Here is an 81,921-nt window from a genome sequence, read left to right on the forward strand (position 1 = left end):
GCGACCTGGTGAGCATCGAGGCGGCGATCACCCCGCGCACCAAAGCGATCATTCCGGTGCATTACGCCGGCGCGGCGTTCGATCTCGATCCGCTGTATGCGTTGGCTGACAAACACGGCATCGCCGTAATCGAAGACGCCGCCCACGCCGCCGGCACCGTTTACAAGGGCCGCCCCGTCGGCGCCAAGGGCACGGCGATCTTCTCGTTCCACGCGATCAAGAACATGACCTGCGCCGAGGGTGCGATGTTCGTCAGCGACGATGAAGCCCTGGCCTCGCGGGTACGCATGCTCAAGTTCCACGGTCTGGGTGTCGACGCCTACGATCGCCTGACCCACGGCCGCAAGCCTCAGGCGCAGGTGGTGGAGCCCGGTTTCAAATACAACCTGGCGGACATCAATGCCGCCATCGCCTTGGTGCAACTGGAGCGACTGGACGAAATCAACGCCAGGCGCACGCAACTGGCCAGTACCTACTTGCAGCGCCTGGAAGGCCTGCCGGTGCAACCGCTGGCCATTCCCACCTACGCGCAAACACATGCCTGGCACCTGTTCATCCTGCGGATCGATGCTGAACGCTGCGGACTGGACCGTGAAGCCTTCATGAAAGCCCTGCAGGAGCAGAATATCGGCACCGGCATTCATTTCATTGCCACGCACCTGCACACTTACTACCGCCAACGCTTCCCCGATATTCACCTACCCAACACCGAATGGAACTCGGCACGGCTATGTTCGATCCCGTTGTTCCCCGACATGACCACCGATGACGTCGAACGTGTTGTCGGCGCCATCGAAAACTGCCTGGACAAAAGCCTGTGAGACCTTACCCGATAAACTTCGTTTCGATCGTCATTCCGGTCTACAACGAACAGGAAAGCCTGCCTGAACTGCTTCGGCGCACCGAGGCGGCTTGCGAGCAGCTGAATCAGGCTTACGAAATCGTACTGGTCGACGACGGCAGCCGTGATGACTCCGCGCAGATCCTGGAAGACGCCGCCTCCCGCGAAGGCAGCCCGGTGGTGGCGGTCATCCTCAACCGCAATTACGGCCAGCACGCCGCGATCATGGCCGGTTTCGAACAGTGCAAGGGCGATGTCGTCATCACCCTCGATGCCGACCTGCAAAACCCGCCCGAAGAAATCCCGCGGCTGGTGGCACAGGCCGAGCTCGGCTATGACGTCGTGGCGACGGTGCGCAACAATCGCCAGGACTCGGCCTTGCGCCGCTGGCCATCGAAGCTGATCAACCTCGCCGTGCAACGTTCCACCGGGGTGGCCATGAGCGACTACGGCTGCATGCTGCGCGCCTACCGACGCACCATTGTCGACGCGATGCTCGCCTGCCGTGAACGCAGCACCTTCATTCCGATCCTGGCCAACAGCTTTGCCCGCCACACCACGGAAATCCTCGTGACCCACGCCGAGCGTGAACACGGCGACTCCAAGTACAGCCCCATGCGCCTGATCAACCTGATGTTCGACCTGGTCACCTGCATGACCACCACGCCGCTGCGACTGTTAAGTATCGTCGGCGTCGGCATGGCGGCCCTGGGCGTATTGTTCGCCGTGGCGCTGATCCTGTTGCGCCTGGTGTTCGGCGCCGGCTGGGCCGGGGGCGGTACCTTCGTTCTGTTCGCCGTGCTGTTCGTCTTCACCGGCGGGCAATTCATCGGCATGGGCTTGTTGGGCGAATATTTGGGGCGCATGTACAGCGATGTTCGCGCCCGTCCGCGGTTCTTTGTCGAAAAGGTGCTGCGTAGCCAGCCCGCCTCCTCCGTTTCCGTGGCCGCTGTCGACGGTCACACTTCCACTTCTTCAGATCGGGTTCTCCCATGACTGCAAAAGCTGTTGTCTTCGCCTATCACGATATTGGTTGTGCCGGCATTCAATCCTTGCTCGATGCCGGTTTCGACATCGCCGCCGTATTCACTCACGCCGACGATCCGAAGGAGAACGCATTCTACGGCTCCGTGGCACAGTTGTGCGCCCGCCACGGCATTGCCGTGCATGCACCGGAAGACGCCAATCATCCGTTGTGGATCGAGCGAATCGCCAAACTCGATCCCGACTACATTTTCTCCTTCTACTACCGCAACCTGCTGAGCGAAGCGCTGCTGGCCACGGCCCGTAAAGGCGCCTTCAACCTGCACGGTTCCCTGCTGCCACGCTACCGTGGTCGTGCACCAGCCAACTGGGTGCTGGTCAACGGCGAAACGGAAACCGGCGTGACCCTGCACCGCATGGTCAAGCGCGCCGATGCGGGCGCCATCGTGGCCCAGCAAAAGGTTGCGATCGAGCGCAGCGACACCGCGCTGAGCCTGCACGGCAAACTGCGTTCGGCCGCCTCTGATCTGCTGCGTGACACCTTGCCGGCGCTGCTGCAGGGCAAAGCCAGTGAAACACCGCAAGACGAATCCAAAGCCACGGTGTTCGGCCGTCGCACCCCGGCTGACGGCAAACTGGTCTGGGCCAAACCGGCCGAAGAACTGTTCAACCTGGTCCGCGCCGTGACCCAACCGTACCCGGGTGCCTTCTGCGCGGTGGGCGAGCACAAGCTGATTGTCTGGAGCGCCGAAGTCGCCAAGGGCAACGAAGGCCTGGCGCCGGGCCGCGTCATCAGCGTCGACCCGCTGCGCATCGCCTGCGGTGAAGACTCGCTGATCATCAACGCCGGCCAGCGCAACGAAAACGGCCTGTACCTGAGCGGTCCGCAACTGGCCAACGAACTGGGCCTGGTGGACGGTTCCGTGCTGCGCGGTGCCGAATCCGGTCGTGCCCCGCGTCGCACCCGCGTGCTGATCCTCGGTGTCAACGGTTTCATCGGCAACCACCTGTCCGAGCGCCTGCTGCGCGACGACCGTTATGAAGTCTACGGCCTGGACATCGGTTCGGACGCCATCGAGCGCCTGCGCAGCCACCCGAACTTCCACTTCGTCGAAGGCGACATCAGCATTCACTCCGAGTGGATCGAGTACCACATCAAGAAGTGCGACGTGGTCCTGCCGCTGGTAGCCATCGCGACGCCAATCGAATACACCCGCAACCCGCTGCGTGTATTTGAACTGGACTTCGAAGAGAACCTGAAACTGGTTCGCTACTGCGTCAAGTACAACAAGCGCGTGATCTTCCCGTCGACATCGGAAGTCTATGGCATGTGCCAGGACCCTAACTTCGACGAAGACAACTCCAACCTGGTGGTCGGTCCGATCAACAAACAGCGCTGGATCTACTCGGTCTCCAAACAACTGCTGGACCGTGTGATCTGGGCTTATGGCCAGAAAGGTCTGAACTTCACCCTGTTCCGTCCGTTCAACTGGATGGGTCCACGCCTGGACCGCCTGGACTCCGCCCGTATCGGCAGCTCCCGCGCGATCACCCAGTTGATCCTGAACCTGGTGGAAGGCACGCCGATTCGCCTGTTCGACGGTGGCGAGCAAAAACGCTGCTTCACCGACATCGCCGACGGTGTGGAAGCACTGGCACGGATCATCGACAACGACAACGATGTCTGCAACGGCCAGATCATCAACATCGGCAACCCGGAGAATGAGGCCAGCATCCGTCAGCTGGGCGAAGAGCTGCTGCGTCAGTTCGAAGCTCACCCGCTGCGCGCCAACTTCCCTCCGTTCGCCGGCTTCCGCGACATCGAAAGCAAGGCGTTCTACGGCGGCGGTTATCAGGACGTGTCCCACCGCAAACCGAGCATCGCCAACGCTAAACGCCTGCTGGACTGGACGCCAACCGTTGAGATGAGTGAAACCATCGGCAACACCCTGGACTTCTTCCTGCGCGAGGCCATGCTCGAAATCGCGGACAAGCGTTGATGCAGGCAGGTCTTCGAATCGATGTCGACACTTACCGAGGCACCCGTGAGGGGGTGCCGCGGTTGCTGGACATGCTGGACGAAGCGCAGATCAAGGCGACATTTTTCTTCAGTGTCGGCCCCGACAACATGGGCCGGCACTTGTGGCGCCTGATCCGCCCGCAATTCCTCTGGAAAATGCTCCGTTCCAATGCCGCCGGCCTTTATGGCTGGGACATTCTGCTGGCCGGCACTGCCTGGCCCGGCAAACCCATTGGCCGCGACCTCGGGCACCTGATGCGTCAGGCCCGGGCCGCCGGGCATGAAGTCGGCCTGCACGCCTGGGATCACCACGGCTGGCAGGCCAACGCCGGGCGCTGGAGCGACGAGCAGTTGTCCGAGCAGATTCGCCAGGGCGTGGATACGCTGCAGGACATCCTCGGCGAACATGTCTGGTGCTCGGCATCTGCCGGCTGGCGCGCGGACGAGCGCGTGATCGAGGCCAAACAGGCATTCGGCTTCCGTTACAACAGCGATTGCCGGGGCACAAGCCTGTTCCGGCCGATTCTGGCGGACGGTCGCCCAGGCGTGCCGCAGATTCCGGTAGACTTGCCGACGTTCGACGAAGTGGTCGGGCCGAACGTCGCCGCCAAGGATTTCAACGCCTACATCCTCGACCGATTCACCCCCGAAAAACTCAATGTCTACACGATCCATGCCGAAGTAGAAGGGATTCTGATGGCCAACGATTTTCGTCAACTGCTGGCCGATGCTCGCCAGCGTGACATCCGTTTTCAACCCTTGGGCGACCTGCTGCCCGAAACCCCCGGCAACCTGCCGAGCGGCCGAGTGGTGCGTGGCGCACTGGAAGGTCGCGAAGGCTGGCTGGGAGTGCAAGGCGCATGACCAGACGCTGGATGCTGCCTTTGCTGCTGGCTGTCATGGCGCTGGCGTACCTGCTGCCGCTGGGCACCCACGGCTTGTGGATTCCCGACGAAACCCGCTACGCCCAGATCAGCCAGGAAATGCTCCTGAGCGGCAACTGGGTATCGCCACACTTCATGAGCGTGCGTTATTTCGAGAAACCGGCCGCCGGTTACTGGATGATTGCCCTTGGTCAGGCCCTGTTCGGCCAGAACCTGTTCGGTGTGCGCTTTGCTTCGGCGCTGAGCACCGGCCTGAGTGTGCTGTTGTGCTACCTGATCGCCGGCAGATTATGGAATCAGCCGCGCAAGAGTTTCGCCTGCGCACTGCTGTACATGAGCCTCAGCGTGATTGCCGGCGCGGCCGGTTACGCCAACCTCGACCCGCAATTCACCTTTTGGGTCAACCTGAGCCTGGTGGCCCTGTGGTTTGCACTGGACAGCGCCGACCGTCGCCAGCGCCTGATCGGCTGGGCAGTGCTGGGGCTGGCGTGCGGCATGGGATTCATGACCAAGGGCTTTCTCGCCTGGCTGCTGCCCGTACTGATCGCCCTGCCTTGGGTGATCTGGCAAAAACGCTGGCGTGAACTGCTGGTCTACGGCCCGCTGGCGATTGTCGTGGCCATCGCCGTCAGCCTGCCGTGGGTCCTGGCGGTGCATGGGCAAGAGCCCGATTACTGGCGGTTCTTCTTCTGGCACGAACACATTCGCCGCTTCGCCGGAGACGATGCCCAGCATGACGCCCCCTGGTGGTACTACCTGCCGTTGCTGGTGGCGTTCAGTCTGCCGTGGGTGGCATTGCTGCCACCGGCGCTGAAGCAGGCCTGGCAGACCCGGCGCGAGGCCAATATCGCCTTCCTGCTGTTGTGGCTGCTGATGCCGCTGCTGTTTTTCAGCATCAGCAAAGGCAAATTGCCCAGCTATATCCTGCCGTGCCTGTTGCCGCTGGCCTTGCTGATGGGCCATGCGCTGGACGATCGCTTGAGTCGGCAACAAGGCCGTGCCCTGGGTATCAATGGCCTCCTGAACCTGGTGCTGGGCGTGACTGTCCTGCTGGCGCTGGTCTATCTGCAACTGAAAAAGCCCCTGTACGACCATGAACTGCACAACCTGGTGCTGGTGTTCATCGGCCTGATCGGCTGGATCATCGCCAATTTGCTGCAAGCGTTCCGACCGCTGCAATGCTGGGCAGCGCCGGCCTTCGGTAGCCTGCTGCTGATCGGACTCGTGCCGGCGGGGCTGCCCAACTCAGTGGTCGCCAACAAGACGCCCGATCAATTCATCCTCGAACACGTCGCGGAACTCGCCCAGACCCATCAATTGCTGAGCAACGACCTGGGCGCTGCCTCGGCACTGGCCTGGCGGCTGGAACGCCCGGAAGTGGCGTTCTACAACACGATAGGCGAGCTGAAGTATGGTCTTGAGTACCCTGATTCGTTAAAGCATCGCGTCGATGCCGATCAGGTACAGCAGTGGATGCAAGACGCCCGCCGGCAAGGGTCGGTGGGTGTGGTCATGCGGGTCAAGGGGGACGACGAGCTGCACGAACTCGATCAACTGCCCAAGGAAGGCAAGCGCTATGAACAAGGCAACATGGTGATTCTGATCATTCCACAGGCGGCGCCATGAGCCTGCTACTGCTGCTGTGTGCCTGCCTGCTGACCTGCCTGGGCCAGATCGCCCAGAAATACGCCGTTGAAAGCTGGCGCGGGAAAGCATCCGGCTGGGGCGATAAACTGCGTTCGCCCTGGCTGTGGCTGGCACTGGCGGCGCTGGGGCTTGGCCTGCTCGTATGGCTTTTGGTGTTGCAACGCCTCGAAGTCGGCGTTGCCTACCCGATGCTGAGCCTCAACTTCGTGCTGATCACCCTGGTCGCCCGCTTCGTTTTCCGCGAACATATCGATGGCCGCCACTGGCTCGGTGTTGCGCTGGTGATCGGTGGTGTGGCTTTACTGGGGCAACACGCATGAGCCGGCGTCGCGGAATCACTTTCGCCCTCGGCAGCGTGCTGCTGGTTAGCACCGCGCAGCTGGGCATGCGCTGGAGCATGAGTCGCCTGCCGTCTCCCGAACATTGGCTGGACGCTCATATCGAGCCAAGCGCCATCGCCGTGGTGCTGGCCGCCATCGGTGCCTATGCCCTGTCGATGCTCTGCTGGCTCGCCGCCCTGCGCGATCTTCCCCTGGGCCGGGCCTACTCGCTGCTGAGCATCAGCTATGCGCTGGTGTACCTGGCGGCCGCCGGCCTGCCGCTATTCCACGAAGATTTCAACCTATCCAAAAGCCTTGGAGTGGCCCTGGTCATCCTCGGCGTCATCATCATTAATTCTCGACCTGCTCGCGCGCCCGAACTCAGGAGTGCATCATGAAAATAAGTGTATTTGGTAGCGGTTACGTTGGCCTGGTTCAAGCCGCCGTACTGGCTGAAGTCGGCCATGACGTGATGTGCATGGACATCGACGAAAAGAAAGTCGAACTGCTGAAACAAGGCCACGTCAGCATTTTCGAACCGGGGCTTGCCAGCCTGGTACGCGAAGGCCTGGATTCCAAACGGTTGCAGTTCACTTCGGACGAAAAGCTCGCCGTGCAGCATGGCCAGGTATTGTTCATCGCGGTCGGCACGCCGTCCCGGGACGATGGCTCGGCTGATCTGCGTTATGTGTTGTCGGTGGGTGACGCCGTGGCGCGGCATCGCGAACAACCGCTGATCCTGGTGGAAAAATCCACGGTGCCAGTGGGCACCGGCGATACCTTGCGCGCGCATATCGACAAATGCCTGCTCGAGGCCGGGCGCGCACTGCAGTTCGATATCGTCTCCAACCCCGAGTTTCTCAAGGAAGGCTCGGCCGTTTCCGATTGCCGGCGCCCGGACCGCATCATCATCGGCTGCGAACGCGATGAAGTGCGCGACGTGATGCGTGACCTGTACGCCCCGTTCAACCGCAACCATGACCGCGTCATGTTCATGGACCTGCGCAGCGCCGAGCTGACCAAGTACGCCGCCAACTGCATGCTGGCAACCAAGATCAGCTTTATCAACCAGATCGCCGAACTGGCCGAGCACCTGGGTGCCGACATCGAATCGGTGCGCCTGGGCATCGGTGCCGATTCGCGCATCGGCTACCACTTCATCTACCCTGGCTGCGGCTATGGCGGCTCGTGCTTCCCCAAGGACATGCGCGCCCTGATCCACAGCGCCGAAGAGGCCCATTGCTCCAACGACCTGCTGCAGGCAGTGGAAGCCATCAACGAACGGCAGAAACACAAGCTGTTCGAACGCATCAAGGCGTTCTTCAAGGGTGATTTGCAAGGCAAGACCTTTGCCGTGTGGGGGCTGGCATTCAAACCCAATACCGACGACATGCGCGACGCGCCGAGCCGGGTGCTGCTCGAAGCCCTGTGGGCCGCCGGCGCCAACGTGCGGGCATACGACCCTGAAGCCATGCAGGAAACCCAGAAACTGTACCCCGATCAAGACAAGCTGATGCTCATGGGCACGCCGGAATCGGTATTGACCGGTGCCGACGCGCTGATCATCTGCACCGAATGGCAGCAATTCAAGGCCCCGGATTTTGACCTGATCAAACAGCGGCTCAATGCACCGGTGATCTTCGACGGCCGTAACCTCTACGACGCCGAGCGCCTGGCTCGCAGTGGTTTCAAGTACTTCCCGATGGGTCGTGGTGAATCGCGCAAGTTGCCGATTCCATTGCAGAGCTGGCCTGCTGCTTCGGAGGCTTGAGAACACAGTTGCAATAACTGTGGCTCGGCTTGAAAGTTACTGTTTAGCGCAAAACCTGTAGGAGCGAGCCTGCTCGCGATAGCGGTGTATCAGTCAACATACTTGTTGTTTGATACTCCCCCTTCGCGAGCAGGCTCGCTCCCACAAGGACCGTGTTCAGCCATTAGATTGTTGCCTTCAAATCCACGCCCAACGCCTGCGCAAACGCCTTGACCAGCGGACTGCGCACAGTGTTGTGGCGCAGGATCAGATTAAACGGCGTATTGATATGGATAAGCTCCGGGCACAGCGCCCGAAACTGCCCCTGCGCCACCCAATTCGCGGCGTAATGCTGCGGTAGAAAACCCACGAATCGCCCAGTCCTGATCAACAGCGCCACGGCTTCCACCTGGGTCGCCGACGCGGAAAAGCTGTCGTAGTGGGCAAAGTTGAGCTTGTCCCGATGGATCGCGTAGCGATGGTTGATGCACTCATAATCCTTGAGCATGTTGCTGTTCATCTGATCGCTTGGCATCGAGAATAACGGGTGACCCACCGCGCAATAAACTTCAGAACGCTCCTCGTACAACGGGTAGTAATCGAACTCTTCCCGCCGTTGATAAACCGGCACAATTCCAGCCACCAGTCGCCCCTCGACAACGCCCCGCTCCACCTCATCCAGCTGTGATGCTTGAAGTTGAAATCTTACTTTAGGTGACTGTTCATTTATTGTTCTAAGCGCTGCAACTAACGGCGATTGCGGATCGGAAATCGTATTATCAATAACCCCCACACCAAGATCACCAATAAGTTCGTTCTGTGCTGAACTAAGGCGATCACGAAAGTTGTCGACCGAGGCAAATAAATCAATCGACGCCTGATACACCAGACGCCCTTCTTCGGTCAGGTGAAAGCCTTCGCGCCCTCGGGTACACAGGCGCATGCCGATGCGGATTTCCAGGTCGGAAATCTGTTTGCTGATGGCTGCCAGCCCTACATTCAACTCGTTCTGCGCCGCACTGAAACCGCCCGCCTCGACCACCGCCTTGAACACTTTGAGCAGCTTGAAGTCCAGCCCGCTGAGGGCCAGCGGTGCCCGTTGCAGCGTTTTCGGCGGCGGGTTTCCGGAATTGGAAAGTGGGGTTTCCATAATGCTTATTTACCTCTGGCGCCCGATTCAACAACCTGTGTCCAACAACAAAAACATAGCTGGCCTAATAATAATGAACACAGAAAACCAGACTTGGCAACCACTAACAAATTCCGAACTTCAGTGCCAAACCACTGATTTCGAAGCATTAAAAGCTGACACTTCGATCAGCTCTCGCCCTTTTGCAACTGCGCTGGTCCCCTGCCCCTGATTATTAATTGACCTGATGACGGCCGAACGAACTTCGGCGTGCATTTTCAGGTCCGGCACACCGATTTCGTTCGCATTACCGACGAGGAAAACAACAATGTCTCAAGCCACCGACCGTCTCTGGGGTGCACGCTTCAAAAGCGGTCCGTCCGAAGCCCTGGCTGCCCTGTCCCGCTGCCCGGAACGCTACTTCCGCCTGACGCCATACGACCTCGCCGGTTCCAAGGCGCACGCCCGGGAACTGCAACGCGCCGGGCTTCTGACCGAGCAGGAAACCCGGACCATGCTCGACGCCCTGGAGCGTATCGGCGCTGATTTCCGCGCCGGCAGCATTGCCCCGACCCTGGACGACGAAGACGTTCACACCTTCATCGAGCGCCTGCTGACCGAACGCCTCGGCGCCCTGGGCGGCAAACTGCGCGCCGGCCGGTCGCGCAATGACCAGACCGCCAACGACCTGCGCCTGTTCCTGCGGGACCACGTGCGCACCCTGGCCGTCGAAGTACTGGCCCTGCAACAGGCGCTGGTGGATCAGGCCGAGCAACACGTCGAGAGCATCTGCCCCGGTTTCACCCACTTGCAGCAGGCGCAGCCGATCGTGTTCGCCCATCACTTGCTGGCCCACTCGCAATCGATGCTGCGTGACGTGCAACGCCTGGTGGACTGGGACGCACGCACGTCGCTGTCGCCATTGGGCGCGGCGGCCATGGCCGGTTCCGCCATCGCGCGCCTGCCGCAGCAATCGGCCAAGGAAATGGGTTACAGCGGTGTTTGCGAAAACTCCATCGATGCCGTGGCCAGCCGCGATCACGTTGCCGAATTTCTGTTTATCGCCAGCATGCTCGGCATCAACATCTCGCGCCTGGCCGAAGAATTTTGCCTGTGGTCGTCGCGACAATTTCGCTGGGTCGCGCTGGACGATGCCTACGCCACCGGCAGCTCGATCATGCCGCAGAAGAAGAACCCGGACATCGCTGAACTGGCCCGGGGCAAGGCCGGTCGCCTGATCGGCAACCTCACCGGTCTGCTGTCGACCCTCAAGTCCCTGCCACTGTCGTACAACCGCGACTTGAGCGAAGACAAGAACGGTGTGCTCGACAGCGTGGACACCCTGCTGCTGGTGCTGCCGGCGATGGCCGGGATGGTGGCGACCATGACCGTCAATGTCGAAGAACTGCGTCGCCAGGCCCCACTGGGCTTCACCCTCGCGACCGAAGTCGCCGACTGGCTGGCGATGCGCGGCGTGCCGTTCAAGGAAGCCCACGAGATCACCGGTGCGCTGGTCAAGGCTTGCGAGCAACACGAGATCGAACTGTGGGAAGCGTCCCCGGCGTTGCTGGCCGAAATCGATCCACGCCTGACGCCCGAAGTGCGCGACAGCCTGACCCTGGAAGCCGCCATCGCCGCCCGCAGCGGCTGGGGCGGTACTGCGCCACAACAGGTGCGCGAACAGATCGGCCGGCTGAAAACCGCCCTCGCCGCCCAGCAAGCCTGGACCGAAAACTATCAAGGCTTCCGCCTCTGATAGAGCACGCGATCCTGTAGGAGCAAAGCTTGCTCGCGATGGCTTCGGCACATTCAACGACGATGTCGCCTGCCATGCCGTCATCGTGAGCAAGCTTTGCTCCTACAGGGTTGAGGTGGACTTGAAAGAACAGTGTACGGAGAACCAACCATGAGCCAGACACAGGCAGAACGACTCCAGGCGGAGCGCAAACTGGCGGAAAACCAGTTTGATATCACCCAGTATCAACACGTGCCACGGCGCTATTACGGGCGAATGTTCTTCGCCGCCTTGATCGTCGCAGCACTGCTGGGCCTGATACGCGCCTTCGCCGAAGGCAAGATCGAATGGTCCTATATCGGCCAGTTCCTCACATCCCAGGCAATCATGTGGGGCCTGCTCAACACCATCGTCATGGCGGTGCTGGCGATGGCCCTGGGCATTGTGTTCGGGGTGATCACGGCAATCATGCGCATGTCGGCCAACCCGATCCTGCGCTATGTGGCGCTGACCTACACCTGGCTGTTTCGCGGCACGCCGCTGATCCTGCAACTGCTGTTGTGGTTCAACCTGGCGCTGATCTTCCCCACCATCGGTATCCCCGGCCTGGTCGAAGTCGACACCGTGAGCCTGATGACGCCGTTCGTGGCCGCCCTGCTGGGCCTTAGCATCAACCAGGGCGCCTACACCGCCGAAGTGGTGCGCGCCGGCCTGCTTTCGGTGGACACCGGACAGTACGAAGCCGCCAAGTCGATCGGCATGCCGCGCCTGCAAGCGCTGCGCCGGATCATCCTGCCCCAGGCCATGCGCATCATCATTCCGCCGGTGGGCAACGAGTTCATCGGCATGGTGAAAATGACCTCGCTGGCGAGCGTCATCCAGTACTCGGAATTGCTCTACAACGCCCAGAACATCTACTACGCCAACGCCCGCGTGATGGAGCTGCTGATCGTCGCCGGTATCTGGTACCTGGCCACGGTCACCGTGCTGTCCTTCGGTCAAAGCCGCCTGGAGCGTCGTTTCGCTCGCGGCGCCGGCAAGCGTTCCTGAGGAATCCGACATGAGAAGCATCGTCAAGGCCGTGAGCCTGAACAAGTACTACGACAACTTCCACGCGCTCAAGGACATCAACATCGAAGTCGAGCAAGGCGAAGTGCTGTGCATCATCGGCCCGTCCGGCTCCGGCAAGAGCACCCTGCTGCGCTGCGTGAATCAGTTGGAAAAAATCGACAAGGGCGGCCTGTGGGTCGACGGCGAACTGGTGGGCTACCGGATCGTCGGCAACAAACTGCACGAACTCAATGAGTCGCAGATCGCCCGTCAGCGCCTGTCCACCGGCATGGTGTTCCAGCGTTTCAACCTGTTCCCGCACATGACCGTGCTGCAAAACATCATCGAAGGGCCGTGCCAGGTGCTCAAGCGTTCGCCCAAGGAGGCGCATGACGAAGCCGTGGAACTGCTCGCCCGCGTCGGCCTGGCCGACAAGCGCAACAGCTACCCGATCGAACTCTCGGGTGGTCAGCAACAACGGGTCGCCATTGCCCGTGCCCTGGCCATGCGACCCAAGCTGATGCTGTTCGATGAACCCACTTCGGCACTCGACCCGGAACTGGTCGGTGAGGTGCTGTCGGTGATGCGCGATCTGGCGCAGACCGGCATGACCATGATCGTCGTCACCCATGAACTGGGCTTCGCTCGCGAAGTGTCCAACCGCATGGTGTTCATGGACGGCGGGCAGATCGTGGAGGCAGGAAGCCCCGAAGAAATACTAATAAGTCCGCAAAACCCACGCACCCAAAGCTTCATTTCTGCCGTTCGAACCTAAACGCCGGTTGGCGTAAAAAAACACTCATAAGAGAACGACCCATGAAGAACTTCGTTATCCCGGCAGTACTCGCAGGCCTGATGGCCTCCAGCTTCACCTTCGCCGCCGAATTGCCGGCCAGCATCAAGGACAAGGGCGAGATCGTCGTCGCGATCATGCCGAACTACCCGCCGATGGATTTCAAGGACCCGGCCACCAACACCCTCACCGGTCTCGACGTTGACCTGGGCAACGCCCTGGCCGAGCGCCTGGGTGTGAAGATCAAATGGCAGGAAACCGGCTTCGAACAAATGATCAATGCCCTGACCACCGACCGCGTGGACATGGTGCTGTCGGGCATGACCGACACCAAGGAGCGCCAGGCCAGCGTGACCTTCGTGGACTACTTCACCAGCGGCCCGCAGTTCTACACCCTGCAGAAAAACGCGGCCACCAACGAAATCATCGACCTGTGCGGCAAAAAGGTCGGCACCAGCCGCCGTACCACCTTCCCGGCGGAAATCGCCGAGTGGAGCAAAGCTAACTGTGAAGCCGCCGGCAAGCCGGCGATCAACGTGATCGGCACCGAAGGCTCGGCCGACGCCCGCGCGCAACTGCGCCAGAGCCGCATCGACGCGGCGATGCAAGGCAGCGAAACCCTGCCTTACCTCAAGACCCAGGAAAAGGACATGTACAAGACTGTGGGCCTGCCGATCTCCTCGCAGTTCACCGGCCTTGGCGTGAGCAAGAAAAAACCTGAATTGAGCGAAGCGGTGAAAGTCGCGTTGCAGAGCATGATCGACGACGGCAGCTACCAGGCGATCCTGAAGAAATGGGACCTGGAACTGGGCGCGATCAAGACCGTGACCGTCAACGCCGGCAAATAACCGGGCTCAACCACCAGCCACTGTGGGAACACAACCTGTGGGAGCAAAGCTTGCTCGCGATGGCGTCGTCAGATTCAACGACGATGTCGTCTGTCATGCCGTCATCGCGAGCAAGCTTTGCTCCCACAGGGGCCACCCACAGGGAATCGGTGTTTTTTATAGATTGTTGGAGTACCAATGATGTCCTCCTCACCCCAACCCACCTGGCCCGGTAACCACAAGGCCTGTCTCGCCCTGGCCTTCGACCTCGATGGCCCGACCGGCGATGCCATGCTCAACGGCTCGATCTGGCGCAAGCCCGAGTACTTCGGCTTTGGCGGTTACGGCCCCTACCGGGCACTGCCGCGACTGCTCGATCTGCTCGACGAGTTCCACCTCCCGACGACGTTCTTCGTCCCGGCCTGGGTCGTGGAAAACTGGCCGAAACAGTGCCAGGCGATTGTCGAGCGCGGGCATGAGGTGGCGTATCACGGCTACAAACACGAATCCTTCTACGCCCTGACGCTGGAACAGCAAAAGGACGTGATGAAGCTGTCCCGCGAGGTGTTCTGGAAGCACCTGCACATCCGCGCCGAAGGTTTCCGCACGCCGTCCGGCGACTGGCGCGCCGAAACCCCGGCGATGCTGGTGGAGGCCGGCGTGACCTACTCCAGCAGCATGCGCGGCGATGACCGACCGTACCTGGTGAACGTACCGGGCCACGCCACGCCGCTGGTGGAAATCCCCGGCCGCTGGGAAATGGACGACTACGCGTCCATCGCCTACACCCGTGCCCCGGACTTTCCCTCGGGGCTGGACCGCACCGCCAGCTATGAACTGACCCTCGACAACTGGTGCCGCGAATATGACGGCGCCATGAACGAAGGCTTGTGCCTGACCACCCTGTTCCACCCCAAGATCACCGGCAAACCCGGGCGCATCCTCTTGCTGGAAAAACTCTTCGAACACATGCGCCAACGCAACGACGTGTGGTTCGCCACCTGCCGTGACGTCGCCCAGTGGTGGCTCAAGGAGCATCACCATGGCTGAGTCCACTGTCTGGCCCAAAGGCTATCGCTGCGCCGTGGTACTGACCGTCGATTACAACGACATCCACGGCATTCTCACCCAGGCCCCGGAAGTCGCCGGGCGCGACAAGACCCTGTCGGTCTGGCGCTATGGCACCCAGCGCGGGGTCGAGCGTTTGCTCGCTCTGTTGAGCGAACTCGGCGTCTCCAGCAGTTGGTTTGTCCCCGGTATCGTCGCCGAGGAAAATCCCGAACACCTTCGCGCGATCCAGGCCGGCGGCCATGAAGTAGCCTGCGCCGGCTATCGCCATCAGAATTACGACACCCTCGACCTGGCCGCGCAGAGCGCCGACATCGCCCAGGGTTGCGCGGCGTTGGCCGCGTTGACAGGGCAGCGTCCGACCGGGTTTCGCATCCCCGCGGGCAACGGTGCGCCGGGTTTCATCGAGGCGTTGAAGGATCAAGGCATTCGCTGGTCGTCATCATGGCGCGGTGACGATTTGCCGTTCGCGCATCCGACCGCGCCGCAGGTGATCGAGTTGCCGTTGCACTATGAGCTGGAAGACGAACCCTACTTCGCCTTCAACCTCAGCCCGGCGGTGCCACCGGCGCAATCGCGGATCGCCTCCTACAGCCATACCCTGGGCAACCTGCAAATGGACTTCGCCGGGTTTCATCGGTTTGGCCTGTGCTACGTGCTGCGCCTGCACCCGGAAATCATCGCCACACCGGGGCGGATCGGCGTGTTGCGCGAGCTGCTTGAGGGCATCTTGCAGCACGATGATGTGTGGATCGCCACAGGGGCTGAAGTCGCCCGGTGGTGGGCCGGGTCAGCGGCGCCCGTGACCGAGGACCATCCGGCGTCCGTTTATGAACGGCATTATCGGGACTACCTCCTATGACCGAGCGCATGCAACGGCTGGCGCAGTTCTGCGTCAATACGCGATTTGAAGACCTGCCACCGGCACTGGTGGCGCAAGCCAAACGACACATCCTCGACACCTTCGGCGCGTCGCTGGCCGGGGCCGACAGCGATGTGGCGAAGCTGGCGCACCAGGTATTCGACGGCGAGACTGGCCATGCGCTGGTCTGGGGCACTCAGGCACGGATGGGGGCGGCGCAGGCCGCGATGCTCAACGGCATCGCCGCCCATGCCCTGGAACTGGACGACACCGGTGGCTGCGACCATTCCGGTGCCGTGGTGTTGCCGGCAGTGATGGCCGCGGTGTCAATGTCCGGACGACCCGTGAGCGGCCGCGAGTTCGTCACGGCCGTGGTAATCGGCTACGAAATCGGTCGTCGGGTCCTCGAAGCCTGCGGCGGTTATTCGGCCCACAACGGTGCGGGCTGGCACTCCACGGCGACCTGCGGCGTGTTCGGCGCGGCGGCGGCCAGTGCGCGCATCCTCGGCCTGGACGTACGGCAAACCGTGTCGGCACTGGGTATCGCCGGCAGTTTCAGCGGTGGCCTGTGGGCCTTCATCCACGACGGCTCGCAAAGCAAGAAACTGCACAGCGGTCGCGCTGCCGAAGGTGGGTTGCTGGCGGCGCGATTTGCCCGAGAGGGCATCAGTGGGCCGACACAATTGTTCGAGGATGTCTGGGGCGGTTTCCTCAAGACTCTCGCTACGCAGACGGCCACGCCTGAAGCGCTGGACACCGACCTCGGCATCGTCTGGAAACTCGCGCGCTGCTCGATCAAGCCTTATGCCTCGTGCCGTGGCACTCACTCCGCCATTGATGCATTAGGTCTGTTGCTGGATCAATTGAAAGTGTCGGTCGATCAAGTCGAAGACGTCCAGGTTTCGCTGTGCGGGTTTCTGCAAGACATGTGCGGCGGTCACGATGTCAGCACCCTGGCGGCGGCGCAGATGAGCCTGCCTTACGCGCTGGCGGCATGGCTGGTGCACGGTCATTGCCGATTGCAGGCTTACGACGATGATCGGCGGCGCGATCCTCGAATTGCCCAGTGGATGTCGCGTATTCGCCTTGAAGTGGACCCGCGACTGTCGGAGGATGGCGAGCCCATTGTGACATTGCGGACCGTGGACGGTCGGCAGGCCAGCCTTTGCATTGAAGTGCCGTTGGGGGCGCCGGGGAATCCGTTGAGTGATGCGGCGCTTGAGGAGAAGTTTTTCAGCTTGGCGACGCGGGTGATGTCGCGGGAGCAGGCTGGGGAATTGCTTGGGCAGTTGTGGCGGCTGGAAGAACTGGAGTCGGCGGAGATGCTCGAGCGGTGGCTTGCCTGATGAATACGTTGTCTGGTCTGGCCTCATCGCGGGCAAGCCTTGCTCCCACAAGAGCCTTGCTCCCACAGGGTGCCTGGGGCTCTTGTGGGAGCAAGGCTTGCCCGCGATAGCAGCAACACGGTCTGTCGCCGAACACTAAAGAATCTGAATAAGGACATTTGCACCTACCGTGGCCACTTACTCCCTGATTGTCCGCCGGTTGATGATCGTTTCGCTGACCATCGTCGTCAGCCGCGCCATCACCAGCCCGTTGCTCACGTTGTTCCTGAGCAACAAACTCGGCCTCAACCAACAGGACGTTGGCTTGCTGCTCGGTATTGCGGTGTTCATCGCCACCCTGCTCGCCCTGTATGGCGGCTACATCATCGATCGCCTGGAAAAACGCCGGTTGCTGATCCTGGCGATGCTCTCCAGTGCCATCGGCTTCGTGCTACTGACCTTCGCCGAAAACCTCTACCTGACCACCGTCACCCTGGTGATCACCGAGACGGCTTCGGCGCTGTTTCTCATCGGTTCGAAGGCAATCCTTAGCGAAAACCTGCCCATCAGCCAGCGCGCCAAGGCGTTTTCCCTGCGCTACACCCTCACCAACGTTGGCTATGCCACCGGCCCCATGCTCGGCGTGGTGATCGCCGGGTATTACCCGATTGCACCGTTCCTGATTGCCGGTGCCATCGCGTTCTTCAGCATCTTCCTGATGATCGGCATCCCAAAGGATTCGGCGCAGACCCCGGCCATTGGCCAACCGCAGAGTTTCTTCAAGACCCTGGTGACCCTCAAGAACGACCGCACGCTGATCATGTTCACGGGTGGCTGTCTGCTCAGCACCGTGGTGCATGGCCGTTACACCCTGTACCTGTCGCAATACCTGCTGGTCACCCACGATTCCAAACGCGCCCTGGACATCATGGCCGCCCTGCTCGCCTGCAACGCCATCAGCGTGATCCTGTTGCAGTATCAGATTGGCCGCTTCCTCAATCGTGAAAAGCTGCGTTACTGGATTGCCGGCGGGACCAGCCTGTTCATCCTCGGGATGATCGGCTTCAGCCTGGCCGACAGCATGCTCAGTTGGTGCGTGGCGATGTTCATCTTTACCCTCGGGGAAATGATCATTTACCCGGCCGAATTCCTCTTCGTCGACACCCTGGCACCGGAAGAGCTACGTGGCAGTTACTACGGCGCGCAGAACCTGGCAGCCCTCGGTGGCGCCCTGAGCCCGGTGATATGCGGCTTTCTGTTGATGCACACGCCGGCACCAACGATGTTCTACGCCTTGAGTGCACTCACCGCCATGGGTGGGTTCCTGTGTTTCATGAGTGGCCGGCGCGTGGCGTTACATCAGAATTAGTGAACTGAAGCTTCATTAATATGAATTTGTCAGCATCTGGATTGAACGGCACACTGTGCCCGTTCCTCCCCCAATAGTTGGAACAACTTCAAGGGCTTTCTGGGTATCCCAGACAAGCCCTTTTTTTTCCTCAGGTTTTTGTCTACGGAACGATTTCGTCATGCTCGCTCGCTGGTTGCCCGCCGCCATCAACACCCGCCCCACCGAATGGAGCCGTGCCGCCATTGGCATGGCCCTCGGAACGATGCTCAGCGTCTGGCTGTGCGGTCAGGTGTTCGGCATCGAGGTGGCACTGCACCTGATCGGCCCGCTGGGCGCTTCGGCAGTATTGTTATTCGCCGTGTCGTCCGGCGCACTGGCGCAGCCGTGGTCGATTATTGGCGGCTACTTGAGTGCCGGCGTGGTGTCGTTGCTGGTGGCCCACGTACTGGGGCGGACGCTGGGCAGCGCTTGCCTGGCGGCGGGCATGGCGTTGATTCTGATGTGTTGGCTGCGTTGCCTGCATCCACCGGCCGGCGCACTGGCGTTGACCCTGGTGCTGGCGGACCCCGCGACCATCGCCATGGACTGGAAAGCCCTGGGTCCGGTGATGCTCGGCGCGTCGATCATGCTGCTCTGCGCCCTGGCCTATAACAACCTGACGCGCATCCGTTATCCCAAGCGCGCCAGCGAACCGGTGGCGGCGGTGCCTGCCGATCACCCGCCTGCCGACAGCCAGGCGATCACTGCCCAGGACCTGAAGCTGGCCCTGGCCGACATGGAAGCCTTCTTCGACGTCACCCCTGAAGACCTTGAACAACTGATTCATGCCAGTGAGTTGCACGCCAGGCGCCGCAGCATCACCGAAGTGCTCAGCAAAACTACCTGACACAACACGCACCCTGTAGGAGCCGGCTTGCCGGCGAAGACGCAGTCCAGTCAACAATGCAGTGACTGATACACCGCTATCGCCAGCAAGCCGGCTCCTACAGGTTCAATGCAGGTTCAAATCCTTCAGGCCGCAGACAATTGCCGGGCAGGCACCGCCAGGCTCACTGCCCTGACCGAATCTCCCACACCCAAGCCCAACTCTTTCGCGGTTTGAGCGTCAACAATCAGAGTTCCTGCAGCCACCCGCGCCGGTGCCGCAGTAATCCGGCACTCGGCAAACAGGCGGTTATGAATCAGGTAAGTCGCTGCCTGTTCCCCCGGTGTACCGATGCTCAGTTGCAGCACCTGGCTGTCACGCACCGCTCGAATATCCCCGGTAGCGCATTCAATCAGCGGGCCGCCGTCGAAGATGTCGATGTAATCGCGATGCTCGAACCCTTCAGCCTGGAGCATGCCCAGCGCCGATTCGGTGTTGGGATGAACCCGTCCGATGACCGACCGCGCCGCCTCGGGCAACAGGCAGGTGGGCAGCGGAAACTTGGGCATCAACTCCGCGATGAAGGTCTTGTTGCCCAGTCCGGTCAGGTAGTCGGCATCGGCGAAGTCCATTTTGAAAAAGTGCCGCCCCAGTCCCTCCCAGAACGGAGAAACGCCCTGGGCGTCTGAATAGCCGCGCATTTCGGCGATGACCTTGTCACCGAAGTGCTGACGAAACTCCGCCAGGAACAGGAATCGCGCCTTCGACAACAGACGACCGTTGAGACCACTGCGATGATCGGCGTGTAGAAACAGTGAACACAACTCGGAATGGCCCGTCATGTCGTTGCCAAGGAACAGCGTCGGCAACTGCTGGTTGATCCCCAGGTTTTTCGACGCGGCGACAAACAAACCCAGCCGATAGTTGTACCAGGGCTCGCGCAGGCCGACAGCACCAGCCAACGCACAAATACCGATCGCCTCTTGCTGGTCGTTCTCCAGCACAAACAAGTAGTCGGCGTCGGCGCGTTCGGCTTCGCCGGCAAAGGTTTTCTGCGCCCACTCCAGACGCTGGCGCAAACGCGCCGCGTCGGCCGGCAAAGTGGTCAAACCCGCCCCGGCGCTATGGGCCAGGGCTAACAATGCCGGCAAGTCTGCCGGTGTAGCGGGACGGACGATCATCGCACTTGCTCCCTGGCAGCCGGATGCCTGGGCAGAAAGACCTCGGCCAACATGCAGCGAGCGCTGCCACCGCCAATGCGCTCGATGGTGTCGATAGTCACCGGCAACGGTGTGGCGTGGGCTTCGATCAACCGACGCTGGCCGGCATTCAGCGATTGCCAGGCGGTGCGCGACATCACCAGCACCGGTTCGCCCGCGGCGTTGTGCACTTCGAGCATATTGCCGGCGAAGGACTCCAGTTGCGCCCAGTCCAGGGCGATCACCTGCTTGCCGCTGTTTTCCAGGCGCGCGCGCAGTGCCTGGCGTTCGTCGGGGTCAGCCACCGATGCCAGGCACGCCACGGCCAGGCGCGTGCCAACGCTCATCATCACGTTAGTGTGGTAAATCGCAACGCCCTGGCGGTCAACCGCGTTAAATGCGCAGAGCTCGTAGCCCAAATGATCGACCACCTGATCCAGTGCCCGGGCGTGGGTGCGGGTGGAGTAGCCCGCGTAGCAAATCCGCTGTTGCCGGTCCAGCACCATGCTACCGGTGCCTTCGAGGAACACGTCCAGCTGTTCGAGGCTGGAAAGATCCAGCAGCCGTTCAACCCTGTATTCGTCCCGCAATCGGTCCAGTACACCTTTGTCCCGCTCCAGGCGCCGGTTATGACCCTGCATCGGGTACAGCACCAACGTGCCGTCGGGATGGCTGCTCCACCAATTGTTGGGAAAGATCGAATCCGGGGTATGCGGCGCTTCAAGGTCGTTGTGAACCAGGACTTCAACGCCATGGCTGCGCAGCGCAGTGACGTAGCCGTCGAACTCTTGCAGGGCCTTGAGCTGCACGTCTTCGGACACCGCGGCCGGGCGCTGGAAGCGGTTGTTTGCCGCCGTGTCCTGATTGAAGGAAAAACGTGTCGGGCGAATCATCAAAACAGTATTGGTGGTTTGCATGGGCACAGATTCAATGAGGATTGAGAGAGGCTCATTGTCTGTTTCGAGACGGGAAAAACCCGGTTGATAACAGCTTTGGCGGTGATCGAAACGGCTGAAGATGCTGTCTCGTTCAGCCGATTCGGCGAACACCACACATCCCTCTGTAGGAGCTGGCTTGCCAGCGAAGGCGTTCTTTCAGGCAAAAAACACTTCGACTGCCCGGGCATTTTCGCTGGCAAGCCAGCTCCTACAGTTTGTACAGCGCTTCAGGCTTACTCCATCGTGGTCTTGACCATCGCCAGTTCCGGGTGGCTGACCAGTTTGTCGATGTGCAAATCCGGGTCGTCGAACCAGACTTCGGTCAGCACCCGGTAATGTTCCATGTCCCGGCAACGCATGCGCAGGCTGTAGTCGAACGCACCGCTGATCAACCGGCATTCCAGCACTTGCGGGCAAGCACGGACCTTGGCCTCGAAGGCTTTTTGCGCGGCACGCCCGCTCTGGTTCGACAGCGCGACCAACACCAGCAGCGACAGCCCGGGCGTCAGTTTTTTCTCATCGAGAATCGCGCCATACCCGCGAATGACCCCGAGCTGTTCGAGTTTACGCACCCGTTCCAGACAGGGTCTGGGCGTCAGGTGCACGCGTTCGGACAGCTTTTGATAAGTGATGCGCCCTTCGTGGCGCAACACTTCGATGATGGCCTGATCGATACGATCAAGCACGATCGACAGATCGCGGATATCCGCCATGTACGTCTTGCCTCACTTCAAACGACCCGATAGGAATTGCTGTAACCGTTCACTCTTTGGCTGGTCGAGGATGGTTGCGTCACCCTGCTCCTCGACCCGGCCCTGATGCAAGAACAACACCTGGCTGGAAACCTGCCGGGCAAAGCCCATTTCATGGGTCACCATCAACATGGTCCGGCCCTCTTCGGCCAGTGCCTGGATCACCTTCAGCACTTCGCCCACCAGTTCCGGGTCGAGCGCCGAGGTCGGCTCGTCGAACAACAGGATTTCCGGTTCCACCGCCAGTGCCCGGGCAATCGCCACGCGTTGCTGTTGACCGCCGGACAGGAACGCCGGGTATTGATCGGCGACCCGTTGCGGCAAACCGACCTTGTCCAGATACGCCCGCGCACTCTCTTCAGCAGCCTTGCGACTCATCCCCAGCACCCGGCACGGCGCCAATACGATGTTTTCCAGCACGGTCAGGTGGCTCCACAGATTGAAATGCTGGAACACCATTGCCAATCGCGTGCGCAAACGCTGCAACTGCCTGGGGTTGGCCACTCGCATGCCACCGACACCCTGACGCGTAAGCACCCGCTCGCCATCCAGTGCAATGGCACCTTCATCAGCACGCTCCAGAAAATTGATGCAGCGCAGCATGGTGCTTTTACCCGAACCGCTGGCGCCGATCATGCTCACCACGTCCCCAGCGCGTGCGTTCAACGAGACGCCTTTGAGCACTTCATTGTCACCAAAACGTTTATACAGATTTTCAACCGTGAGTTTGTACATGCGAGTGCTCCTGGAGCGGCTGCCTGTTGGGCGCCGCTCGGGATTGAAAAATGAAAGTCAGTGGGTCGGGCCGAGAAAGCTGAGCCAGCGCTTCTCCGCCAGGCGGAACGCCGCGACCAGCCCGAACGACAGCGCGAGGTACAGCAAACCGGCAATGCCGAAGGCCTGGAACGTCATGAAGGTCGCGGCGTTGGCATCCCGGGCGACTTTCAGGATGTCCGGAATCGTTGCGGTAAACGCCACCGACGTTGCGTGCAGCATCAGGATCACTTCGTTGCTGTAATACGGCAGCGCACGGCGCAATGCCGAGGGCAGGATCAGTTGCAGATACAGGCGCCAGCCGCTCAAGCCGTAGGCATGGGCCGCTTCGATTTCACCGTAAGGAATGCTGCGGATTGCCCCGGCGAAAATTTCCACGGTGTAAGCGCAGGTGTTGAGGGTGAATGCCAGCAAGGTGCAATTCATCGCATCGCGAAAGAACGCTTCGAGCAAGGGTTGCGAGCGCACTACCGCGATGCCGTAGATCCCGCTGTAGCAAATCAGCAGCTGGATATACAACGGTGTGCCACGAAACACATAGGTGAACAACTGAACCGGCCAGCGCAACAGACCCCATCGCGAAACCCGCAGGATCGCCAGGGGCAATGACAGGACAAACCCCATCGCGATGCTCGCCACCAGCAACCACAACGTCATGGCCAGCCCGGTGAGGGTTTCGCCGTCGCTGAACAGAAAGGGTTTCCAGTATTCGGCAATCAACTCGATCATCGCGCCATCCCCCGCACGCCCTGGTTGTAGCGACGCTCCAGCACCCGCAACACAGAGTTCGACGCACTGGTGATCAGCAGGTAGAGGGCCGCGGCCAGCAACAGGAAGTCGAGCATGTTGAACGTGCTTTTACCGGCCTCCTGCGCCACCTTGACCAGGTCCGACAGACCGATGATCGACACCAGCGCCGTGGCCTTGAGCAGCACCAGCCAGTTGTTGCCCAGGCTCGGCAAGGCGAAACGCATCATTTGCGGGAACACCACGAAGCGAAAACGCTGCCAGCGGTTCAAGCCAAAACACGCCGCGGCTTCCTGTTGTCCGCGCGGCACACTCAGGATCGCCCCGCGAAAGGTCTCGGTGAAATAGGCGCCATAGATAAAACCAAGGGTGACAATGCCGGCCACAAACGGGTCGATCTCCATGTAGGGCCAACCCATGGCCTCGGTCAGGGCGCTGAGCCAGCCTTGCAGGCTGTAGAAAATCAGCAGCATCAACACCAGGTCCGGTACGCCGCGGATCAGCGTCGTGTAGAAGGTCGCCGGCAGGTTGAGCAGTTTGAGGGGCGACAACTTGGCCGCCGCACCGAGCAACCCCAGCGCCATGCTCACCAATAGCGCGAGTGCCGAGAGTTTGAGAGTGACCCAGGTGCCATGCAGCAACAATGGGCCATAGCCTTGCAGGGCCGAAAGATCGACCCCCAGAACATTCAGGAAGGAATTCACGCCAGTCACCAGTCTTGATGCCCCCGACGGCCGCTGCGAAACAGCGATCGTCGGGGGTGAGGATCAGTTGTTGTAGAGGTCCAGATCGCCGAAATGCTTCTGCTGGATCTGTGCGTAGATGCCCTTGTCATGCAGGGCCTTGATGGCGGCATTGAGCATGCCTTTGAGTTCTTCGTTGTCCTTGCGCACGCCAATGGCGATTTCCGACGGCACCAGCGGGTCACTGATGCCTTCGCTGTTCTGGAAACCGGCCCCTTGTGGCGAGGTCAGGAAGCTCATCTGCGCTTGCAGCTTGTCCTGGATCGACGCATCGAGACGGCCATACACCAGGTCGGCGTAGACCTGATCCTGATTCTGATAGGCGCGCAGCTTCACCCCGCCCGGACCCAGTTTGGCCTTGGCATAGGTTTCCTGAATCGTGCCCTGCATGTAGCCGATGGTCTTGCCGCGCAGCGACTCGGCGGTGGGCAACAGGCCGGAGTCCTTGCGGGTGACGATGGCGGTCGGCCCGGCGTACAGGCGATCGGTGAAATCGATCTGTTTTTTGCGCGCATCGGTCACGGTCATCGAGGACTCGATGGCGTCGAACTTGCCGGCCTTGAGCCCCGGAATCAATCCGTCGAAATCGTTGCTGACCCACACACAGGTGAGTTTCAGCTCGGCACATATCGCATTGCCCAGATCCACGCCGAAACCCTGCACGCCGCCATCGGCCGTGGTGGATTCAAAGGGTGGATAGCTTGGATTGACGCCAAATCGCAGTTCCTTCCATTCCTTGGCGCTCGCGCCGGTGGTGCAGCACAGCAACGCGAGTGCCGGCAAAGTCAGCCATTTGATGTTCATCTTCTTGAGTCCCGGATCATTTGGATTTATCGCGATCCGGCGACTGCGCCGAACCACACTTTTTTACAGGGGCAGAGAGTCGATGCGGTTCTCACCGCAGCCGTATTTATTGTTGTTTTCGACCGGTTCAGGCCAGTCGCCGGAGTGCAGTCCACTTCAGGCATGTCGTCACGTGAAGCGGACCACCAGAATGCCAACTGCCGGCACGGCGCAGGTGTCGTAACACCCGGTCCAGACAGCTCAACTGTGCTGAACGAAGGGCGTTCACAGCCGAATCTGTCGCCGCAAGGTCCATTCGGTCTTCTCATGCAAAAATGCACAGCTAACCTGCAGTTATTCAGGTTGTACACGGCAAATTTGCACTGATACGATCCAGCATCGCTCGCGCGCGAGCTTCTTTATAAAGAACAATAAAAGCAGGGAGTTACTGATGACTGCTCAGGTTTCTTCTCCGGGGACCACGTCCATGGATGCCACGCAAAACGAAGTGCTGGCCGAAGTTCGCAACCACGTCGGTCATTTGACCCTCAACCGCCCCGCCGGCCTCAACGCCCTGACCCTGGACATGGTCCGCAGCCTGCACCGCCAGCTCGACGCCTGGGCCCAGGACCCGCAGGTGCATGCGGTGGTCCTGCGCGGTGCTGGCGAAAAAGCCTTCTGCGCCGGAGGCGACATTCGTTCGCTGCATGACAGCTTCAAAAGCGGCGGCACGCTGCACGAAGATTTCTTCGTCGAGGAATACGCCCTCGACCTCGCCATTCACCACTACCGCAAACCGGTCCTGGCTTTGATGGACGGCTTTGTCCTCGGCGGCGGCATGGGTCTGGTGCAGGGCGCCGATCTGCGGGTGGTCACCGAAAAGAGCCGCCTGGCGATGCCGGAAGTGGGTATCGGTTACTTCCCGGACGTCGGTGGCAGTTACTTCCTGCCGCGCATTCCCGGCGAACTGGGGATATACCTGGGTGTCAGCGGCGTGCAGATCCGCGCGGCCGATGCGCTGTATTGCGGCCTGGCCGACTGGTATCTGGACAGCAGCAAGCAGGCCACGCTGGACGAAAAACTCGATCAGCTGCAATGGCACGACACACCGCTCAAAGACCTGCAAGGCCTGCTGGCGACACTTGCGGTGCAACAGCTACCTGACGCCCCGTTGCAAGCGCTGCGCCCGGCCATCGACCACTTCTTCGCCTTGCCCGATGTGCCGAGTATTGTTGAGCAATTGCGGGAAGTGACGGTCGCCGACAGCCATGAGTGGGCCACCACCACTGCCGACCTGCTGCAAACCCGTTCGCCGCTGGCCATGGGCGTGACGCTGGAGATGCTGCGGCGCGGTCGGCACTTGAGCCTTGAACAATGCTTCGCCCTTGAACTGCATCTGGACCGCCAGTGGTTCGAGCGCGGCGACCTGATCGAAGGCGTGCGCGCCTTGCTGATCGACAAAGACAAGAGCCCGCGCTGGAACCCGCCCACCCTCCAGGCGCTGGACGCCGAACACGTGGCGAGTTTCTTCAACGGGTTTGACCAGACCGGGAGCTGAGCCATGCACGATATCGAATTGAGCGAAGAGCAAGTCATGATCCGCGACATGGCCCGGGACTTTGCCCGTGGCGAAATCGCCCCCCATGCCCAGGCCTGGGAAAAGGCCGGCTGGATCGACGATGCGCTGGTGGCAAAAATGGGTGAACTCGGCCTGCTGGGCATGGTGGTGCCCGAGGAATGGGGCGGCACCTATGTCGACTACGTCGCCTATGCCCTGGCGGTGGAGGAAATCTCCGCCGGCGACGGCGCTACCGGCGCATTGATGAGCATCCACAACTCCGTAGGCTGCGGGCCGGTGCTCAACTACGGCACCGAAGAGCAGAAGCAGGCCTGGCTGGCGGATCTGGCCAGCGGCCAGGCCATCGGTTGCTTCTGTCTGACCGAACCCCAGGCCGGTTCCGAAGCGCACAACCTGCGTACCCGCGCCGAACTGCGCGACGGCCAGTGGGTGATCAACGGCGCCAAGCAGTTTGTCAGCAACGGCAAACGGGCAAAACTGGCGATCGTGTTTGCCGTCACCGACCCGGACCTCGGCAAGCGCGGCATCTCGGCGTTCCTGGTGCCCACCAGTACCCCCGGCTTCACTGTGGACCGCAGCGAACACAAGATGGGTATCCGCGCTTCCGACACCTGCGCGGTGACGCTGAACAATTGCACCGTTCCCGAGGCCAACCTGCTGGGTGAACGCGGCAAAGGCCTGGCCATCGCCCTGTCCAACCTCGAAGGCGGCCGCATCGGCATCGCCGCCCAGGCGCTGGGCATTGCCCGTGCCGCGTTCGAAGCCGCGCTGGCCTACGCCCGCGATCGCGTGCAGTTCGGCAAGCCGATCATCGAGCACCAGAGCATCGCCAACCTGCTGGCGGACATGCACATGCAACTCAACGCCGCACGACTCATGATCCTGCATGCCGCGCGCCTGCGCAGTGCCGGCCAACCTTGTCTGTCGGAGGCTTCGCAGGCCAAGCTGTTCGCGTCGGAAATGGCCGAGAAGGTCTGCTCGTCAGCGATACAGATTCATGGCGGCTATGGCTATCTGGAAGATTACCCGGTGGAGCGTTATTACCGGGATGCGCGGATCACGCAGATCTATGAAGGGTCCAGCGAGATTCAGCGGATGGTGATTGCCCGCGAATTGAAAAATTATCTGGTGTGAAGCTTTAAAAGCATCGCGAGCAAGCTTTGCTCCCACAGGTCATGCGCCGATCATGCGGACACTGATGACCTGTGGGAGCAAGGCTTGCCCGCGATGACGTCAGTACAGGCACTGTTTAATTTAATTTTGTCCGGAACGCTTGATCGCCCTCACCCCCAGCGCCGCCAGATCGCTTTCTCCCTCGCCCAGCGCCACCGCATCCAGCAGGTTATCGCGCAACACGCTGGCAAACGGCAGCGGCACGTGATTCGGCTCCCCGGCTTTCAACGCCAGCCCCACATCCTTCAGGCCCAGACGTAACGTGAACCCTGCCCCCTCGGTTTCACGCCGGGCGATCTTCGGTCCATAGACCTTGTAGGCCGGTGCCGCGAACAACGTGCTGGTAATGAAATCGACAAAATCGGTATTGGCCACGCCATAACTTTGCGTCAACGCCATCGCTTCGCCGGTGGCTTCGATGGCACTGATCAGCATCATGTTGGTGGCGATTTTGAGAATGCCGGCATTGAGCGGGTCTTCGCCCATCGGCCAGGTTTTCTGCCCGAGTACGTCCAGCAACGGCTGAACCTTGGCAATGGCCGCTTGAGGGCCGGCGACCACGATATTGAGCATGCCGGATTCGGCCAGATCATTGCGCCCGAACACTGGCGCGGCAATCAACTGGACCCCGGCGCTGGCGTGTGCTTCGACCATTTCCCGAATGAATGCCACCGACAGTGTGGCCATGCTCAAGTGAATCAGGCCCGGCTTGCTTGAAGCCAGGGCACCGCTGTCGATCAGGATGCTGCGGGTCACGGCGTCATCGGCGAGCATGCTGATCACGACTTCGGCATCGAATGCCTCGCCCGGGTGTTTGACAGCGACGGCACCCTGTTTCACCAGCGTCTCGACCGCGCCTTGACTGCGGTTCCATACCAACACCTGATGACCGGCCTTGAGCAGATTGGCTGCCATGCCCTTACCCATGGAGCCCAGCCCGATGAATCCGATGCGCATGTCGACCTCCGGTGATTTGGTTCACGAAAGTCGTCAAGAATAGCTGAATATGGAGGCCCTAAAAGCTTCGCTGGCAAGCCAGCTCCCACAGCGATCTCCTGCGTAAACAAATTTTGTATACGCAGGAAAAACCTGTAGGAGCTGGCTTGCCAGCGAAGACGCCCGCAATAACGCTACATCACTTACCTTGGAACTCTGCCTCACGCTTGGCAATGAACGCCGCCATCCCTTCCTTCTGATCCTGGGTCGCAAACGCCGCATGGAACACCCGGCGCTCGAAGCGCACGCCTTCGGACAGGCTCACTTCAAAGGCACGGTTGACGCTTTCCTTGACCATCATCGCAATCGGCAAGGACTTCTTGGCGATCAACGCCGCGACTTTCAGCGCTTCATCCAGCAGCTCATCACTCGGCACGATGCGCGCGACGATCCCGCAACGCTCCGCTTCCACCGCATCGATCAGACGCCCGCTCAGGCACATTTCCATGGCCTTGGCCTTGCCCACGGCGCGGGTCAGGCGCTGGGTGCCGCCCATGCCCGGCAGCACGCCGAGGTTGATTTCCGGCTGGCCGAATTTGGCGTTGTCGCCGGCCAGAATGAAATCGCACATCAGTGCCAGTTCACAGCCGCCACCCAGGGCAAAACCGTTGACCGCGGCAATGATCGGCTTGCGGCGGTTGGCCACGCGATCGCTGTCGCTGAACAGGTCGTCGAGGTAGATCTGCGGATAGGTCAGTTCGGCCATTTCCTTGATGTCGGCGCCGGCGGCGAAGGCTTTTTTCGAGCCGGTCAGCACGATGCAGCCGATGTTCGAGTCCTTCTCCAGGCCATCGAGGGCGTGGTTCAGTTCGCTGACGATCTGCGCATTCAATGCGTTGAGTGCCTGCGGACGGTTGAGGGTGATCAGGCCTACGCGGCCGTGGGTTTCCAACAGAATCGTTTCGTAGCTCACACATTCACTCCTATTCAAAGATTGCGCGAAATGACCATGCGCTGAATATCGCTGGTGCCTTCGTAGATCTGACAAACCCGCACGTCGCGGTAGATCCGCTCCAGCGGGAAGTCGTTCAGGTAACCGTAGCCGCCGAGGGTTTGCAATGCCGAGGAACAGACCTTCTCGGCCATTTCCGAGGCGAACAGCTTGGCCATCGATGCTTCGACCAAAGCCGGTTTGCCGCTGTCACGCAGGGCGGCGGCGTAATGCACCATCTGCCGGGCCACGGCGATCTGGGTGGCCATGTCCGCCAGACGGAATGCGACCGCCTGATGTTCGATGATCGGCTTGCCGAAGCTCTCACGTTCACGGGCGTAGTCGCGAGCTGCCTCGAACGCGGCACGGGCCATGCCCACCGATTGCGAGGCGATGCCGACGCGGCCGCCTTCGAGGTTGGCCAGGGCGATCCTGTAGCCTTCGCCCTCTTCGCCCAGGCGATTGGCCACCGGGACTTTGACGTCTTCAAAGAGGATCTGGCAAGTGTCGGAGGCGTGCTGGCCGAGCTTGTCCTCGACCCGGGCGACTTTGTAGCCCGGTGAATCGGTCGGCACGATCAGCGCCGTGATGCCACGCTTGCCGGCGCTCGGGTCTGTGACGGCGAACACAATCACCACCCCGGCGTTCTGCCCGGAGGTGATGAATTGTTTGCAGCCGTTGAGCACGTAGTGATCGCCTTCCAGGCGGGCGCGGGTTTTCAGGCCGCTGGCGTCGGAACCGGCCTGGGGTTCGGTCAAGGCGAAAGCGCCGAGCATCGCGCCGCTGGCCAGGGGCTTGAGGAAGCGTTCTTTCTGATCGTCGGTGCCGTAGTTGAGGATCGGCACGCAACCCACCGAGTTGTGCACGCTCATGATGGTCGAGCAGGCGCCGTCGCCGGCGGCGATTTCTTCCAGGGCCATGGCATAGGCCAGGTAACCGGTGTCGCAACCACCCCATTGCTCCGGCACCAACATGCCGAAGAAGCCCAGTTCGGCCATTTCGCCGATGGCTTCCTTGGGGAAGCGGTGTTCACGGTCCCATTCGGCGGCGAAGGGTTTCAGCCGTTCCTGGGCAAACTGCCGGGCGGCGTCGCTGATCTGAAGTTGTTCGTCATTGGGGATCATGACCAGTCCTTAATTGGGTTAAAGCATTAACCCTGTAGGAGCGAGCCTGCTCGCGATGGTGTGTCAGTTGACACAGATGTAGCTGACACTCCATCGCGAGCAGGCTCGCTCCTACAAGGGTTATGGCATCGGCTTTAGTAGAGGCACTCGACAGCCATGGCCGTCGCTTCACCGCCACCGATGCAGATCGCCGCCACGCCGCGCTTGAGGCCTTTCTGGCGCAGGGCCGAGAGCAAGGTCACCAGAATCCGCGCGCCGGAAGCCCCGATCGGGTGACCCAGGGCGCAAGCGCCGCCGTGCACGTTGAGCTTCTCATGGGGGATTTCCAGGTGGGTCATCGCGGCCATGCCAACCACGGCGAAGGCTTCGTTGACTTCGACCAGATCGACCTGATCCAGCGACCAGCCGGTTTTCTTCATCAGCTTCTTGATCGCGCCAATCGGTGCCACCGGGAACAGGCCCGGCGTATCGGCAAATGCCGCGTGGCCATGAATCACCGCCAGCGGTTTGAGGCCGCGCTTGTCGGCTTCGGAACGGCGCATCAGCACCAGGGCCGCCGCGCCGTCGGAGATCGAACTGGAGTTGGCCGCGGTCACGGTGCCGCCGTCGCGGAACGCCGGTTTGAGCGAGGCGATCTTGTCCAGCTTGGCTTTCGGCGGCTGTTCGTCGTTGCTGATCACCACCTGTTCCTTGCCGACAGTGACAGTCAGCGAGACGATTTCGTCCTTGAAACTGCCGTCCTTGATCGCCTGTTGGGCCCGAGTGGTCGAGGCGATGGCAAAGGCGTCCTGAGCCTCGCGGCTGAAGTCGTTGGTTTCAGCACAGTCTTCGGCGAAAGTGCCCATCAGGCGGCCCTTGTCGTAGGCATCTTCCAGGCCGTCGAGGAACATCGAGTCGAGCACCTTGCCATGCCCCATGCGGTAACCGCTGCGGGCGCGATCCAGCAGGTAAGGCGCGTTGGACATGCTTTCCATGCCACCGGCGATGACCACATCGGCACTGCCGGCCAGCAGCATGTCATGGGCCAGCATGGTGGTTTCCATGCCGGAGCCGCACATCTTGTTCACCGTGGTGCAGCGGGTCGACTTGTTCAGCCCGGCACCCAGCGCGGCTTGACGGGCCGGCGCCTGGCCGAGGCCGGCGGGCAATACACAACCGAACAGCACTTCATCGACGGCGTCCGGTGCAACACCGGCACGCTCGACGGCGGCCTTGATCGCGGCGGCACCGAGTTGTGGTGCGGTCAGGCTTTTCAAGTCGCCCTGGAAACCGCCCATCGGGGTGCGGACAGCGCTGACGATTACAATTGGATCGTTGGCAATGGTCATGACAAATCCTCCTTATTTAGCCGCCATGCGCAAGGCACCGTCGAGACGGATCACCTCGCCGTTGAGCATGCTGTTTTCAATGATATGCCTTACCAGCGAAGCGTACTCGGCTGGTTTGCCCAGGCGCGGCGGGAACGGCACGCCAGCAGCAAGGGAGTCGCGCACTTCCTGGGTCATGCCGGCCATCATCGGCGTTTCGAAAATGCCCGGGGCGATGGTCATCACGCGGATACCAAAGCGCGCCAGTTCACGGGCGGCGGGCAAGGTCAGGCTGACGATGGCACCTTTGGACGCCGCGTAGGCCGCCTGGCCGATCTGGCCGTCATAGGCCGCCGCCGACGCGGTGTTGATGATCACGCCGCGTTCGCCACCGGCGTCCGCTTCGGTTTCGGCAATGGCCGCCGAAGCCAGGCGCAGCATGTTGAAGCTGCCGATCAGGTTGACGTTGATCACCTGGCTGAAGCTTGCCAGCGCGTGCGGACCGTTCTTGCCGAGGATCTTCTCGCCGCGCACGATGCCGGCGCAATTGACCAGGCCATTGAGGCCGCCAAAGGCCTTGACCGTGGCCTGCACCGCCGCTTGCGCCGCCGCTTCGTCGCTGATGTCCGCGACCACGCTTTGCGCGCCCAGACGCTGGGCCTGCGCCGCAACGGCCTCGGCATTCATGTCCACCAGCATCACTTTGGCACCGGCCGCCACCAGCATTTCAGCGGTGGCCGCACCCAGGCCGGAAGCCCCGCCGGTGACGAGAAAAACCTTGTTTTCGATCTTCATCATTGTTTCCTTGGATTCAAGCTGAAACGTTCTTCGCGGCGGCCTCTTGAGCCTTGGCGATTTCCTGGTTGCGCAAGATAAAGCGCTGCAATTTGCCGCTTGGGGTTTTCGGCAACTCGCTGACAAATTCGATTTCACGGGGGTACGAGTGCGCCGCCAGGCGTTTGCGCACGTGCTGGCGCAGTTCTTCGGCCAGTTCCGGCGCCGCGCAGTATTGCGGGCTGAGTACCACGAAGGCCTTGACCAGTTCGGTGCGCTCCGGATCGGGTTTGCCGACCACCGCCGCTTCCACCACCGCCGGGTGTTCGATCAAAGCGCTTTCCACGTCGAACGGGCCGACGCGGTAGCCGGACGTGGTGATCACATCGTCGCTGCGGCCCACGAAGCTGATGCTGCCGTCCGGGTTCCACTCGACGGTGTCGCCGCTCAAGTAGTAGTTACCGACGAACGCCTTGGTCGGTGCGCCTTCGTAGCCGGCGAACCAGCACATCGGCGATTGGCTGCGGTCGATGGCCAGAATGCCCGGCTGGCCGACGCCCAGTTCCTTGTACTCATCGTCCAGCACCACGATGCGATGGCCGGGCGAGGCAAAACCCGCGGCGCCCAAGTGGATCGGGTGTTCCAGGCCGTGGTGGTTGCACAGGACCATGCCCAGTTCGGTCTGCCCGTAGTGGTCATGGATGACCACCCCAAGGTTATCGGAGAACCAGCGGATCACTTCCGGGTTCAGCGGCTCCCCGGCACTGCTGACGATGCGCAACTTGCCTTTGATCGATCGGGCGAATTCGTCGCCGCCGGCAATCAACAGGCGGTACGCCGTGGGTGAGCCGGTGAGGTTGGTGATCCCGTATTTGTTGATGACCCGGCAGGTGCTTTCCAGGGTAAACGGGCCATCGTAGAAGGTGATCGGGTGCCCCATCGACATCGGGCCGGTTACGCCGAAATAGATGCCGTAGGCCCAACCCGGATCGGCGACGTTCCAGAACGCGTCCTCCGGGCGCAGATCCACGGCATCCCGGGTATAGCTCTGGAAGGCGACGATGGCCTTGAGCGGCACCGACAGCGCTTTCGACGGACCGGTGGTGCCCGAGGTAAACATCAGCAGGAACGGGTCTTCGCCGGTCAGCAGCACCGGTTCGCATTCGGGAGAATGGTTGGCCAGTTCGGCCCAGAAACTGTAGTCGCCCCGGACGATGCCCTGCCCCTTGGGGCCGGCGACGGTGACGATGGTCGGGCAATCGGCGACTTCAGCGAGTTTCGACCGGTTGGCCGCGTCGGTGACCACCACTTTGGCGCCCGAGGAATTGAGGCGATGTTCGATGGCTTTCGGGCCGAAGGCGGTGAACAGCGGCTGGTAGACCGCGCCGATGCGCCAGGTGGCGAACACGGTGATGAGCAATTCGATGTTACGCGGCAGCAGGCCGGCGACCTTGTCGCCGCGTTTTACGCCCTGGGCCAGCAGGAAATTGGCGAATCGCGCGGCCTTGTCCTGCAGGTCGCCGAAGGTGTAGGTCGCGCTGGCGCCATCGCGGCCTTCCCAGAACAGCGCGATACGCCCCGGCAAGGCATGCCGGTCACAACACTCGATGCAGGCATTGAGAGCGGTCAAATCGCCGGCGAGCGCGGCGTCGACGGTGTGCTGATAATTGAACTGTTGTGTGGCAGACAAGTAATCGCGCATTGCCAGAATCCCTTTGTATTTTTATTGGGTTGGGGGAACCGTGACCAACAGGGAAATACTCGCTCTGCGCGGGGTGCGGGGCAATGGTCAAAGTTATCAAGTTGTTTGACTGGTTTGGCCAAGGTTCTGACAGGTGTTGCGCCTGTTGGGGCCTCATCGCGGGCAAGCCTTGCTCCCACAAGAGCACCACGCCCCCTGTGGGAGCAAGGCTTGCCCGCGATGGCGTCGGTACAGTCACCGCTGAATTCTGATCAGGTGGCTTCGTTGAGGATCAAACTGCGGTAATGCCCCGGATTGGACCCCGACCACTTGCGAAACGCCTTGTAGAACGAACTCGCATCGGCAAACCCCAGTCGCGTGGCGATCTCCGCGAAGCTGATACTCGGCTCCGCCAGCCAGACAATGGCCAGTTCCTTGCGCACACTGTCCTTGAGCCCCTGGTAGGTCTGGCCCTCCTCGGCCAGTCGCCGGCGCAGGGTCGAGGCCGACATGCACAGGCGTTGCGCCAGCGCCTCGGTTTCCGGCCACTGTTCGGCAGGCAGTTGTCGCAGATCATGCTTGATCCGACTGGCCAGGCTTTGCGGATCGCGATATTTCACCAGAATATTCGCCGGCGCCTGAGCCAGGAAGCGCTGGAGCTCTTGCTCCGTGCGCTTGATTGGCAGATCCAGGCAATCGGCGGAGAAAATCATCCGCGTGCGTGGCCGGTCGAACCGCAGGTTCTCGGAAAACATCACCTGGTAGTCATCGCAGAAGTCCGGCTGCGGACAACGCAGTTCGATGGCCAGTATCGGAATGCGCCGCCCGGCCAGCCAGCACGCGACACCGTGCACGATCATCCAGTAGGTGAAGTAGGTGAAGGCGCGGCGCGGCTCGTGGTCATCCTCCAGCAGCACGATTTCTGCCAGGCTCTGCTGACGCACCAGTTCGGCGGGCATGCGCTCGAGCATCAAGGACAGGAAACCCAGGCCACTGGTGAGGCCCGCCGCCAGGCTCGGCTGGACCATGGCGCAGCGACAGAGAAACGCCAGGCTGCCGGATTTGAGCTTGCGCGGGTCCATGCCGAAAAACTCATCGTCCCCACGACGCGCCAGCAGGCGCCATAGCCGCGCATAGGCGGTGGCCGGCACCCGCGCAGCATCGCTGAGCAGTAGAGACGGATCGATGCCGACCTTGTTCAACGCCTCGAGGGTGGTAACGCCGGGGGTGCAGCTTTGCAACAGCGCTTCACGCACCAGTTGAATGGAAATGGTGTCTTTTTCCGACATTGCGCGAGGCGAGCCCTGTTCTTGTTTGAGTGGTGGGCATATTAGCGCAGCCGCCAACGCCACGCCCCGCATCGACGCTTTTGATTTTGTAGGAGCAAAGCTTGCTCGCGATCGAGGCACCGCGGTGTAACAGGCATACCGCGTCATCGTTCATCGCGAGCAAGCTTTGCTCCTACAGGGGTACGGGTGATATTCAGGGTTGTTCAGCTTAGGTTCAGGTAAATGTCAATGACTCCCATTTGGGAATGAGTGTCATTATGTTACAAATTAGCACCCTATCTATTTCCGACACGGTGCTGAATGCTCGTTCCTTTCCTGATCATGCTGCGCGAAGGCATCGAGGCCGCGTTAATCGTTGGCATCATCGCCAGCTACCTGAAACAGACCGGTCGCGGCCAATGGATGCCCGCCGTGTGGATCGGCGTATTCCTCGCCGCCGCCCTGGCCCTGCTGGTCGGCGGCGGCCTGGAACTGGTCAGCGCCGAGTTTCCGCAGAAACAACAGGAACTGTTTGAGGGCGTGGTCGGCCTGCTGGCCGTCGGCATCTTGAGTTCCATGGTGTTCTGGATGCGCAAGGTGGCGCGTTCGATCAAGCACTCGTTGCAGGCGTCCCTCGATCAGGCCCTGACTGGCTCCAGGCACCAGGTGACGGCGCTGATCGCCATGGTGTTTTTCGCCGTGGCCCGGGAAGGTCTGGAAACGGTTTTTTTCCTGCTCGCGGTGTTCCAGCAAAGCGAAGGCCCGGCAGCACCGGTCGGTGCCCTGCTCGGCCTGATCCTGGCGATCGTTATCGGTGTCCTGCTCTACACCGGCAGCATGCGCCTGAACCTCGGCGCGTTCTTCCGCTGGACCGGCCTGTTCATCCTCGTGGTGGCTGCCGGAATCCTCGCCAATTCCGTGCAAGCGCTGCATGAAGCCGGGGTGTGGAATCACCTGCAAACCGTGCTCTTCGACATCAGCTCAACGCTGCCGATGGACGGTCCGCTGGGCTCGGTGTTGGCCGGGATGTTCGGTTATCAGGACGCACCGACCGTCAGCACCCTAGGCGCTTATCTGATTTATCTGCTGGTGGCGCTTCTGATGTTTTTTCTCCCCGCACCCAGCCCCTGTAGGAGCGAGCCTGCTCGCGATGGTCGTGAACGATAACGCGTGAAACCTGATGCCCAGCGGTGCCTGTGGGTTCATCGCGAGCAGGCTCGCTCCTACAGGGTTCGATGTTTTCCTAATTTCCAGTCAGTAAGGGCAACCATGCCAAATCCAGTCTCCCCCCAGGCCTCTCCTCCCCGCGCCTTGCGCTGGGCGGTGGCCGGTTCGGTGATCGTGATGATCGCCGCCGGCGGCCTGTTCTACTACGCCTCGAAAATGGCCGCCACTAAACGCCAGGCCAACCGCGACGAAGTGTTGGTGACCATTGATCCGCACAGCTGCGAACCCAACGCACTGACCATTCCAGCCGGCCACGCCAGTTTCCGGATCGTCAACCGTTCCGACCGTGCCGTTGAATGGGAAATCCTCGACGGTGTATTGGTGATCGAAGAGCGGGAAAACATCGCCCCGGGTCTGAGCCAGGTGATCAACGCCAACCTGTTGCCCGGCGATTACGCCATCACCTGCGGCTTGCTGAGCAACCCGCGCGGCACCTTGCACGTAACGCCGACGGCGGCCTCGGATGCGGCGGCCAAAGCCAGACCGTCGATGGTCGCCTTCGTGGGACCGTTGTCGGAATTTCGCGTGTACCTGAGCAGCCAGGGTACTGCGCTGATCCAGACCGTCGCCGCGCTCGATCAAGCCATCGAAGCCGGCGACTTGAGCCAGGCTCAAGCCTTGTACATTCCCGCTCGCGCCGCTTATCAACGGCTGGCCCCCGCGGCCCAGCGCATGGCCAAGCTGGACAACGGGATCAACGCCCGTGCCGACTACTTCGAAAAACGCGAACAGGACCCCGCTTTCATGGGCTTCCATCGCCTCGAATACGCGCTGTTCCAGCAACGCGACCTCGACGGTCTGGCACCGGTCGCCCAGCGCCTGCTGACCGATGTCACCCGCCTCAAACAACAGCTGCTGGCCCAGTCGCTGCCACCGGAACAACTGGTAAGCATCGTGGGGCGCAACCTCAACAACATGAGCGAAGTCCGTGCCCGCAGCGGCGAAGAAGAACGCTATAGCCACAGCGACCTGAACGGCTTTGCCGGCAACCTCGACGCTGCGCGCAAGGTTGTCGAACTGCTGCGTCCGCTGCTGGCCAAGTCCGCCGCCGATCTGCTACCGAAAATCGACAGCGCCCTGACTGCCTTCGATGCCCAGCTCAATGGTTTCAAGCTCAACGACGGCTACGCCAGTTACGACAGCGTCAGCGCCGCACAGCGCCAGCAGATCGCCGAGAAGGCCAAGGCATTGGCCACCGCACTCGACGATATCGACCCCGCCCTCGGCCTTTCCGGCCTGTAAGCAGAAGACGACTTCAAGATGAACGATTCAGAGCCACTCAACCTTCAACGTCGCCGGGTATTGATGGGCATGGGCGCCGCCGGTGTCGCCCTCACAGGTGTGGCGCTGAGCTGCCCGGCCATGGCCGCCAGCCCCGCACAGGTCACCGAAGCCCCCAGCAGCGAGCGCACCGAAGACCGTCACGCGTTCCACGGTAAACACCAGAGCGGCATCGTCACCCCGCGACCGGCGTCCGGCATGCTGGTGGCGTTCGATGTGCTGGCCAGCGACCGCGACGACCTGGAGCGGCTGTTCCGCACCCTCAACGAACGGATCGCGTTCCTGATGAAGGGCGGCCCGGTGACACAGGTCGATCCGAAACTGCCGCCGGTGGATTCGGGGATCCTCGGCCCGATCGTCACGCCAGACAACCTGACCATCACCCTATCGGTGGGCGCCTCGCTGTTCGACGAGCGTTTCGGCCTGGCAGACGTCAAGCCCAGGCGCCTGACGCGCATGGTCGGCTTCCCCAACGATGCGCTGGAAGCCGACTGCTGCCATGGCGACCTGAGCCTGCAGTTCTGCGCCAACACCGCCGACACCAACATCCACGCCCTGCGCGACATCGTCAAAAACCTCCCGGACCTGCTGCTGGTGCGCTGGAAGCAGGAAGGCAGCGTGCCACCCCAGGCCCCGGCGAAACCCGGTAAACCGGCGCAGAGCGCGCGCAATTTCCTGGGTTTTCGCGATGGTTCGGCCAACCCCGATTCCAACGATGCCAAGGCCATGGACAGCATCGTCTGGGTGCAACCGGGCAGCGACGAACCGGCTTGGGCCGTCAACGGCAGCTATCAGGCGGTGCGGATCATCCGCAACTTCGTCGAGCGCTGGGACCGCACGCCCTTGCAGGAACAGGAAAGCATTCTTGGCCGGGTCAAAAGCACCGGCGCGCCCATGGGCGGCAGCCATGAAACCGAGGTGCCTGACTATGCCAAGGACCCCGACGGCAAACTGACCAGACTCGATGCACACATCCGCCTGGCCAACCCGCGCACCACCGCGACCCAGGCCAACCTGATCCTGCGTCGGCCGTTCAACTACTCCAACGGCGTGAACAAGAACGGTCAGCTGGAGATGGGCCTGCTGTTCATCTGCTACCAGGCCGATCTGGAAAAAGGCTTCATCACCGTGCAAACGAGGCTCAACGGCGAGCCGCTGGAGGAATACCTCAAGCCGGTCGGCGGCGGGTACTTCTTCACCTTGCCCGGTGTCACCGGCGAGCAGGATTTCATCGGTCGCTCGCTGCTTGATGCAACACCCATAAAAACCACTGCCTAACCCCCTCGGAGCCACTCATGAAAAAAATGCCAATTGCGCTAATGCTGACCCTGGGCTTGCTCGACACTCCGCTTTCGGCTTTCGCGGCGACGGCGCCGCTGGAGCTGGTGCAACCCATTTCCGACTACAAGATCTACGTCACCGAGCAACTGGATGAACTGGCCAGCCACACCCAACAGTTCACTGACGCGGTGAAAAAAGGTGACCTGGCCACCGCGAAAAAACTCTATGCGCCGACCCGGGTTTACTACGAATCGATCGAGCCGATCGCCGAGCTGTTCAGTGACCTCGATGCCTCTATCGACTCACGGGTCGACGACCATGAAAAAGGCGTAAAGGCCGAAGACTTCACCGGTTTCCACCGCATCGAATATTCGCTGTTCTCGGAAAACAGCACCCAGGGCCTGGGCGAGTTGGCGGATGGCCTGGACAAGAACGTCAAAGACCTGCAAAGCCGTGTCGCCGGCCTGACCTTCCCGCCGGAAAAAGTCGTCGGCGGTGCCGCTACGCTGCTGGAAGAAGTGGCGGCCACCAAGATCGCCGGCGAGGAAGATCGCTACAGCCACACCGACCTTTATGACTTCCAGGGCAACATCGACGGCGCGAAGAAAATCGTCGACCTGTTCCGTCCACAAATCGAGAAGCAGGATGCGGCGTTCATTGCCAAGGTCGACAAGAACTTTGCCACGGTGAACAAGACACTGGCCAAGTACAAAACCAGGGATGGCGGTTTCGAGACCTATGACAAAGTGAAGGAAAGCGACCGCAAGGCGCTGGTGGGGCCGGTCAATACACTGGCTGAGGATTTGTCGACGTTGCGTGGGAAACTGGGTTTGAACTGAGTTTTGTTGCGCGTTGGCGGGCCCCTTCGCTGGCAAGCCAGCGCCTACATGTAGATTGCATGAACCCTGTAGGAGCTGGCTTGCCAGCGAAGCTTTTTCAGGCTTTACAAAATCCGGTAGAGCAACCGCTCAATGCGCACCCGGCTCACGCGCTTGAGAAACTTCGCCACCCCCGCCGGGTATTCAGGCAATGTTTCCAGATCCTGATAACGCTCGATGCGCGTGGTGTGCTGGAAGATTTCTTTCAACTCCTTGGCACGTGGTTCGAGCAATTCACCTTTCGGATCATCGATCAGCAAGGCGTTTTCCAGGTCGAGGCGGAACGCCCGCGGGTTGAGGTTGTTGCCGGTCAGCAAGGTGTATCGCTGATCGATCCACATACCCTTGAGGTGGTAGGTGTGATCGCCATCCTTCCACAGGTGCAGATTCAGCTGGCCGCTGTCGATGTTGCGCTGATGGCGCTTGGCGAAGCGGCGCAGGCTGATTTCGTAGAGATACGGCAGCGCCGCGATCACCTTGAACGGCTCGCTCGGCGGAATGTAGAAGTCGTTGGCGGTCTTGTCGCCCACCACGATGTCGATCTTCACGCCGCGGGCCAATGCCCGGTTGATCTCGCGAATGATCGCCAGCGGTAAATTGAAGTATGGCGTGCAAATGGTCAGTTGTTGCTGGGCGCTGGCAATGAGTTCGCAGATCACCCGGTTCAGCGGGTTGTTCTTGCCCACGCCCAGCAATGGGCTCACCGACAGGCCACCTTTATCCGTGGTGCCCTCGGTCGTGTCGTACGCCGCGTGCTTGAGGCGGCTGCGCAGGTCGCCGATGTCGTTGCGCAGGCTGCGGGTGGTCGGCAGGTTCGGCAGATCGAGGCGGTGTACCGCCTTGGACGCCACCAGGCCATGTTGAACCAGATGCTGCATCGAGTCGGCCAGGGCACGGTTGTGCAGCAGGTGATAACGGTCGTAGCGGTATTTGTCGAACTTGTGCAGGTAGACGTTGTTCAGGCTCGCACCGCTGTAGATCACGCAGTCATCGATGATGAAGCCCTTCAGATGCAATACGCCGAACAGCTCACGGGTCTGCACCGGCACGCCATACACCGGTACTTCGCTATCGTGGGTACGGGTCATCTCCTGATACCAGGCCGAGTTGCCCGGTTGCTTGCCGGCACCGATCAGACCGCGCTGGGCGCGCAGCCAGTCGACGACGACCACCACGTCCAGATGCGGACGCGCCAGCTTGGCTGCGTGCAAGGCATCGAGAATTTCCTGCCCGGCCTCATCCTGTTGCAGGTACAGCGCGACGATATAAATGCGCTGCGTGGCGCTGGCAATTTTTTCCAGCAAGCAACGCCGGAACTCGGCAGCGCCAGAGAGGATGGTGACGGCATCGGCGGTCAACGGAAAACTGCGCAGTTTGGGCAGCAGGGAACGTTTGAAAAGCAACGGCATAGGGCTCGCAATCGGGTCGAATCCAGAGAGTTTGAGAGCTTACACCATGGATGGGTTTGGGTCTTGTGACTGTCTGTGATGGCCCCTTCGCTGGCAAGCCAGCTCCTACCGGTTGATCGCATTCCCCTGTAGGAGCTGGCTTGCCAGCGAAGGCGATCCATTGGTCTACGAAAAATAATAATTGACCAAGGAGAACGATCGTTCTACTGTTAGCCACATGAACGAATTAAACAGTAATGACACACGCGACATCATTCTGGATGTCACCGAAAAGTTGATCTACAAAAGTGGCATTGCCGCCACCGGCATGGATCTTCTGGTGAAAACCGCCGGCGTCTCCAGAAAAAGCATCTACCGCTACTTCGCCAACAAGGAGGAGCTCACCGTCGCGGCCCTGCAACGCCGGGACCAACGCTGGATGCACTGGTACAGAAGCGAAGTCGGCCAGGCCGAAACCCCGGCCGACCGCCTGCTCAACCTGTTTACCGTGCTCAAGTCCTGGTTTGTCTCGGAAGGCTTTCGCGGCTGCGCCTTCATCAACACCAGTGGCGAAACCGGCGATCCGCAGGACCCGGTCCGCCTCGTCGCCAAAGACCACAAACAGAAGCTGCTCGACTACGTTTGCGAGCTGTGTACCGAACATGGCGCCGAAGATCCGCAGTTGCTGGCCAAACAGCTGCTGATCCTGATTGACGGTGCCATAACCGTGGCGCTTGTAATGGGTGATCACAGTGCCGCCGATAATGCGCAATGCATGGCGCGAAAGTTATTGGACCTGTAATAACTTAATCAAGCCCGAAACTTGCTGGAACTTTAACTTTATACGGAGACATGACATGTCTAATGCCGAAGTTCGTCCGCCATTGCCGCCCTTCACCCGTGAATCGGCCATCGAAAAAGTCCGCCTGGCCGAAGATGGCTGGAACTCCCGCGACCCGGAACGGGTGTCGCTGGCCTACACCCTGGACACCAAATGGCGTAACCGCGCCGAGTTCGCCTATAACCGCGAAGAAGCCAAGGGCTTCCTGACCCGTAAATGGGCCAAGGAACTGGACTATCGCCTGATCAAGGAACTCTGGGCCTTTACCGGTAACCGCATCGCCGTGCGCTACGCCTATGAATGGCACGACGATTCGGGCAACTGGTTCCGTTCCTACGGCAACGAAAACTGGGAATTCGACGAGAATGGCTTGATGGCCAACCGGTTTGCCTGCATCAACGACATGCCGATCAAGGAAAGCGACCGCAAGTTCCACTGGCCGCTGGGGCGTCGTCCTGACGATCATCCGGGTCTGTCGGATCTCGGCCTGTAACCACTGACCACCTGTAGGAGCTGGCTTGCCAGCGAAAGCGAACTTTAAGTCGACATCGTCGTCAACGGTCAAACCGCTTTCGCCGGCAAGCCGGCTCCTACAGAAGAATGCGATCAATTGTGGGAGCGTGGCTTGCCCGCGATGAGGCCAGAGCAGTCGCCGCAGAAGTGGGATAGAGGTAAGATACCGCCCCTTCCCCGCAGCCCCTTCGCTGCACCCTGCCGATTAAGCCGATTCCATGCCTTTCGAACTCAGCGTTGACCTCACCACCCTGGCCATTCTGGCCCTTGTCGCTTTCATTGCCGGTTTCATCGATGCCATCGCTGGCGGTGGCGGTCTGTTGACCACCCCGGCCTTGCTCACCGCCGGCTTGCCGCCGCACCTGGTGCTGGGCACCAACAAACTCAGTTCGACCTTCGGTTCGGCCACCGCCAGCTTCACCTTTTACCGCCGCAAGCTGTTCCACCCCAAACAGTGGATGCACGCCATCGTCGGCACCCTGGTCGGTGCGCTGACCGGTGCCATCGTCGCGCACTACCTGCCGGCGGAATGGCTGAACAAGATGCTGCCAGTGATCGTCTTCGCCTGTGGCATTTACCTGTTGTTTGGCGGCACGCCGAAAGCGCCGCTGGACAGCGACGCACCGATCAAGAAGAAGTGGCAGTCGACCCAGGGCTTCAGCCTCGGTTTCTACGATGGCGTGGCCGGTCCCGGCACCGGCGCGTTCTGGACCGTCAGCAGTCTGCTGCTGTACCCGATCGACCTGGTCAAGGCCAGCGGCGTGGCGCGCAGCATGAACTTCGTCAGCAACATTGCAGCGCTGTCGGTGTTCGTGTTTTCCGGGCAGGTGGACTGGATCATCGGCCTGTGCATGGGCCTGTCGGTGATGGTCGGAGCGTTCTTCGGTGCTCGCACCGCCATCAGTGGCGGCGCGAAGTTCATTCGTCCGGTGTTCATCACCGTGGTGTTGGGGCTGACCGTGCGGTTAGCCTGGCAACACTGGTTCAGCGTGGCCTAATCGCCGCGCCACGTAGACGTCGATCAGGTAGCGGGCAATCGAGCGCGACGCCGGCAACGGCGGCAGCGCATGTACGTTGAACCACTGGGCGTCTTCGATCTCGTCTTCCTGACAGACGATTTCGCCACCGGCGTATTCGGCATGGAAGCCGAGCATCATCGAGTGCGGGAACGGCCAGCACTGGCTGCCCATGTACTGGATGTTCTTCACCTCGATCCGCACTTCTTCACGCACCTCGCGAATCAGGCAATCCTCGGCCGATTCGCCCGGTTCGGCAAACCCCGCCAGTGTGCTGTAGACCCCCGGCACAAAGCGTGGCGAACGCCCCAGCAAAATCTCGTCGCCACGGGTCACCAGCACGATCATGCTCGGCGAAATCCGCGGATAGCTGCGTATGTCGCAGGGCTGGCAATACATGGCTCGTTCGCGCGGCACCTGGGTCATGGCCTGACCACAGTTGCCGCAAAAGCGATGTTCACGGGCCCAGGTGCCGATCTGCGCGGCGTAACCGAGCACCTTGTAGAGCGTGTGATCGCCTTCGAGCATGAACGCCCGCAGGCCTTTCCAGTTGCAACCCGACACTTCGCTGTGGTTGCGCAGCTCCAGCAGGTACACCGGCTCGCCGTCGAGGTGACCAATACCGTGTTCGGCCAGAATCGGCAGCTCCTGGCGCTTGAGCCATTCACGGGGAAACAACGCGCCATTGTCATCGAACAGAAAGCCTTCCGGGCTGCGCGCCACGGCCCAGCCGCCAGGTTGATCAGTGTCCAGAACTGCAGTGGTCCAGCGTGGAGTCATTTTTCAATCAATCCAGAAATTCGGGTTTCTGTTTGCTCATGTGGGCGGCCATGGCCACGCGTAAATCGGTGGATTGCAGCATGGCGGCGTTCCATGTAGCGACGTATTCAAGGCCGTCATCGATGCGATGATCGCGCATGTAGCTGATCATCTCCTTGGTGCCGGTGACGGCAATCGGCGACTTGCCCGCAATCTCTCGGGCAATGCCCATGACGCCGTCGAGCAGGCTGGCGGTGTCGCTGTAGACACGATTGACCAGTCCCATGCCACGCGCTTCCTCGGCGCCGAAAGTGCGACCAGTGTAAGCCAGTTCACGCAGCATGCCGTCACCGATGATCCGCGGCAAGCGTTGCAGTGTGCCAACGTCGGCGGCCATGCCGATGTCGATTTCCTTGATCGAGAACTGCGCGTCTTCGGCGGCGTAACGCATGTCGCATGCAGCGATCAGATCAATGGCGCCCCCCAGGCAATAGCCCTGGATGGCCGCGAGTACCGGTTTGCGGCAGTTATCGACGGCATTGAAGGACGCTTGCAGGGTGAGGATCTTGCGTCGCAGCAGACGTGCATTGCGCCCGACGTCTTTGCCCAGCTCATTGGCGACGCCCGCCAGCATCATCAGGTCGATGCCGGAGGAAAAGTGCTTGCCGGCACCACTGAGGACCACCACCCGCACTTCGTCGGTGTCGTCGATCCACTGGAAAATCTCGATGATTTCGCTCCAGAACGCAGCGTTCATCGAATTGATCTTTTCCGGGCGATTGATTTGCACATGGGCGATTTTATCAACCAGTTCGACGGTGAACGCGGTGTATTGAGACATGCCGGTGATCCTTTTAGCAGGCAAAAAAGAGGTCCGACTATACCAAGGCATGGAGGTGGGCAGTAAGGCCGTGGTTCGGCCAAAAACGGGACCGGTGGAGTGATGCGGTGCCGTTTCCGGCCTCTTCGCGAGCAGGCTCGCTCCCACATTTGAAATGCGTTCCCCTGTGGGAGCGAGCCTGCTCGCGAATGGTCGCGCCGCTGACCTGACGCCCCTTGGGCAAACCAAAAGAAAAAAATGAATAATTGGTCACGCAGCGGTGTTCAATATCAGGTGGTCACCGACACCCAACCTTTTCGGCCCGTTCGCTGTCCCAACCCCGATACGCGTGGAGCACTCCCCATGAATAGCCGCTACTCGATATTCACCGCCCCCTTGATACTCGCTGTCGTGCTGTCCGGGTCACAGGCATGGGCCCACGGCGACGATGACGCTCCCGCCGCTCCCCAGTGCCCCAGAGGCCAGGTCCTCGACAAGAAGTCGCAGAAATGCGTCAAGCAAACCAGCAATCTGGTGCCGGACGCCGACCGTACCGATTATGCTTATCAGCTGGCCAAGGCCGGGCGCTACGAAGAGGCCCTGGCGCTGCTCGACACGCTCAAAGACCCCAATACCGCCAAGGCGCTCAACTATCGCGGCTACGCCACGCGTAAACTGGGGCGCACCGACGAAGGCATCGGTTATTACCTCCAATCGGTCCAGCTCGACCCGCAGTACGCGAAGGTTCGCGAGTACCTCGGCGAAGCCTATGTGATCAAGGGTCAGCTGGACCTCGCCCAGGAACAATTGCAGCAGATTAAATCGATTTGTGGCAACACGAGCTGCGAGGAATACCAGGATCTGGCAGAAGCCATCAACGACTCATCGAAAACCTGACACACCGAATGGACGGAGGTCGTCATCGCCAGCGATCAGGCAATACGGGCAGAACTGGGCCAGCATCTGGCGCGTTTGTGGCGCTACGGCTTGCTGTTGTCCAGGCAACGGCATGTCGCCGAAGACCTGGTGCAAGCCACCTGTGTGCGGGCGCTGGAACGGGCCGGACAATTCGAATCGGGCACGCGCATGGACCGCTGGCTGATGAGCATTCTGCATTCGATCTGGCTCAATGAAGTACGGGCCCGTCGGGTGCGACATGGTCAAGGCACGATGGAGGGCGAAGAGGTGTTGTCGTTCGACGGTGAACACGCGGCGCAAACCCATGTCATGGCGGCGCAAGTCATCCGCCGTGTCGATGCATTGCCCGAAGCCCAGCGCGAAACGGTGTTCCTGGCCTATGTCGAAGGCCTGTCCTACCGCGAAGTCGCCGAAGTCCTGCAAGTGCCCATCGGCACCGTCATGAGTCGCCTGGCGGCTGCCCGGGGCAAACTCGCCGAATACCCGCCCTTGCAGTCCGTGCCGAACCCTTCCAGCGGAGAACGTCGATGAACGCGCGAATCCCGGACGAGCAACTGGTGGCTTATCTGGATGACCAACTCGACACCGTACAGCGTCAGCTTATCGACGCGGCCGTGGCCGAAGACCCGATGCTCGGCCTGCGCCTGCAATGGCTGAACCGCAGCAGCCTGCCGTTCAAGGCGGCTTACGACGAACTGGGGCGCCAGGCTCCGGTGGATCGCCTGCAAGCCATGCTCGACACCCTGCCCTCGCCAGCCCGTCCGACACTCAATCGTCGCTGGTTCCTCGCGGCGGCAGCCGGGCTGGTGGTCAGCGGTGTACTGGCGGATCGTTTGTTCCTCGGCTGGCAAACCACACAGCAGCAGGACAACTGGCGCCAATTGGTGGCCGACTACATGGCGCTTTATGTGCCGCAAACACTCGACCACTTGCCCGGCGACGAAGCCACCCAACGCGCGCAATTGCGAACCCTCGATGCACGCCTGGGCCTGGTCCTCACGCCTGCGCAGCTGACTTTGCCCCGCGCCGAGTTCAAACGCGCGCAAATCCTTGAATACGACGGCGTGCCCATCGCCCAGATCAGCTACCTCGACCCGGTCCATGGTCCGATGGCGCTGTGCGTCACCCGCTCCAACAGCGGCAGCCGGCATTTCGCCCAGGAACGTCGGCGCGGGATGAACATTGTCTATTGGGCTGACATGGAGCATGCGTGGATGCTGATCGGGCATAACCCGATGGCGGATCTGGAGGGTATGGCCACGGTGTTGCGCGCAAGGTTGAGCGCATGATGCTGTGACCTTCAGGCCGGTCGATCAGACAGGCCTGCTACCCGCTCCAGACTTCACAAGATCCTGCGCCTTCGGAAACGCCCCCAAAGAATCCAGTACCAATGTGTATTTCACCTTGTCGCCCACGAGGAAATGATCCTGCCCCTCAGGCGTGCGGTTAGGGCCGATCCTGACTGCCAGCCTGGAACAGCCATCATCCGGTACGACCATGGCGAACTTCGTCCACATGGAATCGACCCAGACAACCCTGATCGCGTTGATCGTCCCTTTGCCCATTCTTGTTGTTGGCGTTCCCATCTCCACCCTCCAGTCATCAGTGCGTGGCGCGACAGCCTGACTGCGTAGGGACAATGAAACGCCTAAAAGGAAAGGGTGACTACTGTCAGGTTTGACAGGTCGTGCTGCATCATACCGGCGTCGGCAACCACAATCGAAACCGCGCCCCGCCCAGCGGTGACGCCTCAACAGTCAGCGTCCCCCCCTGCGCCTCCAGCGCCCGCCGACTGATCGCCAGCCCCAAACCAAACCCACCGGTGGCGCGATCGCGGCTGCGATCCAGCCGGTAGAACGGCTCGAAAATCCGCTCACGCTCATCATCTGGAATGCCGATGCCGTCATCGTCCACCCAGATTTCGCAGCCTTTAGGACACACCTGCACGCCGATCTGGATGCGTTTTTCGCAGTAGCGCATGGCGTTGCGCAGCAGGTTCTGCAGGGCGCGGGCGGTCAGGCGCGGGTCGAGGGTGAAGCGTTCGAGCTGACCGTGCAGGAGCACGTCGATGACGATGTCAGGTGATTGCTCGTCATCGACGCTGCCCAGAATGCTGTCGATGAATTCATCCAGCGATACCTCGATCTGTTCCGGCACACGCGCCGGGTTTTGCAGGCGACTGTAGGACAGCAGTTCCAGCACCAGTTCATCGAGTTCGCGAATGTGATCCACCAGCCCTTGCAGGCGTTCGCGGCTGGCGGCCGGTAGATCGTCGGACAGGGCCAGGGCCAGACCGAAATCCAGGCGGGTCAGTGGCGTGCGCAATTCGTGGGAGACGGCGTTGAGCAGATCGCGCTGCTGGTTCAGCAGGTTTTCGATATCACCGGCCATGGTGTCGAAGACGTTGGCCAGGCTGCCAATGTTTGAGCTCGGTGCAATCTGCGTGCGTTCGCTCAAGTGCCCCTTGCCAAAACGCTCGGCCGTACCCTTGAGCCGTTCCAGATCGCGCCAGTGCGGGCGCAGCCACAGCAACAGGCAGGCGAGCATGGTTGCACCGATCAGCACGTTGATGCTCCAGTACAACAAGCTGACGTCCGTCGGATCCGGTGGCACCACCATTTGCACCACGGTGTGCTCGTCCAGCGGTGCCACCGCCAGGGTGCGCCAACCCCAGTCGCCGATGCGCACGACGTTCTCGCCACGCTGCAAACGCTGTTGCTCATCAAGGGAAAAAACAGGATCGTCATTGGCGCTGAGCACGATGTGCAGCGGATGAAACTCCTTGTCCATCTCCGCCGCCAGGGCTGGCCACTGCTCGATTGGCACCGCCTTGAACTGCTTCACCATGAGGGTTTGCAGGCCACGGGAATAATCGAGGTTGTAGGTCAGAAAGCGCTCGTGGAAGACCTTGATCACCAGGTCCGGCACCAGATAGATCGCCGCGCTGAACGAAACAATCGTCACCAGATACAGGCGAAACAGGATTCTGAACATTGTCTCAGCATTCCCACTCGGAGCGGCTGAACAGGTAACCCTTGCCCCACACCGTCTTGATCTTGCGCGCCTCGCCGGCATGGTCGTCGAACTTGCGCCGCAGCTTGGAGATCGCCACGTCCACCGAACGGTCTGTGCCGTTGAATTCGATGCCGCGCAGGCGTTGCAGAATCTGGTCGCGGCTCAGCACTTCGCCGGCGTGCCGGGCCAGCACCACCAGCAGGTTGTATTCGCCGCTGGACAGTTCCACCGGTTGGTCGCGCCAGGTCACGGTGCGTTCGGACAGGTCGATGCACAGGTTGCCCATCACAATGCGGTCGTTGACGGTCTGCGGTTCGCTGAGACTGCTGCGCCGCAGCAAGGTACGTACCCGCGCCAGCAACACCCGCGGTTCACAGGGTTTGGTGACATAGTCGTCGGCGCCCATTTCCAGACCCAGCACCTGATCGTGACTGTCGTCGCGGGCGGTGAGCATCAGGATCGGCAGGGTCGCGGAGTCCGCCCGTAGCAAACGGCAGACTTGCAGGCCGTCAAGACCGGGCAGCATCAGGTCGAGGATCACCAGATCCGGCGGCGTGACCCGCGCACGCTCGCGCACCTGATCGCCACGGCTGATGACGCTGACACAGTAGCCGTTGCGTTCCAGGTAGCTGGCGATCAGTTCGGCGAGGGCGGTGTCGTCTTCGACCAGGAGGATGTTGGGCATGGGGTGTTTCCAGCAAATTCGGTGGTGACCATTAGATCGTTATCGCGGGCAAGCCTTGCTCCCACGGGTCTTGCGTAATCCTGTGGGAGCAAGGCTTGCCCGCGATGGCGGTGTATCCGCCTGAAAAGGATTCAAGGATATACGCCCCCGCACACACCTGAGTAAAACCCTTACACAATTTCACACAGCGCCAACAAAGCTTCACCGCTACCCTCCCCGCCGCCCAGTAGGATGCTGGGGGTCATTATTGGGGTAATTCATGTCAAAGAATCTGCTTGCCAGGCTCAGCCTTCTGGCTCTGGCGTTGACGCTGAGCGCGTGCGACAAGGCCTCGACCGCCGAAGAACAGGCGCCACTGGCCACCGTGCGCATCGAAACCCTCTCAACCCGACCGCTGACCATCAGCAGCGAGTTGAGCGGACGCATCGCCGCGCCACGCATCGCCGAAGTGCGTGCCCGTGTCGCCGGCGTGGTCCTGCAACGCACCTTCCGTGAAGGCAGCGACGTGAAACAGGGCGACGTGCTGTTCCGCATCGACCCGGCGCCGTTCAAGGCTGACCTCGACAGCGCCGAAGCGGCATTGCGCAAGGCCGAGGCCAACGCGTTCCAGGCCCGGTTGCAAGAACAGCGTTACGCCCAGTTGATCGACGACAAGGCCATCAGCGGCCAGGACTACGACAACGCCCGGGCCAATGCGCGGCAGACCGCCGCCGACGTGGCCGCCAGCAAAGCCGCCGTTGAACGGGCGAAACTGAACCTTGGCTACGCCACTGTCACCGCACCGATTTCCGGGCGCATCGGCCGCGCACTGGTCACCGAAGGGGCCCTGGTCGGGCAAAACGAAACCACGCCGCTGGCGCTGATTCAGCAACTGAACCCGATCCACGCCGACCTCACCCAATCCACCCGCGAACTCAATGACCTGCGCCGCGCCTTCCGTTCCGGTCAGCTGAAGGAAGTGGGCCAGGGACAGGCCAAGGCCACGCTGATTCAGGATGACGGTAGCCTCTACCCGCTGCCGGGCAAGCTGCTGTTCTCCGACATCACGGTCGACCCGGGCACTGGCCAGATCATCCTGCGCAGCGAATTCCCCAACCCGGACCTCGACCTGCTGCCCGGCAGCTTCGTGCGGGTGCGCCTGGAGCAAGCGGTGAACCAGCAAGGCATCAGCGTGCCGCAACGGGCGATCCAGCGTGACAGCGCCGGCATTGCTCAAGTGCTACTGCTCGACGCGCAACAAAGGGTCGCCCGGCAACCGGTGGAATTGGGCCCGGTGCAGAACGATCGCTGGATCGTCACCGGCGGGCTCAAACCGGGCGACCGTATCGTCATCGAAGGCCTGCAACATGCGCGCCCCGGCGAAAAAGTGCAGATCGACGACTCCCCTCTTCCCCTTGCCCAGGTTTCTGGCCAGTAAGCAGGACGCTTGTTTATGCCGCAGTTCTTTATCGACCGCCCGGTGTTCGCCTGGGTGGTCGCCCTGTTCATCCTGCTCGCCGGTGCGCTGTCCATTCCGCAGCTGCCGGTGGCGCAGTACCCCGACGTCGCACCGCCACAGGTCGAAATCTATGCCGTGTACCCCGGTGCTTCAGCGCAGACCGTGGACGAGAGCGTAGTCAGCCTGATCGAGGAAGAGCTCAACGGTGCTGATCACCTGTTGTATTTCGAGTCGCAAAGCAGCCTCGGCAGCGCGACGATCAAAGCGACGTTCCAGCCCGGCACCGACCCGGAAATGGCACAGGTGGATGTGCAGAACCGCCTGAAAGTCGTGGAATCGCGGCTACCGCAAGCGGTCAATCAACAGGGCTTGCAGGTAGAGAAAGTCTCCGCCGGTTTCCTGTTGTTGATCACCCTGACCTCCAGCGACGGCAAGCTCGACGACGTAGCGCTCAGCGATTACCTGGCGCGCAATGTGATGAACGAGATCAAGCGTCTGGACGGTGTCGGCAAGGCCCAGTTGTATGGCGCCGAGCGGGCGATGCGCATCTGGATCGACCCGCAGAAACTGATCGCTTTCAACCTCACACCCGCCGACGTCAACGCCGCGATCGTCGCGCAGAACGCCCAGGTTTCGGCGGGCAGTATTGGTGATTTGCCAAGCCGTACCACCCAGGAAATCACCGCGACCATTCTGGTCAAGGGCCAGTTGTCGACCCCGGAAGAGTTCGCCGACATCGTGCTCAAGGCCAATCCCGACGGTTCCACGGTGCGCATCGCTGACGTCGCCAGAGTCGAGATCGGCAGCCAGGAGTACCAGTTTTCCACGCGCCTGAACGGCAAGCCATCCACCGCCGTCGGCGTGCAACTGTCGCCGGGGGCCAACGCCCTGAGCACCGCGACCCTGGTGCGGGCGAAGATGAATGAACTGTCGCGCTACTTCCCGGCCAACGTCGAGTACAAGATCCCGTACGACACCTCGCCCTTCGTCAAGGTCTCGATCACCAAGGTGGTGTACACCCTGCTTGAAGCGATGGTGCTGGTGTTCGCGGTGATGTTCCTGTTCCTGCAAAACATTCGCTATACGCTGATCCCGACCCTGGTGGTGCCGGTGGCGCTGATGGGCACCTTTGCGACCATGTTGGCGCTGGGTTTCTCGATCAACGTGCTGACCATGTTCGGCATGGTATTGGCCATCGGTATTCTGGTGGACGACGCCATCGTGGTGGTGGAGAACGTCGAGCGGATCATGGCCACTGAAGGTCTTTCACCCAAGGACGCGACCCGCAAGGCCATGAAGCAGATCACCGGCGCGATCATCGGCATCACCCTGGTGCTGGTGGCGGTGTTCATTCCGATGGCGTTCATGCAGGGCTCGGTCGGGGTGATCTACCAGCAGTTCTCGTTGTCGATGGCCACTTCGATTCTGTTCTCGGCCTTCCTCGCCCTGACCTTGACCCCGGCGCTGTGCGCGACCCTGCTAAAGCCGATTGCCAAGGGCGAGCACCATGAAAAGACCGGGTTCTTCGGCTGGTTCAACCGTCGCTTCGAGCAACTCACTGCACGTTATCAAGGGTGGGTAGCCTACGCGCTCAAACGCAGCGGTCGTTACCTGCTGATCTATGGGGTGCTGCTGGTCGGCCTGGGGCTGTGCTTCAGTCGCCTGCCCTCCTCGTTCCTGCCGGTGGAGGATCAGGGCTACACCATCACCGATATCCAGCTGCCTCCGGGCGCGAGCAAAAACCGCACGGTGCAGGTGGTCGAGCAGATCGAAGCGCACAACGCCACCGAGCACGGTGTCGGCGACAGCACGGTGATTCTCGGCTTCAGCTTCTCCGGCAGTGGGCAGAATGCGGCGCTGGCGTTTACCACGCTCAAGGACTGGTCCGAGCGTGGCGGCGATGACTCGGCGAGTTCGATTGCCGACCGCGCCAATATCGCCCTCAGCCAGATCAAGGACGCCATGGCCTTCGCGGTCTTGCCGCCACCGGTGGACGGCCTCGGCACCTCCAGCGGCTTCGAGTTCCGCTTGCAGGACCGTGGCGGCTTGGGCCATGACACGTTGATGCGCGCGCGCACCGAATTGCTGGCCGCCGCCGAGAAGAGCCCGATCCTGATGAACGTGCGCGAAAGTGCATTGGCCGAAGCGCCGCAGGTGCAATTGATCGTCGACCGCAAGCAGGCCAATGCCTTGGGTGTTTCTTTTGCCGACATCGGCAGCGTGCTGTCCACCGCCGTCGGTTCGAGCTACATCAACGATTTCCCCAACCAGGGGCGCATGCAGCGGGTGGTGGTGCAGGCTGAGGGCGATCAGCGCAGTCAGGTTGACGACCTGTTGAAGATCCATGTGCGCAACAACGCCGGGAACATGGTGCCGCTGTCGTCCTTCGTCCAGGCCAAATGGACCCAGGGTCCGGCGCAGTTGACCCGCTACAACGGCTATCCGGCGATCAGCATTTCCGGCGAGCCTAAACCGGGTCGCAGTACTGGCGAAGCGATGGCCGAAATCGAGCGCCTGGTTGCCCTCGGCCCTGCCGGGCTGGGTCAGGAATGGACCGGCCTGTCGTTGCAGGAACGCTTGTCCGGCAGTCAGGCGCCGATCCTGCTGGGGTTGTCGCTGCTGATCGTGTTCCTGTGCCTGGCGGCGTTGTACGAGAGCTGGTCGATCCCGACCTCGGTGCTGCTGGTGGTGCCGCTGGGTGTGCTCGGCGCGGTGCTGGCCGTGACTTTCCGCGGCATGCCCAACGACGTGTTCTTCAAGGTCGGGCTGATCACCATCATTGGCCTGTCGGCGAAAAACGCGATCCTGATCATCGAATTCGCCAAGAGCCTGGTCGACGAAGGCCACGATCTGATCGACGCCACCCTGCAAGCCGCTCGCTTGCGTCTGCGGCCAATCGTCATGACCTCCCTGGCGTTCATCCTCGGCGTGGTACCACTGGCCATCGCCACCGGCGCCAGCTCGGCCAGCCAACAAGCTATCGGCACCGGGGTAATCGGCGGGATGATCACCGCCACCCTGGCGGTAATATTCGTACCGGTGTTTTTTGTGGTGGTGATGAAGCTCGTTCACAAACGCCACAAAACTACCTGACCAAAACACATCCCCCTGTAGGAGCTGGCTTGCCAGCGAAGGCGACCTCGAGAACGATGCAATATTCGAGGCACTCTTCGCCGGCAAGCCGGCTCCTACAGGGGGCGATTGTGGTCACATCAGTCCCCACTGGGCTAAGGTGTTTGCAATACCCCGACCCATCGAGCCCCCATGCCCTACCTCACCCACACCCACCCTCGTCTCTCCGCCGCCACGACACTAGGCATCGCCGCAGGCATCCTGATTCCCGCCGACTCCATCATCGGCAAAATCCTCATCGGCTGGAACACCGGGGTCTGGACCTATCTGGTGCTGATGCTTTGGCTCACCGTGCGCTCCAAAGCAACGGATGTGAAACGCATTGCCGAGATCGAAGACGAAAATGCGGGGTTGGTGCTGCTCGTGGTGTGCATTGCGGCGCTTGCCAGCCTGGCCACCATCACCTTCGAACTCGCCGGCAGCAAAGACCTGGAAACCACCCGCAAGCTGCTGCATTACGGTTTTACCGCACTGACGGTGATCGGTTCATGGCTGCTGATCGGGGTGATTTTCAGCGTGCACTACGCGCGGTTGTTTTATACCTGGAACGGCAAGGACCCGGCGCTGCGTTTCGCCGAGGGTTTGACTACGCCCAATTACTGGGACTTTCTGTACTTTTCGTTCACTCTCAGTGTGGCGGTGCAAACCTCGGACGTTGGCGTCGCGACACGGGAATTGCGCAAGATTGTACTGGCGCAGTCGCTGATCGGTTTTTTGTTCAATACAGCGATACTCGGATTCTCGATCAACATCGCCGCCGGGCTGTTCAACTGATCCGTGCACAAACGTTCTAGTCATCGGCCCTGCGCGGGCGTTAAATGGATCGGCAATCCTCCCGCAGGTGCTGCATGAACGCTCATAACTGGATCGACCTGAAACAGGACGCCGACACCGGCATCGAGACCCTGCGCGCGCATTTCCAGGGGCATGCCTACGATCCGCACTGGCATGACAGTTACCTGGTGGGGTTCACCGAACAAGGAGTGCAGCAGTTCAACTGTCGGCGAGCGAAACACCAGAGCACACCGGGCAAGGTGTTTTTGCTGGAGCCGGGTGACATCCACGATGGTGAGGCGCCGACCGACGACGGCTTCACGTATCGCATGCTGTATATCGATCCGCAGTGGCTGACGCGTGAACTCGGCGCGGTGTTCGACAAGGCCCCAGACAACAGCGAATTGAGTTTTGCCAACACGCTCACCACCGACCTGCCACTGGCCCATGCCACTGCATTGGCTTTTGAAACTCTGCATAGGGGTGAGCTGAAAATCGTCCGCCAAACAGCCCTTGATGCCTTGCTTGAGGGGCTGACCCGCCACCTGCACTGGCGCACCCGCTATGACCAGGACCCGCGCCTGCCGTTGGTGGCGCAGAAGGCGCGGGAGTATCTGCACGCCAATGCGCAATACGACATCGGCCTCGACCAGTTGGCCGCCGTCACCGGCGTCGATCGCTTCCGCCTGACCCGCGCGTTCAAGGCGGCTTATGGCATGGCGCCCCACGCTTATCTTGTGCAGTTACGACTGGCCACCGCACGGCGAATGTTGTCCCAAGGCGAACAGCCAACGACTGTAGCGATGACGTTGGGTTTCGCCGATCAGAGCCATTTGGGCCGCTGGTTCGTGCGCGCTTACGGTCTGACACCCGCGCTGTACCGCAAGCGTTGCTCAAATCTTCCAGACAGTTAACCCGGCACCAGTGAAGATCGATTTCACTGATCTTCACTGGAGTTTGCCCGCAATGCTGTCCTCTTTCCCGACGTTCATTCCCTTTTTGTTGTTTGCCTTCGTGGCCGCGATCACCCCGGGGCCGACCAATATTCTGGTGCTGAGCAACAGTGCGCGATTCGGCCTGTTAGCCGCCGTGCCGATCATCCTGGGCGCCTGTGTCAGCGCAGCGCTCCTTGTGCTGGTGGTGGGCATGGGCGCCGGCTCTTCGCTCACTCAATGGCCCCTGTTACAGAGGGTCATGCAATGGGCCGGTGTAGCGTGGTTGAGTTATCTCGCATGGCAGATTTTCCGCACGCCGGCCATCGCGATCAGCGCGCAAATAACCGGCGCCCGACTTGGTGTCTTGGGCGCCGCCAGCCTGCAATGGATCAACCCGAAAACCTGGATGATGGCGCTGGCCGTGGTCAGCGTTTTCGCTGGTGCCGGTGAGGAACGGCTGATGCATGTGCTGTACCTGTCCATGGCGTTTTTCCTGATCTCGCTACCATGTCTCGGTGTCTGGGCGTTGCTCGGTGCAGGCTCCAGTCGCTGGTTGCGCTCACCCCGCGCCATGCAGTGGTTCAATCGCTGCATGGCCCTGCTGTTGCTGGGTTCGGCATGGTTGAGCGTTTTGGCTTAAGCCCATTTGTCGGACGATCGCTAACGCGGGGCTTGACGGCGAATCGGCTTTTGGTGTCTTCTGAAACCGGTTTCAGTGCAACGCACAGACCTTATAAATCCAATAACAAGGTTTCAGCCCGTGAACGATTTCTCCGCCGCCCAACGCAGCCGCGTCACCATGCTCGATGTCGCCGAACACGCCAAGGTCTCCAAGGCCAGCGTCTCGCGGTTCATCGGCGAAGACCGTGCCCTGCTCTCCGATGCCATTGCCCAACGCATCCAACAGGCGATTGCCGAGTTGGGCTACCGCCCGAACCAGATGGCGCGCGGCCTGAAACGTGGACGCACCCGCCTGATCGGCATGCTCGTCGCCGATATCCGTAACCCCTATTCGATTGCCGTGATGCACGGGGTGGAAACAGCCTGCCGTCAGCACGGCTACAGCCTGGTGGTGTGCAACACCGACCGCGACGACGAGCAGGAACGCCAGCACCTGGCGCTGCTGCGTTCGTACAATATCGAAGGCCTGATCGTGAACACCCTCGGCCACCACCGTGACGAATTGCACGAACTGCACCGGGAAATGCCCCTGGTGCTGGTGGATCGCAAGGTCGAAAACCTTGAAAGCGACATGGTCGGGCTGGATAACCCGCAGGCGGTCGACATGGCCCTCAATCATCTTGAAGAGCGTGGCTATCGTGACGTACTGATGGTGAGCGAGCCGTTCGATGGCACCAGTTCCCGAATAGAACGGGTGAGCCGTTTCAAAGAGCTGATCGCACAACGGCCGACGCTGAACGGGATGGTTATCGAAACCGGCTGCGAATTGACTGCAAAGCTCAAAGCCTTCCTCGACTCACCCGGCCCCGGACCGAAAGCGCTGTTTTGCGCCAACGGCATTGCGGCGCTGGCCAGTACCCATGCGCTACGGGAACTCCAGTGCAATCTGTTCGAAGACGTGGGCCTGATTGCCCTCGATGACCTGGATTGGTATCCGCTGGTGGGTAGCGGCATTACTGCCCTCGCCCAGCCGACTGCTGAAATTGGCGCGAGTGCGTTTGAGTGTTTGCTCAAGCGTTTGCGTGCGGATGACGGGCCGGTGCGGACCCTGGATTTTGCGGCGCGGTTGATTGTTCGGGGATCGACTCTTGGAAATTCTCGGTGAATGTACCGGCCTCATCGCGAGCAAGCTTTGCTCCTACAGGGTTCGGGTTGAGCACTTCATTTGCGCACGCCACGATTCCGTAGGAGCAAAGCTTGCTCGCGATGAGGCCCGAAGATCACCCCTATTTTTTTGAACAAAAATGAAACCGGTTTCAGAGGTAGAAGAACAATGAACAAACCCGCCGTTTCCATCAGCCTCTCCAGCTACGGCGCCGACCTGGTACGCCAACGCGGCCAGGGCAGTTTCATCGATGTGCTGGCCGCCGCCGGCGCTACGCACATCGAATGGCGCGAAGAATTGCTGACCGGTGAAGCGCCAGAGCAACTGGCCAATGCAACACAGGACAAAGGGCTGGAAAGCGTGTACTCCTCACCCATGGAACTGTGGCTGGCCGGCCAATCGAAACCCAACCTCGAGTTGATGAGCGCCCTGCAACGCGCCCGGGCGTTCGGCGCCAAATGGCTCAAGGTTTCCCTGGGCTACTTCACCGACAACAATGACCTGCAAACCCTTGCACGCATCCTCGCACACAGCCCTGTGCAACTACTGGTGGAGAACGACCAGACCTTGCACGGCGGCCGCATCGAACCCTTCCAACGCTTTTTCAATGAAGTCGAGCAGCACAAACTGCCGATCAAGATGACCTTCGATATCGGCAACTGGCATTGGCAGGATCAATCCGCCGCCAGCGCCGCGCGTCTCCTCGGTCGCCATGTGGGCTATGTGCATTGCAAGGCTGTATCGCGCCGGGCCGACGGCAAACTGATCGCCATACCGCCTGCCGCCAGTGACCTGCATCAGTGGGAACAACTGCTGCGGCACATGGCCCACGACGTGATGCGGGCTGCGGAATATCCGCTGCAGGGTGACGATCTGGTGCAGCTCACCCGCGAGCATGTCGCGGTCCTCTCAGGCCTTGGTCAACCACATCTGGAGCGCGCTCATGTCTGAGATCGATATCCTCTCGTTCGGCGAAACCATGGCCATGTTCGTCGCCGATCAGAACGGCGACCTGTCCAACGTCGAGCACTTTCACAAGCGCATTGCCGGGGCGGACAGCAACGTCGCCATCGGCTTGTCCCGCCTGGGTTTCAAGGTGACTTGGCTGAGCCGGGTCGGCGATGACTCTTTGGGTCGGTTCGTGGTCGATACGCTGAAAAAAGAAGGCCTCGATTGCAGCAATGTCATTACCGACACTGCCCACCCCACCGGCTTTCAGCTCAAGTCCCGTACCGATGATGGCGACGACCCGGTGGTGGAGTACTTCCGGCGCGGCTCGGCGGCGAGTCACCTGTCGCCGCAATCGATCATCCCCAAACTGCTCAAGGCCCGGCACCTGCACGCCACGGGCATTCCGCCTGCTTTGTCCTCCACTGCGCGGGAAATGTCCTTCGAACTGATGACGCGCATGCGTGATGCAGGGCGCAGCGTCTCTTTCGACCCGAACCTGCGCCCCAGCCTGTGGGCCAGCACGCAGCAAATGATCACCGAGATCAACCGCCTCGCCGCCCTCGCCCATTGGGTGCTGCCTGGCTTGAGTGAAGGCCGTTTGCTGACCGGTTTCGAAGACCCCGCCGACATCGCCGCGTTTTACCTCGAGCAAGGCGCCGAAGCGGTGGCGATCAAGCTTGGCCCGCACGGAGCCTACTACCGCACTCAGCTGGATGAAGGCTTCGTCGCGGGCGTGCCAGTAGAAAGGGTGATCGACACCGTGGGCGCCGGCGACGGGTTTGCAGTCGGCCTGATCAGTGCACTGCTGGAAAACCAGAGCATTGCCGGCGCCGTGAAGCGCGCCAACTGGATTGGTAGTCGGGCAGTGCAAAGTCGGGGGGATATGGAGGGGTTGCCGACCCGGTCCGAGATGTCCATCGAATTCGAGGCCGCCAATCGCGAGCAAGCTTTGCTCCCACAGGTCTAACACACTTCCTGTGGGAGCAAGGCTTGCCCGCGATGAGGCCGGAACTGTCACTGAAGATCTAAAAACCGTTACCTGCTGCGACAAAAACAACAAGCTCAGGAGCACCACTGATGAAAACCGCAACCCTCGCCACCCGCCGCTGGTGGTACATCATGCCCATCGTGTTCATCACCTACAGCCTGGCGTACCTGGACCGCGCCAACTACGGCTTCGCCGCCGCCTCGGGCATGGCCGCCGACCTGATGATCACCCCGGGCCTGTCTTCGATGCTCGGCGCACTGTTCTTCCTCGGTTACTTTTTCTTCCAGGTACCCGGCGCGATCTACGCGCAAAAGCACAGCGTGAAGAAGCTGATTTTCGTCAGCCTGATTCTGTGGGGCAGCCTGGCGACCCTGACCGGGATCGTCTCCAACGCCTGGTGGCTGATCGTCATCCGCTTCATGCTCGGCGTGGTCGAGGCCGCGGTGATGCCGGCGATGCTGATCTACCTGTGCCACTGGTTTACCCGCGCCGAACGCTCCCGGGCCAACACTTTCCTGATCCTCGGCAACCCGGTGACGATGTTGTGGATGTCGGTGGTCTCGGGTTATCTGGTGCAGCATTACAGCTGGCGATGGATGTTCATCATCGAAGGCTTGCCGGCAGTGCTCTGGGCGTTTATCTGGTGGAAGCTGGCGGATGATCGTCCATCGCAAGCCAAGTGGCTCAGCGAACCGGAAAAGCAGGATCTGGAAAGCGCCCTCGCCGCCGAGCAGGTTGGTATCAAAGCGGTGAAGAATTATGCGGAAGCTTTCCGCTCGCCAAAAGTGATCCTGCTAGCCTTGCAGTTTTTCTGCTGGAGCATTGGCGTCTATGGCTTCGTGCTGTGGCTGCCATCGATTCTCAAGGCCGGCGCGCAGATGGACATGATCCAGGCCGGCTGGCTTTCGGCGCTGCCATACCTGGCGGCGGTGATTGGCATGCTGGTGGTGTCCTGGGGGTCGGACAAATTGCAGAAGCGCAAACGCTTCGTCTGGCCGCCGCTGTTGATCGCCTCGATTGCCTTCTACGGTTCCTACGCTCTGGGCGCCGAACACTTCTGGTGGTCCTACACCTTGTTGGTGATTGCTGGCGCCTGCATGTATGCGCCCTACGGGCCGTTCTTCGCGATCATCCCGGAAATCCTTCCGGCCAATGTCGCCGGTGGCGCCATGGCCCTCATCAACAGCATGGGCGCTCTCGGTTCTTTCGGCGGTTCTTATCTGGTCGGTTACCTGAACAGCTCCACCGGCTCTCCCGGCGCTTCGTACCTGCTGATGAGCGGTGCGTTGATGCTCTCGGTGGTGCTGACGATTTGCCTCAAGCCCGGCGCCAGTGACCGGGAGCGGCCCCCGGTTGCCGTGAGCCGTCCCGCCCATTCCTGAATTGAAGTAGAGAAACTCATGATGAAAAAGCACGTTGTGCTGTACAAAAAACTCTCGCCAGCGCTGATGGCCAGGCTTCATGAACACGCTGAAGTCACCCTGATCGACAGCCTCGATGCCGAAGGCCTGGCCCGATTGCGCGCCGCCCTGCCCCGCGCTCATGGCTTGCTCGGTGCCAGCCTGAAACTGGATGCCGAATTACTGGACCTGGCGCCGAACCTGGAAGCCATTGCCAGCGTCTCGGTGGGCGTCGACAACTACGACATCGACTACCTCACCGAACGGCGCATCCTGCTAACCAACACTCCGGACGTGCTCACCGAAACCACTGCCGACACCGGTTTCGCCCTGATCCTCGCCACCGCCCGGCGCGTGGTGGAACTGGCGAACATGGTGCGAAACGGCCAGTGGCAGCGCAACATCGGTCCGGCGCAATTCGGTAGCGATGTGCATGGCAAGACCCTCGGCATCATCGGCATGGGGCGCATTGGCGAAGCATTGGCTCAGCGCGGACATTTTGGTTTCGGTATGCCGGTGATCTACCACAGCCATTCGCCGAAACCGGCGGTGGAACAACGCTTCAATGCGCAGTATCGGAGCTTGCCGGAGTTGTTGCAGGAAGCGGATTTCGTTTGCCTGACCTTGCCATTGACGGCTGAAACCGAAGGATTGATTGGGGCGCAGCAGTTCGCACAGATGCGGCCCGAGACCATCTTCATCAATATTTCACGGGGGAAGGTGGTCGACGAAAAGGCACTGATCGAGGCGTTGCGTACGGGTCAGATTCGCGCCGCGGGGCTGGATGTGTTCGAGCGTGAGCCGCTTGATCCGGACTCGCCGTTGTTGCTGTTGGATAACGTGGTGGCGACGCCGCATATTGGGTCCGCGACCCATGAGACGCGGGAGGCGATGGCCAAGTGTGCGGTGGACAATCTGTTGGCGGCGCTGGCGGGTGAGCGGCCAAAAAATCTGGTGAATGTGCGGGCGTGGAAGGGTTAAGGCATCCGGCGTTTGCAGGTCAGTCTTCGCGAGCAGGCTCGCTCCCACAAAGGATCTTCAGTGGACACAAAATCTGTGTCCAACCCAGGTCCACTGTGGGAGCGAGCCTGCTCGCGAAGAGGCCGGCACAGACAAGACAAAACCATCAAGCCCGGCGAGCCTCCAAAAGCTCCATCGCACACAACGCAATCCGCCGACAGGCATCCGCCAGTTTCAGTTGATCCACTACCAACCCCAGGCGAATGTGCCCCGCCGCACTCGGCCCAAACGCTTCACCGGCCAACACCGACACCCCATACTCTTCCAGCAATCGTTCAGCAAAGTGCTGGGCAGACAACCCGGTCTGGCGCACATCGACCATCACGAACATGCCGCCGTCCGGGCGAATGGCGCGCAGGCCCGGGCACTGGTTCAGGCTGGCGCACACCAGATCGCGACGCTGACGATATTCCTCGCGCATCATCGCCACCTCCGGCAGATCCTCATCCAGCGCGAGCTGTGCCGCGTTCTGAATGAATTCGGGAATGCCGAACAACATACACATCGACAAATTCACCAGATGCTCGGCCATGGATTTGGGCCCGATCACCCAACCCACTCGCCAGCCGCTCATGGCGTGGGATTTGGACAGGCTGTTGATGGTCGCAGTGCGCTCGGCCATGCCCGGTAAACTCGCCGGACTGATGTGCTCGCCCTCGTAGAGCAGTTCGCTGTAGACCTCGTCGCTGATCAGCCACAGGTCGTGACGAATACACAACGTCGCCAGCTCCCGCCAGACATTCAGCGGCAAATTCGCACCTGAAGGATTGTTCGGACTGTTGAGCAGAATCGCCCGTGTTTTCTCAGTGATACGTACGGCGACGTCTGCCGGATCGACCCGAAAACCGTTCTCCGGGCGCACCGGCACCGCCACCACTTTTGCCCCACAGGCGCCAATGACGCCTTCATAGGTGACGTACATCGGTTCGGCGACAATCACTTCGTCGCCCGGATCGAGCAGGCATTGCGCCACCGAATACACCGCGCATTGCGCGCCGGGCATCACAATCACGTGGTCAGCGTCCACCACCTGGCCACTGCGTTGCTGGTGCCGCCGGGCAATGCTGTCGCGCAGGCCCTGGCTGCCGCGTATCGCCGGATAGTGAGTGTCTCCTGCCAGCAGGCTGGTGATGGCCGCCTCAACGATGGGCAATGGTGTATCGAAATCCGGATCGCCGATGGACAACAGCAATACATCGACACCCTGCTCGCGCAAATGCAGCGCTCGATCGTGAATCTGCCAGGCTGCGGCGCCGTCACCGGCAATTCGTTGGGTCAAGGCTGAGTAGCGCATGTCATTCTCCATTTCGCGCGGGTCCCTGGCTCAACCCTATCTCAATTCAAGGAACTCGCCAGCGGTGCTACTTAAATCGATGAACGGACATCATTGTGTTGCCCGAGGACGGACTCTGTTCAGGCGACTTTCTTACACGCCTTTATCACCGGTCCTCTCATATTCATGACAAGCAAAAAATATGTTTAATCAGGCTATTAGCGCACGCCCTCCAGGGCTAAAAAATACGGAGATTTATCCTACAAACCTGGTCGCATTGACTGACAGCACTTCTTTACACGTCTGATTAAAGTCCCGCACCTGTAATTTGTGACAGGTTCCAAGACGGATCAATCGCGCTATAAGGAAACCGTTCCTACAGCCCTGCTCAGGTGCCTGAAGGACGGTCGCGCGAACCACGCCATCATGAAGTAGGAAGATTCCGCCGCGCCCACGCCGTCAATGATGATGAATGGGAGATTCAGTCATGTATCGCTCCACAACCGCATCAGTTCAATCATCGCCAGCCCAGGTCAATCATCCGCCACAGGGGGATCAACCAGCCCAAGCGATTACGCTCACGGCCAGAGAAAAGGAGGTTTTGAAGTGGGGCCTGGCCGGCAAGTCATCCTGGGAAACTGCCCGAATCTGCGGCTGTACCGAAGCCGGAGTCAATTATCACTATTGCAACATCCGCCGAAAATTCGGCGTTAGATCGCGCTGGGTCGCCATGGTCAAGGCGCTGGAACAAGGTTTGATTCAGTCACCTTGAGCCAGGTCCTCATCAGCGGTCAGCGTCCCATTGACTGCCGTTGAGACTTTTAATGAATCTGGAACCAACGCCTCAATCCACACCGATTACTACCTCCTTCGACGATGCCTGTGACGATGCGCCCGCTTCGCTCAGGCACCGACCGAATGAGAGGTTGCGCATCATCCTCGCCGATGATCACCCCGTGGTATTGCGCGGAGTCGAAGTGGCCCTGCGCGATACGTTCTCGGTGGTCGCACAGGCGTCAGACGCCGCTCAGTTGATCAACTGCCTGCAACGTACTCCGTGCGACCTGTTGATCTGCGACTACTCGATGCCCTACGGCGACTTCCCCGATGGCCTGGCGTTGATGGGGTATCTGAAACGGCACTTTGGCCACATCCCGCTGATCGTGATGACCATGCTGCGCAATCCGTCGCTGCTGCAAGCCTTGCTCAACAATGGTGTACGCGGTTTGTTCGATAAACGCAGCGCCTTGAGTGAGTTGAAACGAGCGATACTGACCGTCACCAGAGGGCGTCGATACCTCTGTCCCACATTTACCCATATTTTGCAGGCCCAGGCTTTGCCAGCCAGTGATACCGACACAACGTCGGTGAACTTGTCCGAGCGAGAGCTGGAGGTGGTGCGGTTGTTTGTCCAGGGTTTATCCGGCCGACAGATTGCCGCGCAATTGAACCGCAGTGAAAAAACCATCAGCCGACAAAAACGCACCGCCATGGAAAAGTTGGGGCTTGGCCATGACGGTGGGTTGGTGGATTTTGCTCGGGTGAGTGGGTTGCAAAACTGAAAGTTCGATATTAAATCACTTGGTCGTAAGAACAAGCGTACCCAGCGAGATCATGGGTACGCTTCAACATTGCTGTGCCAGTTTTTGATGTTAATTGAATCGATCCCTTGGAGGATTACGCACGTCGAGTGCGGTTTTCTTCGGAGCACTATGGAACCCTCTTTGTGTGGGATCCACACCTCCCTTTGCCAGATAATCATTCCTCATAATCGACGACATTTTTTTAAACTGTTCTTTTGTGAGTTGCTTAGGCGGTGCCGGTTGTGCCTTGGGAGCTTTTGGCGTTTTAGATTTTGAGGACGCTACATCAACATTTGAAGCGGCACTGCGTCCGCCGCTAACTGATCTACTCGCTGAAGGTACTGCACTGGAGGTGCTGGATGAACCAAAGGATTGGGCTGATTGCCCACGAAGAGCAGGCGACGCAGTTAATGTTCTGCCAGTGCCCGTCAAAGTTGGCTGCTGGATCGCCGCGCTACTCGTCGGCGTAGTGACATCACTGCCTGTGTAAGTGACGAATCCCCTCTCCAAAAGCTCATCGCTGATATTTCCTGCTTGCGCTCCCTTTGATACCACTCGAGCAGTATCTGGCGAGCTGTCACTGGCCATCATTAGCACAGCAAACAATTTCGCCCATCTGGCATGTCCGCTATCGTCCTTAAACTTGACCGGATCTCCTGATACATACGCATACCTATTCAATCCGCCCTCCCCAAATGGACTCCAACGATCACCATCCGGACTCTGAAACCGCATCAACTGCGTATCAAACATCCGATATCCTTTGCCCAACATATAGTTGCCCGTCGGATTGTTACGCAGCTCGCCGTTATAACCCAGCCCCCTCTGTGTCGATGTATCGAACCCATACACTGTGTAAACACTTCCCTTGCTCCCAGCCTCGCTGACCTCCGACAACACACTATGTTTGTCGTCAGTGGCCAACATCAAGACTTTGGGCCAGCACCTGCCTGGCGCTCGACGAGCGGCACTCCATTTCCAAACACAAACGTACTCTGCTCATCGCCATCAATCCGGTTGGCCGGCTCGTCGCCGCGATAGAAGAGCTGTTCATTGCTACCGTCACCACTCACCTTCGACAAAACATCCTCAGCGGTATACCCGTAGGTCTTGGCAGATCCGCTGGCGACTGTGCTGACCGTTGCCAGTCGGCCGAGACCGTCATAGCCGAGTATGAACTCCCTGTCTTGCAGCAGATTGCCGTTATCGTCGTAATTCAATACCGCGTCGAAAGACTTGTAGTCGGTGTGAGAGTTGGTAATAGCCCCCAACTGGACCGGATCCTCCCGGTCATACAGGTACTTCGCCGTATTGCTCCCGCCTGCAAATACCGTCCTGCATTCTTCAATGTTGTCCAAAGCATCGAAGAAAAATCCCTGCTCCTTGATGACTTTTCCGGCTGGATCAACGGGCGATTTCGGCCCTGCACAGGTGTACCACTCCAGGCGTCCGCGCAATTCGTACTCGTAGTTCTCGTCACGCAATGTCGCCCCGCCTGCGTTTTTCCCGTCACTCAAGAGTCGCCTTTCCACCTGATCGAGACCGTTCCAGGTCTGACTCAGCCGCTGCGCCGCATTACCGAAATCAAATACCCGAAGCGTTTCACGCCCCTGCGGGTCGTATTCCAGGGTGGTCGTCAGGCTCAGTTGCGCCGACGTGTCCTCGGTATGAATGCGCTCCGTCAACCCGATTGCCTTCAGTGATCCGACGGGGCATGCAAGCACCAAGGTCATTCACGATCCGAAGTTCATTTATCCCACTGCCGGTGTCGCGGTCGCCCTGGGGATTTTCTTCAGTATCGTGACGTTCAACCCGGCCCCGTTGGCGCTGGCAATCGGGACCGTGGTCAGTGCGGCTGGTGCCAGTACCGCCACGGTCGTGGCCGTCCATGCTGGTGTTCTCTCCACTGCGGCAGCCATTACCACTGCGGCGAAAGTCGTGACCTGGGCGTCATTTGCTGCGGGCTTTGGTGTGGAAGGGGCAACGATGGCGGCCAAGGATGCGAAGACGCAGGAGACGATGTCTTGGGTTGGATTTGGGTTGAACTGGGTTATGTTGCCGAGTTTCAAGGCGATTAAAGCGCCTGTGCCGGGCCTATTATTTGAGGGCAGTATTAAAACGAGCAGATCATCTTCTATAGCCAGTACGTCCAGCTCTTCTAGTGGCTATGATGCTGATGTTTCCAGTCTTGGTAGTTCGCGTAGATCCAGCAGTTCCAGTAGTTCCAGTAGTTCCAGTACAGCGACCTCGGCTGACTCAGTTAGTGAAACACGGATAATGAGCGCAGCTCGCTCACGTACAACAAAACTCTTTGATATCGAAATGCAATGGGATGTTCTGCCTCCGGACTTCGGATTTGATCGCTTTCAGCCTGCATCAATACCTCCTCCCACTTCTTTACCAAAATCCATTGAAGCAGGCATAAATGCTTCAATAACCCAGAAGACCTACGTCCGAAACACTACAGAGTCAAGCGTACTTTCCGGCCAAGAGTACTTCAAAGGAAGACAGAACAGTCACAAACCCAAAGTCGTCCCACCAATGGCACCAATAAGGTATTTAAATCCGTAATCTTCAAATGCCAGGTAGTCCTAGAGTTGCCTGGCTTTTCTTTACTAATGCATGACACCAACGCCCGACCTCCTGATTATTGAGAGTTCTCTCATATCCCCCCTCCCCCCGCCTCCCTAATATCCGCCCGCCGAGACACCGCTTCACCCACTCACCCACTTTCAAACACTCAACAAGAGTGCCGCACCGGTGCGTCTCGACTCCATAACACCGGTCGGATCTACAAGGATATTCCAACATGAACAAATCCCTACTTGCCCTGACCCTCGGCCTGGCCGCCAGCCTGGCAGGCACTTCAGCGTTCGCCAACAGCGTCGGCCAGATCAACTTTACCGGCAACATCAACGCCAACACCTGCCCGATCGACGCCATCGACCCGGGCACCGGCGCCACCGGCCCGATCAACCTGGGCAGCGTGGCGGTTCCCGACTTCGGCGGCGTGGCCGATACCGAAGTGGGCGGGCGCGAGTTTGCGCTGCGCATCAAGGACGGCGCGGTCTGTGGCTTCACCGCCGGCGACACCGCCACCGTGCAGTTCGACAGTACCCACGGCAACGTCGGTACCGGCGGCAAGTACTACGGTATCCAGACCGGCGGCGCCGGCGGTGTGGCACTGGCGATCAAGGACAACGACGGCAAGCACATCGACAGCGGCACGCAATCCAAGCCCTACCCGCTCAACGCCACGGGCGAAACCCGCATGATTTTCAATGCGAAGTACCGTTCCATCGCTGCGACCGTCGTCCCGGGCCCGGTGATCGCCAACGTCAACTTCCTCGTCACCCTCCCGTAAGTCCCACCCCTTGAGCGCGGCACCTGCCTGCGCTCAAGGGGCTCGCGCAGCACCGCGCCAGCGCCCGCATCGCCCTGAGGTATTTTCATGTTCGGTTCGATCAAAACTTTCTGTCGTGACAGCGCGGCGCACTCCTGCGCCGTGGCCGCGCTGTTTCTGTTGATTCACGCGCCCGCCAGCCATGGCGCGTTGACGCTCAGCGCCACCCGCGTGGTGTTCGAGAGTGACAAGCGCAACGTCTCGCTGGTGGTCGCCAACCCAAGCGACAAGCCCTACGCCGTCCAGACCTGGGTCAACACCCATGCCGATGACACCACCACCGCCGTCCCCTTCATGGTTTCCCCGCCCTTGTTCCGGGTCAATCCCGGCAAGGAACAACAAGTGCAAATCAACGGCTTGCCCAATACGCTGCCGAGCGACCGCGAGTCGCTGTTTTACTTTAATGCCCAGGAAATCCCGCAAGTCGAAAGCGAGCAGAGCAATGTGCTGAACATCGCGATCCGCACGCGCATCAAACTGTTCTATCGCCCCAGCCAGTTGAAAGACAACCCCAATGTGCGCCTCAAGGACCTGCAATGGTCGCTGCAACACATCGACGGTCAACCCCGGCTGGTGGTGAACAATCCAACGCCATTTCACTACACCTTCCACCGCCTCGAAGTGCGTGGCAACGGTCAGTCCAGAACATTGGAAACACCGCCGATGGTCACGCCGCTCGATCGCCAGGTGTTCCCCCTGAACGGCCTCAAACCCGGGCCCGACCTGCAAGTGTCGTTTACCACGATCAATGACTACGGCGGCATCACACCGCTGATGAGCCAACCGATTCAGATCACCCGCTGATCGCCCATTGACCCCATAGCCAGGAAGATGACGATGATCCCTTTCCCGGGTCGTTGGCGCGTGCCCGCTCGCCAGCGTTTTGCCCAACTTTTTCTGATCGGTAGTGGCGGCGCCGCCCTTGTGGAGGCAGGACCGGTACTGGCGAATGCTTCGCTGAGCTTCCAGACCGGCTTCATGCACCAGGGTAGCGGCCAACCGGCCGATGCCGGGCGCCTTGCCTTGCAGGCGCTGGCCAACACCCAGGACCTGGGCCCGGGTCGCTACCGGGTAGAGGTCCGGGTCAATCAGGAATATCTGGGGCGACATGAACTCGACTTTACCTTGCAGGGTAATGACGACCTGTCTCCCTGCCTGACGCCCGAGTTGCTGGAGCAATTCGGGGTAAAGCTCGATGCCGTCGCTCAACCCGGGCAACTTAACGCCAGTTGCATCAACCTGGTGTCATTGATCGACGGTGCCCGAACCGACTTCGACGGTGGGCGCCTGCAATTGGCGTTGTCCATTCCGCAGATCGCCATGCGCCGCAACGTAGCGGGTCATGTCGACCCCGAGCGCTGGGACGACGGCATCAACGCGGCGTTCCTCAACTATCAGGTGGCGGCACAACAAGGCTCCACGCGTTACGGCGCCAACAACAGCCAGGACCTGTACCTGAATGCCGGTCTCAACCTCGGCCCCTGGCGATTAAGGACCAACCAGAGCGGACGCCAGGACAGTCGCGGCGAGCGTGAATGGACCCGTGCCTACACCTACGCGCAACGGGATTTGCCCGGCATGAACGCCAACCTGACGCTAGGCGAAGCCTTCACCGGCGGCGATGTATTCAAGAGCCTGCCGATCAAGGGCGCGCTGGTCAGTTCCGACGTCGGCATGCTGCCGGATGGGATGCAAGGCTATGCACCGATCATTCGCGGTGTGGCGCTGAGTCGCTCCAGGCTGGAGGTTCGGCAAAACGGTTATCCGATTTACTCCACCTTTGTCAGCGCCGGTCCCTATGTAATCGACGACTTGAATACGGGCGGCGGCAGCGGCGAACTGGAAGTGGTGCTGACCGAAGCCGATGGCCAGGTGCGCCGCTTCACCCAGCCCTATGCCTCGCTGGGCAATCTGCTGCGCGAAGGGACCTGGCGTTACAGCGCCGCCGTCGGTCATTACAACGCCGCCAGCCACATCGATGATCCGCTGCTGTGGCAAGGCACCCTGGCCATGGGCAGCGGCTGGGGCTCGACGTTTTATAGCGGCTTGATGGCCGGTGAGTACTACCGGGCCATGAACGTCGGCGTGGCCAGGGATCTGGGCAGCATTGGGGCTCTGGCGCTGGACGTTACCCGTTCCGAAGCCGATCTCGACACCCGGGATCTGGATTCAGTGCAGGGTATGAGTTACGCAGTCAAATACGGCAAGACGTTTGCCACGCGCACCAGTCTGCGTTTCGCCGGTTATCGCTACTCCACCGAAGGTTATCGCGACTTCGACGAAGCCGTGCGCCAGCGCAGCCAGGATTCGAGTTTTCGCGGCAGCCGGCGCAGCCGTCTGGAGGCGGCGGTTTATCAGAACCTGACGCCGCAAAGTGCCCTGACCCTGACGCTGTCGCAGGAAGACTTCTGGCGCAGCGACCATCAGCGTCGACAGTTTCAGTTCAACTTCAATACCCAGCACCGTGGCGTTGGCTACACCCTGTTCGCCAGCCAGTCGTTGAGTGACCGCAATGAACGCAGCGATCGCCAGGTCGGCTTGAGTGTTTCCTTGCCCCTGGGTCTTGGCCACACCAACTCGGCAACCTTCGACGTGCAGAAAAACGGCAGCACGCTCAGCCAGCGCGCCAGCCTCAACGGCTCGCTTGATGACAACCGCTTCAACTACCGCGCCGCCCTGGCCAATGAAGACAACCGCCAGCAATCGGCGGAACTGTCGATGGGTTATCAAACGCCGTACGGCAACCTTGGGGCGGGCCTGAGCCAGGGCAACGACTACAGCAACCTGTCCGTGAATGCCACCGGCGCCGTTCTGCTGCACGACGATGGCATCGAACTGGGTCCGTATCTGGGGGAAACCGCTGGGCTGGTAGAGGTGCCGGGCATCAAGGATGTCGGTATCGCCAACGCACCGGGCGTTCGCACCAATGAACGCGGCTATGCGTTGGTGCCTTATCTGCGGCCCTATCGGGTCAATCAGGTCGAGCTGGAAACGGATCGATTGGGCCCTGACGTCGAAATCGACAATGGCGCCACCCAGGTCGTGCCCCGCCGCGGCGCGGTGGTCAAGAGCACATTCGCGGCGCGCTCGATCAACCGCCTGGTGATCAACGCGACATTCAACAGCCAGCCGCTGCCTTTCGGCGCGCAGGTCCGGGATGCCGAGGGTGCCGTGTTCGGCATCGTCGGGCAGGCCGGCCAGGTCATGCTCAGCGCTGATGATCGGGCGCAGACGCTTGAGGTTCGCTGGGGTGAGCAAACCGGTCAGCAGTGCCGACTGGACATCGACCCACAGCGCATGGAACTGGCTCAAGGTTATCGACTGCAGACCTCGACCTGCCGTTGAGACGAACTCATTCAAAGGGCGCCGACCTCCGGGTAACGGTGCCTCGTTTATTGAAGGAAAACACGCATGAAGTTATCTCTACGACAGGGGCTCAGCCTGGCGGCTTTGCTGGCTGGAACGCATCTGGCCTTGCCCGCCGTGGCGAACACCTGCTCCTGGGACGGCGGGATATCAGGGCCGATGGATTTCCAGGCTGACGTCGGCAACGTCTATGTGCCGCGTGATGCGAAAATCGGCAGCATCATCGGTGTCATCGACAAATTCGTGCAAACACCCAACCCTGGCAACCGCGGGATCACCTGCAGTAACGATGGCAGCGTCATCCTGAATTTCAACGCCATACCGACTGCCCCTTCGGATCGCCGGGTCCATGAGCCCATCGGCGGTGAAGATTCCAGCGGCAAGATTTTCATGACCAATATCCCCGGCGTGGGTGCCCGCATCACCCTGGAGTTCGGCTTCGACGGCATGGCGGATAACTCTTTCGTACCTATCGGAGGACGGTCCATCGTGCCGTTCGATGCGCAAATCAGTCGCACATTGCTTTCGCCGTTCGCCCTTTCGCGCTTGAGGAGCAAAGTGACGCTGGTGAAAACCGGGCCGATACCGCCCGGACCTCACATACTGAGCCGGCAGATTTTCGACGGCCACTTTTCGGATATCGGCAAGGGTTTCGCGTATGGCGTGAGAGGTACTGTAATCCAGGCGCAATGCGCGGTCGGCGCCAACCCGGTGAGTGTCGATCCGGTGCCGCTGGGCGACTGGGACGCCAAGGATTTCACTGCCCCTGGTTTCACCACGCCCGCGACGAGTTTCACCATCAGCCTGTCCAGTTGCGTGGCAGACCCCTTCGATGCCAACCGGGCCAATGCCCACATCCGCCTGGATGGCGCCAACGGATCAATACCGGAAGGCGATGGCAGCCAAGGCGTCTTCCACCTGAGCCCGGCATCGACCGCCGCCGGCATGGGGATCCAGATTTTACGCGGCGACGGCGTGTCCCCGGTGCCGTTGGGTACCGACGTTTCCTTCGGCGCCATCGAAGATGGAAAGGACAAGACGCTGGAGTTCAAGGCACGCTTCTATCAGATCAAAAACAGTGCCGACATCCGCCCCGGCAAGGCCGAAGGCGCCCTGAGCTTCACCATCACCTATCAATGAATGGCAATAGTCGCTGTTCCTCTGTAGGTGCGAGCTTGCTCGCGATGAACACAAGGGCGCCGCGTTTAATCAGGAAGCCCGCGTACCGCTGACTCCATCGCGAGCAAGCTCGCTCCTACAGTTGCTTGCTTACTTCAGGGTTTGAGCATCGGGGACAGTAGCGTAAAGGGAAACCAGGTGCCGCCGTTGTCGAAACTCACCTGCGTCTGCACCCGGAATCGCGCATCGTTTTTCAGGCCAAGCATAAATGCCTGAGTCACAGTCGCCGAGACGCCACTGATGATTTGCGCCTCGGTGACAGGCTTTGCATCGAGTATCGTTTGGGTTTTCGGCTGGTTGTCCGTGCCGGTGCCCATCACGGTGATGGTGATCAGGCATCGAGTGCTGATGTAGGGCCAGATTCGTTGGAAAATCGGCAGGCCTGCGGCGGGGATATTGCTTTTGTAAGCCGGGTCAGTATGTGGGGACGCGAGCTGGGCACCGACCAGCTTGGGAGGCGCAAACGCGCGTATCACCAGGGTCAATGGCCCGGATGATTCTGTAGAGTTATCGGGCAAATGAATGACGTAGGTCACCTGTAGGGTTTTATTCAGGTAAGCCCCGATGCTTTCCTTGGGAATTCTTACATCCCGTGTATCCCCATCGACCGGTACGGTGACTGACCCGACGGCGCCTGGTTCACCGAACTGCACCACGACCCGATCATCCTCGTAGTACACCGCCTCTGCGGGTATGCGTACGGTTGCCCCCGTCAGTGTTTTCTCCGGATTGAGTTCTCCCCAGCCCGACGGGCTATCCTCGATTTCCATGACCCAGGGATTTGGCAAATATCGTGGAGGCCGGATTGCAGCCACCAGCAATTCGACAGGATCGGATTCGGCACTCGTATTCAAGGCGCGGTCTGTAATCCGGTAAGTGACCTGCCGTTTTCCGTCGCCCCTGTCACGAATAAAGTCGCCGGTGAACTTCAGTATTATCGGGTCTAGATAGTTGAGGTGCGTCAGCGGCTCGGTGGAGATCTCGGCCGAACTGCCATCGGCGGGATTCTTCCATTTGGCAACTACCACATCGCCTGGTACTGCGGAGGTATAGGCAGGCACATTGGCCTTAACAACATCATTGTTTTCGACCAGATAATCGAAGCTGATGGTATCGGTGTCGAACTTGAGTTTACGGTCGGCACTCAGGATTGGAGGCTCAGTATCGACGGTCAATACGCGGATAGCCGATGGCTCGGTGAATCCGTTTCGCAACGTCAGCAAGTAGTCCACTTCATGGCGACCGTTAGTCAGCCGGGATGACGGCACATTGATGTAGTAATCGTCTGGTGCAATCGGAGCCGTCCATGTCTTGATATCGACAGAATCACCATCCCAACGCAGCTCCACGGTTTCTGGATCTTGCGGCGACGGATCCGTGTTTTCCCAAGGGTCGAATTCCATCTTCAACGTTTTGCCCTGGGTACTCACCGGCAGCAAACCTTCTTGCCCGCCCTCCACATCATCGAGCATTGCCAGAGCGAATGGCTTGGGGCGTATACGAAGCGCATTTTGATCACTGGCGCGCTTTGATCTGGACATCGAGGCCTCCTGGAAAGACGAGCAATAGACAGGGCGTCCAGCCTGCACACCCGAACTTGAACAGCCTTCATTAATGCCCAAATGCAAGCATCCGTATACTGTCAAAGATGACAGGTCAGACGGTCGGACCTGAAACGAAAAAAGAGCAGGCGCCTCGAATGCACCTGCTCTTTTTCGTCATGCGGCTAGCCCCGCAATTGCGCTTTACCAGATGTAGCGCATACCGATGTTGACCCCATACGGCTGTTCGATCTTCTCGCCGTTGCTGTACTCGAGATCCACATGAATGGATGTACTGTCGGTGGTTTTCATGGCAAACCCTGCACCCAGTTCGCCACGGGAACCCGATAGATTCGTGTTGAACACATTGTTGTTGACCTTGACATCGCTGTTAGTGGCGAACTCGTGCACGTACGCCGCTCGCAAATACGGCTGTACTTCATAGCCTTTACCCACGGTGAAGTTGCGCCCGACCGTTGTACCTGCCTTTGCGAGCAGTGAGTGAACGCGATCACCTTCGGCCGCCAGTCCGTTATCCAGATCGTAATCGGCCCCCTCGATGCTTAATCCGACGACTTGAGCGTTAAGCTCGACGAACCAGTCCTTGTCCAGCTTGATGTGCCGCCCTCCTTCCAAAGAAACCCCGACACCGTTGTTATCGTAATCACCCTTGGTCTTCTTGCCATCGCTGAGGCGCACGTCGGACGAGTTCTGGAAATGGTTGAACTTGATGACCGCATCAACGTAGTAACCGCTCTCATAGAGTTTGGTTGTGTAGGCACCGATGTGATAGCTCTCGACTTCGCCGCTGGTACCACGCCCCATGTCCAGATCGGATTCGCTGTAGCCGCCCGTAAAACCGAACAACCATTGCTCGGCTCCCAGCGTCGTGTCGGCACCGAACGACACACCTTGCTGGGTTTGTTTGTAGGCCAGCCCCGAACTCGCACTGACGTCGTGTTTGTTGCCATAGGTGCGAATCCAGCCACCGGCCTTGCCTTGGTCCATGCGAACTTCACCCATGCGGCTGCGCAAGGTGCTGAGTTCACCCAACATGACGGTCGGCCCCGCATTGGCCAGCGCCATGACCGACTGGGTGCCAGGGCTGATTGAACGGGTCGCCGTGTTCAGGAACCAGTCGTTGTCGCCTTGTTTGATGAGGTCGTAATCGTAGGCGCCCAGGCTCACGGCGCCACCCTGCAGCGCAAAAGTCGCGTCGCCGCCCCCTATGTGAATCACGGGGCGCGCCTCGGCGGCCACCGGCTCCGAGCCACTGCTGTCTAGCGCTACCAGATGATTGCCGGTGGCGGTTCCGGTCACTGTCAGCGTATCGATCTGGCCGGTGCTGAAGTTGTTGTGCATGTAAAAAGTACCGCCAGTGCCTGACAACTCGCCCACCGACAACTTGAAGAACTCGCCGGGATTGCCGAACTGCACACCGCCGCCATTGAGCGCAAGATTCTCGACATTGCCATCGCCAACCATCACCCAACGTGCAGCATTGTTGACGGTCAGGCCCTGTACATTTTCCAGGCGCCCGGTCAACGTGGCGGAGTTGTCCAGCTTCACATTAGCTGTGCTGCCAGACTCGACAAGGACATCGCCCACCAGATGGGTGTTGGCATCACTGAGGGAGAGATTCGCCGAGCCACTGTTTCTGATGTCCAGCAAAGCACCGTTGCCCGCAACCAGACTTGTACCGTTAGTCGCTGAAATGGCGGCGTTACCACCATTGACCAAAATGGCCGAACCATTCGTACCCTGAACCCGGGTACTGTCCAGATTCAGGGTGGTGCCGCCCGCCTGCCCCGCGTCTTCACGAAGCTCAATACCGTTTACCGTACCAGCGATTGTGCTGCCGGTAGCCGACGCCGTACCGTCGAACATTCGCAGCCCGACTCCGTTCGAGCCCGTGCCACGCAGCTTGCTGTTGACCAGGGTCAACGTGCTCTTGGCACCCACACTCGCACCGACGGCTGCACCACTGATCACACTGTTGTTGACTGTCGCGTTTGAACCGGTGCCGCTGGCAGTAAAGCCCAGCGACAGTCCCGTGGAGTTGCTGGTGATCGTGCTGTTGTTGATCTGAGCATCACTATTGATCAGTTGCAGCCCGATAGCCGATCCGGTTGCATTGACTGTCGTACCGGCATTGAGATTGACCTTGGAACCGCCTCTGGCCGTAATCTCCCGAGTGGTGGCGCCATTGGCGATGAGGGTGGCTGCGTTGGTAAGCGAATAGCTGTCCGGCCGGGTGTTTTGATCGATGTTTTCAACGATACCGTCGATCGGCCCGGCCACCGCTTGCTCCGCCATTAGTAACAGCGGCGCAAGACTGATGAACGTTACGGCTCGCGCCAATGGATTCAATTTGAATGCATTGCTTACCCACATATCCTGGTACACCCTTGATTGATTAATGATCGGTAGGCCAACTTCCTACAAACAAACAGGTCGGCACTTACAAAGGCGGCGAGACTACAGAGAGCCTTCTGCGGTTTATGTAGGACTAATCTTTTTTGCACTCAGAATTTGCTGGCATGTCGACAGAACGTAATCTGTGTCATGCATCGCGTTGATTCAGCCAGCGACAACACCCACAAAAAAAACTGCGAGTGTTGTCGCAAGATTGATCTACCGGATCAGGGGATCGGGCATCCACCATTGCCGACAAACATACCGAGCCAGGGCATCGCTGGTTTGGAAGTCACCGTTTTGCCCTTCAGGTCAAACGAATAAGTCACCACGGCAGTGGCATCGGAATGGGTGGGAGGGTTATAGGAAGGCGCGATGTAATCGGCGTACGGCTGAACCTTCCATTTGAAACCCGTTGCCGGAAAAGCGCCGGCTCCATCGGTGAGGGTGATGTCTTCTTCGAGTAACGTATCGACAATTGGCGTGCCGGGGGTTCCACGTCCCGGGAAAAGCTCCCATGACATACTCACCTTTTCACCCGGACTCAGCCATTTCGACAGATCAGGTACATCCACCACGATATGGTTGTCCGCTCCCTGAAGAGATGAACAGTTGAGCCACCTGCCAGCGATATGCGGGAAGGTCGGTTCATCGGGCGTGAGGACAATCGCGTCGTTTACGTTAACCAGGGTTTTTGGAGAGTCTTGCCAGTTGGGTGTGACTGAGGGATCGCCAATGCTGTAATACACTTCCTTGTCTGGCCCGTTATCGGTGGCGGCGATGTAAGACCAAGGGATGTTTCTTGTCACTTTGTCACCGGCTTGTTCTGTGGTGATCGTGTGATCTGCCTCGACAACATGTGTGCCCATCCAGATGAACTTCATTTTTTCATTCGCGTTGACCGGGTCATAGACCTCAAATTCGAACGGAACGTCCTTGTCAGCATCGGCCACGACTAATACGTTGTCGGCCGTGGAGCCTTTGACCACCCCGGGCTTGAGATTCGGGTTGGTCGGATCCGGAAAGTCAGGCCAAGGGTCCAGTGGTGTGCCAATTAGCGTGAAATTCACCTTGACGTCGTCCTGTTCCGGACCAAACAGCCGTCCGAGGCGGTCGACCGAATACTTGACCGTGATGGTTGTTTCGCCAACTCCCCCAGCTGCCTTATAAGCGGCCAGTAACGTTTGCGGCGGAACAACAATTTCAGCGTATCCGTTTTGTGCGAACTCCACCGGCAAGTCAATCCCACCCCACTGGGCGACGATCTTGTCGCCTGGCTTCCCTCCGGTGTACTTGAACTCGACGATTACGCGACTGGCGGCGGTTGCCAGATCAATGACGGCGCCCCCGGCTGCCGCCGGGACCACGGGTTTTTGCAAGGCCGTTGGCAGAGCGCCAAGGGTGACAGTGAACCGGGTAAAGGCTGAAAGATTGCTTCGATTGGTCGCCCTGTCGATCAGCACATACAGCAGGTAATAGATGCCATCTTCGAGGGCCTGGAGATAGGCTGCGGGAACGCGGACGAGTCCACTGGCCGGCACATCTTCGGGAGCCGTTACGGGATCGAGCGTCGAGGGATCGTCCGGCAACGGGTCCTTGACAAACCAGTAAACGAATTTGTCCTTGGGGGCCCTGTCTGTGTAATCCGGGATGACGCCCGATACGTTAGCCAGGTTGGAGTCGTCCAGTTCCTTTATGTTGAAGTTCATGGCCTTGGGTTCAGGGGGATTGGTCAGCTCATACGGGGCGGTGATATCGGTTGTGAACTGGACCAGCGGGCTCTGGGCGAGTTGTTGGTTATGCAGGAATACTTCATGTTTGAACGTATAAGTTCCGTTGGGCTGGATTCTATTCAACGGCAATGTGAAGTTCGGATCCCAGGCAGGTGCAAAAGGGTACGTTAGTACCTTCTTCTGGACTTCGACGAACGAGGCGTCGTCAGGATCAGTGACGCGCCCTGGGGCGACATGGAGCGTGAGTATCTGCTCGTCACCAGGGATGTCGCCCGTGTCTGCCCAAATTGGAATTGTCAGCGCCGCCGAGCTGGCGTTTTTGATAATGGGCCCATTCAGCAAATTGTCGGCCGAGTCGACGATGTTCCCGAAGGTCGCCACAGGCAAATCATCAGCGAGCTTTGCCGCACGGGCCAGATTGCGTTGGTTGCGCACTTTGCGATACGCATCACGCGCCGCTTTGGAGCTTTGATTGTTCTGCATGATGGTCATGTTCTTTGCTCTCCACAGATCAAGAATTGCCATGCGCAAAGCAATGGCTATGGAGGCTGTGCGGCGGTCCGAACACTGCGAGGGAAACCTGACATCGCTCCCTTCGATCTGCACCCCGGGGCCTTGGGCGGATTAGGCGCCAGAATTTCAAACTCCGATACTGTCAATGTTGACAGGTAACCGTGTCTTAATTGAATACCGCGACTAAAAAATCACAGGTTAAAAAAACCTCGACAACTAGCAGATCTGCTAGGTTTCGCACTCAGAGAATCCTGTTAGTGTTTTGTTCCATGCGATTTCAATAAATGACTGGAGCGAGACATGAACTATTCTAGGATGTTCACGGGTGGTGTGGCACTGGCACTGGGATGTGGTCTGCTGTTATCAAGCTATTTTTCTTTAGCTGAAACTAATACTTCTCCAACACCGAGCATTCAGGGGGAGATTGTGCTCAGTGAAATCGAAAGCAGTGGTCCAGACCCTGAGTTCTGTCATATTCCAGCAGTTGTAGGCAGGTATCCTTTTGGTGAGCAAGGGGGGTGTTATAAAAATGATAACGACTTGATCATGTTAAGAAATGTTCCGTCTGCACTGACCATCAGGATCCATGATGATCGGGGATGCAGGGACGGCGGTAAGGATTGGCGCATCGGGATTACTACCGTCAAGAACCCCACGACCACAGGCAACGGTGTAGGCAATACTTTAGATGACTTTGTTAAATTCGAGACTATCTGGAACACACCCGTAGGCAAGGTTATTGTTCCAGGAGTCATGAAAGCGGAAAGTTGGAGCTATAATGGAAATATGCCGGACTTCACCAACGGTGCAAGTTGCCTGGATGTGAAACGTGATTAGGCATTTCGTTCGGCATACCATTGCTAGCCTGCGTGTTCGCTCGTTCAACATAGCCGCAAAATTCATGTTTAACTGTGTTTAATTAGATTTCGTAAGAACTACAAGCCCTTGCGCCCTCGCCTACGCTTGCGCCAGAATCCGCCGGCTTGTGCAACTGGGGGCCGCTCGGTAACTTGATTCGCGTCACTGCTCATCAGTGATCGGGTTTAGCAGCCCGGTTGGATATTTAGAAAGTTGCACAAGCTCATCAGTCAGGCAGATCCATGCCTGCACTCGATGGTGGCTGTGCGCAGGGCGCCTTCGGGCGCGCCGGCTTTGCTAGATTCCCCGGTCTGCTAACCTGCGCACAGCTACCTCCCTCTCGTTTAGCAGCAAGAGGGCTGGCACCCAATGAGGGAATTTAGCTTATGTTCAAGGTCACACCGAATCCCCCGGACACCGATCCGACCTCCCCCTACGAACCCGACTCAAACAAACTCAACGACGCCGCCGAGCGCGCCCTCGATTTTCACTTCCCCTCCACGGCCGACATCAAGGCCACGCCGCGCACACCCAGCACGCTGTTCACCGTCGACCCCGAGGCCACGAGCGAAACCTTGATGGTGTATCTGGTGGAGACGCTGGCGTCGGTGGATGTGATGGTCCATCAGTTGGTGGATCATCTGGACGGTGGCTCGCGCAATGCGCTGTTGGGGATTTCCAACAGCGTGATGCTGGCGGAGATCACGGCGAATCGGGTGTTGGATCAGATTGATCCGCCCTGACACACCACGTGTTGTCAGGTGACTCATTGTGGCGAGGGGATTTAGCGA

Annotated in this window: 75 protein-coding genes (1 of these 75 cut by a window edge); 48 read left to right on the forward strand and 27 right to left on the reverse strand. The window is 60.1% G+C overall.

From position 1 onward, the window contains the following. The 8 genes in view from arnB to GPL81_RS12410 are tightly spaced (each overlapping or abutting the next) and all read left to right on the forward strand, a layout consistent with a single transcriptional unit that may run on beyond the window. A protein-coding gene (arnB, locus tag GPL81_RS12375; RefSeq protein WP_160106936.1) for a UDP-4-amino-4-deoxy-L-arabinose aminotransferase crosses the window boundary here: on the forward strand, nucleotides 1–821 show its 3' portion. Its footprint begins 328 nt before the window's first position; 821 of the gene's 1,149 nt are visible here — the last part of the coding sequence; its start codon lies off the left edge, out of view; its stop codon occupies nucleotides 819–821. Further along, nucleotides 818–1,837: an undecaprenyl-phosphate 4-deoxy-4-formamido-L-arabinose transferase gene (gene arnC, locus GPL81_RS12380; RefSeq protein ID WP_160106937.1), complete on the forward strand. Its 1,020-nt coding sequence runs from the start codon at nucleotides 818–820 to the stop codon at nucleotides 1,835–1,837. The genes arnB and arnC overlap by 4 nt, the downstream gene beginning before the upstream one ends. Beyond that, complete coding sequence (arnA, locus tag GPL81_RS12385) at nucleotides 1,834–3,825, forward strand: bifunctional UDP-4-amino-4-deoxy-L-arabinose formyltransferase/UDP-glucuronic acid oxidase ArnA (protein WP_160106938.1); 1,992 nt, start codon at nucleotides 1,834–1,836, stop codon at nucleotides 3,823–3,825. The genes arnC and arnA overlap by 4 nt, the downstream gene beginning before the upstream one ends. Next, nucleotides 3,825–4,709, forward strand: a complete 885-nt coding sequence (arnD, locus tag GPL81_RS12390; RefSeq protein ID WP_160106939.1) for a 4-deoxy-4-formamido-L-arabinose-phosphoundecaprenol deformylase — start codon at nucleotides 3,825–3,827, stop codon at nucleotides 4,707–4,709. Before arnA ends, arnD begins: the two co-directional genes overlap by 1 nt. Continuing rightward, nucleotides 4,706–6,355, forward strand: a complete 1,650-nt coding sequence (arnT, locus tag GPL81_RS12395; protein WP_160106940.1) for a lipid IV(A) 4-amino-4-deoxy-L-arabinosyltransferase — start codon at nucleotides 4,706–4,708, stop codon at nucleotides 6,353–6,355. Before arnD ends, arnT begins: the two co-directional genes overlap by 4 nt. Further along, nucleotides 6,352–6,696, forward strand: a complete 345-nt coding sequence (arnE, locus tag GPL81_RS12400; RefSeq protein ID WP_160106941.1) for a 4-amino-4-deoxy-L-arabinose-phosphoundecaprenol flippase subunit ArnE — start codon at nucleotides 6,352–6,354, stop codon at nucleotides 6,694–6,696. The genes arnT and arnE overlap by 4 nt, the downstream gene beginning before the upstream one ends. Continuing rightward, nucleotides 6,693–7,094 (forward strand): 4-amino-4-deoxy-L-arabinose-phosphoundecaprenol flippase subunit ArnF, encoded by a 402-nt coding sequence (gene arnF / locus GPL81_RS12405; protein ID WP_160106942.1) that lies wholly within the window; start codon nucleotides 6,693–6,695, stop codon nucleotides 7,092–7,094. The genes arnE and arnF overlap by 4 nt, the downstream gene beginning before the upstream one ends. Beyond that, nucleotides 7,091–8,467, forward strand: coding sequence for a UDP-glucose dehydrogenase family protein (locus GPL81_RS12410; protein WP_160106943.1), 1,377 nt, complete (start codon nucleotides 7,091–7,093; stop codon nucleotides 8,465–8,467). Before arnF ends, GPL81_RS12410 begins: the two co-directional genes overlap by 4 nt. Before the next feature lie 163 nt (nucleotides 8,468–8,630). Here the strand turns inward: GPL81_RS12410 and GPL81_RS12415 are convergent, their stop codons facing one another. Then, nucleotides 8,631–9,596 carry a LysR family transcriptional regulator gene (locus GPL81_RS12415; protein ID WP_160106944.1) on the reverse strand — a complete coding sequence of 322 codons (966 nt, stop codon included), beginning with the start codon at nucleotides 9,594–9,596 and terminating at the stop codon, nucleotides 8,631–8,633. Between the two features lie 307 nt (nucleotides 9,597–9,903). On the opposite strand from GPL81_RS12415, the gene argH reads away from it, so the two are divergent. The 9 genes from argH (at nucleotide 9,904) to GPL81_RS12460 (ending at nucleotide 19,472) form a co-directional block, all read left to right on the forward strand. Further along, on the forward strand, nucleotides 9,904–11,331 hold the full coding sequence (gene argH, locus GPL81_RS12420; RefSeq protein ID WP_160106945.1) for an argininosuccinate lyase: 1,428 nt from the start codon (nucleotides 9,904–9,906) through the stop codon (nucleotides 11,329–11,331). 150 nt (nucleotides 11,332–11,481) lie between these two features. Beyond that, on the forward strand, nucleotides 11,482–12,360 hold the full coding sequence (locus GPL81_RS12425; RefSeq protein ID WP_160106946.1) for an amino acid ABC transporter permease: 879 nt from the start codon (nucleotides 11,482–11,484) through the stop codon (nucleotides 12,358–12,360). Between the two features lie 10 nt (nucleotides 12,361–12,370). Next, the gene (locus tag GPL81_RS12430) at nucleotides 12,371–13,135 is read left to right on the forward strand and encodes an amino acid ABC transporter ATP-binding protein (RefSeq protein WP_096511678.1); all 765 of its coding nucleotides are present in this window, start codon (nucleotides 12,371–12,373) and stop codon (nucleotides 13,133–13,135) included. A 41-nt stretch (nucleotides 13,136–13,176) separates the two neighbouring features. After that, on the forward strand, nucleotides 13,177–14,001 hold the full coding sequence (locus GPL81_RS12435; RefSeq protein WP_096511679.1) for an ABC transporter substrate-binding protein: 825 nt from the start codon (nucleotides 13,177–13,179) through the stop codon (nucleotides 13,999–14,001). Nucleotides 14,002–14,181: 180 nt separating this feature from the next. Beyond that, on the forward strand, nucleotides 14,182–15,030 hold the full coding sequence (locus tag GPL81_RS12440) for a polysaccharide deacetylase family protein (protein ID WP_160106947.1): 849 nt from the start codon (nucleotides 14,182–14,184) through the stop codon (nucleotides 15,028–15,030). Next, entirely contained in the window at nucleotides 15,023–15,910 is an 888-nt protein-coding gene (locus GPL81_RS12445; RefSeq protein WP_160106948.1) for a polysaccharide deacetylase family protein, read from the forward strand. Before GPL81_RS12440 ends, GPL81_RS12445 begins: the two co-directional genes overlap by 8 nt. Then, nucleotides 15,907–17,256 carry an MmgE/PrpD family protein gene (locus tag GPL81_RS12450; protein WP_160106949.1) on the forward strand — a complete coding sequence of 450 codons (1,350 nt, stop codon included), beginning with the start codon at nucleotides 15,907–15,909 and terminating at the stop codon, nucleotides 17,254–17,256. Before GPL81_RS12445 ends, GPL81_RS12450 begins: the two co-directional genes overlap by 4 nt. A 169-nt stretch (nucleotides 17,257–17,425) precedes the next feature. Next, the gene (locus tag GPL81_RS12455; RefSeq protein ID WP_160106950.1) at nucleotides 17,426–18,604 is read left to right on the forward strand and encodes an MFS transporter; all 1,179 of its coding nucleotides are present in this window, start codon (nucleotides 17,426–17,428) and stop codon (nucleotides 18,602–18,604) included. A 160-nt stretch (nucleotides 18,605–18,764) separates the two neighbouring features. Continuing rightward, complete coding sequence (locus GPL81_RS12460; protein WP_121100892.1) at nucleotides 18,765–19,472, forward strand: HPP family protein; 708 nt, start codon at nucleotides 18,765–18,767, stop codon at nucleotides 19,470–19,472. A gap of 125 nt (nucleotides 19,473–19,597) precedes the next feature. Here GPL81_RS12460 and astA read toward each other — a convergent pair whose 3' ends face one another. The 7 genes from astA to GPL81_RS12495 form a co-directional block, all read right to left on the reverse strand. Beyond that, entirely contained in the window at nucleotides 19,598–20,632 is a 1,035-nt protein-coding gene (gene astA / locus GPL81_RS12465; RefSeq protein ID WP_160106951.1) for an arginine N-succinyltransferase, read from the reverse strand. Beyond that, nucleotides 20,629–21,567, reverse strand: coding sequence for a citrulline utilization hydrolase CtlX (gene ctlX, locus GPL81_RS12470; RefSeq protein ID WP_160106952.1), 939 nt, complete (start codon nucleotides 21,565–21,567; stop codon nucleotides 20,629–20,631). Before ctlX ends, astA begins: the two co-directional genes overlap by 4 nt. A gap of 254 nt (nucleotides 21,568–21,821) precedes the next feature. Further along, on the reverse strand, nucleotides 21,822–22,301 hold the full coding sequence (locus GPL81_RS12475; protein WP_007974731.1) for an Lrp/AsnC family transcriptional regulator: 480 nt from the start codon (nucleotides 22,299–22,301) through the stop codon (nucleotides 21,822–21,824). 12 nt (nucleotides 22,302–22,313) lie between these two features. Further along, the gene (locus GPL81_RS12480; RefSeq protein WP_160106953.1) at nucleotides 22,314–23,075 is read right to left on the reverse strand and encodes an ABC transporter ATP-binding protein; all 762 of its coding nucleotides are present in this window, start codon (nucleotides 23,073–23,075) and stop codon (nucleotides 22,314–22,316) included. 57 nt (nucleotides 23,076–23,132) lie between these two features. Next, entirely contained in the window at nucleotides 23,133–23,843 is a 711-nt protein-coding gene (locus tag GPL81_RS12485) for an ABC transporter permease (protein ID WP_160106954.1), read from the reverse strand. Further along, entirely contained in the window at nucleotides 23,840–24,565 is a 726-nt protein-coding gene (locus tag GPL81_RS12490) for an ABC transporter permease (RefSeq protein ID WP_160106955.1), read from the reverse strand. The genes GPL81_RS12485 and GPL81_RS12490 overlap by 4 nt, the downstream gene beginning before the upstream one ends. 63 nt (nucleotides 24,566–24,628) lie before the next feature. Beyond that, nucleotides 24,629–25,408 carry a transporter substrate-binding domain-containing protein gene (locus GPL81_RS12495; RefSeq protein ID WP_096511688.1) on the reverse strand — a complete coding sequence of 260 codons (780 nt, stop codon included), beginning with the start codon at nucleotides 25,406–25,408 and terminating at the stop codon, nucleotides 24,629–24,631. Between the two features lie 430 nt (nucleotides 25,409–25,838). Between GPL81_RS12495 and GPL81_RS12500 the strand changes: the two genes are divergently transcribed. Continuing rightward, the gene (locus GPL81_RS12500; RefSeq protein ID WP_160106956.1) at nucleotides 25,839–26,945 is read left to right on the forward strand and encodes an enoyl-CoA hydratase/isomerase family protein; all 1,107 of its coding nucleotides are present in this window, start codon (nucleotides 25,839–25,841) and stop codon (nucleotides 26,943–26,945) included. Nucleotides 26,946–26,948: 3 nt separating this feature from the next. Then, on the forward strand, nucleotides 26,949–28,100 hold the full coding sequence (locus tag GPL81_RS12505; protein WP_160106957.1) for an acyl-CoA dehydrogenase family protein: 1,152 nt from the start codon (nucleotides 26,949–26,951) through the stop codon (nucleotides 28,098–28,100). Nucleotides 28,101–28,220: 120 nt separating this feature from the next. Here GPL81_RS12505 and GPL81_RS12510 read toward each other — a convergent pair whose 3' ends face one another. The 7 genes from GPL81_RS12510 to GPL81_RS12540 all read right to left on the reverse strand — a co-directional run bounded on the left by GPL81_RS12510 (nucleotide 28,221) and on the right by GPL81_RS12540 (nucleotide 36,241). Then, on the reverse strand, nucleotides 28,221–29,096 hold the full coding sequence (locus GPL81_RS12510; RefSeq protein ID WP_160106958.1) for an NAD(P)-dependent oxidoreductase: 876 nt from the start codon (nucleotides 29,094–29,096) through the stop codon (nucleotides 28,221–28,223). 178 nt (nucleotides 29,097–29,274) lie between these two features. Further along, complete coding sequence (locus tag GPL81_RS12515; RefSeq protein WP_160106959.1) at nucleotides 29,275–30,048, reverse strand: enoyl-CoA hydratase; 774 nt, start codon at nucleotides 30,046–30,048, stop codon at nucleotides 29,275–29,277. A 14-nt stretch (nucleotides 30,049–30,062) separates the two neighbouring features. Beyond that, nucleotides 30,063–31,190 (reverse strand): acyl-CoA dehydrogenase, encoded by a 1,128-nt coding sequence (locus GPL81_RS12520; protein ID WP_096511693.1) that lies wholly within the window; start codon nucleotides 31,188–31,190, stop codon nucleotides 30,063–30,065. A 134-nt stretch (nucleotides 31,191–31,324) separates the two neighbouring features. Next, on the reverse strand, nucleotides 31,325–32,518 hold the full coding sequence (locus GPL81_RS12525) for an acetyl-CoA C-acyltransferase (protein ID WP_160106960.1): 1,194 nt from the start codon (nucleotides 32,516–32,518) through the stop codon (nucleotides 31,325–31,327). A 12-nt stretch (nucleotides 32,519–32,530) separates the two neighbouring features. Continuing rightward, nucleotides 32,531–33,292 carry an SDR family NAD(P)-dependent oxidoreductase gene (locus GPL81_RS12530; protein ID WP_160106961.1) on the reverse strand — a complete coding sequence of 254 codons (762 nt, stop codon included), beginning with the start codon at nucleotides 33,290–33,292 and terminating at the stop codon, nucleotides 32,531–32,533. Between the two features lie 16 nt (nucleotides 33,293–33,308). Beyond that, nucleotides 33,309–34,973: an AMP-binding protein gene (locus GPL81_RS12535; RefSeq protein WP_160106962.1), complete on the reverse strand. Its 1,665-nt coding sequence runs from the start codon at nucleotides 34,971–34,973 to the stop codon at nucleotides 33,309–33,311. A 251-nt stretch (nucleotides 34,974–35,224) separates the two neighbouring features. Further along, nucleotides 35,225–36,241, reverse strand: a complete 1,017-nt coding sequence (locus tag GPL81_RS12540; RefSeq protein WP_160106963.1) for an AraC family transcriptional regulator — start codon at nucleotides 36,239–36,241, stop codon at nucleotides 35,225–35,227. A gap of 300 nt (nucleotides 36,242–36,541) precedes the next feature. Here GPL81_RS12540 and efeU point away from each other — a divergent pair, with 300 nt between their 5' ends. The 4 genes from efeU (at nucleotide 36,542) to efeO (GPL81_RS12560) (ending at nucleotide 40,848) form a co-directional block, all read left to right on the forward strand. Continuing rightward, nucleotides 36,542–37,387: an iron uptake transporter permease EfeU gene (efeU, locus tag GPL81_RS12545; protein WP_160106964.1), complete on the forward strand. Its 846-nt coding sequence runs from the start codon at nucleotides 36,542–36,544 to the stop codon at nucleotides 37,385–37,387. Nucleotides 37,388–37,489: 102 nt separating this feature from the next. Continuing rightward, nucleotides 37,490–38,689: an iron uptake system protein EfeO gene (efeO, locus tag GPL81_RS12550; RefSeq protein WP_160106965.1), complete on the forward strand. Its 1,200-nt coding sequence runs from the start codon at nucleotides 37,490–37,492 to the stop codon at nucleotides 38,687–38,689. A gap of 18 nt (nucleotides 38,690–38,707) precedes the next feature. Continuing rightward, the gene (efeB, locus tag GPL81_RS12555) at nucleotides 38,708–40,006 is read left to right on the forward strand and encodes an iron uptake transporter deferrochelatase/peroxidase subunit (protein ID WP_160106966.1); all 1,299 of its coding nucleotides are present in this window, start codon (nucleotides 38,708–38,710) and stop codon (nucleotides 40,004–40,006) included. Between the two features lie 17 nt (nucleotides 40,007–40,023). Continuing rightward, complete coding sequence (gene efeO / locus GPL81_RS12560; RefSeq protein WP_160106967.1) at nucleotides 40,024–40,848, forward strand: iron uptake system protein EfeO; 825 nt, start codon at nucleotides 40,024–40,026, stop codon at nucleotides 40,846–40,848. 104 nt (nucleotides 40,849–40,952) lie between these two features. Here the strand turns inward: efeO (GPL81_RS12560) and pssA are convergent, their stop codons facing one another. Continuing rightward, the gene (gene pssA / locus GPL81_RS12565) at nucleotides 40,953–42,296 is read right to left on the reverse strand and encodes a CDP-diacylglycerol--serine O-phosphatidyltransferase (protein WP_160106968.1); all 1,344 of its coding nucleotides are present in this window, start codon (nucleotides 42,294–42,296) and stop codon (nucleotides 40,953–40,955) included. A 217-nt stretch (nucleotides 42,297–42,513) separates the two neighbouring features. On the opposite strand from pssA, the gene GPL81_RS12570 reads away from it, so the two are divergent. The 3 genes from GPL81_RS12570 (at nucleotide 42,514) to GPL81_RS12580 (ending at nucleotide 44,627) form a co-directional block, all read left to right on the forward strand. Beyond that, nucleotides 42,514–43,077 (forward strand): TetR/AcrR family transcriptional regulator, encoded by a 564-nt coding sequence (locus tag GPL81_RS12570; protein ID WP_096511703.1) that lies wholly within the window; start codon nucleotides 42,514–42,516, stop codon nucleotides 43,075–43,077. A 55-nt stretch (nucleotides 43,078–43,132) separates the two neighbouring features. After that, nucleotides 43,133–43,609 carry a nuclear transport factor 2 family protein gene (locus GPL81_RS12575; RefSeq protein WP_008152708.1) on the forward strand — a complete coding sequence of 159 codons (477 nt, stop codon included), beginning with the start codon at nucleotides 43,133–43,135 and terminating at the stop codon, nucleotides 43,607–43,609. Nucleotides 43,610–43,847: 238 nt separating this feature from the next. Then, the gene (locus GPL81_RS12580) at nucleotides 43,848–44,627 is read left to right on the forward strand and encodes a TSUP family transporter (protein WP_160106969.1); all 780 of its coding nucleotides are present in this window, start codon (nucleotides 43,848–43,850) and stop codon (nucleotides 44,625–44,627) included. On the opposite strand, the gene nudC is transcribed toward GPL81_RS12580, so the two are convergent. Both nudC and GPL81_RS12590 read right to left on the reverse strand, forming a co-directional pair. Further along, nucleotides 44,595–45,425 (reverse strand): NAD(+) diphosphatase, encoded by an 831-nt coding sequence (gene nudC / locus GPL81_RS12585; protein WP_096511706.1) that lies wholly within the window; start codon nucleotides 45,423–45,425, stop codon nucleotides 44,595–44,597. The two genes, GPL81_RS12580 and nudC, sit on opposite strands and share 33 nt — an antisense overlap. Nucleotides 45,426–45,432: 7 nt before the next feature. After that, nucleotides 45,433–46,245, reverse strand: a complete 813-nt coding sequence (locus GPL81_RS12590; RefSeq protein WP_160106970.1) for a crotonase/enoyl-CoA hydratase family protein — start codon at nucleotides 46,243–46,245, stop codon at nucleotides 45,433–45,435. A 342-nt stretch (nucleotides 46,246–46,587) separates the two neighbouring features. Here GPL81_RS12590 and GPL81_RS12595 point away from each other — a divergent pair, with 342 nt between their 5' ends. The 3 genes from GPL81_RS12595 to GPL81_RS12605 are packed head-to-tail and all read left to right on the forward strand — an operon-like array spanning nucleotide 46,588 to nucleotide 48,431. Next, nucleotides 46,588–47,121, forward strand: a complete 534-nt coding sequence (locus GPL81_RS12595; protein ID WP_160106971.1) for a tetratricopeptide repeat protein — start codon at nucleotides 46,588–46,590, stop codon at nucleotides 47,119–47,121. A gap of 54 nt (nucleotides 47,122–47,175) precedes the next feature. Beyond that, nucleotides 47,176–47,673, forward strand: a complete 498-nt coding sequence (locus GPL81_RS12600) for an RNA polymerase sigma factor (protein ID WP_178122589.1) — start codon at nucleotides 47,176–47,178, stop codon at nucleotides 47,671–47,673. Next, on the forward strand, nucleotides 47,670–48,431 hold the full coding sequence (locus GPL81_RS12605; protein WP_160106972.1) for an anti-sigma factor family protein: 762 nt from the start codon (nucleotides 47,670–47,672) through the stop codon (nucleotides 48,429–48,431). Before GPL81_RS12600 ends, GPL81_RS12605 begins: the two co-directional genes overlap by 4 nt. A 24-nt stretch (nucleotides 48,432–48,455) precedes the next feature. Here the strand turns inward: GPL81_RS12605 and GPL81_RS12610 are convergent, their stop codons facing one another. From GPL81_RS12610 to GPL81_RS12620, 3 genes are all read right to left on the reverse strand, one after another. Then, nucleotides 48,456–48,728 carry a hypothetical protein gene (locus GPL81_RS12610; RefSeq protein ID WP_160106973.1) on the reverse strand — a complete coding sequence of 91 codons (273 nt, stop codon included), beginning with the start codon at nucleotides 48,726–48,728 and terminating at the stop codon, nucleotides 48,456–48,458. A gap of 109 nt (nucleotides 48,729–48,837) precedes the next feature. After that, nucleotides 48,838–50,136 (reverse strand): ATP-binding protein, encoded by a 1,299-nt coding sequence (locus GPL81_RS12615; protein ID WP_160106974.1) that lies wholly within the window; start codon nucleotides 50,134–50,136, stop codon nucleotides 48,838–48,840. Between the two features lie 4 nt (nucleotides 50,137–50,140). After that, nucleotides 50,141–50,842 (reverse strand): response regulator, encoded by a 702-nt coding sequence (locus tag GPL81_RS12620; protein ID WP_160106975.1) that lies wholly within the window; start codon nucleotides 50,840–50,842, stop codon nucleotides 50,141–50,143. A 259-nt stretch (nucleotides 50,843–51,101) separates the two neighbouring features. Between GPL81_RS12620 and GPL81_RS12625 the strand changes: the two genes are divergently transcribed. The 10 genes from GPL81_RS12625 to GPL81_RS12670 all read left to right on the forward strand — a co-directional run bounded on the left by GPL81_RS12625 (nucleotide 51,102) and on the right by GPL81_RS12670 (nucleotide 63,227). Then, the gene (locus GPL81_RS12625; RefSeq protein WP_160106976.1) at nucleotides 51,102–52,259 is read left to right on the forward strand and encodes an efflux RND transporter periplasmic adaptor subunit; all 1,158 of its coding nucleotides are present in this window, start codon (nucleotides 51,102–51,104) and stop codon (nucleotides 52,257–52,259) included. 15 nt (nucleotides 52,260–52,274) lie between these two features. Further along, nucleotides 52,275–55,373 carry an efflux RND transporter permease subunit gene (locus GPL81_RS12630; RefSeq protein WP_160106977.1) on the forward strand — a complete coding sequence of 1,033 codons (3,099 nt, stop codon included), beginning with the start codon at nucleotides 52,275–52,277 and terminating at the stop codon, nucleotides 55,371–55,373. 171 nt (nucleotides 55,374–55,544) lie between these two features. After that, nucleotides 55,545–56,186, forward strand: a complete 642-nt coding sequence (locus GPL81_RS12635) for a DUF1345 domain-containing protein (protein WP_160106978.1) — start codon at nucleotides 55,545–55,547, stop codon at nucleotides 56,184–56,186. Nucleotides 56,187–56,260: 74 nt separating this feature from the next. Continuing rightward, nucleotides 56,261–57,100 (forward strand): AraC family transcriptional regulator, encoded by an 840-nt coding sequence (locus tag GPL81_RS12640; RefSeq protein WP_160106979.1) that lies wholly within the window; start codon nucleotides 56,261–56,263, stop codon nucleotides 57,098–57,100. 52 nt (nucleotides 57,101–57,152) lie between these two features. Continuing rightward, nucleotides 57,153–57,761, forward strand: coding sequence for a LysE family translocator (locus tag GPL81_RS12645; RefSeq protein ID WP_160106980.1), 609 nt, complete (start codon nucleotides 57,153–57,155; stop codon nucleotides 57,759–57,761). A gap of 120 nt (nucleotides 57,762–57,881) precedes the next feature. Further along, nucleotides 57,882–58,907: a LacI family DNA-binding transcriptional regulator gene (locus tag GPL81_RS12650; protein WP_160106981.1), complete on the forward strand. Its 1,026-nt coding sequence runs from the start codon at nucleotides 57,882–57,884 to the stop codon at nucleotides 58,905–58,907. Nucleotides 58,908–59,075: 168 nt separating this feature from the next. After that, nucleotides 59,076–59,858, forward strand: a complete 783-nt coding sequence (locus GPL81_RS12655) for a sugar phosphate isomerase/epimerase family protein (protein ID WP_160106982.1) — start codon at nucleotides 59,076–59,078, stop codon at nucleotides 59,856–59,858. Further along, nucleotides 59,851–60,825, forward strand: a complete 975-nt coding sequence (locus tag GPL81_RS12660; protein ID WP_160106983.1) for a sugar kinase — start codon at nucleotides 59,851–59,853, stop codon at nucleotides 60,823–60,825. The genes GPL81_RS12655 and GPL81_RS12660 overlap by 8 nt, the downstream gene beginning before the upstream one ends. A gap of 110 nt (nucleotides 60,826–60,935) precedes the next feature. Further along, nucleotides 60,936–62,228, forward strand: coding sequence for an MFS transporter (locus GPL81_RS12665; protein ID WP_160106984.1), 1,293 nt, complete (start codon nucleotides 60,936–60,938; stop codon nucleotides 62,226–62,228). Between the two features lie 21 nt (nucleotides 62,229–62,249). Further along, nucleotides 62,250–63,227 carry an NAD(P)-dependent oxidoreductase gene (locus tag GPL81_RS12670; RefSeq protein WP_160106985.1) on the forward strand — a complete coding sequence of 326 codons (978 nt, stop codon included), beginning with the start codon at nucleotides 62,250–62,252 and terminating at the stop codon, nucleotides 63,225–63,227. Nucleotides 63,228–63,372: 145 nt separating this feature from the next. Here the strand turns inward: GPL81_RS12670 and GPL81_RS12675 are convergent, their stop codons facing one another. Further along, entirely contained in the window at nucleotides 63,373–64,560 is a 1,188-nt protein-coding gene (locus GPL81_RS12675) for a pyridoxal phosphate-dependent aminotransferase (RefSeq protein ID WP_160106986.1), read from the reverse strand. A gap of 466 nt (nucleotides 64,561–65,026) precedes the next feature. Here GPL81_RS12675 and GPL81_RS12680 point away from each other — a divergent pair, with 466 nt between their 5' ends. Continuing rightward, entirely contained in the window at nucleotides 65,027–65,311 is a 285-nt protein-coding gene (locus tag GPL81_RS12680) for a helix-turn-helix transcriptional regulator (protein WP_160106987.1), read from the forward strand. 52 nt (nucleotides 65,312–65,363) lie between these two features. Then, complete coding sequence (locus GPL81_RS12685; protein ID WP_160106988.1) at nucleotides 65,364–66,101, forward strand: response regulator; 738 nt, start codon at nucleotides 65,364–65,366, stop codon at nucleotides 66,099–66,101. Nucleotides 66,102–66,191: 90 nt separating this feature from the next. Here GPL81_RS12685 and GPL81_RS12690 read toward each other — a convergent pair whose 3' ends face one another. Further along, entirely contained in the window at nucleotides 66,192–67,049 is an 858-nt protein-coding gene (locus GPL81_RS12690; RefSeq protein ID WP_160106989.1) for an RHS repeat-associated core domain-containing protein, read from the reverse strand. Next, nucleotides 67,049–67,807 (reverse strand): hypothetical protein, encoded by a 759-nt coding sequence (locus GPL81_RS12695; protein ID WP_160106990.1) that lies wholly within the window; start codon nucleotides 67,805–67,807, stop codon nucleotides 67,049–67,051. The genes GPL81_RS12690 and GPL81_RS12695 overlap by 1 nt, the downstream gene beginning before the upstream one ends. Here GPL81_RS12695 and GPL81_RS12700 point away from each other — a divergent pair. The 5 genes from GPL81_RS12700 to GPL81_RS12720 all read left to right on the forward strand — a co-directional run bounded on the left by GPL81_RS12700 (nucleotide 67,794) and on the right by GPL81_RS12720 (nucleotide 74,031). Continuing rightward, entirely contained in the window at nucleotides 67,794–68,693 is a 900-nt protein-coding gene (locus GPL81_RS12700; protein ID WP_160106991.1) for a hypothetical protein, read from the forward strand. The two genes, GPL81_RS12695 and GPL81_RS12700, sit on opposite strands and share 14 nt — an antisense overlap. Nucleotides 68,694–68,931: 238 nt before the next feature. Beyond that, a complete protein-coding gene (locus tag GPL81_RS12705) occupies nucleotides 68,932–69,486 on the forward strand; it encodes a fimbrial protein (protein WP_160106992.1) in 555 nt (184 codons plus the stop codon). A gap of 87 nt (nucleotides 69,487–69,573) precedes the next feature. Further along, complete coding sequence (locus GPL81_RS12710) at nucleotides 69,574–70,329, forward strand: fimbrial biogenesis chaperone (protein ID WP_160106993.1); 756 nt, start codon at nucleotides 69,574–69,576, stop codon at nucleotides 70,327–70,329. A 27-nt stretch (nucleotides 70,330–70,356) separates the two neighbouring features. Next, nucleotides 70,357–72,870, forward strand: a complete 2,514-nt coding sequence (locus GPL81_RS12715; protein ID WP_160106994.1) for a fimbria/pilus outer membrane usher protein — start codon at nucleotides 70,357–70,359, stop codon at nucleotides 72,868–72,870. A gap of 66 nt (nucleotides 72,871–72,936) precedes the next feature. Continuing rightward, nucleotides 72,937–74,031, forward strand: coding sequence for a fimbrial protein (locus tag GPL81_RS12720; RefSeq protein WP_160106995.1), 1,095 nt, complete (start codon nucleotides 72,937–72,939; stop codon nucleotides 74,029–74,031). A 134-nt stretch (nucleotides 74,032–74,165) separates the two neighbouring features. Here the strand turns inward: GPL81_RS12720 and GPL81_RS12725 are convergent, their stop codons facing one another. The 3 genes from GPL81_RS12725 to GPL81_RS12735 all read right to left on the reverse strand — a co-directional run bounded on the left by GPL81_RS12725 (nucleotide 74,166) and on the right by GPL81_RS12735 (nucleotide 80,251). Beyond that, on the reverse strand, nucleotides 74,166–75,611 hold the full coding sequence (locus tag GPL81_RS12725) for a hypothetical protein (RefSeq protein ID WP_160106996.1): 1,446 nt from the start codon (nucleotides 75,609–75,611) through the stop codon (nucleotides 74,166–74,168). A 204-nt stretch (nucleotides 75,612–75,815) separates the two neighbouring features. After that, complete coding sequence (locus GPL81_RS12730) at nucleotides 75,816–78,005, reverse strand: autotransporter outer membrane beta-barrel domain-containing protein (protein ID WP_160106997.1); 2,190 nt, start codon at nucleotides 78,003–78,005, stop codon at nucleotides 75,816–75,818. A 248-nt stretch (nucleotides 78,006–78,253) separates the two neighbouring features. After that, nucleotides 78,254–80,251: a hypothetical protein gene (locus GPL81_RS12735; protein ID WP_160106998.1), complete on the reverse strand. Its 1,998-nt coding sequence runs from the start codon at nucleotides 80,249–80,251 to the stop codon at nucleotides 78,254–78,256. A gap of 321 nt (nucleotides 80,252–80,572) precedes the next feature. On the opposite strand from GPL81_RS12735, the gene GPL81_RS12740 reads away from it, so the two are divergent. Next, nucleotides 80,573–81,109 carry a hypothetical protein gene (locus GPL81_RS12740; RefSeq protein ID WP_160106999.1) on the forward strand — a complete coding sequence of 179 codons (537 nt, stop codon included), beginning with the start codon at nucleotides 80,573–80,575 and terminating at the stop codon, nucleotides 81,107–81,109. Nucleotides 81,110–81,516: 407 nt separating this feature from the next. Then, on the forward strand, nucleotides 81,517–81,873 hold the full coding sequence (locus GPL81_RS12745) for a DUF6124 family protein (protein ID WP_160107000.1): 357 nt from the start codon (nucleotides 81,517–81,519) through the stop codon (nucleotides 81,871–81,873). Nucleotides 81,874–81,921: the final 48 nt, after the last annotated feature.

The sequence above is a fragment of the Pseudomonas izuensis genome, assembly GCF_009861505.1.
In the GTDB taxonomy this organism is placed as follows: domain Bacteria; phylum Pseudomonadota; class Gammaproteobacteria; order Pseudomonadales; family Pseudomonadaceae; genus Aquipseudomonas; species Aquipseudomonas izuensis.

Coding starts and splice junctions, on each gene's coding strand:
- GPL81_RS12495 (WP_096511688.1), bottom strand. CDS start 25,408: ATGAACATCAAATGGCTGACTTTGCCGGCACTCGCGTTGCTGTGCTGC.
- GPL81_RS12440 (WP_160106947.1), top strand. CDS start 14,182: ATGTCCTCCTCACCCCAACCCACCTGGCCCGGTAACCACAAGGCCTGT.
- GPL81_RS12605 (WP_160106972.1), top strand. CDS start 47,670: ATGAACGCGCGAATCCCGGACGAGCAACTGGTGGCTTATCTGGATGAC.
- argH (WP_160106945.1), top strand. CDS start 9,904: ATGTCTCAAGCCACCGACCGTCTCTGGGGTGCACGCTTCAAAAGCGGT.
- arnD (WP_160106939.1), top strand. CDS start 3,825: ATGCAGGCAGGTCTTCGAATCGATGTCGACACTTACCGAGGCACCCGT.
- GPL81_RS12500 (WP_160106956.1), top strand. CDS start 25,839: ATGACTGCTCAGGTTTCTTCTCCGGGGACCACGTCCATGGATGCCACG.
- GPL81_RS12425 (WP_160106946.1), top strand. CDS start 11,482: ATGAGCCAGACACAGGCAGAACGACTCCAGGCGGAGCGCAAACTGGCG.
- GPL81_RS12475 (WP_007974731.1), bottom strand. CDS start 22,301: ATGGCGGATATCCGCGATCTGTCGATCGTGCTTGATCGTATCGATCAG.
- GPL81_RS12735 (WP_160106998.1), bottom strand. CDS start 80,251: ATGACCATCATGCAGAACAATCAAAGCTCCAAAGCGGCGCGTGATGCG.
- GPL81_RS12685 (WP_160106988.1), top strand. CDS start 65,364: ATGAATCTGGAACCAACGCCTCAATCCACACCGATTACTACCTCCTTC.
- GPL81_RS12635 (WP_160106978.1), top strand. CDS start 55,545: ATGCCCTACCTCACCCACACCCACCCTCGTCTCTCCGCCGCCACGACA.
- GPL81_RS12485 (WP_160106954.1), bottom strand. CDS start 23,843: ATGATCGAGTTGATTGCCGAATACTGGAAACCCTTTCTGTTCAGCGAC.
- GPL81_RS12435 (WP_096511679.1), top strand. CDS start 13,177: ATGAAGAACTTCGTTATCCCGGCAGTACTCGCAGGCCTGATGGCCTCC.
- GPL81_RS12590 (WP_160106970.1), bottom strand. CDS start 46,245: ATGTCTCAATACACCGCGTTCACCGTCGAACTGGTTGATAAAATCGCC.
- GPL81_RS12720 (WP_160106995.1), top strand. CDS start 72,937: ATGAAGTTATCTCTACGACAGGGGCTCAGCCTGGCGGCTTTGCTGGCT.
- GPL81_RS12595 (WP_160106971.1), top strand. CDS start 46,588: ATGAATAGCCGCTACTCGATATTCACCGCCCCCTTGATACTCGCTGTC.
- arnT (WP_160106940.1), top strand. CDS start 4,706: ATGACCAGACGCTGGATGCTGCCTTTGCTGCTGGCTGTCATGGCGCTG.
- GPL81_RS12445 (WP_160106948.1), top strand. CDS start 15,023: ATGGCTGAGTCCACTGTCTGGCCCAAAGGCTATCGCTGCGCCGTGGTA.
- ctlX (WP_160106952.1), bottom strand. CDS start 21,567: ATGCAAACCACCAATACTGTTTTGATGATTCGCCCGACACGTTTTTCC.
- GPL81_RS12525 (WP_160106960.1), bottom strand. CDS start 32,518: ATGACCATTGCCAACGATCCAATTGTAATCGTCAGCGCTGTCCGCACC.
- GPL81_RS12700 (WP_160106991.1), top strand. CDS start 67,794: ATGCGCTCCGTCAACCCGATTGCCTTCAGTGATCCGACGGGGCATGCA.
- arnE (WP_160106941.1), top strand. CDS start 6,352: ATGAGCCTGCTACTGCTGCTGTGTGCCTGCCTGCTGACCTGCCTGGGC.
- nudC (WP_096511706.1), bottom strand. CDS start 45,425: ATGACTCCACGCTGGACCACTGCAGTTCTGGACACTGATCAACCTGGC.
- GPL81_RS12480 (WP_160106953.1), bottom strand. CDS start 23,075: ATGTACAAACTCACGGTTGAAAATCTGTATAAACGTTTTGGTGACAAT.
- GPL81_RS12730 (WP_160106997.1), bottom strand. CDS start 78,005: ATGTGGGTAAGCAATGCATTCAAATTGAATCCATTGGCGCGAGCCGTA.
- GPL81_RS12665 (WP_160106984.1), top strand. CDS start 60,936: ATGAAAACCGCAACCCTCGCCACCCGCCGCTGGTGGTACATCATGCCC.
- GPL81_RS12625 (WP_160106976.1), top strand. CDS start 51,102: ATGTCAAAGAATCTGCTTGCCAGGCTCAGCCTTCTGGCTCTGGCGTTG.
- GPL81_RS12705 (WP_160106992.1), top strand. CDS start 68,932: ATGAACAAATCCCTACTTGCCCTGACCCTCGGCCTGGCCGCCAGCCTG.
- GPL81_RS12655 (WP_160106982.1), top strand. CDS start 59,076: ATGAACAAACCCGCCGTTTCCATCAGCCTCTCCAGCTACGGCGCCGAC.
- GPL81_RS12690 (WP_160106989.1), bottom strand. CDS start 67,049: ATGTTGGCCACTGACGACAAACATAGTGTGTTGTCGGAGGTCAGCGAG.
- efeO (WP_160106965.1), top strand. CDS start 37,490: ATGCCAAATCCAGTCTCCCCCCAGGCCTCTCCTCCCCGCGCCTTGCGC.
- pssA (WP_160106968.1), bottom strand. CDS start 42,296: ATGCCGTTGCTTTTCAAACGTTCCCTGCTGCCCAAACTGCGCAGTTTT.
- astA (WP_160106951.1), bottom strand. CDS start 20,632: ATGATCGTCCGTCCCGCTACACCGGCAGACTTGCCGGCATTGTTAGCC.
- GPL81_RS12415 (WP_160106944.1), bottom strand. CDS start 9,596: ATGGAAACCCCACTTTCCAATTCCGGAAACCCGCCGCCGAAAACGCTG.
- GPL81_RS12570 (WP_096511703.1), top strand. CDS start 42,514: ATGAACGAATTAAACAGTAATGACACACGCGACATCATTCTGGATGTC.
- GPL81_RS12540 (WP_160106963.1), bottom strand. CDS start 36,241: ATGTCGGAAAAAGACACCATTTCCATTCAACTGGTGCGTGAAGCGCTG.
- GPL81_RS12535 (WP_160106962.1), bottom strand. CDS start 34,973: ATGCGCGATTACTTGTCTGCCACACAACAGTTCAATTATCAGCACACC.
- GPL81_RS12530 (WP_160106961.1), bottom strand. CDS start 33,292: ATGAAGATCGAAAACAAGGTTTTTCTCGTCACCGGCGGGGCTTCCGGC.
- GPL81_RS12710 (WP_160106993.1), top strand. CDS start 69,574: ATGTTCGGTTCGATCAAAACTTTCTGTCGTGACAGCGCGGCGCACTCC.
- GPL81_RS12610 (WP_160106973.1), bottom strand. CDS start 48,728: ATGGGAACGCCAACAACAAGAATGGGCAAAGGGACGATCAACGCGATC.
- GPL81_RS12620 (WP_160106975.1), bottom strand. CDS start 50,842: ATGCCCAACATCCTCCTGGTCGAAGACGACACCGCCCTCGCCGAACTG.
- GPL81_RS12640 (WP_160106979.1), top strand. CDS start 56,261: ATGAACGCTCATAACTGGATCGACCTGAAACAGGACGCCGACACCGGC.
- GPL81_RS12630 (WP_160106977.1), top strand. CDS start 52,275: ATGCCGCAGTTCTTTATCGACCGCCCGGTGTTCGCCTGGGTGGTCGCC.
- GPL81_RS12660 (WP_160106983.1), top strand. CDS start 59,851: ATGTCTGAGATCGATATCCTCTCGTTCGGCGAAACCATGGCCATGTTC.
- efeO (WP_160106967.1), top strand. CDS start 40,024: ATGAAAAAAATGCCAATTGCGCTAATGCTGACCCTGGGCTTGCTCGAC.
- GPL81_RS12410 (WP_160106943.1), top strand. CDS start 7,091: ATGAAAATAAGTGTATTTGGTAGCGGTTACGTTGGCCTGGTTCAAGCC.
- GPL81_RS12505 (WP_160106957.1), top strand. CDS start 26,949: ATGCACGATATCGAATTGAGCGAAGAGCAAGTCATGATCCGCGACATG.
- GPL81_RS12745 (WP_160107000.1), top strand. CDS start 81,517: ATGTTCAAGGTCACACCGAATCCCCCGGACACCGATCCGACCTCCCCC.
- GPL81_RS12645 (WP_160106980.1), top strand. CDS start 57,153: ATGCTGTCCTCTTTCCCGACGTTCATTCCCTTTTTGTTGTTTGCCTTC.
- GPL81_RS12675 (WP_160106986.1), bottom strand. CDS start 64,560: ATGCGCTACTCAGCCTTGACCCAACGAATTGCCGGTGACGGCGCCGCA.
- GPL81_RS12430 (WP_096511678.1), top strand. CDS start 12,371: ATGAGAAGCATCGTCAAGGCCGTGAGCCTGAACAAGTACTACGACAAC.
- GPL81_RS12450 (WP_160106949.1), top strand. CDS start 15,907: ATGACCGAGCGCATGCAACGGCTGGCGCAGTTCTGCGTCAATACGCGA.
- GPL81_RS12510 (WP_160106958.1), bottom strand. CDS start 29,096: ATGCGCATCGGATTCATCGGGCTGGGCTCCATGGGTAAGGGCATGGCA.
- GPL81_RS12715 (WP_160106994.1), top strand. CDS start 70,357: ATGACGATGATCCCTTTCCCGGGTCGTTGGCGCGTGCCCGCTCGCCAG.
- GPL81_RS12575 (WP_008152708.1), top strand. CDS start 43,133: ATGTCTAATGCCGAAGTTCGTCCGCCATTGCCGCCCTTCACCCGTGAA.
- arnF (WP_160106942.1), top strand. CDS start 6,693: ATGAGCCGGCGTCGCGGAATCACTTTCGCCCTCGGCAGCGTGCTGCTG.
- GPL81_RS12670 (WP_160106985.1), top strand. CDS start 62,250: ATGAAAAAGCACGTTGTGCTGTACAAAAAACTCTCGCCAGCGCTGATG.
- GPL81_RS12740 (WP_160106999.1), top strand. CDS start 80,573: ATGAACTATTCTAGGATGTTCACGGGTGGTGTGGCACTGGCACTGGGA.
- GPL81_RS12680 (WP_160106987.1), top strand. CDS start 65,027: ATGTATCGCTCCACAACCGCATCAGTTCAATCATCGCCAGCCCAGGTC.
- arnA (WP_160106938.1), top strand. CDS start 1,834: ATGACTGCAAAAGCTGTTGTCTTCGCCTATCACGATATTGGTTGTGCC.
- GPL81_RS12580 (WP_160106969.1), top strand. CDS start 43,848: ATGCCTTTCGAACTCAGCGTTGACCTCACCACCCTGGCCATTCTGGCC.
- GPL81_RS12520 (WP_096511693.1), bottom strand. CDS start 31,190: ATGATCCCCAATGACGAACAACTTCAGATCAGCGACGCCGCCCGGCAG.
- efeU (WP_160106964.1), top strand. CDS start 36,542: ATGCTCGTTCCTTTCCTGATCATGCTGCGCGAAGGCATCGAGGCCGCG.
- efeB (WP_160106966.1), top strand. CDS start 38,708: ATGAACGATTCAGAGCCACTCAACCTTCAACGTCGCCGGGTATTGATG.
- GPL81_RS12460 (WP_121100892.1), top strand. CDS start 18,765: ATGCTCGCTCGCTGGTTGCCCGCCGCCATCAACACCCGCCCCACCGAA.
- GPL81_RS12615 (WP_160106974.1), bottom strand. CDS start 50,136: ATGTTCAGAATCCTGTTTCGCCTGTATCTGGTGACGATTGTTTCGTTC.
- GPL81_RS12725 (WP_160106996.1), bottom strand. CDS start 75,611: ATGTCCAGATCAAAGCGCGCCAGTGATCAAAATGCGCTTCGTATACGC.